Origin of the sequence: Aeromonas sp. 600282, from assembly GCF_049175755.1 — a bacterium.
Classification (GTDB): Bacteria; Pseudomonadota; Gammaproteobacteria; order Enterobacterales; family Aeromonadaceae; genus Aeromonas; species Aeromonas veronii_A.
This window is the reverse complement of the sequence record NZ_JAAKVR010000015.1, coordinates 1-114696: the sequence shown is the minus strand read 5'-3', so window position 1 is coordinate 114696 and position 114696 is coordinate 1. Positions and strand designations below refer to the sequence as shown.

Annotated in this window: 106 protein-coding genes and 1 tRNA gene (1 of these 107 only partly in view); 57 read left to right on the top strand and 50 right to left on the bottom strand. The window is 58.4% G+C overall.

What is annotated here, in order from left to right; all coding sequences use genetic code 11:
- The 7 genes in view from G5137_RS15030 to G5137_RS15000 are tightly spaced (at most 14 nt apart) and all read left to right on the top strand, a layout consistent with a single transcriptional unit that may run on beyond the window.
- Positions 1-1062, top strand: partial view of an NAD(P)/FAD-dependent oxidoreductase gene (locus tag G5137_RS15030; protein WP_421255616.1) — the 3' portion only. 198 nt of this gene lie to the left of the window's left edge; only the last 1062 of its 1260 coding nucleotides appear in the window; the start codon falls outside the window, past its left edge; it ends in the stop codon at positions 1060-1062.
- The gene (locus G5137_RS15025) at positions 1059-1841 is read left to right on the top strand and encodes a DUF1365 domain-containing protein (RefSeq protein ID WP_139433734.1); all 783 of its coding nucleotides are present in this window, start codon (positions 1059-1061) and stop codon (positions 1839-1841) included. Before G5137_RS15030 ends, G5137_RS15025 begins: the two co-directional genes overlap by 4 nt.
- The gene (locus G5137_RS15020) at positions 1841-3097 is read left to right on the top strand and encodes a class I SAM-dependent methyltransferase (protein WP_421255615.1); all 1257 of its coding nucleotides are present in this window, start codon (positions 1841-1843) and stop codon (positions 3095-3097) included. Before G5137_RS15025 ends, G5137_RS15020 begins: the two co-directional genes overlap by 1 nt.
- A 2-nt stretch (positions 3098-3099) precedes the next feature.
- A complete protein-coding gene (locus tag G5137_RS15015) occupies positions 3100-3576 on the top strand; it encodes a DUF2878 domain-containing protein (RefSeq protein ID WP_064338593.1) in 477 nt (158 codons plus the stop codon).
- Positions 3573-3794, top strand: coding sequence for a TIGR02450 family Trp-rich protein (locus G5137_RS15010; protein WP_005338671.1), 222 nt, complete (start codon positions 3573-3575; stop codon positions 3792-3794). The genes G5137_RS15015 and G5137_RS15010 overlap by 4 nt, the downstream gene beginning before the upstream one ends.
- Positions 3751-4293 carry a chalcone isomerase family protein gene (locus tag G5137_RS15005; protein WP_216951911.1) on the top strand — a complete coding sequence of 181 codons (543 nt, stop codon included), beginning with the start codon at positions 3751-3753 and terminating at the stop codon, positions 4291-4293. Before G5137_RS15010 ends, G5137_RS15005 begins: the two co-directional genes overlap by 44 nt.
- Before the next feature lie 14 nt (positions 4294-4307).
- Positions 4308-4853 (top strand): DUF3833 domain-containing protein, encoded by a 546-nt coding sequence (locus G5137_RS15000; RefSeq protein ID WP_216951910.1) that lies wholly within the window; start codon positions 4308-4310, stop codon positions 4851-4853.
- 66 nt (positions 4854-4919) lie between these two features.
- Here the strand turns inward: G5137_RS15000 and nqrM are convergent, their stop codons facing one another.
- The 9 genes from nqrM to G5137_RS14955 form a co-directional block, all read right to left on the bottom strand.
- Positions 4920-5144, bottom strand: coding sequence for a (Na+)-NQR maturation NqrM (nqrM, locus tag G5137_RS14995; protein ID WP_216951909.1), 225 nt, complete (start codon positions 5142-5144; stop codon positions 4920-4922).
- 9 nt (positions 5145-5153) lie between these two features.
- A complete protein-coding gene (locus tag G5137_RS14990; protein ID WP_421255614.1) occupies positions 5154-6194 on the bottom strand; it encodes an FAD:protein FMN transferase in 1041 nt (346 codons plus the stop codon).
- Positions 6195-6197: 3 nt separating this feature from the next.
- Positions 6198-7421 (bottom strand): NADH:ubiquinone reductase (Na(+)-transporting) subunit F, encoded by a 1224-nt coding sequence (gene nqrF / locus G5137_RS14985; protein WP_216951907.1) that lies wholly within the window; start codon positions 7419-7421, stop codon positions 6198-6200.
- A 32-nt stretch (positions 7422-7453) separates the two neighbouring features.
- Positions 7454-8050, bottom strand: a complete 597-nt coding sequence (gene nqrE / locus G5137_RS14980) for an NADH:ubiquinone reductase (Na(+)-transporting) subunit E (protein WP_227341212.1) — start codon at positions 8048-8050, stop codon at positions 7454-7456.
- 3 nt (positions 8051-8053) lie between these two features.
- Positions 8054-8686, bottom strand: a complete 633-nt coding sequence (locus G5137_RS14975; protein WP_033114212.1) for an NADH:ubiquinone reductase (Na(+)-transporting) subunit D — start codon at positions 8684-8686, stop codon at positions 8054-8056.
- The gene (locus G5137_RS14970; RefSeq protein WP_005343676.1) at positions 8679-9467 is read right to left on the bottom strand and encodes a Na(+)-translocating NADH-quinone reductase subunit C; all 789 of its coding nucleotides are present in this window, start codon (positions 9465-9467) and stop codon (positions 8679-8681) included. Before G5137_RS14970 ends, G5137_RS14975 begins: the two co-directional genes overlap by 8 nt.
- Positions 9457-10686: an NADH:ubiquinone reductase (Na(+)-transporting) subunit B gene (locus G5137_RS14965; RefSeq protein WP_216951905.1), complete on the bottom strand. Its 1230-nt coding sequence runs from the start codon at positions 10684-10686 to the stop codon at positions 9457-9459. Before G5137_RS14965 ends, G5137_RS14970 begins: the two co-directional genes overlap by 11 nt.
- 3 nt (positions 10687-10689) lie before the next feature.
- Positions 10690-12033: a Na(+)-translocating NADH-quinone reductase subunit A gene (locus G5137_RS14960; protein ID WP_421255613.1), complete on the bottom strand. Its 1344-nt coding sequence runs from the start codon at positions 12031-12033 to the stop codon at positions 10690-10692.
- A gap of 451 nt (positions 12034-12484) precedes the next feature.
- Positions 12485-12799 (bottom strand): BolA family protein, encoded by a 315-nt coding sequence (locus G5137_RS14955; protein ID WP_227341207.1) that lies wholly within the window; start codon positions 12797-12799, stop codon positions 12485-12487.
- A 203-nt stretch (positions 12800-13002) separates the two neighbouring features.
- Here G5137_RS14955 and G5137_RS14950 point away from each other — a divergent pair, with 203 nt between their 5' ends.
- The 5 genes from G5137_RS14950 (at position 13003) to G5137_RS14930 (ending at position 17869) form a co-directional block, all read left to right on the top strand.
- The gene (locus G5137_RS14950) at positions 13003-14136 is read left to right on the top strand and encodes a methyltransferase (RefSeq protein ID WP_421209759.1); all 1134 of its coding nucleotides are present in this window, start codon (positions 13003-13005) and stop codon (positions 14134-14136) included.
- A 17-nt stretch (positions 14137-14153) separates the two neighbouring features.
- The gene (locus G5137_RS14945) at positions 14154-14738 is read left to right on the top strand and encodes a YajG family lipoprotein (RefSeq protein WP_047435490.1); all 585 of its coding nucleotides are present in this window, start codon (positions 14154-14156) and stop codon (positions 14736-14738) included.
- Between the two features lie 2 nt (positions 14739-14740).
- Positions 14741-15316, top strand: coding sequence for a peptidylprolyl isomerase (locus tag G5137_RS14940; RefSeq protein ID WP_216954445.1), 576 nt, complete (start codon positions 14741-14743; stop codon positions 15314-15316).
- 174 nt (positions 15317-15490) lie between these two features.
- Positions 15491-16870: an AmpG family muropeptide MFS transporter gene (locus G5137_RS14935; protein WP_216951902.1), complete on the top strand. Its 1380-nt coding sequence runs from the start codon at positions 15491-15493 to the stop codon at positions 16868-16870.
- A 156-nt stretch (positions 16871-17026) separates the two neighbouring features.
- Positions 17027-17869 (top strand): outer membrane protein OmpK, encoded by an 843-nt coding sequence (locus G5137_RS14930; protein ID WP_216951901.1) that lies wholly within the window; start codon positions 17027-17029, stop codon positions 17867-17869.
- Positions 17870-17966: 97 nt separating this feature from the next.
- Here the strand turns inward: G5137_RS14930 and G5137_RS14925 are convergent, their stop codons facing one another.
- Positions 17967-18449 (bottom strand): YajQ family cyclic di-GMP-binding protein, encoded by a 483-nt coding sequence (locus G5137_RS14925; RefSeq protein WP_216951900.1) that lies wholly within the window; start codon positions 18447-18449, stop codon positions 17967-17969.
- A 201-nt stretch (positions 18450-18650) separates the two neighbouring features.
- Between G5137_RS14925 and G5137_RS14920 the strand changes: the two genes are divergently transcribed.
- The gene (locus G5137_RS14920; RefSeq protein ID WP_421255612.1) at positions 18651-19604 is read left to right on the top strand and encodes a ketopantoate reductase family protein; all 954 of its coding nucleotides are present in this window, start codon (positions 18651-18653) and stop codon (positions 19602-19604) included.
- A 37-nt stretch (positions 19605-19641) separates the two neighbouring features.
- The gene (locus G5137_RS14915; RefSeq protein WP_101530803.1) at positions 19642-20202 is read left to right on the top strand and encodes a DJ-1 family glyoxalase III; all 561 of its coding nucleotides are present in this window, start codon (positions 19642-19644) and stop codon (positions 20200-20202) included.
- Between the two features lie 111 nt (positions 20203-20313).
- Here G5137_RS14915 and G5137_RS14910 read toward each other — a convergent pair whose 3' ends face one another.
- Positions 20314-20520, bottom strand: a complete 207-nt coding sequence (locus G5137_RS14910; protein WP_101530802.1) for a hypothetical protein — start codon at positions 20518-20520, stop codon at positions 20314-20316.
- A 131-nt stretch (positions 20521-20651) separates the two neighbouring features.
- On the opposite strand from G5137_RS14910, the gene dinB reads away from it, so the two are divergent.
- The 6 genes from dinB to rlmM all read left to right on the top strand — a co-directional run bounded on the left by dinB (position 20652) and on the right by rlmM (position 27267).
- Complete coding sequence (dinB, locus tag G5137_RS14905; RefSeq protein ID WP_421255620.1) at positions 20652-21707, top strand: DNA polymerase IV; 1056 nt, start codon at positions 20652-20654, stop codon at positions 21705-21707.
- Between the two features lie 66 nt (positions 21708-21773).
- Positions 21774-23915 carry a methyl-accepting chemotaxis protein gene (locus tag G5137_RS14900; RefSeq protein ID WP_021230315.1) on the top strand — a complete coding sequence of 714 codons (2142 nt, stop codon included), beginning with the start codon at positions 21774-21776 and terminating at the stop codon, positions 23913-23915.
- Positions 23916-24199: 284 nt separating this feature from the next.
- The gene (locus tag G5137_RS14895; RefSeq protein WP_005338622.1) at positions 24200-25120 is read left to right on the top strand and encodes a transcriptional regulator GcvA; all 921 of its coding nucleotides are present in this window, start codon (positions 24200-24202) and stop codon (positions 25118-25120) included.
- Entirely contained in the window at positions 25113-25742 is a 630-nt protein-coding gene (locus tag G5137_RS14890; protein WP_421255611.1) for an alpha/beta family hydrolase, read from the top strand. The genes G5137_RS14895 and G5137_RS14890 overlap by 8 nt, the downstream gene beginning before the upstream one ends.
- Before the next feature lie 51 nt (positions 25743-25793).
- Positions 25794-26180: a DUF423 domain-containing protein gene (locus G5137_RS14885; RefSeq protein WP_421255610.1), complete on the top strand. Its 387-nt coding sequence runs from the start codon at positions 25794-25796 to the stop codon at positions 26178-26180.
- The gene (gene rlmM, locus G5137_RS14880) at positions 26173-27267 is read left to right on the top strand and encodes a 23S rRNA (cytidine(2498)-2'-O)-methyltransferase RlmM (protein WP_421255609.1); all 1095 of its coding nucleotides are present in this window, start codon (positions 26173-26175) and stop codon (positions 27265-27267) included. The genes G5137_RS14885 and rlmM overlap by 8 nt, the downstream gene beginning before the upstream one ends.
- An 80-nt stretch (positions 27268-27347) precedes the next feature.
- Here rlmM and G5137_RS14875 read toward each other — a convergent pair whose 3' ends face one another.
- The 7 genes from G5137_RS14875 to queF all read right to left on the bottom strand — a co-directional run bounded on the left by G5137_RS14875 (position 27348) and on the right by queF (position 36532).
- Positions 27348-27806 (bottom strand): hypothetical protein, encoded by a 459-nt coding sequence (locus G5137_RS14875; RefSeq protein ID WP_005349721.1) that lies wholly within the window; start codon positions 27804-27806, stop codon positions 27348-27350.
- A gap of 117 nt (positions 27807-27923) precedes the next feature.
- The gene (locus G5137_RS14870; RefSeq protein ID WP_005349723.1) at positions 27924-28931 is read right to left on the bottom strand and encodes an isocitrate dehydrogenase; all 1008 of its coding nucleotides are present in this window, start codon (positions 28929-28931) and stop codon (positions 27924-27926) included.
- Between the two features lie 159 nt (positions 28932-29090).
- The gene (gene xni, locus G5137_RS14865; RefSeq protein ID WP_421172786.1) at positions 29091-29891 is read right to left on the bottom strand and encodes a flap endonuclease Xni; all 801 of its coding nucleotides are present in this window, start codon (positions 29889-29891) and stop codon (positions 29091-29093) included.
- Positions 29892-30026: 135 nt separating this feature from the next.
- Complete coding sequence (gene ppnN / locus G5137_RS14860; protein ID WP_019445906.1) at positions 30027-31382, bottom strand: nucleotide 5'-monophosphate nucleosidase PpnN; 1356 nt, start codon at positions 31380-31382, stop codon at positions 30027-30029.
- Between the two features lie 148 nt (positions 31383-31530).
- A complete protein-coding gene (locus G5137_RS14855; protein WP_421209752.1) occupies positions 31531-33144 on the bottom strand; it encodes a diguanylate cyclase in 1614 nt (537 codons plus the stop codon).
- A 79-nt stretch (positions 33145-33223) separates the two neighbouring features.
- Positions 33224-35506 carry a hypothetical protein gene (locus G5137_RS14850; protein WP_216951893.1) on the bottom strand — a complete coding sequence of 761 codons (2283 nt, stop codon included), beginning with the start codon at positions 35504-35506 and terminating at the stop codon, positions 33224-33226.
- A 177-nt stretch (positions 35507-35683) separates the two neighbouring features.
- Positions 35684-36532: an NADPH-dependent 7-cyano-7-deazaguanine reductase QueF gene (gene queF, locus G5137_RS14845; protein ID WP_421205921.1), complete on the bottom strand. Its 849-nt coding sequence runs from the start codon at positions 36530-36532 to the stop codon at positions 35684-35686.
- A gap of 204 nt (positions 36533-36736) precedes the next feature.
- On the opposite strand from queF, the gene syd reads away from it, so the two are divergent.
- Complete coding sequence (gene syd, locus G5137_RS14840; RefSeq protein WP_368225509.1) at positions 36737-37285, top strand: SecY-interacting protein; 549 nt, start codon at positions 36737-36739, stop codon at positions 37283-37285.
- Between the two features lie 92 nt (positions 37286-37377).
- Here syd and G5137_RS14835 read toward each other — a convergent pair whose 3' ends face one another.
- From G5137_RS14835 to G5137_RS14815, 5 genes are all read right to left on the bottom strand, one after another.
- Positions 37378-38163, bottom strand: a complete 786-nt coding sequence (locus G5137_RS14835; RefSeq protein WP_368225511.1) for a Zn-ribbon-containing protein — start codon at positions 38161-38163, stop codon at positions 37378-37380.
- Between the two features lie 3 nt (positions 38164-38166).
- Entirely contained in the window at positions 38167-38463 is a 297-nt protein-coding gene (locus G5137_RS14830; RefSeq protein WP_005343755.1) for a DNA-binding protein, read from the bottom strand.
- A gap of 84 nt (positions 38464-38547) precedes the next feature.
- Complete coding sequence (locus tag G5137_RS14825) at positions 38548-38784, bottom strand: DUF2789 family protein (protein ID WP_005338602.1); 237 nt, start codon at positions 38782-38784, stop codon at positions 38548-38550.
- Between the two features lie 74 nt (positions 38785-38858).
- Positions 38859-39158 carry a DUF3301 domain-containing protein gene (locus G5137_RS14820; protein ID WP_234603541.1) on the bottom strand — a complete coding sequence of 100 codons (300 nt, stop codon included), beginning with the start codon at positions 39156-39158 and terminating at the stop codon, positions 38859-38861.
- 111 nt (positions 39159-39269) lie between these two features.
- Complete coding sequence (locus G5137_RS14815) at positions 39270-40310, bottom strand: DUF3549 family protein (protein WP_159158348.1); 1041 nt, start codon at positions 40308-40310, stop codon at positions 39270-39272.
- Between the two features lie 276 nt (positions 40311-40586).
- Between G5137_RS14815 and G5137_RS14810 the strand changes: the two genes are divergently transcribed.
- The 6 genes from G5137_RS14810 to ptsG all read left to right on the top strand — a co-directional run bounded on the left by G5137_RS14810 (position 40587) and on the right by ptsG (position 46990).
- Positions 40587-40922, top strand: coding sequence for a YqcC family protein (locus tag G5137_RS14810; protein WP_005338596.1), 336 nt, complete (start codon positions 40587-40589; stop codon positions 40920-40922).
- Positions 40919-41692, top strand: coding sequence for a tRNA pseudouridine(65) synthase TruC (truC, locus tag G5137_RS14805; RefSeq protein WP_041202291.1), 774 nt, complete (start codon positions 40919-40921; stop codon positions 41690-41692). The genes G5137_RS14810 and truC overlap by 4 nt, the downstream gene beginning before the upstream one ends.
- Positions 41693-41782: 90 nt before the next feature.
- Positions 41783-42223 (top strand): flavodoxin, encoded by a 441-nt coding sequence (locus G5137_RS14800; protein ID WP_216951888.1) that lies wholly within the window; start codon positions 41783-41785, stop codon positions 42221-42223.
- A 530-nt stretch (positions 42224-42753) separates the two neighbouring features.
- Entirely contained in the window at positions 42754-44073 is a 1320-nt protein-coding gene (locus G5137_RS14795; RefSeq protein ID WP_302054505.1) for a maltoporin, read from the top strand.
- 91 nt (positions 44074-44164) lie between these two features.
- Positions 44165-45136 carry a MalM family protein gene (locus tag G5137_RS14790; protein ID WP_216958954.1) on the top strand — a complete coding sequence of 324 codons (972 nt, stop codon included), beginning with the start codon at positions 44165-44167 and terminating at the stop codon, positions 45134-45136.
- 423 nt (positions 45137-45559) lie between these two features.
- Positions 45560-46990 carry a PTS glucose transporter subunit IIBC gene (ptsG, locus tag G5137_RS14785; protein WP_005338586.1) on the top strand — a complete coding sequence of 477 codons (1431 nt, stop codon included), beginning with the start codon at positions 45560-45562 and terminating at the stop codon, positions 46988-46990.
- Positions 46991-47259: 269 nt separating this feature from the next.
- Here ptsG and G5137_RS14780 read toward each other — a convergent pair whose 3' ends face one another.
- The 4 genes from G5137_RS14780 to map all read right to left on the bottom strand — a co-directional run bounded on the left by G5137_RS14780 (position 47260) and on the right by map (position 52283).
- On the bottom strand, positions 47260-47643 hold the full coding sequence (locus G5137_RS14780) for a DUF3461 family protein (protein WP_005338583.1): 384 nt from the start codon (positions 47641-47643) through the stop codon (positions 47260-47262).
- Positions 47644-47769: 126 nt separating this feature from the next.
- A complete protein-coding gene (gene dapD / locus G5137_RS14775; protein WP_005338581.1) occupies positions 47770-48597 on the bottom strand; it encodes a 2,3,4,5-tetrahydropyridine-2,6-dicarboxylate N-succinyltransferase in 828 nt (275 codons plus the stop codon).
- A 174-nt stretch (positions 48598-48771) separates the two neighbouring features.
- On the bottom strand, positions 48772-51408 hold the full coding sequence (gene glnD, locus G5137_RS14770) for a bifunctional uridylyltransferase/uridylyl-removing protein GlnD (protein ID WP_421255608.1): 2637 nt from the start codon (positions 51406-51408) through the stop codon (positions 48772-48774).
- Between the two features lie 86 nt (positions 51409-51494).
- Positions 51495-52283 (bottom strand): type I methionyl aminopeptidase, encoded by a 789-nt coding sequence (gene map, locus G5137_RS14765; RefSeq protein WP_216951883.1) that lies wholly within the window; start codon positions 52281-52283, stop codon positions 51495-51497.
- Positions 52284-52654: 371 nt separating this feature from the next.
- On the opposite strand from map, the gene rpsB reads away from it, so the two are divergent.
- The 17 genes from rpsB (at position 52655) to accA (ending at position 71923) form a co-directional block, all read left to right on the top strand.
- Positions 52655-53383: a 30S ribosomal protein S2 gene (rpsB, locus tag G5137_RS14760; RefSeq protein WP_204385178.1), complete on the top strand. Its 729-nt coding sequence runs from the start codon at positions 52655-52657 to the stop codon at positions 53381-53383.
- Between the two features lie 104 nt (positions 53384-53487).
- Positions 53488-54369: a translation elongation factor Ts gene (gene tsf, locus G5137_RS14755; RefSeq protein ID WP_005343781.1), complete on the top strand. Its 882-nt coding sequence runs from the start codon at positions 53488-53490 to the stop codon at positions 54367-54369.
- A gap of 71 nt (positions 54370-54440) precedes the next feature.
- The gene (pyrH, locus tag G5137_RS14750; RefSeq protein WP_005343782.1) at positions 54441-55175 is read left to right on the top strand and encodes a UMP kinase; all 735 of its coding nucleotides are present in this window, start codon (positions 54441-54443) and stop codon (positions 55173-55175) included.
- Positions 55176-55223: 48 nt separating this feature from the next.
- The gene (gene frr / locus G5137_RS14745; RefSeq protein WP_216951882.1) at positions 55224-55781 is read left to right on the top strand and encodes a ribosome recycling factor; all 558 of its coding nucleotides are present in this window, start codon (positions 55224-55226) and stop codon (positions 55779-55781) included.
- Positions 55782-55853: 72 nt separating this feature from the next.
- On the top strand, positions 55854-56630 hold the full coding sequence (gene uppS / locus G5137_RS14740; protein ID WP_421255607.1) for a polyprenyl diphosphate synthase: 777 nt from the start codon (positions 55854-55856) through the stop codon (positions 56628-56630).
- A 27-nt stretch (positions 56631-56657) separates the two neighbouring features.
- Positions 56658-57515 (top strand): phosphatidate cytidylyltransferase, encoded by an 858-nt coding sequence (locus tag G5137_RS14735; protein WP_421255606.1) that lies wholly within the window; start codon positions 56658-56660, stop codon positions 57513-57515.
- Entirely contained in the window at positions 57515-58711 is a 1197-nt protein-coding gene (ispC, locus tag G5137_RS14730) for a 1-deoxy-D-xylulose-5-phosphate reductoisomerase (protein WP_005338569.1), read from the top strand. Before G5137_RS14735 ends, ispC begins: the two co-directional genes overlap by 1 nt.
- Positions 58711-60063 (top strand): sigma E protease regulator RseP, encoded by a 1353-nt coding sequence (gene rseP, locus G5137_RS14725; RefSeq protein WP_266134120.1) that lies wholly within the window; start codon positions 58711-58713, stop codon positions 60061-60063. The genes ispC and rseP overlap by 1 nt, the downstream gene beginning before the upstream one ends.
- A gap of 34 nt (positions 60064-60097) precedes the next feature.
- Complete coding sequence (bamA, locus tag G5137_RS14720) at positions 60098-62629, top strand: outer membrane protein assembly factor BamA (protein ID WP_204385182.1); 2532 nt, start codon at positions 60098-60100, stop codon at positions 62627-62629.
- Between the two features lie 149 nt (positions 62630-62778).
- Positions 62779-63291 (top strand): OmpH family outer membrane protein, encoded by a 513-nt coding sequence (locus tag G5137_RS14715; protein ID WP_005338563.1) that lies wholly within the window; start codon positions 62779-62781, stop codon positions 63289-63291.
- Positions 63292-63294: 3 nt separating this feature from the next.
- On the top strand, positions 63295-64314 hold the full coding sequence (lpxD, locus tag G5137_RS14710; RefSeq protein WP_005338561.1) for a UDP-3-O-(3-hydroxymyristoyl)glucosamine N-acyltransferase: 1020 nt from the start codon (positions 63295-63297) through the stop codon (positions 64312-64314).
- Between the two features lie 24 nt (positions 64315-64338).
- Complete coding sequence (gene fabZ / locus G5137_RS14705; protein ID WP_005338559.1) at positions 64339-64800, top strand: 3-hydroxyacyl-ACP dehydratase FabZ; 462 nt, start codon at positions 64339-64341, stop codon at positions 64798-64800.
- 5 nt (positions 64801-64805) lie between these two features.
- Complete coding sequence (gene lpxA / locus G5137_RS14700; RefSeq protein WP_005338557.1) at positions 64806-65597, top strand: acyl-ACP--UDP-N-acetylglucosamine O-acyltransferase; 792 nt, start codon at positions 64806-64808, stop codon at positions 65595-65597.
- Positions 65590-66729 (top strand): lipid-A-disaccharide synthase, encoded by a 1140-nt coding sequence (gene lpxB, locus G5137_RS14695; RefSeq protein ID WP_227341174.1) that lies wholly within the window; start codon positions 65590-65592, stop codon positions 66727-66729. Before lpxA ends, lpxB begins: the two co-directional genes overlap by 8 nt.
- A gap of 119 nt (positions 66730-66848) precedes the next feature.
- The gene (gene rnhB, locus G5137_RS14690; RefSeq protein WP_227341172.1) at positions 66849-67439 is read left to right on the top strand and encodes a ribonuclease HII; all 591 of its coding nucleotides are present in this window, start codon (positions 66849-66851) and stop codon (positions 67437-67439) included.
- 38 nt (positions 67440-67477) lie between these two features.
- Complete coding sequence (dnaE, locus tag G5137_RS14685; protein ID WP_236356388.1) at positions 67478-70957, top strand: DNA polymerase III subunit alpha; 3480 nt, start codon at positions 67478-67480, stop codon at positions 70955-70957.
- 15 nt (positions 70958-70972) lie between these two features.
- Positions 70973-71923 carry an acetyl-CoA carboxylase carboxyl transferase subunit alpha gene (accA, locus tag G5137_RS14680; protein ID WP_005338549.1) on the top strand — a complete coding sequence of 317 codons (951 nt, stop codon included), beginning with the start codon at positions 70973-70975 and terminating at the stop codon, positions 71921-71923.
- Positions 71924-72211: 288 nt separating this feature from the next.
- Here the strand turns inward: accA and G5137_RS14675 are convergent, their stop codons facing one another.
- The gene (locus G5137_RS14675; RefSeq protein ID WP_005338547.1) at positions 72212-72394 is read right to left on the bottom strand and encodes a DUF3545 family protein; all 183 of its coding nucleotides are present in this window, start codon (positions 72392-72394) and stop codon (positions 72212-72214) included.
- 160 nt (positions 72395-72554) lie between these two features.
- Positions 72555-73505, bottom strand: a complete 951-nt coding sequence (tal, locus tag G5137_RS14670) for a transaldolase (RefSeq protein ID WP_005343804.1) — start codon at positions 73503-73505, stop codon at positions 72555-72557.
- Between the two features lie 701 nt (positions 73506-74206).
- Between tal and G5137_RS14665 the strand changes: the two genes are divergently transcribed.
- A complete protein-coding gene (locus tag G5137_RS14665) occupies positions 74207-75637 on the top strand; it encodes an alanine/glycine:cation symporter family protein (RefSeq protein ID WP_201937296.1) in 1431 nt (476 codons plus the stop codon).
- A gap of 62 nt (positions 75638-75699) precedes the next feature.
- Here the strand turns inward: G5137_RS14665 and G5137_RS14660 are convergent, their stop codons facing one another.
- From G5137_RS14660 to G5137_RS14650, 3 genes are read right to left on the bottom strand one after another with little or no spacing between them, the layout of a single operon-like run.
- Entirely contained in the window at positions 75700-77715 is a 2016-nt protein-coding gene (locus tag G5137_RS14660) for a transglutaminaseTgpA domain-containing protein (RefSeq protein ID WP_421205929.1), read from the bottom strand.
- Positions 77702-78697: a DUF58 domain-containing protein gene (locus G5137_RS14655; RefSeq protein ID WP_376901510.1), complete on the bottom strand. Its 996-nt coding sequence runs from the start codon at positions 78695-78697 to the stop codon at positions 77702-77704. Before G5137_RS14655 ends, G5137_RS14660 begins: the two co-directional genes overlap by 14 nt.
- Positions 78697-79617, bottom strand: a complete 921-nt coding sequence (locus G5137_RS14650) for an AAA family ATPase (RefSeq protein ID WP_201937293.1) — start codon at positions 79615-79617, stop codon at positions 78697-78699. The genes G5137_RS14655 and G5137_RS14650 overlap by 1 nt, the downstream gene beginning before the upstream one ends.
- 172 nt (positions 79618-79789) lie before the next feature.
- On the opposite strand from G5137_RS14650, the gene ampC reads away from it, so the two are divergent.
- From ampC to dtpB, 4 genes are all read left to right on the top strand, one after another.
- The gene (gene ampC, locus G5137_RS14645) at positions 79790-80950 is read left to right on the top strand and encodes an FOX/MOX family class C beta-lactamase (RefSeq protein WP_421255605.1); all 1161 of its coding nucleotides are present in this window, start codon (positions 79790-79792) and stop codon (positions 80948-80950) included.
- Positions 80951-81246: 296 nt separating this feature from the next.
- Positions 81247-82419, top strand: coding sequence for an MFS transporter (locus tag G5137_RS14640; RefSeq protein ID WP_421255604.1), 1173 nt, complete (start codon positions 81247-81249; stop codon positions 82417-82419).
- Positions 82420-82437: 18 nt separating this feature from the next.
- Positions 82438-83400, top strand: coding sequence for an HTH-type transcriptional regulator YidZ (gene yidZ / locus G5137_RS14635; RefSeq protein ID WP_194496765.1), 963 nt, complete (start codon positions 82438-82440; stop codon positions 83398-83400).
- A gap of 710 nt (positions 83401-84110) precedes the next feature.
- The gene (dtpB, locus tag G5137_RS14630; RefSeq protein WP_236271879.1) at positions 84111-85616 is read left to right on the top strand and encodes a dipeptide/tripeptide permease DtpB; all 1506 of its coding nucleotides are present in this window, start codon (positions 84111-84113) and stop codon (positions 85614-85616) included.
- A 62-nt stretch (positions 85617-85678) separates the two neighbouring features.
- Here the strand turns inward: dtpB and ruvX are convergent, their stop codons facing one another.
- From ruvX to metK, 7 genes are all read right to left on the bottom strand, one after another.
- Positions 85679-86101 (bottom strand): Holliday junction resolvase RuvX, encoded by a 423-nt coding sequence (gene ruvX, locus G5137_RS14625; protein WP_005343821.1) that lies wholly within the window; start codon positions 86099-86101, stop codon positions 85679-85681.
- A gap of 43 nt (positions 86102-86144) precedes the next feature.
- Positions 86145-86699 carry a YqgE/AlgH family protein gene (locus G5137_RS14620; protein WP_005349793.1) on the bottom strand — a complete coding sequence of 185 codons (555 nt, stop codon included), beginning with the start codon at positions 86697-86699 and terminating at the stop codon, positions 86145-86147.
- 201 nt (positions 86700-86900) lie between these two features.
- Complete coding sequence (gene gshB, locus G5137_RS14615; protein WP_040066605.1) at positions 86901-87851, bottom strand: glutathione synthase; 951 nt, start codon at positions 87849-87851, stop codon at positions 86901-86903.
- A 114-nt stretch (positions 87852-87965) separates the two neighbouring features.
- The gene (gene rsmE / locus G5137_RS14610) at positions 87966-88697 is read right to left on the bottom strand and encodes a 16S rRNA (uracil(1498)-N(3))-methyltransferase (RefSeq protein ID WP_042055147.1); all 732 of its coding nucleotides are present in this window, start codon (positions 88695-88697) and stop codon (positions 87966-87968) included.
- A gap of 119 nt (positions 88698-88816) precedes the next feature.
- Positions 88817-89521 (bottom strand): endonuclease, encoded by a 705-nt coding sequence (locus G5137_RS14605; RefSeq protein ID WP_376901506.1) that lies wholly within the window; start codon positions 89519-89521, stop codon positions 88817-88819.
- Positions 89522-89594: 73 nt separating this feature from the next.
- Positions 89595-90122, bottom strand: a complete 528-nt coding sequence (locus tag G5137_RS14600; protein WP_005358724.1) for a SprT family zinc-dependent metalloprotease — start codon at positions 90120-90122, stop codon at positions 89595-89597.
- A 68-nt stretch (positions 90123-90190) separates the two neighbouring features.
- Positions 90191-91342 carry a methionine adenosyltransferase gene (gene metK / locus G5137_RS14595; RefSeq protein WP_005338519.1) on the bottom strand — a complete coding sequence of 384 codons (1152 nt, stop codon included), beginning with the start codon at positions 91340-91342 and terminating at the stop codon, positions 90191-90193.
- Positions 91343-91691: 349 nt separating this feature from the next.
- Between metK and tkt the strand changes: the two genes are divergently transcribed.
- Together tkt and G5137_RS14585 are read left to right on the top strand one after the other, a co-directional pair.
- Positions 91692-93683 (top strand): transketolase, encoded by a 1992-nt coding sequence (tkt, locus tag G5137_RS14590; protein WP_149153405.1) that lies wholly within the window; start codon positions 91692-91694, stop codon positions 93681-93683.
- Positions 93684-93896: 213 nt separating this feature from the next.
- Entirely contained in the window at positions 93897-94730 is an 834-nt protein-coding gene (locus G5137_RS14585) for a hypothetical protein (RefSeq protein WP_323929709.1), read from the top strand.
- Between the two features lie 209 nt (positions 94731-94939).
- Here the strand turns inward: G5137_RS14585 and G5137_RS14580 are convergent, their stop codons facing one another.
- Positions 94940-95968 (bottom strand): NAD(P)H-quinone oxidoreductase, encoded by a 1029-nt coding sequence (locus tag G5137_RS14580; RefSeq protein WP_421255603.1) that lies wholly within the window; start codon positions 95966-95968, stop codon positions 94940-94942.
- A 135-nt stretch (positions 95969-96103) separates the two neighbouring features.
- Here G5137_RS14580 and G5137_RS14575 point away from each other — a divergent pair, with 135 nt between their 5' ends.
- From G5137_RS14575 to G5137_RS14565, 3 genes are all read left to right on the top strand, one after another.
- Positions 96104-96976, top strand: a complete 873-nt coding sequence (locus G5137_RS14575) for a LysR family transcriptional regulator (protein WP_100646576.1) — start codon at positions 96104-96106, stop codon at positions 96974-96976.
- A 145-nt stretch (positions 96977-97121) separates the two neighbouring features.
- Positions 97122-97985 carry a glyoxalase III HchA gene (hchA, locus tag G5137_RS14570; RefSeq protein ID WP_421255602.1) on the top strand — a complete coding sequence of 288 codons (864 nt, stop codon included), beginning with the start codon at positions 97122-97124 and terminating at the stop codon, positions 97983-97985.
- A complete protein-coding gene (locus G5137_RS14565) occupies positions 97982-98704 on the top strand; it encodes a PA1136 family autoinducer-binding transcriptional regulator (RefSeq protein WP_216979310.1) in 723 nt (240 codons plus the stop codon). The genes hchA and G5137_RS14565 overlap by 4 nt, the downstream gene beginning before the upstream one ends.
- 72 nt (positions 98705-98776) lie before the next feature.
- On the opposite strand, the gene G5137_RS14560 is transcribed toward G5137_RS14565, so the two are convergent.
- Positions 98777-100042, bottom strand: coding sequence for a RidA family protein (locus G5137_RS14560; RefSeq protein WP_421255601.1), 1266 nt, complete (start codon positions 100040-100042; stop codon positions 98777-98779).
- Positions 100043-100900: 858 nt separating this feature from the next.
- Between G5137_RS14560 and G5137_RS14555 the strand changes: the two genes are divergently transcribed.
- On the top strand, positions 100901-101248 hold the full coding sequence (locus G5137_RS14555) for a hypothetical protein (protein WP_254204217.1): 348 nt from the start codon (positions 100901-100903) through the stop codon (positions 101246-101248).
- Positions 101249-101302: 54 nt separating this feature from the next.
- Here G5137_RS14555 and G5137_RS14550 read toward each other — a convergent pair whose 3' ends face one another.
- The gene (locus G5137_RS14550; RefSeq protein ID WP_421255600.1) at positions 101303-101905 is read right to left on the bottom strand and encodes an HAD family hydrolase; all 603 of its coding nucleotides are present in this window, start codon (positions 101903-101905) and stop codon (positions 101303-101305) included.
- Positions 101906-102078: 173 nt separating this feature from the next.
- Here G5137_RS14550 and G5137_RS14545 point away from each other — a divergent pair, with 173 nt between their 5' ends.
- A complete protein-coding gene (locus tag G5137_RS14545; RefSeq protein ID WP_421255599.1) occupies positions 102079-103455 on the top strand; it encodes an MDR family MFS transporter in 1377 nt (458 codons plus the stop codon).
- A gap of 111 nt (positions 103456-103566) precedes the next feature.
- On the opposite strand, the gene nifJ is transcribed toward G5137_RS14545, so the two are convergent.
- The 7 genes from nifJ to pnuC form a co-directional block, all read right to left on the bottom strand.
- Positions 103567-107112 (bottom strand): pyruvate:ferredoxin (flavodoxin) oxidoreductase, encoded by a 3546-nt coding sequence (nifJ, locus tag G5137_RS14540; protein WP_421255598.1) that lies wholly within the window; start codon positions 107110-107112, stop codon positions 103567-103569.
- Positions 107113-107341: 229 nt separating this feature from the next.
- Positions 107342-108982 (bottom strand): alpha-glucosidase, encoded by a 1641-nt coding sequence (locus G5137_RS14535; protein ID WP_421205940.1) that lies wholly within the window; start codon positions 108980-108982, stop codon positions 107342-107344.
- A 200-nt stretch (positions 108983-109182) separates the two neighbouring features.
- Positions 109183-109563 (bottom strand): DUF1622 domain-containing protein, encoded by a 381-nt coding sequence (locus G5137_RS14530; protein ID WP_421205941.1) that lies wholly within the window; start codon positions 109561-109563, stop codon positions 109183-109185.
- A 67-nt stretch (positions 109564-109630) separates the two neighbouring features.
- Positions 109631-109948: a N(4)-acetylcytidine aminohydrolase gene (gene yqfB / locus G5137_RS14525; protein WP_421205942.1), complete on the bottom strand. Its 318-nt coding sequence runs from the start codon at positions 109946-109948 to the stop codon at positions 109631-109633.
- A 43-nt stretch (positions 109949-109991) separates the two neighbouring features.
- Entirely contained in the window at positions 109992-110663 is a 672-nt protein-coding gene (locus G5137_RS14520) for a Crp/Fnr family transcriptional regulator (protein ID WP_227341140.1), read from the bottom strand.
- 105 nt (positions 110664-110768) lie between these two features.
- Positions 110769-111494, bottom strand: coding sequence for a nucleoside phosphorylase (locus G5137_RS14515; protein WP_421255597.1), 726 nt, complete (start codon positions 111492-111494; stop codon positions 110769-110771).
- Between the two features lie 3 nt (positions 111495-111497).
- The gene (pnuC, locus tag G5137_RS14510) at positions 111498-112214 is read right to left on the bottom strand and encodes a nicotinamide riboside transporter PnuC (protein ID WP_111900740.1); all 717 of its coding nucleotides are present in this window, start codon (positions 112212-112214) and stop codon (positions 111498-111500) included.
- Positions 112215-112477: 263 nt separating this feature from the next.
- On the opposite strand from pnuC, the gene G5137_RS14505 reads away from it, so the two are divergent.
- Positions 112478-114310 (top strand): SLC13 family permease, encoded by a 1833-nt coding sequence (locus G5137_RS14505; protein ID WP_421255596.1) that lies wholly within the window; start codon positions 112478-112480, stop codon positions 114308-114310.
- Positions 114311-114528: 218 nt separating this feature from the next.
- On the opposite strand, the gene G5137_RS14500 is transcribed toward G5137_RS14505, so the two are convergent.
- Positions 114529-114612: transfer RNA gene (locus G5137_RS14500), tRNA-Leu, on the bottom strand.
- Positions 114613-114696: the final 84 nt, after the last annotated feature.

Below are 114696 nucleotides of genomic sequence, written 5' to 3'. Positions count from 1 at the left end.
CCCAACTTCTTGAAGTTGCTGGCGCGGATCGGCATGGCGCGGCAACCGGCCGAGATGAGCTTCTCGGTGAAGAGCCCGGAGGGGCTGGAGTACAACGGCCACAACCTCGACACCCTGTTTGCACAGCGCAGCAATCTGCTGAGTCCCCGTTTCTACGGTTTTGTTGGCGAGATTTTGCGGTTCAACCGGGAGGCGCGGGCCTGGCTGGCAGATGGCCAACAGCAGGATGCAGTCCCCGAGCTGACCCTGGGGGACTTTCTGCTGGCGGGGGAGTTTAGCGACTACTTCGCCCGCCACTACATCTTGCCGATGGGGGCGGCGATCTGGTCATCGACCTTGGCCGATATGCGCGCCTTCCCCCTTGGCTTCTTCCTGCGCTTTTTTGCCAACCATGGCCTGCTCGATGTGGCCAATCGCCCCCAGTGGTACGTGATCCCGGGCGGCTCGCGGGAATATATCGGCCCCCTTACGGCAGGCTGGCAGTCGCAGATCCGCCTCGCCTGTCCGGTGCAGAGCGTGCGGCGGGAAGCGGATGGCGTAGTGATCCTGAGCAGTTACGGCGAGGAGCGGTTTGACGAGGTGATCTTCGCCTGCCACAGCGATCAGGCGTTGGCGCTGCTGGCAGATCCCGGCGAGCGGGAGCTGGCCATCCTCGGCGACATGCCCTATCAGGCCAACGATGTCTGGCTCCATACCGATGCGCGCTGCCTGCCTACCCGTCGCAAGGCATGGGCCAGCTGGAACTATCAACTCGATGGCGACGACGAGGCACGGCCGCTGGTGAGCTACAACATGAACATCCTGCAGGGGGTGAACTCGCCGGAGCCCTTCTGCGTCAGTCTCAACCCCAGGGGCAAGGTCGATGAGAGCAAGGTGCTGCGCCGCTTCGTCTATCACCATCCGGTGTTCAATCAGGCCTCTATTGCCGCCCAGCAGCGGCGCGCGGAGATCTGCGGCCAGCAGCACACCCACTTCTGTGGTGCCTACTGGTACAACGGCTTCCATGAGGATGGGGTGCGCAGCGCGCTGGATGTCGCCAGGCGCTTCGGAGCCGAGCTATGAACGGCGCCACCGTGGCCACTGAACATGAGCGTGCCGACGAATTGGCTGGCGTCACCAGCGCCATCTGGCAAGGCTCGGTGCGCCACCGCCGTTTTGCACCACGGGCTCACACCTTCTCCTACAGCCTCTTTATGCTGGGACTGGATCTCGACGAGCTGCCGCAGCTCGATCAGGGGCGCTGGTTCGGTGTGGAGCGCTCGGGGCTGCTCTCGTTTCACCGCCATGACTATCTCAAGGGGAGTGAGGGAAGCCTCAAGCAGGCGGTGTGGCAGAAGGTGAGCGAGCTGGGTGGCGATGCCGAGCCCGAGGGGCGGGTACTGCTGCTCGGCAACGTGCGCTGTCTGGGATTCTACTTCAGCCCGGTCAACTTCTACTTCTGCTACCGGCAGGGCGAGGCGCGCTATCTGCTGGCAGAGGTGTCGAACACCCCCTGGAACGAGCGTCACTACTACCTGCTGGATTTGGCGGCGCTGGCACCCCATGACAAGGATTTTCACGTATCCCCCTTTATGGGGCTGGCGATGCGTTATCACTGGCGGATCAGGCCGCCCGCGCAGGAGACACTGATCCACATCGAGAGTCATCCCGTATCCGGTGAAGCCAAGTTGTTTGACGCAACCCTGGCGCTCACTCGCGAACCCTTGTCGCGCAAGGGGCTGGTGGCCCTGCTGGCCCGCTGGCCATGGATGACCATGAAGGTGCTGCTCGGGATCTACTGGCAGGCCCTGCGTCTATTTATCAAACGAACCCCGATTTTTACCCATCCGGAGAGCCGCTAATGGAACTTGCTCAATCAACCCTCTCTGCCTCTTTCATCGACAAGGGGGCAAGACAACTGCTGCTCAATCTGCTGGGTCGCCTCGAACATGGCCAGCTGCTGCTGCGGGATGGCGGTGAGCGCCACAGCTTTGGCGTCGCGGGTACCGATCTGCATGCCGAACTGGTGGTACAGGATCCGGCCTTCTATCGTCGCCTGTTGCTGGGGGGCAGCATTGCCGCCGGAGAAACCTGGGTGGAGGGGCTCTGGACCAGCCCGGATCCGGTGGCGCTGGTGCGGCTGCTGGCTCGCAACCTGACCCTGCTTGACTCCCTTGAACGGCGCCTCGGCTGGCTCAGTTTTCCCTTCAACAAGGTGCGCCACTGGCTCAACCGCAATACTCTGACCGGGTCGCGCTCCAACATCGCCGCCCACTACGATCTCGGCAATACCCTCTATCAGGGTTTTCTCGACAGCCATATGCAGTACTCGAGCGCCATCTATCCGAGTGCCGGGGCCACTCTGGAAGAGGGGCAGCAGGCCAAGCTGCGCACCATCTGCGAGCGACTTGAGCTGGGGCCTGACGATCATCTGCTGGAGATCGGCACCGGCTGGGGTGGCCTTGCCGTCTATGCCGCCCGCCACTATGGCTGCCGGGTGACCACCACCACCATCTCCCGGGCCCAGCACGACTATGCCAAGGAGTGGATTGCGCGGGAGGGGCTGGGGGATCGCATCACCTTGCTGCTGGAGGATTACCGCAAGCTGGAGGGCACCTATGACAAGCTGGTCTCCATCGAGATGATCGAGGCGGTGGGCCACGCCTTCCTGCCCGACTATTTCCGCCAGCTGTCGCGGCTGCTCAAACCCGGTGGTCGCCTGCTCATCCAGGCCATCACCATCGCCGATCAGCGCCATGCCCAGTATCTGCGCGGCGTTGATTTCATCCAGCGCTACATCTTCCCCGGTGGCTGCCTGCCGAGTGTCTCCCAGATGGCGGGGTTGCTGGCGCGGGAGACCGACATGCAGCTGGTGCGGTTGCACGATCACGGCCATCACTATGCCCGCACCCTAGCTCACTGGTGCGATCGCTTTCTGGCGTTGGCGCCCGAGCTGCCCAAGCTCGGTTACAGCCAGGATTTCATCCGGCTGTGGCACTTCTACTTCGCCTATTGCGAGGGGGGATTCTGGGAGCGCACCATCAGTCTGGTGCAGCTGGAGGCCGCCAAGCCGGGGCCCGCTGGCTGGTCGGGTGATGTGCCAGTAAGCGTTCACTGACCATGTGGCAGTGGGCTCACCTGCTGGGGTTCAACCTCTACTGGTTGCTGGCGGTGAAGTGGCAGCAGCCGGGCCCGCTGCTGGCAATGTTGCTGCTGCACTTTATTTTCTCACCCAGCCGCCTGCGTGACTGGCGGCTGCTCCCCATCGCGGTTGCTGGCTGTCTGCTGGATGCCCTGCTCTGGCAGCTCGGCCTGTTCCGTTTCCCGTCTGGTTTTCCCCTCTGGCTGGTGCTGCTCTGGCTCGGTTTTGCCCTGACGCTGGCCCACGGTATGCGCTGGCTGCTGCGCTTGCCTCGCTGGCAGCAGGCACTGTTTGGCGTATTTGGTGGTGCCTCCTCCTATGTGGCGGGGGCCGCCATGGGGGCAGTACACTTACCCTGGGGCATCTGGATCAGTTCGGCGCAGCTGGCTGTGATCTGGATGTGGTGGTTACCCGTACTCCTGTGGGTAATGGTCAAGCTGGAGGGTGAGTCATGACAAACACCTTTTCGACCGACTCGTTGCTTTTTTCCAAATGGACCAAAGAGAGCCAGCATGAGCTGACTGATCGCTTCTATCTGGTGGTTGCCTGCCAGCGGGATGCGCAGGGGCAGCTGGTGCAGGTGGTGATGCAGGATATCAACACCCTGCAGGAACAGGAGATGGATTGGCATGAACTGGAAGACCCCAACCACTGGCATATGGGGTGGAATTAACCCGCTGCTGCTGGCGTTTACGCTCTTTGCTGCAACCGCGGTGCAGGCTTCTGCCGCACCCTGGCAGCAGCTGCGCCCGGTCGGGCAGGGGGAGATGAACTGGCTCTGGTTCAAGCTCTACGATGCCACCCTCTACAGTGCGAGCGGGCGCTATCAGCCCGGTCACTATCCACAGGCACTGACCCTCACCTATGCCAGATCCATCGAGCGGCAAGATCTGCTGAGCGCCACCGCCGCCGAGTGGCAGCGACTCGGTCTTGGCTCTGACGCCGACCGTCAGCGCTGGCTAGGCCAGCTCGCCGCACTCTGGCCCGATATCCAGGCGGGTGACCGGCTTACCTTCTATGTCGACAAGGGTGGGACAGGCCACTTCTGGTGGCAGGAGAAGCCCCTCGGCACTCTGGCCGATCCGCAATTCTCGGCCGCTTTTCTCGCCATCTGGCTGGCTGACAACAGCCGCGATCCTGCCCTGACCCGCCGCCTGCGTGGCCAACCCTGAACATGGAGTTTCCAATGTTTTTCTATCGTGCATACCGCTGGTTGCTGTTGCTCCCTTTTTTGCTGCTGAGCGGCTGTGGTGCCAGTCTCGATGACTATCGGGGGCAGGGGCCAAACTGGGATCTCGCCCGTTTCTTCAACGGTAAATTAGTGGCTCACGGCCTGGTAACCGACCGCAGCGGCGAAGTGACCAGTCGCTTTCGGGTCGAGATGGTGGGTCGTTGGAAGGATGGCAAGGGAGAGCTGTTCGAGCAGTTCTACTTTGATGATGGCCGCCAGCAGACCCGTACCTGGTATCTGAGCAAGGGGGTTGACGGTCACTGGCGAGGTACTGCTTCCGATGTGGTGGGGGAGGCGATGGGTAAAAGCCAAGGGTTTGCCCTCAACTGGCGTTATCAGCTTGATCTGGCGCTGCCGGATGGCGAGGTAGTGCGGGTGAGCTTCGATGACTGGATGTATCTGCTGGACGAAGATCGTCTGATCAATCGTGCCGAGATCAGCAAGTTCGGTATCCATCTTGGCGAGGTGATCCTCTATATCGAACGTCAACCTGACCGTTAACGCAAGATAACGCCCAGTAAAAAGCGCGCCGATGGCGCGCTTTTGTTTATCGAACAATCAGAGTCATCAGATGATGCGGTTCTCTTCCAGCATCTTGCGACGGGCCTCTTCCTTGGCCATCTTCTTCTTGCGATTGTCGCAGGGCTCGGGGCAGTCGCACTCTTTCTCGATGCCAACGCTCCCCAGACCGCCACAGGAGCCGGAGATGGATTTTTTCTGGAAGATATAGCCGATAGCCATGGCGGCTATCACCAGCATGAATACCCCGAAGGTGATCAGAAAAACCTGCATCTATCCTCCCTATTTCCTGACCAGATACTGTTTGAACGCATCGGAGTAGGCCTCTTCAAAGCCGTTGTCCGTCTTGGTGATCACGAAGATCGCCAGGCCGCGCTCTTTGGCATAGGCCAGGCTCTTCTCCGGTCCCATTACCATGAATACGGTCGCCAGCCCGTCTGCGGTCATGCAGGAGGGGTGGATCACGGTGACCGACACCATGCGGTGCTGGATTGGCTTGCCGGTGCGTGGATCTATGGTGTGGGAGAAGCGCTGGCCATCCATCTCATAGTAGTTGCGGTAATCGCCGGAGGTGGCCACTCCGTTGTCACCCGGAACGATCACCTCCTGCACCGAACCGGCATTGGCTGTCGGCTTTTCGATGGCAACGCGCCAGGGGTGTCCCTTGCCGTTGACGCCATTGATCCGCAGCTCGCCGCCGATCTCCACCAGATAGTTGCGCGCACCCAGAGACTCCAGATACTCGGCCACCTTGTCCACACCAAAGCCCTTGGCAATGGCGGAGAGATCAACGTAAAGATCCGGGATGTCCTTTTGCAGGGTGTCGGCATCGACCGAAGTGATGACGTGCAGGTTGCCCAGGCCGGTCTTCTGACGGGTCTGGGTGATCAGCTCCTCTGATGGCATCTTGGTCGGCCGTTTGTCCGGACCGAAGCCCCACAGATTGACCAAGGGGCCGACGGTGACGTCCAGCGCCCCCTGGCTCTCACGGCCAATATGAATGGCTTCTGTAATGACCCGCGCGGTGTCCCGCGATACCACTACCGGTGTCGAACTGTGGTGCTGATTGAAGCGCGACAGTTCGGAATCGGGGCGATAGGTGGACATCTGATCGTTGACTCGCTCCAGCAGTACATCGACCTCGGCCTGAAACTTGGCTGCATCGCTGATGACGTTGTCCGCCACCTTGATGGAGTAGTAAGTGCCCATGGTGCTGCCGGTGATATGGATCTCCGGTTTCGACTGGACCGTGCTTTCCTGACCGCACCCTGTCAAGAAAAAGGCTAGCCCGAAGGCTAGCCAGGTCTTTACAACGCTGTTCATGGATTAACCACCAAAGTCATCCAGCAGGATGTTTTCGTCCTCAACGCCCAGATCTTTGAGCATGTTGATGACGGCTGCGTTCATCACGGGAGGTCCACACATGTAGAACTCGCAATCTTCCGGCGCTTCGTGGTTCTTGAGATAGTTCTCGTAGAGCACGTTGTGGATGAAGCCGGTGTAGCCATCCCAGTTGTCTTCCGGTTGCGGATCGGACAGGGCTACGTTCCAGGTGAAGTTCTCGTTCTCGGCCGCCAGCATGTCGAAGTCTTCGACATAGAACATCTCGCGTTTGGAACGGGCACCGTACCAGAAGCTCATCTTGCGCTTGGACTTCAGGCGACGCAGCTGGTCGAAGATATGGGAACGCATCGGCGCCATACCTGCACCACCACCGATGAATACCATTTCGGCATCGGTATCCTTGGCGAAGAACTCACCGAACGGACCGGAGATAGTCACCTTGTCGCCAGCCTTCAGGCTGAAGATGTAGGAGGACATCTGTCCCGGAGGGGCAGTCCAGTTGCTCGGGGGCGGGGTCGCGATACGCACGTTCAGCATGATGATGCCGAACTCTTCCGGATAGTTTGCCATGGAGTAGGCACGGATGATCGGCTCATCGACCTTGGACTCCAGCTCAAAAATCTTGAAGCGATCCCAGTCACCGCGATACTCCTCGGGAATATCGAAGTTCTTGTAGTACACATGGTGAGCCGGCGCTTCGATCTGGATATAACCACCGGCGCGGAACGGTACGCTCTCGCCATCGGGGATCTGCAGCTTGAGCTCCTTGATGAAGGTGGCTTTGTTATCGTTGGAGATAACAGTACATTCCCACTTCTTCACCCCGAAGATCTCTTCCGGCAGTTCGATGTCCATGTCGCCACGCACGGTGACCTGGCAGGCCAGACGCTCGCCGTGACGGGCTTCACCCTTGCTGATGTGATCCAGTTCGGTCGGCAGGATGTCGCCGCCACCGGATTTCACCCGTACCTTGCACTGGCCGCAGGAGCCACCGCCGCCACAGGCGGAAGAGACGAAGATACCGTTGCCGGCGAGTACGCCGAGCAGCTTGCCACCGGCCGGGCTGGTCACAGCCTTGGCCGGGTCACCATTGATGCTGATTGTCACGTCGCCCGCGGTCACCAGCTTGGACTTGGCGAACAGAATGACTGCCACCAGTGCCAGCAGGATCACGGTAAACATGACCACACCCAAAATAATTTCCATCTATCGTTCCTTTCTGATTGCAGGAAAGCCGATTACAGGGAGATACCAGAGAAGGACATGAAGCCCAGCGCCATCAGACCGGCGGTGATGAAGGTGATGCCCAGACCACGCAGGCCTTCCGGAACATCGGAGTACTTCATCTTCTCGCGGATACCCGCCAGCGCAACGATCGCCAGCATCCAGCCTGCCCCTGAGCCCACGCCGTAGACCACAGACTCCACGAAGGTGTAGTCACGCTGCACCATGAAGGAAACGCCACCGAAGATGGCGCAGTTCACGGTGATGAGCGGCAGGAAGATGCCCAGCGCGTTGTAGAGAGCCGGGAAGTACTTGTCCAGCGCCATCTCCAGGATCTGTACCAGCGCTGCGATCACCCCGATAAAGGTGATGAAGCTCAGGAAGCTCAGATCCAGGTCAGGGGAGAGAGCTCCGGCCTTCAGCACATAGTTGTAGATCAGGTTGTTGACCGGTACGGCGATGGTTTGCACCACGATAACGGCAATACCCAGACCCATGGAGGTCTTGACCTTCTTGGATACCGCCAGGAAGGTACACATCCCCAGGAAGAAGGAGAGTGCCAGGTTTTCGATGAAGATCGATTTAATCAACAGACTCAGATAGTGTTCCATACCTTAATCCTTCGCCTCCACCTGCTTGGGATCCTTGGTGCGCACGCCCCAGATGATCAGACCAATGATGAAGAATGCACTCGGCGGCAGCAGCAGGAGGCCGTTGGGTACATACCAGCCACCGTTGTTCACCAGCGGCAGCAGCTCGATGCCAAACCAGGTGCCGGAGCCCAGCAGTTCACGCACGGTCGCGACACTCAGCAGAATGGCGCCATAGCCCAGACCATTACCGATACCATCCAGGAAGGAGGGGAGCGGCGCGCTCTTCATGGCGTACGCTTCGGCGCGGCCCATCACGATACAGTTGGTGATGATCAGACCGACGAAGACTGACAGCTGCTTGGAGATGTCATAGGCATACGCCTTGAGCACCTGGTCAACCACGATAACCAGCGAGGCGATGATCGCCATCTGGGCAATGATCCGCACGCTGTTCGGGATCTGGTTGCGGATCAGGGAGATGAACAGGTTTGAGAAGGCGGTGACCGCCATGACCGCAAGGGTCATTACAAACGCTGTCTTCATCTGGCTGGTAACCGCCAGTGCGGAACAGACACCCAGCACCTGCAAGGCGATGGGGTTGTTGCCCAGCACTGGAGTCAACAGCAACTTTTTCATTTCGCTCTTGTCAGCCATTGTTGATTTCTCCTGCACGAACCTTGGCCAGGAAAGGACCGAAGCCCTTGGGACCCATCCAGAAGTCAAAGGTATGCTGTACACCGTTACCGGTCAGGGTGGCGCCGGAGAGACCGTCGATCTCGTGCTCGGAGCCCGCCGGAGCGTGACCCTTGATGACGCGCAGCGCCGGCATGCCATCCTGATCGAACAGCTTCTTGCCGACAAACAGCTCGCGCCAGGCCGGATTTTCGATTTCACCGCCCAGACCAGGGGTTTCACCGTGGTCATAGTAGGTGATGCCCTTGATAGTCTGGCCATCAGCGGCAACCGCGACGAAGGCATACATGGTAGACCACAGACCCTGACCGTAGATGGGCAGGATGATGTTGTCGATCTTGCCATCGGCATCCTTGGCGAAGAACACCGGAACCAGCTTGGAGATCTGGCGCAGGCCAGCTTTGTCCTCGGCAGCAGCCAGACGGATGTTTTGCGCCGGATCTTTGGCCGCCTGTTTGGTATCGAAGTTGTCGGCATCGCCGTCAACAAAGTTACCGGTGGCGAGATCCACCAGACGGGCTTCGATCTTGTCGCCATACAGCTTGGCCAGATCGCGCTTGGCTACATCGCTGATGTCCACGCCGGCTACGGAGAGAATATTGCTCTGTTTATCCAGCGCCTTGTTCTCCTCTTGGGTAGAACGCAGGCCAACGGCAGCAACGGATACCACGATGGAACAGGCCAGACAGAGGCCGGTGACCACGCTGATGGTGCCGAAGGTTGAGTCTTTATTAAACGCCACGAGCAATCCTCCGCTTGATGTTTGCCTGAGCGACGAAGTGGTCAAACAGGGGAGCAAACAGGTTTGCAAACAGAATGGCCAGCATCATGCCTTCCGGGAACGCAGGGTTGACCACGCGAACCAGCACGACCATCACGCCGATCAGGGCGCCGTACCACCACTTGCCCTTGTTGGTAAAGGCGGCGGAGACAGGGTCGGTCGCCATGAAGGCCATACCGAAGGCGAAGCCACCCAGTACCAGATGCCAGTGCCACGGCATGTTGAACATGGGGTTGGTATCGGAACCGATGACGTTGAACAGCAGGGAAGTGGCGATCATACCGACCATCACGCCGGCGATGATGCGCCAGGAGGCGATGCGCATATAGACGATCATGGCCGCACCCAGCAGGATCATCAGGGTGGAGACTTCACCGATGGAACCCGGCAGGTTGCCAAGGAAAGCGTCCATCCAGCTGATAGCCTGACCGGTGGCACCGTTGATCAGCGCCATCTGGCCGCCCTGAGCCCACTGGCTCAGCGCGGTTGCACCGGAGTAGCCATCAACGGCAACCCAGACTGCGTCACCGGAGATTTGGCCTGGGTAGGCGAAGAACAGGAAGGCACGACCTGCCAGCGCAGGGTTCAGGAAGTTTTTGCCGGTACCACCGAACACTTCCTTGGCCATTACCACACCGAAGGTGATGCCCAGCGCAGCTTGCCACAAGGGCAGCTCGGGCGGCACGATCAGGGCAAACAGGATGGAGGTCACGAAGAAGCCTTCGTTGATCTCGTGCTTGCGCACCATGGCAAACAGCACTTCCCAGAAACCACCGACAAAGAAGACGGTGATGTAGATCGGGAAGAAGTGGGTGGCGCCAATCAGCATCTTGCTGCCGATACCGGCAACAGACGGATCGAGGGAGGCACCCAGCATGGTGGCCAGGGCATATTGCCAGCTGCTGGCACCGGCTGCCGAGCCCATGTGGGCAATGGCGGCGATGGCCTGGTTGCCAACGTTGTACATGCCCCAGAACATGGCCGGGAACACGGCCAGCCACACCATGATCATCATGCGCTTCAGATCGAGCGCATCACGGACGTGGGCGGCATTGCGGGTAACGCTACCCGGGGTATAGAACAGGGTATACGCCGCTTCGAACAGGGCGTAGTACTTGGCGTACTTTCCACCCGGTTCGAAGTGATGTTCCATATTTTCAAGAAGTTGCTTGAAACTCATCGCTTAACCTTCCAGTTCAATCTTGGTCAGGCACTCACGCAAGATAGGGCCGTACTCGGTCTTGCCGGGGCAAACGAAAGTACAGAGGGCCAAATCTTCCTCATCCAGCTCCAGGCAGCCCAGTGCTTGCGCACCGTCGGTATCGCCGGAGACCATGTCCCGCAGCAGCAGGGTAGGCAGGATGTCGAGTGGCATCACCCGTTCATAGTTGCCGATAGGCACCATGGAACGGTCACTACCGTTGGTAGTGGTGGTGAAGTTGATAAGGCGACCCTTCATCAGATGAGAGAGGGTGGTGCGGGTGATGGAGAACTTGTTGGCACTGGGGTTGATCCAGCCCAGGAACTCTTTCTCGCGACCCTCGCCCAGTGCACAGACCTGATTGTGGTAACGACCCAGATAGTCGTGAACACCCTCAGCCTTGGCGCCGCTCAGCAGGGAACCGGAGATGACGCGGTTTTCATCGGCACGCAGCTCATTGTTGGTGAGTTGGCTGATGCAGGCCCCCAGACGGGTACGCAGCAGACGCGGCTTGAGCACATTCGGGCCGGCCAGCGCGATCACCTTGTCGGTGCAGATCTGACCGGTGGTGAACAGCTTGCCGAATGCGATCACATCCTGATAGTTGATGTGCCACTGCACCTTGGTGCTGCTGACCGGATCCAGGAAGTGGATATGGGTACCCGGCAGACCGGCAGGGTGCGGACCGACGAAGATCTCTTCCTTGACCTGAGCCAAAGAGGAGTGAGGCAGACTGCCTTCGCCTTTACAGACATAGACGGTGCCGTCGGTCAGGCGGGTCAATACGGCAAGACCATCGAGGAATGCTTGGGACTGCTCCTTGATGATCAGCTCTGCATTGGCGGCCAGCGGGTTGGTGTCCATCGCGGTCACGAAGATGGCGCGCGGGGCTGAGCCAACCGCAGGGACTTTGCTGAACGGGCGAGTGCGCAGTGCTATCCACTGACCTGATGCAACCAGGATCTCTTGCACCTTGCTGCGCTCGAGCTTGACCAGCTCGGAAGAGGCAAAATGCTCGAAGGTCACCTGTTCATCGGAGCCGTCGAGGTCGATGACCACAGACTGGAGCACACGTTTGGCTCCACGGTTGATCTCTGAAACTACGCCGGTGGCGGGGGCCGTGAATTTAACGCCGGGATTCTTCTTGTCTTCGAAGAGCTCCTGACCTTTGATGACGCGATCACCTACTTTGACGAACATAGTAGGTCGCATCCCCACGAACTCCTCGCCCAGTGTAGCAACACGGGTGATGGCGGGGCCATCGTAGATTACTTGCTCTGGCGCACCCAGCACGGGGATGTCCAGTCCTCTTTTGATTGTAATCATACTTAATTGCACTACCGTTACGGGAAGAGAGGTTGGTTAGCGCCGAGAAATACATCACGACGGGTGGTTGAATGAGTCGCTGTTGTGGCTGCGCCGGGTGGTCAGGCTCAGCAATTATTCAACATGCGAGGTCACTCAAAAGCGCTTGAGTCTACCACTTAAGGCCCATTTTCTGCCATGCCAAATAGGCAAAATCCCTGCGTCATCACAAAATTAACCTGCAATGAATAACCCCTGAATTCCTTGTAAGCTGTGGTTTTAAAGGTTTTTTTATTTTAATACCCCCATGGGGGTATGTTTGTGTAAGGCTGTGACTAAGCCGCCAGGGAAAACTGAATTAAATACCTATTTATGGTTGTCAGGATCAGCAGGCTGGCGGCTTTTTGTTTAATTTTTGTTTGTTTGTCACCCATAGGGTGGTGGGTCAGAGCAATGGGTGACAGCTAGCCGTTCAGGAGTGCGAGGGGTTGCCAACACAAGCTGGTGTGCGTGGTGCCTTACCCTTCTCCTGCCACTCGCTTGCCGTGTAGGTATGCAGTGCAAGTGCATGGACAGCGCCGGCCAGTTCATCGGCCAGGATGGCGTTGACCTGACGATGGCGAGAGAGAAGGCGCTGACCCGCAAACTGTTCGCTGACGATCACCACCTTGAAGTGGCTCTCAGAGCCCGGCTCCACTCGGTGCATGTGGCTCTCGTTGATCACTTCCAGCAGAGTGGGGGAGAGGGCTGCCGTCAGCTTGGCTTCAATCAGTTGTTGGATGGTCATAGGATCAGCTTCCAGAGTGAATGTCGGGCCATTCTATCGGCTGTCTAGGTGTGGAATAAGCCCCCGCAAAAGGAAAATCGCCTGCTATCCGTTCATTAGCACGCTCCGAACTGGTGAAATTCCTGCTCCTCGCTAGAATAGCGCCACTTTGCGTCGCCCCTGGCGCCTGTATCCATGAATCAAGCCGAGGTTGGACTCTTCCTATGCAAACCCTTCTCGACACTCCCCATTGCCAGCTCACGCTCTACCGCTATCCGCGCCAGAGTCAGGAGACACTGCAAGCCTGGGATGCGGCTGACGAATATCTGATCAACACTCTGGCGGAGTCCCCCCTCGAGCAGGCGGGCCACGTCATCATCATGAATGACGGTTTTGGCACGCTTGCCGCCTATCTGCATCCGCACTCCCCCTGCTGTGTCACCGACTCCTACATCAGTGAGCGGGCTACCATGGCCAATTTGGCCGAAAATGGGCTGGATACGAGCGGGATTACCTTGCAGGATGCGCTGGCACCGCTGCCCGATGCTCCTGCGCTGGTGGTGATCAAGGTCTCCAAATATCAGGCACTGCTGGAGCAGCAACTGCTGGCGCTGCGGGAGGTGGTGACACCGGCAACCCGCGTTATCGCTGCCGGCAAGGCGAAGGATATTCATACCTCCACCCTCAAGTTGTTCGAGAAGTATCTGGGGCCTACCCGTACCTCGTTGGCCTGGAAGAAGGCGCGTCTCATTCACTGCGAGCCGCAGGCAGAACGCCCCGCGCTGGCCAACCCCTTCCCGACTGTCTGGCCGTTGGAGGGGAGTGGCATGCTCATCCACAACCATGCCAACGTCTTCTCGCGCACCAGTCTCGATATCGGTGCCCGCTTTATGCTGGACAACCTGCCCATCCACAGTGCCCGCAAGGTGATCGATCTGGGCTGTGGCAACGGGGTTTTGGGTCTGTCGCTGCTCGCCAAAGATAGCGAGGTGGAGGTGACCTTTATCGATGAATCCTATATGGCGGTCGCCTCGGCACAGCTCAACGTCGAGCACAATCTGCCCGATGCACTGCCGCGTGCCCGCTTTATGGTCAATAACTGTCTCGACGGGGTGGCGGTAGGTTCGGCGGATCGGATCCTCTGCAACCCTCCTTTCCATCAGTTACAGGCGATCACCGATCATATCGCCTGGCAGATGTTCAGCGATGCGCACCGGGTGTTGCCTCAGGGGGGTGAACTCTGGATAGTAGGCAACCGTCATCTGGACTATCACAACAAACTCAAGCGCTTGTTTGCCAACGCACAAGTCGTTGCGTCGAACAGCAAATTCGTTATTTTGAAAGCCATCAAACGCTAAAGCCAAAGGAAACCATGATGAAAAAGTCACTCTTGCTGCTGGCCGCCCTGATGCTGGGCGGGTGTGCCACTCATTGGCCGGAGACAGCGCTGCTCAATCCGCAGGTGATCCCCGCCAACCAGCAATACTACTCTGGCAATCGCATCACCATGGAAGGGGTAGACAAGCGTGAGGCTGCCTACGTCTTCTCCATCAAACATAAAGAGAAAGCCCCCGTGCTGGTCAACAGCGAGCGTCCGCTCAATCTGCTGATGGCCGAACGGCTGGCTGAAGGACTGCGTAGTCAGGGTCTCGAAGTGGGCAACAGTGGCACCACCAACCTGACGCTGGTGATCTCCAACGCCGCAGTCAATGTGGAAGAGAAGACCTTTACCTATGTCACCAAGTCCCGCGTCAGTCTGCAGGTGATCGCCGATTTCCAGGGCAACCGTCTGACCAAGCAGTTCAACATGTCTTCCAGCAAGGAGAGCCCGAGCGAGCCAAGCATGGCCGATCTCGAGTCTACACTGAACCTGCAACTGGGTAGCGTGCTGCAGCAGATCATGGCCGATGAGGCGCTGCGCGGTTACCTTAAAGGTCAACCGAACGGCGCAGGTGTCTGATGATGAAAAAACTCTGGTTGCTGGCCATGTTGATCGCCCCGCTGGCGTTCGCGGGACCGAAAGTGAGAATGGAGACCAACCACGGCAATATCGTGGTGGAGCTGGCGTCCAAGCAGGCGCCCCAGACGGTGAAAAACTTTTTGCGCTACGTGGCTGATGGCAGCTATGACGGCAGCATCTTCCACCGGGTGATCCAGGATTTTGTGGTGCAGGGGGGGGGGTATAACCAGCAGTTCCAGCAACTGCCAACTTATGAGCCGGTGGTCAACGAGTCGCGTGGCGGTCTGCCCAACAAGCGTGGCTCCATCGCCATGGCTCGCACCCAGGCGGTCGACAGCGCTACTCGCCAGTTCTACTTCAATCTGGTCGACAACAATAACCTCAACGCCGGTGGCTCTGCGGGTTATACCGTGTTCGGTCAGGTGGTTCAGGGGATGGAGGTGCTGGACAAACTGGCTCAGGTACAGACCGGTTACAGCCCCATTTTGCGTGCCAACGATGTGCCGACCAGCCCTGTCATCCTGAAGAAGGTAGTGTTGCTGGCGGAAACCCCGGCGGACAAGAAAGCCGGCAAGTAACCCATCGCCGGATGCGGTATGTCACCGTGATCCCGTCGCGCCACCATGCAAGGCTCATCCCGTTCGGGATGGGCCTTTTCTCTGGCCGGGCTTCTTGTGTCTATCTCCTTACCCGCCTTGGCTATCTGCCATCAACCTGCCAAAATGACGCACTTTTCCAAAGTCGTCAGGTAGTTGAATATGATCCGCACACCGAGTTGGCGGGAATCGCTCGCTGTTTATCTCGAAGCCCGAGTACTCATTCTCTTTGCCATGGGCTTTTCATCGGGTCTGCCGCTGTTGCTGGTATTTGGCACCCTCTCATTCTGGTTGCGCGAGGCCGATGTCAGCCTGACCGATATCGGTTACATGAGCTGGGTGGCGCTGGCCTACGGCTTTAAATGGTTGTGGTCGCCGCTGGTGGATCGTATGCCATTGCCACTGCTCTCTACCCTGTTGGGGCGTCGTCGTAGCTGGATGTTCTTCTCCCAGCTATTGATCGCGGCTGCGTTGGTAGGGATGGCGTTTTGTGATCCCAAGAGCGGGTTGACTCATTTGGCCTTGTTCGCCCTGCTGGTGGCCTTTGCCTCGGCGACTCAGGATATCGTGATCGACGCCTATCGCATCGAATCCGCGCCCGAGCGACTGCAGGCTGCGATGGCGGCCTCCTACATGACTGGCTACCGGTTGGCGATGATCATCGCCGGTGCCGGCGCATTGGCGCTGGCAGCCTGGTTTGGCAGCAACAGCGGCTATGACTATCGTGGCTGGCAGATCACCTATCTGGTGATGGCCGGTCTGATGTCACTCGGGGTGATTACCACGCTGTTCTGCCATGAACCTGATATCGATCTGGCCGGTCAGGGCAGACAACAGGCAGAGCGCAAGGCACTGCTGCAGGAAAAGGGGTGGCCCGCCCCCTTGGCAAGTGCCGGAGCCTGGGGTTATGAGGCGGTCTGGAGTCCGTTTGCCGACTTCTTTCGCCGTTATGGTCGCTCGGCGCTGCTTATCCTGTTGCTTATCGCCTGTTACCGGATTGCGGATGTGGTGATGGGGGTGATGTCCAACAGCTTCTATGTGGATATGCAGTTCAGCAAGACCGAAGTCGCCACTATCACCAAGGTGTTTGGCGTTATCATGACGCTGGTGGGGGCGGCACTGGGGGGCGTGCTGGTGATGCGCTTTGGCACGCTGCGGATCCTGTTTCTCGGGGCGCTGCTCACCGCCAGCACCAATCTGCTGTTTGCCCTGCTCCATCAGGTTGGTCACAACCTGGAGCTGCTGACCCTGATCATTTCGCTCGATAACCTCAGCGCCGGCATCGCCACCGCAGCTTTTGTGACCTATCTCTCCAGCCTGACCAATGTGGCGTTTTCAGCGACGCAATACGCCCTGTTCAGCTCGGTGATGTTGCTGCTGCCCAAGTTGTTGGCCGGTTTTTCGGGGCAGGTGGTGGAGCAGATTGGCTACAGCGCCTTCTTTGTCGGCACCAGTTTGTTGGGCTTGCCCGTGTTGTTGTTGATTGTGCTGGTCGCCCGTAAAGGGGGTGAGTTGTTCTCAGTTGCTGACAAATAGCAAGCGTTTGCGTAGAATCGGGGGTGATTAGATTCACACTTCCGGATAAAGTTCCCGAGAAGTTGTTTCACCCCCAATTTTATTTGATTAGAATTCCTCTCGCTCCTTGTGGGCAGGCTACGGAAAACCTCAACTAACGCACAAGAGACCAATAAAATGGCCAAATTTACCAAGACTCTGATCGCTACCGGTCTGCTGGCTGCTGCCGCAACTCCAGCCTTTGCTGCTGACTACAGCGGTGATATCCACAAGAATGACTACAAGTGGATGCAGTTCAACGTCATGCACACCATCGACCAGCGCCCTTTCACTACCGGTGAAGAGGACTACAACGATACCTATTTTGAGATGGAGTTCGGTGGTCGCTCCGGCCTGTTTGACCTGTACGGTTACGTCGACGTATTCGATATTTTCGACTCCCGTCACAGCAATAAACACCATGGTCAGAACCTGTTCATGAAGTTTGCACCGCGTATGTCTCTGGATGCGCTGACAGGTAAAGATCTCTCCTTTGGTCCTGTGCAAGAGCTTTACATTGCCAACCTGAACAACGTTGGTGACAAGCAGATGGAAAACCAGCTGGGTCTGGGTGCCGATGTGATGGTTCCCTGGTTTGGCAAGGTTGGCATGAACCTGTATGCACGTCACGCCACCGAGAACCAGTTCTTCACCGAAGAAGAAGGTGAGTGGAACGGTTATCAGTTCTCCATGAACTGGTTCAAGCCTTTCTATACCTTCGGCAATGGCAGCTTTGTCTCCTACCAGGGTTATCTGGATTATCAATTCGGCCTGGATACCCATGACCGTGCTGACCGTACCAGCGACAACCTGGCCACCTTCCACGGTATCTACTGGCACTCCGATCGCTACGCGGTTGGTTATGGCCTGAAGTATTTCATGGATGCCTACGGTACCAAAGATGGCTCCAAAGCCTACGACGGTACCCCGTGGAAGAGCACCGGCTTCAGCCACTACTTCTCTGTTACCTACAAGTTCTAATAAAACTTGGGGAACAAAAAACCGGAGCATTTGCTCCGGTTTTTTTATGCTCGGACGATTAAAGAAGAGGAGAAGGGAGAGCCCTTCTCTCCCATCATCAGTCGCGGAAATTCTGAAACTGCATCGGTTGGCCCAGGTCGGCGCCACGGACCAGTGCCATGGTCTCTTGCAGATCGTCACGCTTCTTGCCGGTGACACGTACTTCATCACCCTGGATGGCGACCTGTACCTTGATCTTGGAGTCCTTGATCAGCTTGACCAGCTTCTTGGCGATCTCTTTCTCGATCCCCTGTTTGAACTTGACGGTCAGGTGGAAGCGTTTGCCGGAGTGAACGGAGTCACCCACTTCCATGGAGCTGTTTTCGATGTTGCGCTTGAGCAGGGCACCGCGCAGGATTTCGACCATCTGCTTGAGCTGGAAATCGGCATCGGCTTCCAGCTTTACCTCTTCTTTGTTCAACTCGAAGCTGGCTTCTACCCCACGAAAATCGAAACGGGTGGCCAGTTCACGATTGGCGTTGTCGACTGCGTTCAACACCTCGTTCATTTTGACTTCAGAGACAATATCGAATGACGGCATAGCCGAAGCTCCTCATGTTGCGTTATCGGGGGCCAAATCTACCAGAAATACGGCAAATTTGCTGATTTTGATGGGAGTGCTCTGCTAGAATCCCCTGCGCACAGGAAGGTTGGACCCGTTAGTGTCCGTTCGCGCTATTTTTCATTTATTCCCGGTAACAGGTTGAGAGGATTGCAACCCTTACCCTGACAGAGTCACATCATGCCAAGCGGATTAAAAAATTCCCGACAACCCGTTATGCCACCTGTAGCGCCCAAGTGGACACTGCTCGGGTGCGGAGCTCTCGGCGGCGTTTTTGCCTCCCTGTTGACCATCAGTGGTCAATCCACTCGAGTCTTGTTGCGTGAGCATCATCAATCTACCCTGCACCCCGGATTTGACTTTACTTCGCTGGAGGGGCAGGTACAGCTGCTCAATATCGAACGTGCATTTGCCAGCCAGCCGGGAAAAATCCAGCGTCTGTTGGTGATGACCAAGGCCAGTCAGGTGGTTGGCGCCCTAGCTCCACTGGCTGGCAATCTGGATGCTGGCGTGCCGATCGTACTGCTGCACAACGGGATGGGGATTGCCGAGAAGGTGGTCCAGATGTTCCCGCATAACCCGGTGATTGCCGGGGTGACCAGCCATGGTGCCATGAAAGCGGGCCATTTCGTGTTTCGTCATACCGGCAAGGGGGAAACCTGGTTGGGGCCATTTAACGAGGCGGCCAAGGCTCATGCATCACTGGCAGATGAGTTGGCGCAGGCATTGGGTCAGGCGGGTTGGGATGAGCAGATAGTGGCACGCCAGTGGCAAAAGCTGGCCATCAACTGTGCCATCAATCTCCTGACGGCCCTCTACAAGCTGAAAAATGGCGAGCTGGCTGGCCCCCGTTTTGCCGATGCCCTGCAGCAGATCTGCGTGGAGGTGGCGGATGTGATGTGCGCCGAAGGAGTTGCAACAACGGCAGAGGAGTTGCTGCGTCGGGTGATGACAGTGGTGGAACTGACCGCTGACAATTACTCCTCCATGCATCAGGATATGGAGCTGGGACGCGAGACCGAGATTGAGGCCATCACCGGCTTCCTGCTGGCCAAGGCTGCCCGGCATGGCATTGCCGTACCGGTCAATCAGGGTCTCTATCAGGCGATTAAAGAGAAGAGTCAGGCCGTCTGATCTTTTACATGGCAGAGCAAGCTGCAAGGAGGCGAACGTGAGTGTACTGGTGCTGGTGGCCCCCGGGTCGGAAGAGATAGAGACGGTCGCGATTGTCGATACCCTGGTGCGCGCCAGCATCGAGGTGGTGCTGGCCTCTTGTTGCCCGCATGGTGAGCGTCAGATCAAGGCATCTCGTGGGGTGCAGCTGGTGGCTGATTGTCATATCGACGAGCTGACCCGTCGGGACTTTGAAGCCATCGTGGTACCCGGTGGTTTGCCCGGCAGCGAAGTGATCCGCGATACCCCGCTGGCCATCGAACGGCTCAAAGAGCAGGCCGCTCTTGGTCGCTGGCGCGCAGCCATCTGCGCCGCCCCTGTGGTGGTGTTGCAACATCACGCTCTGCTGGATGGTGCCATCGTCACCTGTCATCCCGGCTTTCAGTCCCGACTACCGACATCGCAACTGTCACATGAGCGGGTCGTCAGGGATGAGGCTCATCGCCTTATCACCAGCCAGGGGCCGGGCAGTGCCATCGAGTTTGCGCTTGAACTGGTTCGGGTGCTGCGTGGGGATGATGTGGCTACCGCCGTGGCTGGCCCTATGGTGCTGCCTTGAGCGCACTCTGTTGCTGAATCAAACTAGCCATGCTTTGAAAACCGGGCCCCGGTCATCTTGATCGGGGCCCGCTTGTTGTCTGCCGTTGTTGGCCACATCATATTGCCAAGCTTAGTAGTCGTATTGTGAACACTGTTTCTTGCTGTATTCCTCACGCCAGCGTGCCAGCTCTTCCTGAGTGCCCAGCGTGTCTCCTTTCTTGATGGCCTGTTCCAGTATCTCAATCCGGTCGTACAACCAGCGGCACTCCGCCGTCGGGTTGTTCTTGCCGATGCCGGTCAGCGGCAGCAAACAGAGTCCCAGCCAAAGATATTTCATCCCGAACGCTCCTTGTCATTGTGGTGGTGAGGGTCTCTTTAGAGTCTACCATTTTAGCCGTAACGAGAGAGATAGAGCTGTGGTTATCCTTGGGGTAAGATGATGCCATGTCTGTTTATTTATACAGTGGTATGCGCAAGATCATCCATATCGACATGGACTGCTTTTTTGCCGCGGTGGAGATGCGGGATAACCCCGCATTGCGGGAAGTTCCGCTTGCCATCGGTGGGTCCTCCGAGCTGCGCGGTGTCATCTCGACCTGCAACTATGTGGCGCGCCGGTTCGGGGTGCGCTCCGCCATGCCGAGCGCGCTGGCGAAAAAACTCTGCCCACCGCTGGTACTGATCCCGGGGCGAATGGTGGTGTACAAGGATATCTCCCGTCAGCTCAGGGCCATTTTCCTGCGCTATACCGATCAGGTTGAACCGCTGTCGCTGGATGAGGCTTACCTCGATGTGACCCATAGTCGCTGTTGTGGTGGCAGCGCCACCCTGATGGCGCAAGATATCCGGCAAGCCATCGTCACCGAACTGGGATTGACCGCTTCGGCCGGGGTCGCCCCCAACAAGTTTCTCGCCAAGCTCGCCTCGGAGCAGCGCAAGCCTGATGGTCTGTTTGTCATTCGTCCCGACGAAGTGGCCGAATTTGTCTGTCAGCTGCCACTCGGCAAACTGCCCGGGGTGGGGCGCAAGACTGCCGAGCGGCTGGAGGCTCAGGGGCTCTACACCTGTGAGGATGCGCGGGCTTTGTCGGCACAAGAGCTGTGCAGCCGTTTTGGCAAGCTGGGGGAGATGCTGACGACCCGGATCTGGGGGCTGGATGAACAGCCGGTGCAGGCGCACCGGATCCGCAAAACCATCGGGGTGGAGACCACCCTGGCAAGCGATCTCTGTGACGAAGAGGCCTGTCTGAAGGTATTGCAGCAACTGCTGCCTGAGCTGGAACGGCGATTTCAGCTGGCGTGTCCTGCCGAGCAGGTGATGGGGCAGGGGATCAAGCTCAAGTTTGCCGACTTCCACCAGACCACCGTCTATCGCAGTCAGGGTGGCTATCAGCCAGCCTTGTTCGTTCCCCTGCTCAAAGAGGGGCTACAGCGGGCGCAAGGGCGTTCGGTTCGCCTGCTTGGATTGGTGGTGGGTTTGCCAAAAGAGGGTGAAGTTAATCAACTCTCGCTGGATTTGCTGTGAGAGAGTTAAGTTTTTGTTTATAAAGTCGATAATCTATCCATATCTGTATGACGTAGGAATATTGGCATGAGCGCTCTTTCTGTCCAGGGTCGGATTACCCTGATCGCCGGTTGCTGTCTGTTGGTGACAGCCGCCGCTCTGGTTGCCTCTTCGATTTACAACGCGAACAAGATGCAACAGCAGGTGCGGCAAGCCACCATGCACGAGGCGCAGCAGTCTGCCGAAAACTGGATGAAGGCGATGGGCTCGGAGCAGGCGGCCAAGGTGACCAGCTATCTCGATGAGGCCTATTTCCGCGCCAGTTTGCTGGCGGAGAGCGTGTTGTTCCAGCGCAAGAATGCGGCCGAGAACTTTGTCCATTCGGAGGCGCTGCGCAGCGCCGTCAATCAGCAACTGCACGATGCCGTTGCCTCATCGACCAATCTGCTTGGTGTCTATGCGGTGTTCGAGCCTGACCAACTGGATGGGGAAGACAGCAACTATCAGGGCTCCACGGCGCTGGGTTCCAACGACAAGGGGCGTTTTTCCAGTTACTGGGCCTATGACAACGGCAAGATAGAGCCGGAAGTGCAGAATGAGGATGTACTGGCCGATGAGAGCCCGACCGAGGCAGGTGGAATCGAAAACGAGTGGTATCGCTGCAGTATTCGCACCCGTGCCCTCTGCCTGCTGGAGCCCTATCTGGACGATGTGGGCGATAAACAGATATTGATGACCTCGGTGACGGTCCCGCTGCTGGAGCAGGAGACCTTGCTGGGGATGGTCGGGGTCGATATCTCGCTGGCCACTTTGCAGAGTTTGGTCAGCACCATGGACAAGGAGCTCTATGACGGCAAGGGCAGAATATTGCTGGTCAGTCACGAGGGGCGCGTGGCGGGAGCCGATGAGTTCGATGTGACCATGGGGCGTGGGCTGGATCAGAAGTATCAGGGGCTGGCCAGTGAGCTGAAAGGCTGGCTCAGTCAGGGTCAGGAGCTGACTCGCTGGAGCAGCGATGGCACCCTGTTGCAGACCTTTGTCCCGGTATCCATGCGTGGCACCGACCGTAAATGGGGCATCTACATTGAATTGCCACGGGCCGTAGTGCTGGCCTCGGCCCAGCAATTGCAAGATGAGCTGGCCAGTGAAGCCAATCGCAGCGTGGTCTCGCAGCTGTCGATCGGAGTGCTGATCTCGCTGGTTGCCCTGAGTTTTATCTGGTTGATGGCGCGCCAGATTGTGGCACCCATCCGCGCTGTAGTTGCCCGCCTCAAGGATATCGCCAGTGGTGAGGGGGATTTGACCCAGCGTATCGAGATCCAGCGGCAAGACGAGATCGGCGAGCTGGCCAAGTGGTTCAACAGCTTCCTCAACAAGTTGCAATCCACCATCAGTCAGGTGATTGATACCGTCTCCGGTACGCGCAACAGTGCCGAGCGAGCCGCGCAAGTGGCCGAGCGCACCAGCAGTGGCATGCAGGCCCAGTATCAGGAGATCGATCTGGTGGCGACGGCATTTGAGGAGCTGAGCGCCACCGCGTTGCAGGTCTCCGGTAATGCCGGCTCGGCGGTGGCGGCTGCCAACACCACTGATGCCGCGGCGCAAGAGGGCAAATATGTCGTTGCCGACACCCAGGAGGCGATGCGCAAGCTGATGACCATTATCAACGATGCCCAGCCGGTGGTGGAGCGGCTCTCCGCCAACAGCGACAACATCAATGACATTCTTATCGTGATCCAGGGAATTGCCGAGCAGACCAACTTGCTGGCGCTGAATGCGGCTATTGAAGCGGCGCGGGCCGGTGAGCAGGGCCGTGGCTTTGCCGTGGTGGCCGATGAGGTGCGCAATCTGGCGGGTCGTACCCAGAATGCCATCGTCGAGATCCAGACCCTGATCAGCCAACTGCAATCCGGTACCGGCGCCGTGGTCAAGGCGATCCGCGATGGTCATGGACAGGCTGACGAGACGCTTGCCAAGGTGGATCTCTCGGTGCAGGTGCTGGAGCAGATTATCCAGTCGGTCTCCACCATCCATCAGATGAACGAGCAGATTGCCCGAGCGGCGCAGGAGCAGAGCCGGGTGGCGGACGAGATCAACCGCAACGTCAGCAACATTCGCGATGTGAGCCACACCATTCGGGCCGAGGCGGCGACCTCCGCCGAAAATGGTCGCGAGCTCTCTGCGCTGGCGGATAAACAGCAGCAGCTGGTGGGGCAGTTCAAGGTATAGAAGGGATGAAAAAAGGCGCCATCCAGCTGGAGGCGCCAAACACATTCAGATGACAGACTGGGTCAAACCGGTGAGATTTGAGCCCCTCTTCCCGCAGAGGAAGAAACACAACACCACAATCACAGTCGAAAGACTCACTAAAAACACATGTAAACCAACACGTAGTAGAAAATGTGAGCCATATGACGACTGATTGCTGGGCGAATTATGTTTATTCACTGGTCGACCCGCAACCGACAAATTATAATGCGCCCCATTAGAAAAACTCATCGTCGGCTGGTGTCATGTCTCGTCGTTTACCCCCGCTCAATGCCCTCAAGGCCTTTGAAGCAGCGGCTCGTCACTTAAGCTTTACCCGCGCAGCAGAAGAGTTGTTTGTGACTCAGGCTGCCATCAGTCACCAGATCAAGGCGCTGGAGGAGTATCTTGGCATCAAGTTGTTCCGCCGCAAAAACCGTTCCTTGTTGCTGACCGAAGAGGGGCAGGGCTATTTTCTGGATATCAAGGACATCTTTGCCTCCATCTCGGAAGCGACCGACAAGCTGCTGGCCCGCAGTGCCAAGGGGGCGTTGACTGTCAGTTTGCAGCCGAGTTTCGCCATCCAGTGGCTGGTGCCGCGGCTGGTCAAGTTCAGCGAGCGCCACCCCGATATCGATGTGCGGATCAAGGCGGTCGATCTCGACGAAGGGTCGTTGACCGACGATGTAGATGTGGCCATCTATTACGGGCGCGGCAACTGGCCGGGTCTGCGCTCGGACAAGCTGCATACCGAGTACCTGATCCCGGTCTGCTCCCCCTTGCTGCTGACCGGGCCCAAACCGCTGCGTACGCCGCAAGATTTGACTCTTCATACCCTGCTGCACGATACCTCCCGCCGCGACTGGAAGGCGTGGTTCCGCCAGCTCGATATCGATGCCCCCAACGTCAATCAGGGGCCCATCTTCAGCCACTCCACCATGGTGATCCAGGCGGCGATCCACGGTCAGGGAGTGGCGCTTGGCCACAGCGTGCTGGCTCAGCCCGAGATTGAGGCTGGTCGCCTTATCTGCCCGTTCGAGCAGGTGCTGGTGAGCAAAAATGCTTTCTATCTGGTGTGCCAGGAGCAACAGTCGGATCAGGGCAAGATCGTTGCCTTCCGCGACTGGATGCTGGAGCTGGTGGAGCAGGAAGAGGCGCGTCGCAGGGCAAGGCTCGCCGATGCCTGATGTGATCCGCGAGGGGGCAATTGATGCCCCCGTTCGCATTTTGCTGGCCCACGGGGCAGGTGCAGGGATGGATCATGCCTTTCTTACCGAGTTGTCACGCCTGCAGGCTGGCCCCGACAGCGAAGTGGTGCGCTTCAACTTTCCCTACATGACCAGGCGAGCCCAGGATGGCAAGCGCCGCCCACCTGACAGGGTGCCTGTGCTGCTCGCCCATTGGCGCGACATGATCCGCGAGTTTGCCCATCCACGGCTGTTTCTGGCGGGCAAGTCGATGGGCGGGCGGATGGCGGCGGAACTGTATCGTGAAGGCGAGGGTGAGATGAATGCTGCAGGATTGCTCATTCTCGGGTATCCTTTCCACCCTCCGGCCAAGCCCGACAGCTGGCGAGGCGAGGTACTCAAGCATATTGCAGTGCCAACTCTGCTGTTGCAGGGGGAGCGCGATACCTTCGGTAGTCGCGCCGAACTGGCCGATTTCCCCTTCTCACCCGCCGTATCGGTCCATTGGTTGACCGATGGTGATCATGGTTTCAAACCGCGAAAAGCCAGTGGCGTGAGTGAGCAGGAGAATATGCAGCATGCAGCTGCGGCCATCAGCCATTTTGTGGCCCGGCATGGATAGCACGATAGGGTTGGTTTTATTGCCAGCCGTGATGAGAGAGGGATTGTGAGGATGCAGATCCATCGACATTGGCTGATACTGGCCGGTCTCTTCGGGTTGACGGCCACCATGCTGGGGGCTTATGGCGCCCATGGATTGGCGGCGACCGGCATTACACCCGAGCGTCTGGCGGCATTCAATACCGCCGTGCAATATCAGTTTTTTCACGCATTGGCCCTGCTGGTTCTGGGCTGGTGTGATGTGCGTAGCAAGGTGATCCAGCTGGCTGGCACCGCTTTTGTGCTGGGGATCATCGGATTCTCCGGCAGTATTTACGCCATGGTGCTGCTTGGCAGCAAGGGGCTGGGGTTGATTACTCCGGCCGGTGGCCTCTGTTTTATGTTGGGATGGGCGGCCCTGATCTGGGCTGGCTGTCGTCTTGGAGGAAAAAATGAATAATCTGCTGCTTTATTGCCGCCCCGGTTTTGAGAAAGAGGCGGCTGCAGAGATCACCGAGCGTGCCGGTAACATGCAGTGCTACGGTTTCGCCCGGGTCAAGGACGACAGCGGTTATGTGGTCTTCGAACTGTATGACGAGGAGCAGGCGGACCTGCTGGCTCGCAAGCTGCCATTCCGGGAGCTCATCTTCATCCGCCAGATGCTGGTGGTCACCCATGAGCTGAAGGATCTGGATGTCGCGGACAGGATCTCCCCCATCCTTGAGGCGGTGAGTGACTACACCATTTGCGGTGATCTGCGGGTCGAAACCGCGGATACCAACGAAGCGAAAGAGCTGTCGGCCTTCTGCCGCAAGTTCACCGTGCCGCTGCGTCAGGCGCTGCGCAGCAACGAGATCCTGACCAAGAAGGAGACGCCAAACCGTCCGGTGTTCCACGCCTTCTTCATGGCCAATGATCACGTGTTGCTGGGCTACTCCTATTCGTTCAACAACTCCGGATTCCACATGGGGATCCCGCGCCTGCGCTTCCCGGCCGATGCGCCGAGCCGCTCCAGCCTCAAGCTGGAGGAGGCGTTTTACGTGTTCGTGCCGCGGGAAGAGTGGGATGTGCGTCTCTGCTCAGGCATGAAGGCGGTGGATCTGGGCGCCTGCCCGGGTGGCTGGACCTATCAGCTGGTGCGTCGTGGCATGATGGTGACGGCGGTCGACAACGGCATGATGGCCCAATCCCTGATGGATACCGGTCAGGTCAAGCATATCCGGGATGACGGTTTCGTCTGGCGTCCGAGCAAGAAGAACACCTACTGGCTGGTGTGCGACATGGTCGATAAACCGGCGCGGGTCGTTCACATGATTGCGGACTGGTTCCGTGAGGGTGACTGCCAGGAGGCGATGTTCAACCTCAAGTTGCCGATGAAGAAGCGTTATGCGGAATCGGTACACAACATCGAAGTGCTGCGCGAGATGCTCAAGGAGATCGACAACGCGTTCGTGATCCAGGCCAAGCAGCTCTATCACGATCGAGAAGAGATCACCGTGCATGTTTACAACAAGTACTGGGTCTCCAAACTCGAGCCCAAGGCGTGATGTAGCCGTTCAGCCCGTACGATAAATACCAAGACCGACAGGGAACCCTGCCGGTCTTTTGCTATTCAGGGCTCGAAAAATCAGAAACGGTAATCGAGGCGCAGGGAAGATTCGTCGTCGGTCACCTTGATCTCTATCTGCAGCGGGATGGTTTTGTCGACCGGATTGAATTGCATCTTTATCCCGTCTCCTCTCAGCCTGAGGGCGGTGTTCATTCCGCCAGCCTTAAACTTGACCTTGGGTCTGAAGCGTTCGACCGACAGACTGACGCTCTTTTCCGGGGTCAGATTGAGCTGCGGGTAGGAGGTGATCTTTTGATTACCAAAGTTGTCGGTGGAGACTTCAATACCAAACGACAGGGGTTTGGGCGCTTTTAGCAGGTCGTTGGTATTCAGGCTCGAGCGCCATACCTCGGTGGCAGTCCGTTTTTCCTGCTGTGGCAGTTTGGCAGTTTGGGTCTGTTGATCCTGCTCGAAAGCACTTGCAGTACCACACACCAGCATCAGACCCGAAACCAGATAGCACCCGTATCCCTTCATGAAAAACACTCCCTGTTCTTCTTCTCTATTGAACATAGTTGCTGTTCGGGGAGTGGCAAAGGATTCGGAAATATAAAAAAGGGAGCCGAAGCTCCCTTTTAAAATCAATGAATTAACTCACAGGCGATCGATGATGGCCTGGGTGAATTCGCTGGTGGAAGCCGTGCCACCCAGATCGCGGGTGACCCGATCACCGGATTCGATGGTGGCTCGTACCGCCTCGCGGATCCGCTCTGCTTTATCCTGCATGCCGAGGTACTCCAGCATCTGGATGGAGGCTAGGATCACCGAGGTCGGGTTGGCGATATTCTTGCCTGCGATATCCGGTGCCGAGCCATGCACCGCTTCGAAGATGGCGGCGCCATCGCCGATGTTGGCACCCGGCGCCATGCCAAGGCCGCCGACCAGACCGGCGCAGAGATCCGAGAGAATGTCGCCGAACAGGTTGGTGGTGACCATGACATCGAAACGCTCCGGGTACATCACCAGATTCATGCAGGCGGCATCGACGATCATCTCTTCGCTCTGGATATCCGGGTAGTGGCTGGCGATTTCACGTGCCACTTCGAGGAACAGGCCGGAGGTCGACTTGAGGATGTTCGCCTTGTGGATGATGGTGACCTTCTTGCGCCCTTCCTGACGGGCCAGCTCGAAGGCGAACTTGACGATGCGCTCGGCCCCTTCGCGGGTGATGATGCTCATCGCCTCGGCACTCTTGTTGTCATCACTGCGCTTCTGACCTGCACCCGAGTACATCCCTTCGGTGTTTTCACGCACCGTGATGATATCGATGTTGTCGTAACGGCTTCTGGTGCCCTTGAAGGAGATGACCGGACGCACGTTGGCGTAGAGGTTGAACTTCTTGCGCAGGGAGACGTTGATGGAGGTAAAACCGCCGCCGACCGGTGTGGTCAATGGCCCTTTCAGGCTCACCTTGTTCTTCTCAATCAGATCCAGGGTCGCCTGGGGCAGCAGCTCGCCATGCTTTTCGAGGGCAACCAGACCCGCATCAGCGTATTCGTACTCAAAGTCACAGCCCGCATGGGTCAGGATCTGGATGGCTGATTCAATGATGCTGGGGCCAATGCCGTCGCCGGGGATCACGGTAATTTTTCTTTTGGACATGAGAGGGTTCCACTTCCAGGGTATAGGGGAGGATGGGGCTGCTTTATAGCATTTACTCAGCAAACCAACCACATTCCTTTACATTCTACTCACTTTTATCAACAGCGAGGGTGAGTCTCGTCATGGTTCACGCCCTTGCCTGCATTTTTGTTCGGCACTTCAGTCTGGCTGGGGCGGGTAGCGGATGTCCCGCAGGTTGAATCCCAGCGGAATATCCCGCTGCAAGCGCACCAGCCGCTGGGCCAGCAGGGCCTCATCCTGATGTTGGCGCAGTTTGATCAGTGGCTTGGCGGCGTCCTCTTGCTGGCAGGCTTCGAGCATGGCTGCCAGATTGCCATATTGCTGCAACAGCTGGGTGGCGGTCTTGGGGCCGATCCCCGGAACCCCCTTGATATTGGAACCGCCGATGCCGGTCAGGGCCCAGAAGTCGACCAGCTGATTAGGCGCTACCCCATATTGCTGCTGGACGAAGGCGGCATCCAGCCAGCGTTTGTTGAAGTAGTCGCGCACCCGGATCTGCGGGCAGATCAGTTGGCAGAACCCCTTGTCGGTGGAGATGATGGTCGCCTGATGGCCATGGCTGGCGATGCCGCTGGCGAGGGTGGCGATAAGATCATCCGCTTCATCGGTCTCGGAGAGCAGAGCGTCGACCCCGCACTCCCAAAAGGCATCCTGCAGGGGCGCCAACCCCTCACGCAGTTCAGGGGGCATGGGGGTTCGCCCCTCCTTGTAGGCCGGATAGACCTCCTTGCGCCAGCTGTGCACCTCGCCATCAAACACGGCAATGACATGGGTTGGCTCGCTATTGGCCAGCAGCTTGCGGCAGGTATTGATGAGGTTGGCGCGGGTTGCAACCAGCGCCTGGGCAGGGGTCAGTGCCTGCTGGGCCTGTACCGCGTGCAGACGGCGAATGAGGTTGAGGGCATCGATGATGAGCAGGTGTGGCCGGATAGTTGACATGGGGCACTCTTGGCGGTCGGGACGCCCCATTGTAACAAACCGCTCGCCTTATGGGGGATTGATGGCGGTCGGGAAGGCATAGCGCCAATAAAGAGGGGCGCCGATGCGCCCCTCTGTCGATGATGTATCTGTACCCTAGCGGACGATTTCGTAGCAAGGCACATACTGACTGCCCGGCAGCTTCATCCGCTGCTGCTTGACGAAGCTCTCCAGCAGCTTGTCCATCAGGTGCATCAGCTCCTTGTCGCCGTGCAGCTTGAAGGGGCCCTTCTTCTCGATGGCGCGAATGCCCCCTTCCTTGACGTTGCCGGCGACGATGCCGGAGAAGGCACGACGCAGGTTGGCGGCCAGCAACTGGGGCGGCTGGTTGCGGTGCAGATCCAGACTGGCCATGCTGGCGTGATCCGGTTCGAAGGGGAGCTGGAACTCCGGCTCAATCTTGAGGGACCAGTTGAAGGAGTAGGCATCACCGACCGATTTGCGGTATTCGCGGATTTTCGGCATCGCCTCCTTCATCACTCGGGCCACTTCCGGTGCATCGCCAACAATGATCCGGTAGAGCTTGGTCGCCGGTTCACCGAGGGTCGCCTTGATGAAGTCGTCGATGGCTCGGAAGTAGTCGGCACTCTCTTTCGGGCCGGTCAGGATGATGGGCATGGGTTGTCGTTCGTTGGCCGGATGCATCATGATGCCGAGCAGATAGAGCAGCTCTTCGGCGGTGCCGACCCCGCCCGGGAAGATGATGATGCCATGGCCCAGACGCACGAATGCTTCCAGCCGTTTCTCGATATCCGGCAGGATCACCAGCTCGTTGACGATGGGGTTGGGCGGCTCGGCCGCAATGATGGAGGGCTCTGTGAGGCCGATGTAGCGCCCGTTGCGCACCCGCTGTTTGGCATGGCCGACGGCGGCCCCCTTCATCGGGCCCTCCATGGCTCCCGGGCCGCAACCGGTACAGATGTTCAGCTCACGCAAGCCCAGCTCGCTGCCCACGGCGCGGGTGTACTGGTACTCGATCTCGTTGATCGAATGTCCACCCCAGCAGACGATCAGGTTGGGATCGGCGCCAGGCAGGATCACCTTGGCGTTGCGCAGGATGGCGAACACCACGTTGGAGATATGAGTCGAATTGGTGAGGTTGACCAGCCGGTTCGATTCAAGCTGGTTGGAGACATAGAGAATGTCGCGCAGCACCGAGAAGAGGTGCTCCTGAATACCACGAATGATCTCGCCATCGACGAACGCGTGCTCGGGGGCGTTGAACAGTTCCAGCTTGACCCCGCGCTCGCGCCGGATCACATGAATGTCGAATGATTTGAAGCGCTCCAGGATCTCCTTGGAGCTGTCGGTATGGCTACCGGAATTGAGCACTGCCAGCGAGCAGTTGCGAAACAGTTGATAGATATCGCTGGAGGCAGTCTGCTTGAGGCGATCCACCTCAAGCTGTGACAGCAAATCCATGCTGCCGACGGGATTGATGTGCGTAATCATAGGTTCCCCTTTACTCACTTGTTATCGTTGTGTTTTTTCCCTGGGGAGAAAAGGGATGCCATGTTGCATCCCCTGAGTTTGATAGTAGTGGCAACGGAGGGGGGAGGGAAATAGGGCGACGACTGTTCGCTGTTTTTTTAGTCACCACTCAGGCCAGTGTCACTTGATCCCGACCTGCGTTCTTGGAGTGGTAGAGCGCTCTGTCCGCCCGTTCGAACACATCGGAGGGGTTGTCACCATCCTTGAACAGGGTTGCGCCGATGGAGATGGTGATCTCCACCTTGGCATCGCGAAAACGGAACGGGATGCTCTTGATGGTCTGGCGCAGGGTTTCCAGCGGCTTCTGGAACTTGTCCGGGTTGATATTGGGCAGCAGCACCACGAACTCTTCGCCGCCGAAACGGGCGATGAAGTCAGTGTCACGCAGGGCGCTCTGCAGCGCTTTGGCAACAACCTTCAACGCCTTGTCACCGGCCATGTGGCCATAATTGTCATTGATGTTCTTGAAGTGATCGATGTCGATGATCGCCATGCAGAGCGGAGTGCGGTAGCGAAGCCAGCGTTTGAACTCCTGCTCCAGCCGCTCGTCGAGGGCGGCCCGGTTGTGTACCTGAGTCAGGCTGTCGAGGAACAGCTTGTGCTTCTGAATGGTCAGCCGCTTCTTGTATTCGGCGGTCTCATCCTTCATCAAGCGCAGCTTGGACTCCATGGTGGAGAGGCGGGTGAGCAGGTGACGCTCCCGTGCTGCGGTACTTTCCCGTTCTTGCAGCAGCAGATTGATGGCGCCCATATGGCCGGAGATGGCACGCTTGAGCGCATCGATGGAGTTATGGCTGGCTAGGGAGTGGTCGATGGCCTGCAGTTCGCAGACCAGAGCTTCGCGGGTTTCACGGGTTTCATTTTGTAGCGCACGCCCTTCGTCGAGGGATTCGGTAAAGCCGACATGCACTGCTGACAGGCTCTCGTTGAGGGAGCTGAGAAAGGCGCGGGAGGCTTTGCGCTCCTCGCGGGTGCCTTCGATGATAAGTTCGATGACCTGCATACAGGTCTCTGCCAGCATGGCAGGATTGATGCCGATCAGCAGTTGACGGCGGATATCCCCGAGGCTCTCGCCAATTGAACCGGCGAAATCAAGTTCGGTGATCAGCCGCTGCAGTTCGTCTGCGATACGCGCATGATCTTTGAGGTCAAACGGTTCAGCATCAGGTTGGGGTTCACAACCGGGCTCGCTCTCTTGTTGTTGGGGCGCTGAAGAGCCGGACAGTGGCTGGCTTGGCAGCAGCTGGATCTTGATCGCCTGCTGATAGAATTCAAGCAGGCGGATCACCTTCTTTTGATGATCGGCAATACCATAGCCGGCGGGGCTTTTCAGAAATTCCTTGAGGGATTTTCGGGCCTCTTCCGGGAAGCCCTTGATGGTTTTTAGCTGTTTTGAGCCAAGATCAATGGCTGCCTGGGTCAGGGTGAGCGACTCTTCCAGTGCATTGCTGTGCTGCTGCAGCAACTTCTCGATGGCAAGTAGCTCTGCATCCAGCGAGGTGAATGCGGGATTGCTATCCAGTCTCTGCTTGAGCTTGGCGAAGCGATTGTCCAGCTCACGATCGAAGCCGCGGCAAGAGAGCATCAGCTTGTTGATAAACTGGATGCCACGAGCTCGCTCTGCATCGGAAAAGGAGAGAACGCCGTCGAGCTCCAGCTGTTTTTGCTGGAGGGATTCCCTGAGCCTGGCCAATTGTCCTGCTACGGCAGCGATGTCATTCATTATCAGGTCGCCCTGTTGTCATTATTGTTTTTGGTGTTGGATAGCAACAGTGGCCGAACCCGAGGTTGAGTGTCGTCTGTTATCTATTATTTGCCGGCTGGCCTTCAGCCGCTTGCATCCTTGCGAGGCTGGGCCAGTTAACCCATTGCTTTTCATGAGAAGAATTGACTTTTACCAGCCCCTTGTCAATTGCCATCAAGCCGCATTGCCACACATCCCCATTAAAAAATGCAGCCTGCTGGCAATCGATGGCGGCGAGCTCCAACCAGGCGTTTTGCCGGTATTTTTCACTGAGCTGAATGGCTCCCGAAAGGGCGAGATAGCAGAGGTCGAACAGGCCATTGTGATCGAGCGCGGTCGCCGCCTTGGGCAGGAAGGGGTGGCTGACAATCCCCAGGCTTATCTGGCGATCAAGCTCGTATTGGCAAGGGAAGGCGGCGATTGCGGTTAGCAGGTCTCCCGCAAGTTGATGCAGGTTGGTCACGTGGCGCTGTGGCACCACATACAGCATGTGCCCTTCCCGCAAGTCATAGATACGGCCATCTTGCGGGGTCAGGGTATCCATATAGATGCCGAACGCCTGCTCGATTTCACGGCTGACCTGATAGCCGTGGCGCTCGAGGGTGTTGACCATAAAGGGCACCCTGAACAACAGGTAGTGCAGCTTGTCATCGAATTCGCTGTGCTCTTCGCTCAGATACCAGCGCTCCGATTTCAGCTGGCGTTTTGCCATCTCTCGTGGCCAGCGATTCATCAGCCGCTGCCAGTTGGCAAGTCCGGAACGGGGTTCGATCAGCAGGGCCTCGCCAGTGCGTTTCAGTTGCAGACGGGCGGTACGCAATTTGAGCCAGAGGGTGAAGAAGAGGTAGATGAAGAGCGCCAGCAGCAGGCTGGTGGTAATGCTCGACCAGAGATAGCGCTCCTGCTGGTGCTGGCTGTTGTTAAGCTGCTGCTCCAGCTCCTTGATGTGTTGTACCCGTTCAACCTGGACATAGTTGTCACGGATCGCAGCCTGCTCCTGATCAATTTCCTGCTGGCGAACCTCTTCTCCCAAACGATGGAAGCGCTTGTAGCTGTCGAGGGCCTGGTGCAGGTATCCCTTCTGCTCATACGCAAGTGACAACAGGCGGAATACTTCGTACTGGCGGCGAGTGTCGCCTACCTGATTGGCCAGTGCCCGGGCATTTTCCAGCTGCAGGATGGCGATGGCCGCCTCCTGCTTCTTCAGATAGAGCTCGCCGAGCAACAGCAGGGTATCGATCAGCGGCTCTTTGGCATCGCCCAACTCGTGGGACTGCCGGGCTGCATTGAGGTAGTTGCCGGCCAGCGAGAGGTTACCGCTTTGCAGATAGGTTTTGCCAATCTCGTACTTGAGCAGAGAGGCCTGCGGCCGACTGCTTCCCTCATCGAGCAAATCCAGCGCATTGAAGAAGTAGACCAGCGCCATATTGAGGTCGCCCTGATCACGGTTGAGTCGGGCCAGCACGATAAGTGAGTCACATAGCAGTGACGGATTGCCGATGGAGTGAAAATAGTTGGCCGCTTCATTGGCATATTGCAGCGCTTTCTGGGGCTCCTGCTCTTGCTGATAGAGTTTGACTATCTGGTTGGAGAGCAAGCCGAGAAAGAGCGGGTCGTTGAGATTCTTGGCCTGCTGCTGGGCATCGATATATTCACCCAATGCCAGCTGGGGTTGTTGCAGCACACGATAAAGGTCGCCGCTGATGGCGCTGACCCAGGCGCTGGCAAGAGGATTGGCGGCTTTGGCAGCCCAGATCCTTGCATCCGCCAGATGGGTCTTGGCGTCTTCAAGATGCTGATTTTCAATCTCGTAGCTGGTGCGTTGCAGGCGGCTATAGATCTGTAACTGGCTCTGTTTGAGGTCGGGACGGGCCAGCTGTTCGTCCAATTGTTCCAGCAGGATACGGCTGTTGTTCTGGCCATCTTGCCTTAGCCCCTGGCTACGGATTTTGAGATAGAGGGCGTGGGCCTTGAGTTCGGGTTGGCGCTCTCTCTCCGCCAGCTCCATCGCCTTGTCGAGGGTTTGCTGGGTAGCTTGATATTGGCCAAGCTGGATTCGGCACTCCCCTTCAAGCAGGTGTGCTCCGATGGTTTGCGAAACGGTGCTGTAGCTGAGCAGAGGCTCGCGATAGCCGAACTCCTGACGATTACTGATGATTTGCTGGGGATTATTGGCCGCACGCGTCAGAAAGGCGGAGGTGATCTGAACACATCTGGCAGGGTCGGTCAGCACCAGTGATTGGGCCTGTTGCAGATCCAGGGATAGTTGCTCCTTGTCCAGATCCAGATTTGGAGCGGACAGAGAAGACATCATCATAGCCAGAAAAAACAGTTGATTCATTGGATTAAGGACGGCGCAGAGGTGTTGGCATGTTATCCAAGCCCACCCCTGCGAGTCCAGCGTTTACTGATGGTGTGCTCAGGCTCCTTTGTAGCCGGATGCATCAAGGCGCCAGCAGGGTTGAGATAGCAGGGCGCTGTGGTGTGATACCGGGAAGCCCTTTATCAACGTCTGCTCTTATTGACGGATCAGACGCAGGTTGGTTGGCACGGCTTCGAAATCGGAGCGGAACGGGTTGATGTCGAGGCCGCCGCGGCGGGTATAGCGTGCATAGACGGTCAACTGCTCAGGCTGGCAATAGTGCTTGAGGTCGATAAAGATCCGCTCGATGCACTGCTCGTGGAACTCGTTGTGTTGGCGGAACGAGATGAGGTAGCGCAGCAGCTTCTCCCGATCGAGTTTCGGCCCCTTGTAGCGGATTACCACGGAGCCCCAGTCGGGCTGGCTGGTGACCAGGCAGTTGGATTTGAGCAGGTGGCTGTGCAGAGTCTCTTCAACCTGCTCGCTGCCGACCGCCCCTTGCAGCAGGGACGCATCAAACTCGTAATTGTCTACCTCGATATCCTGCTCATCAATGCACTCGCCGGGCAGCAGGGCAATCTGGTGCGGCGCCTTGTCGAGGGGGAACAGGGTCACCTTGACGGTCTCACCGGCACAGGCACTCAGATCCTTGGTCAGCATGGCGGCGACTGCCTCGATAGAGTCGCAACGGGTCTGGTTGAAGGAGTTGAGGTAGAGCTTGAAGGATTTGGATTCGATCAGGTTCGCACTGGTGGCCGGAATGGCCACTTCACCCACCGCCACCATCGGCTTGCCCTTGGCATTGAGCCAGGAGAGCTCATAGAGGGTCCAGACATCGCAACCGCTAAAGGGCAGGTCATCGCCCAGCTGGAGATCATCCCGGTTCAGGCTACGTGGAACTGGCTGCAGCAGGGAGGGGGTGTACTGGCTGATGTAATCGGATTGCTGGCCCAGGCTCAGGCCGGTCAGGGCGCTGGCCCCGGCGTATCTATCTTGTTTGCTCACAGGGTTGCTCACGTAATGTGCTCATGATGAGTGGAATGAAACGGGCCATTGCAGGGCCGGATGGTTGCAGCCGTTTGGCTTGGGCGTCAGCCTCTCTGTATCCCAGGTTTTGTTTCCCGGGTCGCAAGGTCGGCTGGCAACCTTGTCTGTTACCGGGTTTGGTGGTGCAATAGCGGACTTTGCCAGCAATTGTGGGGATTTTCGATGTCGGATCAAGTTTTGTCTGCCCTGGAGCACTTTTTTGCCCGCTGGCAACGGGATGGCGAGGCCAGACGAGGCCTGCCCCTGTGCGAGTGGGAGGCGGACTGGCTTTCCCCCTGCCAGCTTGGTGAGCCCGCCGATGGTCGGGTGGCCTGGCGTCCTCACCATCGCTCCGAGCCCGCCGACTTTACAGCCATGGCCGATGCCCTCGAGCTGACGATTCATCCCAGCGCCATTGCCCTGTTCGGGCACTGGTTCAGCCGCCCCATCCCCTGCCTTTTCAAGGGGCTGCGCCTTGAATTGCTCCTGCCGTGGAACGACGTGGATCTCGACCTGCTCAAGGAGAACCTCATCGGCCACTTGCTGATGCTGCGCAAGCTAAAACGAACCCCCTCCATCTTTATTGCCACCACCCGCAACGAGATGACGCTCATCTCGCTGGATAACGAGAGTGGTCAGGTGTGGCTGGAGTGGCTCGATTCCGGCCGCCGTCTGACGCTGGCGCCCTCTTTGCCGGCGTTTCTGGAGCGGCTGGAGACGTTGCCGCAATAGCGCCGCTTCGAGCCAAGGTTACTCATCGGAACGAAAAGAGCCTTGCCATGCGGCAAGGCTCTTTTTTATGGCATCGCGTACAGGGAACGCGCTTAATCCTTGAAATCCCAGGAGAGGTTGGAGATCAGACGGCAGCTGTCGCACTTGAAGTCGAAGATCTCGTGCAGTGGCTCTGCCAGCGCCCACTCACCGCCACAGCTGGGGCAGGGGCGCGCCTTCTCCTCGGCCGCGCTCAACCCGCCCACTCGGTAGAGGTAGTAGTAGGTGGGGATGCCGCTCAGCACTTCCAACCGTTTGGCCAAATCGGTGCCGCGCCGGTAGAGGCGGCTGCCCACTTCGCCGATTTCGTGCAGCGCCGCATGTTCGGCGATGGAGCCGTTCATCTGCAGCTGATCGCATGCCTCCCAATCCTCCTGCCACTTGATGATCTGTTTCTGATCGCCGTTGGCGACCGCGGGCAGCTGGTAGAGCGGAATGGGGGCGAAGTGGTCACCACAGCGCAGCGGCGAGCAGGTATGCAGGAAGCTGGTATAGAGCATCATCCAGCTGGGGCGCTCGCCCTGTGTGCCGCAAGGGTCGGTGCTGTCGGAGAGCAGATCCGCCCCTTGAAGATGGAGCTTTGGCGCCAATAACCCGGACTGATTGAGCTGCTGTTCGGCCAGTTTGACCTGCTCGCTCTGGTTGTCGGGGTGCAGGCTATCCTGCTCCGGGCAGACTACCCGACTGACGAAATAGCCGTCATGCATGCTGGTGGGGAATTCCCGCCCGAGGATCTGGCCCTGATAACGCAGCATGTCGAGGTAGTTGACGATGGCCCGCTCGGCTTCGCCAAGGGAGGTATCGCGGTAACACTCAAAGCAGAGTTCGACGATATACATGGTTCAGCCTTGCCCCTGCTGGAGGAGCAGGTCGGTCAGGCGATCCACCTTCTGTTCGATGCGCGCGAGCTGTTCGGCGAGTTGCTGCAGGGTGAGCTCCGGTGCTGGCTGAGGCACAGCCTCTGGCAGGATCTCGCTCTCGGCGGTCGCAACTGGCTGCTGCTTCCACTGGCTCAGCACTTTCAGCAGCTCGGCCATCGGCACAGGCTGGGTGAGGCGGGCCTTGATCATGGCAGTGGTGGGCGTCAGGCCCTTGGCGGCCAGCTCGTTGGCAATTCGGATGATCTCGTGGGCGGACATAAGCATGCTCTGGGTGAGAAGGGGGGATCGATATCGGGGCGGGATCTTAACCAAAGCCGGCAGGGGAGGAAAGGGGCGGGCGGCTTAGCGGGGCTGGCGCAGCATCACATCGAGCTGGTCGATCGCCTCGCACCAGTCGGAGTCGTTCCACAGGGCATCGCGCAGGAAGCTGGCCTGGGCGGCATTCCAGAAACCGGCCTCCGGCAGCAGGGTTTCATTGTCGAGGTGATGGTCGTGCACAAAGCGGTGCAGGCTCAGCTCGTCGTTGGCCATCCCGAGCTGGGCAAACAGGGCTGGCAGATCGTGGACAAGGGGTTCCATCTCGTCTCTCCCTTTGTTTAATCCCTGAGATTATAGACAGGCACAGCCATCGGGCGCAGAGACGAGATTGGGGATCAGGCAGAGGGGATGCGATGGGGTGGCAGATCAACGCCCACGATGTGCAGCCCCTGCATCTTGAGGGTGCCCTGATAGTGGCTCTCGCCATCGCTGGAGAATTCAAACTGATAGTGGGTCAGCAGCCGCAGGGGATTGCGGGCCAGCTCCCGCCGGTTGCGGGCCAGCGACAGCAGTTGCAGATCATGGTGCTGGCAGTAGCGGCGCATGTATTGCCAGGCCACTTCTGCCTGTTGGCGTTGCAGCCAGAACAGGCCGGCTACGGCAATCAGCAACAAAATTCCGAGCATCTCTCCCATAGGCGGGCTTCCTTATCGTGATGTCGATAACCGGGAGTCCTGCTCGGTACTCCCGATCTCCTTTTCTATTTCCCGCCGTGTTGCCTCGTGGCGTGAGGGTGAGGCGAGGGGTCAGGCCGAGGCGAACAGACGGCCGATGGCCTTGCCCAGCGCATCGCTGCGGTTGGGGTCACGCAGTCTGGCCAGCATATCATTGCGCAGGGCCGGTAAAGTGACCAACTCGGCAAAAACCTGATTGAAGAACTGGGTCGGTTGCAGTGCCAGTTGTTCCAGATAGTGGCTGAGCAGATTGGCATCTTTCAGGTCGGGCCAGAGCCGGCCAGCAATGGCGAGCAGCAGCGCCGGGCTCGGCTGGGTTTGCAACAGGGTCAGCAGCTTGTTGGTGCGCAAAGAGCTGCCGGGACAGGAGGCCATCGCGCGGCAGAGGTAGGCCAGGGTCTCCGGGTTGGGGGCGGCGCACTCCTGCTCCTTGCCGATCCGCTCGAGCAGGGCGCCTTGTACTGCCGGCGGCAGCGGGGCGTTTTCAAGGCTCTGGCAGAGTGCATAGAGCGGCTCTTGCGGTAGTTTGGGCAGCGCCTTGCAGATCAGCGCCAGATTGCGCTCATCATGGAGTCGCTCGGCCAGATCGGCAAAGCCCTGCAGCCCCAGCGTTTGCCAACCGGTGTCGTTGGGGGCGGCCAGATAGTGGCAGAGGGCATCGTAATAGGCGGAAGGGGCCTGCTCCAGCTGGCGCGCCAGCTTGGCGTGCAGACTGGCCATTTTTGCCTCCGCCGGGCGGAAGGTGTAGGGATTGTCGGCCAAGCGCTGGGCCTTCTCTTCATCCAGATCGCCGGTGAGCTTGTAGCCCAGGGTTTCCACCACCTGATCCATGAACAGCTTGGGGCCATTTGACATCAGCAGGCCGCGCTCATCGAGGGCAAACTTGAGGAACCAGAGGTAGTGGCGAGACTCGCTCGGCTGGAAGAAGTGCACACCCAACCAGGCGTGCTGTTGCAGCGGCCAGGGGTAGGGCTCTTGCTGCTGTTCGATGCGCACAAAGGTGTCGCTGGCCAGTGGCCGCACCTGGCGGCCCATGTCAAACAGCTGGAACTGGGTGCCAGCCTGAGTCAGAAATTCGGTCAAGGTATTGATGGCAGTAGGCGTCACAGACATGGTGAGATCCGGCTAATGGTGATGCGGGCCGATTATAAGGCCCTTGCCGAGGATAGCCAGTGGCAGCAGACGCGCGTTGCGGCAGATATCAACATGGCAGCCATGCGGGGGGAGGTGTATAGTATCGCCCTTTTTTAAAGTCGGCAGGCCGCGCTGGCTGCCGTGTATGTCGACGAGCAGGCTTAATCGCCGGTGCTGCGCGACCGAATGTATCGGCATCCTGGCTGACCCTGTCGGGTCAGCGGATCAATCTGTGGTTATGAGGAAGAGAGCGAGATGAATCAATATTTGCTGGTAGCTGGCCTGTTGGGGGAACTCACCGCCGAGTTGCAGCGCCTTGAGCGCTGGCAAGCTGACCATCCCGGTGACGAAGCCCTGGCAAGCACCCTGCCTTTTTGTGTCGATACCCTGAGCTTTGATCAGTGGCTGCAGTTCGTGCTGATCCCGCGCATGGAGCAGCTGGTGATGTTGCAGGCGCCGCTGCCCACCAGCGTCTCCCTTTATCCCATGGCCAGCGAAGTCTACAAAGAAGATCTGGCCGAAGCTGAAGCGCTGCTGCGCCTGATCGCCCGCTTCGATCTGCTGCTCTCCGGCAAAGTGATAGAACAATGATGCCAGATCAAACCCGAGAAGAGAGTGACCTGAAGCTGACCCTGCTCTATCAGGATGAGTGGCTGGTGGCGGTCAACAAGCCGTCCGGTCTGCTGGTGCATCGCAGCTGGCTCGACAAGGGCGAGACCCGTTTTGCCATGCAGATGACCCGGGATCTCATCGGCGGTCGCCATGTCTATCCGGTGCATCGCCTCGACCGTCCCACCTCAGGCGTGCTGCTGTTTGCGCTCGATCCGGTGATTGCCCGCGCACTCACTGAAGCCTTTACCCAACGTCAGGTACACAAGGAGTATCTGGCATTGGTGCGTGGCTGGGCGCCCGAGCAGGGGGTGATCGACTATCCCCTCAAGGAGCAGTTGGACAAGATTGCCGATGCCATGAGCAACCCGGATCGCCCGGCGCAGGATGCCGTCACCACCTTCCGTCGCCTGCATCAGGTCGAGCTGCCCCACGCGGTCTCCAAGAAGCACCCTACCAGTCGCTACAGTCTGGTCAGATTGTTCCCGAAGACCGGTCGCAAGCATCAGTTGCGCCGCCATATGGATCACCTGTTCCACCCCATCGTCGGGGATACCACCCACGGGGATGGTCGTCACAACCGTTTCTTTCGCGAGCACTTCGGTTGCGAGCGGCTGCTGCTGGTGGCCCGCACCCTGAGCTTTACCCATCCGGTGCTCAAGGTGCCGATGCGGATCCAGGCGCCACTCGGTCAGGATGTGCTGCGCCTGTTTGCCGAGCTGGGCTGGCCCGCCAGCGAGAGCGACTACTAAGCGCCTGATGCTCAGCCTTGAATCGGTGGCATCTGACGCCAGCTTGCTGATAGAGTTGCTCAAAAGAGTGACTCAAGCAGGGAGAGGAGAATGGCGCAGATCGATATCGTGGTAGGAACTGTCTACGGCGCAGCCATGCTGGTGGCCGAGACCTTGGCAGATGAGCTGGAACGCAAGGGGCATCACTGTACCCTGCACGAAGAAGCACGGCTGGCGGACATAGACCCCGGCCGTTTTTTATTGCTGGTCAGTGCCACCACCGGGCAGGGGGACATTCCACCCAATCTGCAGCCTTTTGCCAGCGAGCTGGCCGACAAGGCACCTTGGCTTAAGGGATTGCGTTATGCCCTGATTGCCATGGGGGACAGCAGCTATGACCATTTTTGTGGCGCGGGCCGTCGGCTGGACGGATTGCTGCAAGAGTTGGGGGCCACGCGAGTGATTTCCCCGCTGGAGCTGGATGCCACCGTGCACGATGAACCCGAACAGGTGGCACTCAGCTGGCTGAAAAAGTGGGATATTCAGCCCTGAATATTCTCTTGAATAGAGCCATATCAATCCCCTGAGCCTTAAGTAGCAGGGGATTGTTATTTGCACAAAAACCATCTCACTCTGCAACGCATATTTCCCCTGGTGGCGGAGGGGTATTTTCCCCTTTTAGCATTCCATTGCCGTAATGGTTTCACGCGCACCGCAGACCCGTCATCCAAATAAAAGTTCCATCTTGAAAGCGATCTCAGTCATGTTTTTGTCATTCGAACGTAAAATAATGACTTTAGTTCTATCGCGAATTAATTAATGATAACGCTTTCAGGGTTGTTGTTGTTGTGTGTTTTTCTTGTTTTCTGGATTTTAATTGCGCGGTTGATGGCTTTTTTACTTGTTGTTGTTGTGGAGATCGTTTGCCGAGCGATTTGTCGCCATTTTGTGAGTCGCTTCATATTTGTCGTGAAATACGCTCCCTATAATCAACCTCGGTTATCACCAACAGGATTACATGGTGATAAGAAGTTGAATATTCAGGATCACACTCCTCACTGCGGGAAATAAGGAATATGACAATGAAAATGAAGTGGCTCCCGATTGCAGCAGCTGTTACTGCCGCCCTGGCTTCCCAAGCCGCCTTTGCCGTAGATTTCCACGGTTATTTCCGTTCCGGCGTCGGTGTTTCCGGCGACGGCGACATGGTTAAATACAACGTCAATAAAGTTGGCCGTCTTGGTAACGAAAATGATACCTACGGTGAAGTGCAACTGGGTCAGGAAGTATTCAACAAAGATGGCAAGACTTTCTATGTTGATTCCATGTTTGCCATGGCTTCCAACGGTTCAAACGACTGGGAAGGTACCGGTACTGTTTGTAACTTCGATGCCAAGCAGTGCAATGGTGATTCCGACTTCGCTCTGCGTCAGTTCAACGTACAAGCCAAAGGCTTGCTGAACTTTGCTCCTGAAGCAACCCTGTGGGCTGGTAAGCGTTACTATCAACGCCATGACATCCACATCTCCGACTTCTACTACTGGAACATCTCCGGTGCCGGTGCTGGTATCGAAGGCATCCAGGCTGGTCCGGGTAAAGTATCTTTCGCATGGGTACGCAACGATCGCAGCGCTGCCGATGTGTTTGGCCAGTACACCCAAACCGGAGTGGATGGCAACGGTAACCCGACCTATCAGAAGAATGAAGATCTGAACGTTAACACCTTGGATCTGCGTTATGCCGGCATCCCGCTGTGGACCGATGCGTCCTTGGAACTGGGCGTTGACTATGCTCTGGTCAATGAGACCAACGATCAGAAAGCACTGAAAAAGAATCCGCAAGATGGCGTGATGCTGACTGCTGAACTGACCGCTGGCATCCTCGGTGGTTTCAACAAAACCGTGCTGCAATACGGTACCGAAGGTTACTCCAAGACCATGGCTTTCTATGGCGATGGTTCCTGGTACGGCGCTGAAGCCAAAGACGGTGCTGACGGTTTCCGTATCATCAACTGGGGCGTTGTTCCGATGGGCAACTCCTGGGAGATGGGTCACCAGCTGGTTTACGGTGTAGGCAACGAAATGTGGGACGGCAACGACAAGTGGGAAACCATGTCTGTTGTTGTTCGCCCGATGTACAAGTGGGATGACTTCAACAAGACCATCTTTGAAGGCGGTTACTTCAAGGACAACAACAAGTCCACCAATGGCAGCGAAGACAAAGATGCCGGCTACAAGCTGACCCTGGCTCAAGCCTGGTCTGCTGGTTCCAGCTTCTGGGCCCGTCCGGAAATCCGTGTGTTCGCCTCCTACCTGGCTAACGACGAAGACAAGAAAGTCTTCGAAGGCAATACCTCCAAAGACACCTACCAGTTTGGTGTTCAAGCAGAAGCTTGGTGGTAAGCAAAAGTTTAAGTTAAGTTAGTGACTGCCCCCTTATGGGGGCAGTTTTGTTTCGCCGGATCACGGCCACCGGATTATGGAGATAAGAAAAATGAAACGGGTAAAGATGTCTATTGCAGCCGTAATCACTGCGCTATTAACCGGTTGTGCCGGAAACATGGTTGTTCCTCTGCAAGAACATGGCTCGATCTTGAGCGATGCAGATCAAGCCAAGCAAGCGTTGGCCAAAGCCTCAAGCTGCTGTGTGGCGTTTAAAGATTTCAGTTATGCCCCCTTGCCTGAAGGTGAGACCTTGCTGGCCATTGATGGCAAGCAACCCACTTTTCAGTTTGATGAGGGGATGAGTTACTTTGCTGCTTATCGCTTGCCGACCAACACCGGCAATCTGGCGATCAGCCTGGCATCACAGGTGAGTAAAACCGTGATGGTGCCCAAGGTCATTATGCTGGATGCCGAGTTCAAGGTGACTCGGGTCCTGGGTGAGTCAGTATTCAGCTATCAGCCTGCTCACTTGCTCGATAACGACCGTATTGAAGGGCGTGTTTTTGTTGATCGCAGCATGCCTGGCAACCCGGCCAGCGAAACATACATGATCGTTTATGCGCCCGCGGATAAGCTCTCAGGCAGCACAACAATCCTGCATCCATCAAAAGCGTTTGCTCGTGCTAATGGTACCGTTGAGCCTGATATCAAGGATCCGGTGATCCCGCACTCCCCGTGGGGCTTGGTGCAGATCAAAGTCAAAGATATGGCCCGTGGAAGTGGTCTTGAAGCGGTATTCAAACCCGAATATGCCGACAAGGTGGCTATGAGCCAGGGTCAGCAGGTTGCAGCGATAGCGACTACCGCAGCCGTTACCACAACTGCAACAGCTGCGGTCGCAGCCAAACCTGCTCCTGCCATGTTGAGTGAAACTGAAGCCTTCTATCAGAGCCAGATCGAAAAAGCAGTCAAGGCGGGGGATATCGACAAGGCGATGAAGCTGGTGAACGAGGCCGAGCGGGCTGGTTCAACCAAAGCAAAAAGCGTGTTTATTGATGCGGTCAAGCGCTCGCAACAATAGAGTAATACGACCGTTTGCTGGTCAGATATATTTATTGAGGCCTCCCTTGTTGGAGGCCTTTTTAATCGGTAGACTGTAATAAATAAAAATCACGCCGTTACATTCTGTTACAGTGAGTTGCTATTTGATGTAAATGGCATTATTAAAATACAAAGTGAAACTGCTATTTATATGTCTTTGTAATAGAGTGATAATGCGGATTATTAATTTCTATTAGATGCGTTTTTTAGCCGCTAAACAAGTTGTGATCTTCCCTCCAAATTCAATATTCCCCCGCCTTCGAAAGCAGCAATTTATGACCCGCTGGGTTATATTCTGATGGTCAAAATAAACAAGCCCGACTCGAAGATATCTGAATGAATCAGTCCTTATTTCATCCAGATAGATCGTTCAGGGACGACAATCCATTCAGGAGCGCACACAATGTTCAAAAATGCTTTCTCTAATCTGCAAAAGGTTGGTAAGGCGCTGATGCTGCCAGTATCAGTCTTGCCAGTCGCAGGTATTCTGCTGGGGGTGGGGGCTGCCCACTTCAGCTGGATGCCGGAAATTGTCTCCCAATTAATGGAGCAAGCCGGTGGTTCCGTATTTGGCCAGATGGCCCTGCTGTTCGCAGTGGGTGTTGCTCTGGGCTTTACCAATAACGACGGTGTATCCGGTCTGTCAGCCATCGTTGGCTACGGCATCATGGTCGCAACCCTGAAGGTCATGGCACCTGTGATGGGTGTTGAAACCATCGAAACCGGCGTGCTGGGTGGTATCCTGGCCGGTGGTATCGCTGCCTGGGCGTTCAACCGTTTCTACAAGATCCAGCTGCCAGAGTACCTGGGCTTCTTCGCGGGCAAACGTGCCGTACCCATCATCACCGGTTTCCTCTCCATCGGTCTGGGTGTGATCCTGTCCGTGATTTGGCCGCCAGTGGGTGGTGCCATCGGTGCCTTCTCTGACTGGGCTGCCAACCAGAACCCGGTACTGGCCTTCGGTATCTACGGCGTGGTTGAGCGCTCCCTGATCCCGTTCGGTCTGCACCACATCTGGAACGTACCGTTCTTCTATCAGGCTGGTACCTGCGTCAACGGTGCCGGTGAAACTGTTCACGGTATCATGACCTGCTTCCTGACTGCTGATGACGCTTCCCGCGCTGCCGGTAACGGTTTTGGTCAGCTGGCTGGTGGCTACCTGTTCAAAATGTTCGGTCTGCCTGCTGCTGCGTTCGCCATTGCTCACGCTGCCAAGCCGGAAAACCGCGCCAAGATCGTTGGTATCATGGCCTCTGCAGCCCTGACCTCTTTCCTGACCGGTATCACCGAGCCGATTGAATTCTCCTTCCTGTTCATCGCTCCGGTTCTGTACGCAATCCACGCTGTACTGGCTGGTCTGGCTTATGTGCTGACCAACTCTCTGGGTATCGTACACGGTCACACCTTCTCCAACGGCTTCATCGACTTCGTGGTGCAATCACCGCGTGCCGACAACATGCTGCTGCTGGTTGGTCTGGGTCTGGTTTACGCGGCTATCTACTACGTCGTATTCAGCTTCGTTATCCGTGCCATGAACCTGAAAACCCCGGGTCGTGAAGACGAGACTGCTGAAGAGGCCGTTGGCCAAGGCAAAGACGAGATGTCTGCTGCTCTGGTTGCCGCCTTCGGTGGTAAAGAGAACATCGCTTCTCTGGATGCCTGCATCACCCGTCTGCGTGTTGGTGTGAAAGATGTTGCCAAGGTTGACCAGGCTGGTCTGAAGAAACTGGGTGCTGCCGGTGTGGTAGTGGCTGGTTCCGGCGTTCAAGCCATCTTCGGTACCAAGTCCGACAACCTGAAAACCGACATGGACATCTGGATGAAGAGCAACTAATCCTGTTGCCTGAATATCAGCGTGTTTGAAGAGGGAGGCGAAAGCCTCCCTCTTGCTATTTCTGGTTATGGATCGTGCGAGTCACAGCAGGTCGAACTCGGCAGGAGTCTCGTTACCCAAGATGCGATGTGTAACGGGATGCCCTATGTCGGCACAACCGCTGGTGTGCCTCGCTCGACTTATCGCATGTCATCACCTGATAAACCTATATAAAGTCAGCCAATAAAAAGAGCGCCACATTGGGCGCTCTTTAAGCAAGAGGGGGAGGGTTAGAGTTTCTCCAGATCCCGTTCGATTTCGCTGATCTTGTTTTGTACCACTTTTTCCAGATGGCGCAGGTCGCGCAGGATCTTTTGCTTGATGTCCGGGTCGGCCTGCTGATGGACGCCCTGGGTCAGGTTGTCCAGCTCATCCACCACATATTTGAGGTTGGCGTTGATCTCGGTGACATCCTTGTACTCATGGGTACCGGAATCGACCAGCATGGTCTTGCGCTGGCGTGGATACTTGAATTTGACACTCTTGGCGAAGAACTCGCCTTTCTGCTTCTTGAAGTAGATCTTGAGGATGTCGTGGTTGGCCTCCTGGCGCAGGGTATAGCTGTCGACGGAGGCGGGATCCTGGATCCCCAGGCTCTTCAGATTCTCGTACATCAGGCTTCCTCGGTTTGAAACGATCCTGTCCCATCCATCTTAACCGATGCCTCATGGCTTGCCTGTGACAGGGGCGCCAAAATGAAAAGGGCGCCATCAGGCGCCCTTTCATCACAGCAATGCTGATTACTCGTCGATGGAGCGCAGCAGGGCGTTGATGCCGACTTTGGCACGGGTTTTTGCATCGACCTTTTTGACGATCACCGCCGCGTAGAGGCTGTATTTACCGCACTTGGAGGGCAGGGAGCCGGAGACGACCACGGAGCCAGCCGGTACGCGGCCGTAGTGGATTTCGCCGGTTTCGCGGTCATAGATGCGGGTGGACTGGCCGATAAAGACGCCCATGGAGATGACGGAACCTTCCTCGACGATGACCCCTTCAACCACTTCGGAGCGGGCACCGATAAAGCAGTTGTCTTCGATTATGGTCGGGTTGGCCTGCAGCGGTTCCAGTACGCCACCGATGCCGACGCCGCCGGAGAGGTGGACGTTCTTACCGATCTGGGCGCAAGAGCCGACAGTGGCCCAGGTATCGACCATGGTACCTTCGTCAACGAAGGCGCCGATGTTGACATAGGAGGGCATCAGCACGGTATTGGGGGCGATAAAGGAGCCTTTGCGGGCGGTCGCCGGCGGCACCACGCGCACACCCGCTTCCTTGAACTGCTCGGCGGTGTAGTTGGAGAACTTGAGGGGAACCTTGTCGTAGTACTGGGCATCGTCGCCTTTGATGATGCCGTTGTCGTTGATGCGGAAGTAGAGCAGAACCGCTTTCTTCAACCACTGATGGACAACCCACTCACCGGCAATCTTCTCGGCAACCCGCGCCTTGCCGGAGTCCAGCAGGTCGATGGCTTGCAGGATGGCGGACTTGGTGGCGCTATCCACGGAGCCCGGAGTAATGGTGTCGCGGCGCTCGAAGGCCGCTTCAATGATCTGTTGCAACTCGGTCATGACAGGTTTCCTTTAAAAAATTCTGTTTGTTGTATCACACTTTTCCGACTGTTTTTAAGGGGTTGACCGGAATTCTTCCAGCCAGCGGCCATTTCTTCATCCGGTGTGCGCCAACCAGTTGTTTGGTATGGCAAAAAACGCCCGACAACCAGTCTCTTTCGAATCACTCTTCGCTTAATCCAGTACCGACTGCTGGGGATTGAGCTGGTGTACCAGTCGCTCTTCCAGCTGTTTTTGCTGCTCGGCGGTCAATGGCTCGCCATCGAGGCTGGTCAGGCTGAAAAAGTCTTCGACCCGCTCGCCAAAGGTGGCGATCTTGGCGGCATGCAGCGACAGACCACACTGCTGGAACACGGCGCCGATCCGCGCCAGCAGGCCGGGAGTGTCGAGGGCGGTCAGCTCCATCAGAGTGTGGCGGCTTTCCCCTTTATGGGGTAGGAAGACCACCCGTGTTGGTACGCTGAACTGGCGGTGGCGGCGCGACAACGGCTTGCTGCGCAGTACCAGCTTGCCCGGCTCCTGCAGCGCTTTCTCCAGCGCCTTCTTGATGGTGGCTGTGCGGTTGGGGCTGATGGGTTCGCCGTTCGGTTCCAGCACCACAAAGGTATCGAGCACATAGTTGCTGCGCGAGTTCATGATCTGGGCGTCGTGGATGTTGAGGTTCTTCTGATCCAGCGCCGAGGCCACGGTGGCAAACAGGTTCGGCGTGTCGCGACAGTAGATGAACACCTCGCTGCCGCCGCGGGTCGGGTGTTTGCCGATGATCACCAGCGGAGCCGGATTGTCGCCATGCTCGATGATGTGGCGGCAGTGCCAGGCGATCTGCTCCGGGCTGTGGCGCAGGAAGTAGTCGGCCTTGAAATCGGCCCAGAGCTGGTTGATCGCCTCTTCCGATACATCCCGTTGCGCCAGCAGTTGCTTGGCCTGACGCTGGTTTTCTCGAATGCGCAGCCGCATGTCGGGCGGATTCTCCAGCCCCTGGCGCAGCGCCTTCTGGGTCGCGAAGTAGAGCTCCCGCAGCAGGGTGCCCTTCCAGTCGTTCCACAGGGTATCGTTGGTGGCGCAGATATCGGCCACGGTGAGGCAGTAGAGCAGGTCGAGATGCTGCTCGTCGCGCACCTTCTGGGCAAAGTCGGTGACCACGTCGGGATCGTAGATATCGCGGCGCTGGGCGGTAACCGACATCAGCAGATGGTGGCGCACCAGCCAGGCGACCAGTCGGCTCTCGTAGCGATCCAGACCGTGCAGCTGGCAGAACTCCAGCGCATCGACGGCGCCCAGTTCCGAGTGATCGCCACGCCGTCCCTTGGCTATATCGTGGAACAGGGCGGCGATGCTGAGCAGCTCCGGTTTGCGCAGCCGGGTGAAGACCTCGTGGCAGAGCGGGTGGCTCTGGCGACTGGCCGGATTGGGGAACTGGTGGATGTTCTTGAGCAGCCGGTGGGTGTGCTCATCCACCGTGTAGGCGTGGAACATGTCGAACTGCATCTGGCCGACGATGAGGTTCCATTGCGGCAGATAGGCGGCGAGGATGCCGTATTTGTGCATCAGGGTGAGCGGCAGGCCGATGCCGTTGGGGTGGCGCAGCAGCGCCATAAAGAGGCGACGGCAGTCGGGCAAGTCCTGCAACCAGCAGTTGAGTTTGCGGCGTGCCTCGCGCAGCTGGCGCAGGGTGGCCGAGTGGATGCCCGCAATCTCGGGATGCTGGGCCATCTGATAGAAGAGGCGCAGGATAGCGACCGGTTCACGGCTAAACAGCTCCGCATCCACCGCATCGATGAGGCGGCCACGGAGCTGGAACTCGTCGGAGAGGCGGCGCACATCCATGGCGGTGTTGCCGAGGATCGCCTCGTCAAACAGCTGCAGCAGCATCTCGTTGAGCTCGGAGACCCGCCGCACCGTCTGGTAGAAGCGCTTCATCATCTGCTCGACCGGGGTGTTGCCTTCCCCTTCGAACCCCAGCATCTGGGCCACGGTGCGCTGGCGATCGAACAGCAGGCGGTTATCTCCCTTGTTGATGGCCATGTGCAGGGCAAAGCGCACCTTCCAGAGAAAATTCTGGCAGTCGAGCAGCTCGCGATACTCGGCGCGATTGAGAAAGCCGTGGCTGGTCATCTCGAACAAGGTGGTGGCGCCGAAGTGGCGGCGGGCGACCCAGGCGAGGGTCTGAATGTCGCGCAGGCCGCCCGGATTGCTCTTGAGATCCGGCTCCAGCTTGTAGGCGGTGCCGAGAAACTGCTGGTGCCGCTCCGCCTGCTCTTGGCGCTTGGCACGAAAGAAGGCTTCACTTGGCCAGAAGTGCTGGGGGCCGGTGGCCTCTTTCAGTTGCCGAAAGCCCTCCTGGCGACCTGTGATGTAGCGGGCCTCGATGAGGTTGGTGGCGACCGTAATATCGGCGCGCCCCTGCTCGAGACACTCCGCCACGTTGCGCACCGCCTGACCCACCTCCAGCTTGAGATCCCACAACAGGGTGATGAACTCGCCAATGCGTAGTCCCAACACTTCGTCCAGTTCGTCGCCGTCATAGAGGATCAGCAGGTCGATATCGGAGTGGGGGTGCAGCTCGCCGCGGCCATAGCCCCCCACCGCGATCAGGGTCAGGTCGCTCTTGTCGAAGCCAAACTTCTGCCACAGGCGGCAGAGCAACTGATCCATGTATTCGGAGCGGGTGGCAACCAGCTCGATAATGTTGTCGCCGGCATCAAAACGGGCGTGCAGCCAGCCGAGAAAGCGGCTCAGGTACTCTTTGCAGTTGTCGCGGGTGAGCTGATCATCGGGTAACAAATGGGGGGAAAGCAGGCTGGCGTCCATGGCATCTCACACGCAAGTGGCAGGCAAACGGCTGAAACAGAAGTAAAAACCCCGGCGCTTTGGAAGTTCAGGGCCGGGGTTCGATGTTAGCTGTGTTTGATGAAGCGGTCGATAGTGTCATCGGGGCGCAGGGTGAGCACCTCGCAGCCATCCTCGGTCACCAGCAGGGTGTGCTCCCACTGGGCGGAGTCGCCGCCATCCTTGGTGGTCACGGTCCAGCCATCCTTCGGATTGACCTTGCAGTGATACTTCTTGCTGTTGACCATCGGCTCGATGGTGAAGCACATGCCTGCTTTCAGCTCCAGCTTGCCACTGTTGCGGTAGTGCAGGATCTGCGGCTCTTCGTGGAACTCGGCACCGATGCCGTGGCCGCAGTAGTCACGCACCACGGAGAAGCCGGCCTTCTCGACGATGGGCTGGATCACGGCGCCAATTTCGGTGATGCAGGCACCCGGACGCACCTTCTTGATGGCAGCGTAGAGGCTCTCTTGCGCAACCTTGCAGAGCTGGCGGCGCAGCGGGGTGGTTTCCCCCACGATGAACATAGCCGAGGTATCGCCGTGGTAGCCATCCTTGATAACGGTGATATCCAGGTTGATGATGTCGCCATCACGCAGCTTCTTGTGGTTCGGGATGCCGTGGCAGATCACATCGTTCACCGAGGTACAGATGGATTTCGGGAAACCGTGATAGTTGAGCGGGGCCGGGATGGCCTGCTGCACGTCGACAATATAGTTGTGGCAGAGGGTGTTCAGTTCGTCAGTGGTGACGCCAGCTTTGACATGGGGCGCAATCATGACCAGCACATCGGCGGCCAATTGGCCGGCAACGCGCATCTTTTCAATCTCTTCCGGTGTCTTGATTTTAATGGACATGGGATCTCTCTTGGGACCTGATCGCGCATCTATCGATGTCCGGCAATCAGGTAATGAAAAATAGATGCGTTTGCAATCAGGCCAAAATTTTATCCGCAACCCCCGCGTACTTCCAGTGTGATTGTCATCACAGCGTCAAATGGCAGTCGCAACCTCCTCTGGCGGGATCCAGATTTACACCTGTTTAGAGTGTCGGCCGGTGGTGTCCTGAACAAAGTTATGGTATAAAGCGCGCCGGAATGGGGAACTTGCGTCCCGATTTCATCACCCTTACTTAAACAACACACACACATCGACACATATGCCGGGGTGCCTTAACGGGTCGGTTATATGGGATGTGTGGAGGCCTAACCCCAATATAGAGGTATAAAATGGCTAAAGTTTCTATGCGCGACATGCTGCAAGCCGGCGTTCACTTCGGTCACCAGACTCGTTACTGGAACCCGAAAATGAAATCCTACATCTTCGGTGCCCGCAGCAAAGTTCACATCATCAACCTGGAAAAAACCGTTCCGATGTTTGACGATGCCATGAACTTCATCAGCTCCGTAGCTGCCAAGAAAGGCAAGGTACTGTTCGTAGGTACCAAGCGTGCCGCGTCTGAAGCCGTAAAAGAAGCCGCTGAGCGTTGCGACCAGTTCTATGTTAACCACCGCTGGCTGGGCGGCATGCTGACCAACTGGAAAACCGTTCGTCAGTCCATCAAGCGCCTGAAAGATCTGGAAACCCAGAGCCAGGACGGTACCTTCGAGAAGCTGACCAAGAAAGAGGCGCTGATGCGTACTCGCGAAATGGAAAAGCTGGAGAAGAGCCTGGGTGGTATCAAGAACATGGGCGGCCTGCCTGACGTTCTGTTCGTTGTCGATGCCGACCACGAGCACATCGCTATCAAAGAAGCCAACAACCTGGGTATCCCGGTAGTTTCCATCGTTGATACCAACTCCAACCCGGACGGCGTTGATTACGTCATCCCGGGTAACGACGACGCTATCCGTGCCGTACAGCTGTACCTGAATGCTGCTGCTGACACCGTACTGGAAGCTCGCGAGCAGGACATCGTTGTTCAAGCCGAACAAGATGGCTTCGTTGAAGCTGAGTAATTGATAAGGTCTGCAAAGCCCTTATTAACCAAGCTGATGTAATTGGTTAGCAGGGGCCCTTGTGGCCCCTGTTTCTTGTCAATTCAAGACCGAGGATACTGGACATGGCAAACATTTCTGCCGCCCTGGTAAAAGAACTGCGCGAGCGCACCGCCGCTGGCATGATGGATTGCAAAAAAGCACTGGAAGAGGCCAACGGCGATATCGAGCTGGCCATCGAGAACATGCGTAAATCCGGTCAGGCCAAAGCCGCCAAGAAAGCTGGCCGTATCGCCGCTGAAGGTGTGATTTTCGCCCGTACCGAAGGCAACGTTGCCGTCATGATCGAGCTGAACTGCGAGACTGACTTCGTTTCCAAGGATGCCGGTTTCCTGGCCATGGGTCAGAAGATCGTCGAGATCGCAGCTACCCAGAAGATCGCAGACGTTGATGCGCTGAAAGCCGCTGATTTTGGCAACGGCGAATCCGTAGAGCTGACCATCACCAACCTGATCGCCAAGATCGGTGAGAACATGAACCTGCGTCGCGTGATGCTGGTTGAAGGTGACAACCTGGGCACCTACGTTCACGGTTCCCGCATCGGTGTTATCACCAAGCTGACCGGTGGTTCCGACGAACTGGCCAAAGATCTGGCCATGCACGTTGCAGCCAACAGCCCGCAATTCGTCAAGCCTGAAGATGTATCTGCTGAAGTCGTTGCCAAAGAGCGCGAAATCCAGATCGACATCGCCATCAACTCCGGCAAGCCGAAAGAGATCGCCGAGAAGATGGTTGAAGGTCGCATGAAGAAGTTCACCGGTGAGGTTTCCCTGACTGGTCAGCCGTTCGTGAAAGATCCTTCCATGACTGTTGCCGAGCTGCTGAAGAAAGAAGGCGCTGACGTTGTCTCCTTCACCCGTTTCGAAGTGGGCGAAGGCATCGAGAAGCAAGAGACCGATTTCGCTGCTGAAGTTGCAGCCCAAATCGCGGCCGCTCAAAAGGCCTAATCGAACCGGTTTTTCCGTTTCCCCAGACCGCGACTTATGTCGCGGTCTTTATATGACCAGGAATCAGTGACATGAGTACCAATCCCAAACCTGCATACAGACGTGTTCTTCTGAAGTTGAGTGGTGAAGCCCTGCAAGGATCCGAGGGTTTCGGCATTGATCCGGCAGTGCTGGAGCGGATGGCCCAAGAGATCAAAGAGCTGGTTGAGCTGGGTGTTCAGGTCGGTCTGGTCATCGGTGGCGGCAACCTGTTCCGTGGTGCCGGTCTTGCCAAGGCGGGCATGAACCGCGTGGTGGGCGACCACATGGGTATGCTGGCAACCGTGATGAACGGTCTGGCCATGCGTGATGCTCTGCATCGTGCTTATGTGAATGCCCGTCTGATGTCTGCCATTTCCCTGCAAGGGGTTTGTGATTCCTACAGCTGGGCCGAGGCAATCAGCCAGCTGCGTGCAGGCAAAGTGGTGATCTTCTCTGCCGGTACTGGCAACCCCTTCTTCACTACCGATTCTGCGGCTTGCCTGCGCGGGATCGAGATCGAAGCCGATGTAGTGCTCAAGGCCACCAAGGTTGATGGTGTATACAACGAAGATCCAGTCAAGAATCCGGATGCCGTGCTGTACCATGAATTGAGTTATGATGAAGTTCTTGAAAAAGAGCTCAAGGTGATGGATCTTGCTGCTTTTACTCTGGCACGTGACCATGATCTGCCGATCCGGGTGTTCAACATGAACAAGCCGGGCGCTTTGCGCCGGGTTATCATGGGTGAGCCGGAAGGTACCCTGATCCATTACGTCAGCAAATAATATAGATGCGAGCCGCATGGCGGCTCGTTCGCCAAAAGGAAAACCGCTGTGATCAACGAGATTAAAAACGACGCCAAGGAGCGTATGGGCAAGAGTGTCGAATCACTCAAGACCCAGATGTCCAAGATCCGTACTGGCCGTGCTCACCCGAGCCTGCTCGACGGCATCCAGGTTGAGTATTACGGTGCTGCCACTCCGCTGAAACAGTTGGCCAACGTCGTGGCAGAAGATGCTCGCACCCTCTCCATCTCCATTTTTGACCGCTCCATGATCCAGGCGGTAGAGAAGGCGATCCTGACCTCCGATCTGGGCCTGAACCCCTCCAGCAATGGCCAGACCCTGCGCGTGCCGCTGCCGCCGCTGACCGAAGAGCGCCGTCGCGACCTGACCAAGATCGTCCGTGCCGAAGCGGAAAACGCCCGTGTTGCCGTGCGCAACATTCGCCGCGATGCCAACGCCGACCTGAAAGCGCTGCTGAAGGACAAAGAGATCTCCGAAGACGACGACCGTCGCGCCCAGGAAGAGATCCAGAAACTGACTGACTCCTACATCAAGCTGGTCGATGAGGCTCTTGCTGCAAAGGAGAAGGAGCTAATGGAAATCTAAGCGCCTGAAAGGTATATTACGAGCGCCGTGTAGTGCCCCTGCACGGCGCTTTTGTCTTTGTGGGAGAAAACCATGTCGCTTTTGGCTGCGTTGGGTGATTGTGCCAACTCGTCTTTACCCCGTCACGTCGCCATCATCATGGATGGTAACGGTCGCTGGGCCCAGAACCGAGGCAAGATGCGGGTTTATGGCCACAAGGCGGGCGTCAAGTCAGTGCGCGAGGCCGTTACCTTTGCTGCGCGAGCCAAGATCGAGGCATTGACCCTGTTTGCATTCTCCAGCGAAAACTGGCGTCGTCCGGAAGGGGAAGTCAGCGCCTTGATGGAGCTGTTCATTACCGTGCTGGGCCGCGAGGTGAACAAACTTCACAGTCACGGGATCCGGCTCAGGGTGATTGGCGATACCGCTCGCTTCAGTGATCGGTTGCAGGCCAAAATCGCCAAGGCGGAAGCCTTGACCGCCAATAACAAGGGATTGACCCTGAATATTGCGGCCAACTATGGCGGCCAGTGGGATATCGCTCAGGCGGCTCGCAAGCTGGCCCGCGCGGTTGTTGCCGGTGAACTGGCCGCCGATGACATCGATGAATCCATGTTTGGTCGCGAAGTGTGTATGGCCGACCTGCCGCCGGTGGATCTCCTGATCCGTACCGGTGGCGATCATCGCATCAGCAACTTTGTGTTATGGCAGCTCGCCTATGCAGAGCTCTATTTTACCCCGGTATTGTGGCCCGATTTCAACGAGGCCGAGTTCAGTGAGGCGGTTGCCTCTTTCGTTGCCCGCGAGCGTCGCTTCGGTTGCACGGGTGAACAGATACGGGAATTGATCGCCGAGCAGCAGACCGGCTAAACCCCGCTCCCAAGAGAGAGGTTTCTTTTGCTAAAACAACGAATTATTACTGCTTTGATGTTGATCCCCCTGGTGTTGGGGGCGCTCTTCTTTCTGCCATTGAAATTTTTTGCCCTGTTGGCAGCGCTGGTGTTTTTGTTGGCCAGCCGTGAATGGAGCGGCTTTGTCTCTGCTGCTCCGCAGCAATGGTTACCCATCGTATTTTGTCTGTTGCTCGGTGCCAGCCTCTTTTGGCTGCCGGTGGAGCAACTCTGGACGCCTCACCTGCACCCCCTCGTGATGGGCGTGCTCTGGACCGCGGTAAGCTGGTGGTTGCTGGGTCTGCTGCTGGTGCTGCGTTATCCCCAAAGCGCCAAGCTGTGGAAAGAGTCTCTCTGGCTCAAGTCCCTGTTTGGTCTGGTGACCCTGGTTCCCTTCTTCTGGTCGCTGGTCGCCATCCGTGGTTACAACTTTTACCATGACCCCATGATGGGCGCCTGGATCCTGTTGTTCGTGATGGGACTGGTCTGGGCGGCAGATTCTGGCGCGTATTTTTTCGGCAAGGCGTTCGGTAAGCACAAGCTGGCACCGGCTGTGAGTCCGGGCAAAACCATCGAAGGGATGTGCGGCGGCCTCTTTACCGCCAGCCTGCTGGCCATCGGTGTCACCTGGTCGATGGGATTTGTTCCTGCCAAGATGATCACCGTGCTGTTTTGCTCTCTGCTGGCGGTGCTAGCCTCCGTACTCGGCGATCTGACCGAAAGCATGTTCAAGCGCGAGGCGGGCATCAAGGACTCCGGCACCCTGTTGCCGGGTCATGGCGGCATTCTCGACCGGATCGACAGCCTGACCGCCGCCCTGCCGGTGTTTCTGCTCAGTTATCTGCTACTCAGTCAGGAGCTTTGATGCACAAGTCACTGGTTATTCTGGGGGCCTCTGGCTCCATTGGTCAGAGTACCTTGAAAGTGCTGCGCCATAACCCGGGCAGTTGGCAAGTATTGGCGTTGACCGCCGCCCGCAACGTGGATGCCATGTTGCGGGACTGCCTCGAATTCTCCCCCCGTTTTGCCGTGATGGTCGATGAGGATGCCGCCCGTGAACTGGCTGCCCGTCTGAAAGCGCACGGCAGTGCGACCCGGGTCATGTCTGGTGCAGCAGCCCTCTGCGAGGTTGCCGCTCACCCCGACGCCCATAGCGTGATGGCCGCCATCGTCGGTGCGGCCGGACTGGCCCCGACCATGGCCGCGGTACGTGCCGGCAAGCGTATTTTGCTGGCCAACAAGGAGGCGCTGGTGATGTCCGGTGCTTTCTTCATGGAGGCCGTTCGCGAGCATGGTGCCGAGCTGCTGCCCATCGACAGCGAACACAATGCCATCTTCCAGTGTCTGCCGACTGCCGTGCAGCGCCAGCCCGGTTTTTGTGATCTGGCGGCGGCGGGGATCAGCAAGATTTTGCTGACCGGTTCTGGCGGCCCGTTCCGTTACACCGAGATCAGCGAGCTGGCCAAGGTGACGCCGGCGCAGGCTATCGCTCATCCCAACTGGTCGATGGGGGCCAAGATTTCGGTCGACTCCGCCACCATGATCAACAAAGGGCTGGAGTACATCGAGGCGCGCTGGTTGTTCAATGCGGCGCCCGAGCAGATCCAGGTGGTGATCCACCCGCAGTCGGTGATCCACTCCATGGTGCAGTACAAGGATGGCTCCGTGCTGGCTCAGCTTGGCAATCCGGATATGTGTACCCCCATTGCCCATGCGCTGGCTTATCCCAATCGCATCCCCTCCAGTGTGGAACCTTTGGATTTCTTCAGTGTCGGAGAGTTCAGCTTTATCCGGCCTGATTATGATCGCTACCCCTGTCTGGCGCTGGCCATCAATGCCTGCCAGAAGGGACAAGCGGCGACTACTGCGCTCAATGCGGCCAACGAGGAGGCGGTTGCCGCCTTCCTGGCCGGGCGCATCGGTTTTATGGATATTGCCCGGATCAACGAGGCAGTGATGCTGGCGCTGGAGAGCAGCGCCGTCGGCTCGCTCGATGATCTGTTTGCCCTGGACGGTGCGGCAAGAGCCCGTGCTCACACTTTGATTGAGGAGCTTGGCTGATGGGCGGTGTGTTGTGGAATATCGGTGCTTTTGTTGTTGCGCTGGGCCTGCTGGTCGCGGTGCACGAGTTTGGTCACTTCTGGGTGGCCCGTCGTTGTGGCGTCAAGGTTGAGCGCTTCTCTATCGGTTTTGGCAAGGCGATCTGGCGCCGGATGGGTAAAGATGGCACCGAATATGTGCTGGCGCTGATCCCGCTCGGTGGTTACGTCAAGATGCTCGATGGCCGGGTCGATGAACTCAAGCCCGGTGACGAGCAGTATGCCTTCAACCACAAGAGTGTCTGGGCGCGGATGGCGATTGTCGCCGCAGGTCCCATGGCCAACTTCGTGTTTGCCCTGTTTGCCCTCTGGCTGATGTTTATCATCGGGGTGCCGAGCGTCAAGCCGGTGATCGGTGAAGTGCGTCCGGCATCCATCGTGGCCGAGGCGGGTGTGCTGCCCGGGATGGAGATTGTCGGGGTCGGCGATGAGCTGACCGGTGACTGGGAGAGCGTCACCTACGCTCTTATAAGTCATCTGGGTGATGATGCAGTGACTCTCAAGGTGCAGGCACCCAATACCAGCTATGCCACCGATAAAACCTTGTCGCTGACCGGCTGGACCTTCGATCCGGATAAAGAGTCGCCTATCGGCAGCTTGGGGATCGTCCCCCTGAGTGGCAAAGTGCTGCCAGTCGTGGCTGCAGTGGTGGCCAAGAGTGCCAGTGAAAAGGCGGGGCTGCAGGTCGGTGACCGTATCAAACAGGTCGGCGATCAGCCTATTACCGCATGGGCCCAGTTTGTCGAACTGGTGCAGCAGGCACCGGGCGAACCCCTTCAAGTGGTGGTTGAGCGCAACAACAGTGATCTCAACGTGACCCTGACCCCGGATAGCCGCAAGGTGCAGGGCAAGCTGGTGGGATTCGTCGGTCTCTCACCGCAACTGGTTCCATTACCGGATGAATATCGAATTCTGTTACAGTATGGGCCTTTGCAGGCGCTGTGGCATGGCGCGGACAAGACCTGGAGCCTGATCACGCTCACCTTTGACATGATTGGCAAGTTGATCGGTGGCATCGTGTCGCTGGACAACCTGAGCGGCCCCATCTCCATTGCCAAGGGCGCCGGCAGCAGTGCCGACTATGGTCTGGTCTATTTCTTGAGTTTTCTGGCGCTGATCAGCGTCAACCTGGGGATTATCAATCTATTCCCCCTGCCGGTGCTCGATGGTGGCCATCTGGTCTATTTCCTTATCGAAGCGGTCACCGGCAAGCCGGTATCAGAGAAAATACAGGAAGTGGGTTTCAGGATCGGCGCCGCCATTCTGATGTTATTGATGGGCATTGCGCTGTTTAACGATTTCGCTCGCCTCTGAGGCCAGAGCATCAACAAGGACACATAAGAACAAAATGGCTGTTAAAAAAGCATTGGTGTTGAGTTGCCTGCTGGGTGCCAGTTTCCTGGCCCAGGCGGCCCCTGCCTCTTTTGTGGTGCAAGATATCCAGGTCGAAGGTCTGCAACGGGTGACCCTGGGTGCCGCACTGTTGAACCTGCCGATCCGGGTCGGTGATACCGTCGACTCCGTGGCTCTGGCCAGCGCCATCAAAAAGCTCTATGCCTCGGGTAACTTCGAGGATGTGAAGGTTTACCGTGACGGCCAGGTGCTGCAGGTGATGGTCAAGGAGCGTCCGACCATCTCCAGCATCGAGTTTGCTGGCAACAAGGATATCAAAGAGGAGCAACTGACCCAGAGTCTGGAGTCCTCCGGTATCCGTGTGGGCGATCCGCTGGATCGCACCGTGCTCACTTCCCTCGAGAAGGGACTGGAAGATTTCTACTATGGCGTGGGTAAATACTCCGCCAAGGTCAAGGCGATCGTCACCCCGTTGCCGCGCAACCGGGTCGACCTCAAGTTCACCTTCGTGGAAGGTGAAGCGGCCAAGATCCAGCAGATCAACATCGTCGGCAACAGCGTCTTCCCTGAAGAGAAGCTGATTGCCCAACTCTCCCTGCGCGACGAAGTGCCCTGGTGGAACTTTACCGCCGACCAGCGCTATCAGAAGCAAAAACTGGCCGGTGATATCGAGACCCTACGCTCCTACTACATGGATCGCGGCTATATCCGCTTCCAGCAGGAGTCTACCCAGGTCTCCATGACCCCCGACAAGAAGGGCGTCTATGTCACCCTCAACATCAAGGAAGGGGATCAGTACAAGGTCTCCGGTGTCCAGCTCAAGGGTGACCTGATCGATCGCGGTGGCGAGATGAAGGGATTGATCCCGATTGCTGCCGGCAGCACCTACTCTGCCAGTCAGGTGACTCATACCGAAGAGGTGCTCTCCAAGTTCCTCGGCCGTTACGGCTACGCCTATCCGAAAGTGGTCACCTTCCCGCAGATCAATGACAAAACCAAGGAAGTGGAGCTGATCGTCAACGTTGAGCCGGGCCCCCGTGTCTATGTGCGCAATATCAACTTCAGCGGTAACGCCACCACCGAAGATCAGGTGCTGCGTCGCGAGATGCGCCAAATGGAGGGCACCTGGCTCTCCTCCGACAACATCGAGCAGTCCAAGAGCCGTCTCAACCGTCTCGGTTATTTCGAGAGTGTAGAAGTGGACACCAAGCGGGTGCCGGGCAATGATGACCTGGTTGACCTCGACTTCAAGGTCAAGGAGCAGCCAGCAGGCTCCATCAACGCCGGTATCGGTTACGGCACCGAATCGGGTCTGAGCCTGCAGGCGGGGATCTCCCAGGACAACTTTATGGGTACCGGTAAAAAGGTCTCCATCAACGCCAGCACCAACGACTACTCCAAGAACGTCGATCTGAGCTACAACGACCCCTACTTTACCGTGGATGGTGTCAGCCTGGGTGGTCGGGTCTACTACAACCAGTTCCGCGCCGATGATGCCGATATCGTTGATTACGAGAATGAAACCATCGGTTTCCGTCTCTCCAGCGGCTTCCCGGTCAATGAGTTCAACCGTCTCGACTTCAGTACCGGTATCGAGAGCACCAAGCTGAGCCGTCCGTCATTCAATGCCCAGAACTATCAGGAGTGTCTGAAGGACAATCCGGATACTGATGGCAATACCTACTGCTGGGATCAGTGGAATGATAACCGCCAGTCGGTACAGATGGATCAGTTCTGGAATGCTTACTCACAGGATGGTTCCAACCTCGATTTCGTGACCGTTGATGTCACCGCTGGCTGGACCCGCTCTACCCTGAACAAGGGGATGTTCCCGACTTCTGGCGATCGTCAGCGTATCAACGCCAAGGTGACCGTACCGGGCATGGAGCTGCAGTACTACAAGCTCTCAGCCGAGGATGCCCACTACTTCCCGCTCGATGCGGATCACAGCTGGGTAATGATCGGCAAGGGTCGTGTCTCCTACGGTAACGGCTATGGCGATGACTCCATGCTGCCGTTCTTCGAGAACTACTATGCGGGTGGTTTCGATACGGTGCGTGGCTTCAAGAGCAACACCATTGGTCCCAAGGCGATCTACAAGACCTACAACAAGCCGGGTGCTGGCAGTTGCACGGGTTCTCAGCCGTGTGAAACTGGTTACTACGAAGGTTCCGACACCTCGGTGGGGGGCAACGCTCTGGCCGTCGCTTCACTGGAGCTGGTCTTCCCGACCCCGTTCGTCTCCGAGACCTATCGTCCGCAGATCCGTTCCACCGTCTTTATGGACGCAGGTACCGTCTGGAGCACCGATTTTGCCAACGGAGCATATCCTTGCGCCGCCGGTTCTGATTGCAACTATCTGAGCCAGGACTACTCCAACCCGGGCAATATCCGGGTCTCTGCCGGTGTCTCCCTGCAGTGGCTCTCGCCGATGGGGCCGCTGGTGTTCGCCTTGGCCAAGCCGATCAAGAAATATGAAGGGGATCGCACCGAGTTCTTCTCCTTCAACATCGGTCGTACTTTCTAAGCAGAGTTTCGCCCCCACCCATGCGGTGGGGGTCTTCAATGATGGGACGCGCGGTATGCGTGCCTCACCAGGTAACAAGACGGTCCTAACGCCGCTTGCATAATCGGGTAAATCAGGTAGCCCTCGCCATGAGGGAACAAGGAGTAAGTGTGAATAAAGCGTTGAAAGTAGCTGGTTTGAGCTTTGCACTGATGGCTGCCGGCATGGGTTCTGCCTTCGCTGAGACCAAGATCGCCGTGGTCGACATGGGCGAAGTCTTCCAAAAGCTGCCCCAGCGTGAAGCCGTTGCAGCCAAGCTGAAAGGTGAATTCGAGCCGCGCATGCGTGAGCTGCAGAAGCTGGAACAGGAAGGCCAGAAGCTGGTCGAGAAGTTCCGCAAGGATGAAGCCTTCATGAGCGCCGAGCAGAAGAAGCAGAACCAGGAGAAGCTGGCCAAGCTGCAGATGGAGTTCAACCAGAAGCGTCAAGCCTTTGAGCAGGACAACGGCCGCCGTCAGTCCGAAGAGCGCAACAAGATCCTGACCAAGGTGCAGGCTGCCATCGATTCCATCGCCAAGAGCAATGGTTACGATCTGGTGCTGGAGCGCAATGCCGCCCCGTATGCCGCCAGCAAGCTGGACATCTCCGGCCAGGTTATTTCTCAGGTAAGCAAGAGCAACTAATTGATGGCATTCACTCTCGCACAGCTGGCCCAGCAACTGGGGGCCCAGGTCCATGGCGACGGAACCCTGGAAATCCGCAAGGTAGCGACACTGGAAAAGGCCGGGGAGGGGGATATCACCTTCCTGTCCAACAAAAAGTACCGGCACTATCTGGAGCAGAGCAAGGCGACCGCCGTGCTCATTACCGAAGCGGATCTGCCATTTTGTCCCACCAATGCCCTGGTGCTCAAAGACCCCTATGTGGGCTTTGCCCGGGTAGCTCAACTGCTGGACACCACCCCGCAGCCGGCCACGGATATTCATCCGAGCGCCGTTATCGCGGCTGACGTGCAACTGGGCGAGAGAGTGGCCATCGGCGCCAATGCAGTGATCGAATCCGGCGTCGTGCTGGGTGACGATGTACGCATTGGCCCGGGCTGTTTTGTTGGCAAAAATACCCGGCTGGGAGCCCGCTCCCGGCTGTGGGCCAACGTCACCCTCTATCACAATGTGACCATGGGTACCGACTGTCTGGTTCAATCCGGCACAGTGATCGGGGCCGATGGTTTCGGTTACGCCAACGAGCGTGGCGAGTGGATCAAGATCCCCCAGCTCGGCGGAGTGACCATTGGCAACCGGGTCGAGATCGGTGCCTGTACCACCATTGACCGCGGTGCGCTGGAAGATACCCGCATCGCTGACAACGTCATCATCGACAACCAGTGCCAGATCGCCCACAACGTGGAGATCGGTTACGGCACCGCCGTGGCGGGCTCTACCGTGATGGCTGGTAGTCTCAAGGTCGGCAAATACTGTATCATTGGCGGCGCTTCCGTCTTTAACGGGCATATGGAGATCTGCGACCAGGCCACCGTCACCGGTATGGCCATGGTGATGCGACCCATTACCGAGCCTGGTGTCTACTCTTCCGGCATCCCTCTGCAAACCAATAAAGAGTGGCGCAAGACCGCCGCCCGGGTGATGCGTATCGAAGAGATGCACAAGCGGTTAAGCAAGCTTGAGAAGAAGCTGGATCAAGAATAATCACGATTGGTATAGGGTACTGTTTTGACTACTGAAAAGAAGAGCCTGGGTATCCAGGAAATCATGGATCTGCTGCCCCACCGTTATCCGTTTCTGATGGTGGATCGTGTAGACGACTACGAGATCAGCGATGAGCGCAAAACCCTGCGTGCCATCAAGAACGTCTCGTTCAACGAGCCGATCTTCCAGGGGCACTTCCCGGCCAAGCCGGTGTTCCCTGGCGTACTGATCCTGGAAGCGATGGCACAGGCCACCGGTATCCTGGCCTTTACCATGGTGGGCAAGCCGTCTCCCAACGAACTTTACTATTTTGCCTCAATCGACAACGCTCGCTTCAAGCGTCCGGTCGGCCCCGGTGACCAACTGGTGCTCGACGTGGAGTTCCTGAAAGAGCGTCGCGGTATTGCCAAGTTCACCGGTGTCGCTACCGTCGACGGTGAAGTGGTCTGTACCGCCGAGCTGATGTGCGCCAAACGCGAGGTTTAACACACGTGATCGACCAGACTGCCATCATTCACGATACTGCCATCGTCCATGAGTCTGCCGTGATCGGTAAAGGGGTTGAAATCGGCCCCTTTTCTGTCATCGGCGCCGAGGTGGAAATCGGTGACAACACCTGGGTAGGTTCCCATGTGGTGATCAAGGGCCCGACCAAGATTGGTCGCGGCAACAAGATCTTCCAGCACACCTCCATCGGTGAGGATTGCCAGGACAAGAAGTACGCCGGTGAGCGCACCTTCCTTGAGATTGGCGACAACAACGTCATTCGCGAGAACTGCACCTTCCACCGTGGCACCATTCAGGATCAGAGCCTGACCAAGGTGGGCAGCGGCAACCTGTTCATGGTCAACGTTCATGTTGCCCACGACTGCATCATCGGTGACAACTGCATCTTCGCCAACAACGCGACCCTGGCGGGCCACGTGGTGATCGGTGACTTCGTGATCTTTGGGGGTCTCTCCGCCATTCATCAGTTTGGCCGCGTCGGTTCCCACGCCTTCGTCGGTGGCTGCGCCGCCCTGAACAAGGATGTGCCGCCCTACGTGATGGCCGCCGGCAACTACGCCAAGCCGTTCGGGGTCAACTCCGAAGGTCTGCGTCGCCGCGGTTTCAGCGCCGAGGCCATCTCTGCCGTCAAGCGTGCCTACAAAGAGATCTTCCGTTCCGGCAAGACCATCGAAGAGGTGCTGCCGGTGCTGATCGAGATGGCGCAAGCCGAACCGGCCGTCCAGCTCTATGTGGACTTCCTCAAAGATAACGAGCGCGGGATCATCCGTGCCTGATCCGGTTCGTATCGGTATCGTCGCCGGAGAGGTCTCCGGCGACATTCTGGCTGCCGGTCTGGTGCGCGAGCTGCAAGCCCGCTACCCGGATGCGCAGTTCGAAGGGATCGCCGGGCCGCGCATGCAGGCCCTCGGCGTCAAGGCCCTGTTCGAGATGGAAGAGCTCTCCGTCATGGGGATCACCGAGGTGCTTGGCCGTCTGCCGCGTATTCTCAAGGTCCGTCGCGAACTGCTGCGCCACTTTATTGCCAATCCGCCCGATATCTTCATCGGCGTGGATGCACCGGATTTCAATATCGGAGTGGAGCTGAAACTGCGCCGCGCCGGTATCAAGACGGTTCACTATGTCAGCCCCTCTGTGTGGGCATGGCGCCAGAACCGCATTCACAAGATCAAGGCCGCTACCGACATGGTGCTCGCCTTCCTGCCGTTCGAGAAAGCCTTCTACGACCGCTTCGACGCCCCTTGCCGTTTTGTCGGTCACACCATGGCGGACGATATTCCGTTGGTGCCGGATCAGGCTGCCGTGCGTCGCAATCTCGGTATCGATGCCAATCGCCGCTGGCTGGCGGTGCTGCCGGGCAGCCGCACCGCAGAAGTGGGCTTTATGTCCCCCCTGTTTCTCGAGGCGTGCAAACACCTGACGGTGCGCTATCCGGATCTCGGCTTCATTGTGCCGCTGGTCAACCAGAAACGGCGCGAGCAGTTTATGACCATCAAGGCCGAGGTAGCGCCGGGTCTCGACATGGTGCTGCTGGAAGGGCAGGGCCGCGAGGCGATGATCGCCGCCGACGTGGTGATGCTGGCCTCCGGTACCGCGGCGCTCGAAGCCATGCTGGTGAAAAAGCCGATGGTGGTGGGTTACAAGCTCAAGTCCTTCAGCTATTGGCTGGCCCAGCGTCTGGTAAAGACCGAATTTGTCTCTCTGCCCAACCTGCTCGCCGGTCGCATGCTGGTGCCGGAACTGATCCAGCACGAGTGCACCCCGGAGAATCTGGTGGAAGAGGTGAGCAAGTACTTCGAGCACGACAACAGTGCGCTGGTCAACACCTTCACCGAGCTGCACCAGCTGATCCGCTGCAATGCCGACTCGCAGGCTGCCGATGCGGTGGCGGATCTGCTCGGCAGATAACGCTATTTCGGACCGTCGATTGCGCCGAGCAGCCCGTTAATCCGTTTTCCGAGCGGTGATGCCGCGCCAGTCGACCCCTGTCAGGCCCCACGGGGCCTGTTTTGATTCAAGGCTACAAGATGATGATCGATATTCCTGACGACAAGCTGGTTGCCGGTGTGGACGAAGTGGGTCGTGGCCCCCTGGTGGGCGACGTGGTCACCGCTGCGGTCATTCTCGATCCCGCCAATCCGATTGTCGGACTGGCTGACTCCAAGAAGCTCTCCGAGAAGAAACGGCTGGCGCTATTTGACGAGATCAAAGAGAAAGCGCTCGCCTGGGCTATCGGTCGCGCCACTCCGGAAGAGATCGACGAGCTCAACATCCTGCATGCCACCATGCTGGCGATGCAGCGCGCCGTAGCAGGGCTGAAGGTGACACCCGAGCTGGTCTTTATCGATGGCAACCGCTGCCCGGCATTGCCGATGGAATCGCGCGCCGTGGTCAAGGGTGATAGCCTGGTGGCCGCCATCAGTGCCGCTTCGATCCTTGCCAAGGTAACCCGCGATGCGGAGATGACCGAGCTGGACAGCCGTCATCCCGAGTATGGTTTTGCCCGCCACAAGGGGTATCCGACTGCTGAGCACCTCGCCATTCTGGCAGAGCGCGGCCCGCTGCCCGAATATCGCAAGAGCTTCAAACCGGTGCGCCGCGCACTGGGGATCGAGTAGACCATGCCATTTAGTTTGAGCAGCGAGAGGAGATGACGATGGCTGAACCCCGTTTTATCCACCTGCGAGTCCACTCCGACTTCTCCATGGTCGATGGCCTGCAGAAGATCAACCCCATCGTCGGGGCGGCTGCGGCCAACAACATGCCGGCGCTGGCGCTGACCGATCAGATGAACATGTGTGGCCTGGTGCGCTTCTATGGCGCGGCCCACGGCAAGGGGATCAAGCCCATTGTCGGTGCCGACTTTTGGGTGCAGAGCGATGAGCTCGGCGACGAGCAGTTCCGTCTCACCCTGCTGGCCATGGATAACGACGGCTACCAGAACATCACCTTGCTTATTTCCCGCGGTTACCAGCGCGGCCATGTGCAGGGGCGGCCGGTTATCGACAAGAGCTGGCTCGCCGAGCATGCCAAGGGGGTGATCGTCCTCTCCGGCGGCCGCGAGGGGGATGTGGGCAAGTTCCTGCTCAAGGGCAACCGGCAGATGACCGAGCAGTGTGTCGCCTTCTATCAGACCCACTTCCCCGATGCCTACTATCTCGAACTGCTGCGCACCGGTCGACCCGACGAAGAGGTCTATCTGCACATGGCGGTGGCCATCGCTACCGAGTTCGAGCTGCCAGTGGTCGCCACCAACGAGGTGGTGTTCCTTAACGCCGATGACTTCGATGCACACGAGATCCGGGTTGCCATCCACGATGGCTATACCCTGATGGACAAACGCCGTCCCCGTCGCTACAGCCCCCAGCAGTACCTGCGCAGTCAGGAGGAGATGGCGGAGCTGTTTGCCGATATCCCCGAAGCGCTGGAAAACACAGTGGAGATCGCCAAGCGCTGCAACGTGACGGTGCGTCTTGGCGAGTACTTCCTGCCCAACTTCCCGACCGGCGACATGACCACCGAAGATTTTCTGGTGGCCAAATCGAAAGAGGGTCTGGAGGAGCGTCTCGAGTTCCTGTTCCCGGATCCGGCGGTGCGGGCCGAGCGTCGTCCCGAGTATGACGAGCGTCTCGATGTTGAGCTGAAAGTGATCAACCAGATGGGCTTCCCGGGTTACTTCCTCATCGTGATGGAGTTTATCCAGTGGTCCAAGGACAACGGCATCCCCGTTGGCCCGGGCCGGGGCTCGGGTGCGGGCTCTCTGGTGGCCTACGCCCTCAAGATCACTGACCTCGACCCGCTGGAATTTGACCTGCTGTTCGAACGTTTCCTGAACCCCGAGCGGGTATCCATGCCCGACTTCGACGTCGACTTCTGCATGGACAGGCGCGATGAAGTGATCGAGCACGTTTCAGATATGTATGGTCGGGAGGCGGTCTCCCAGATCATCACCTTCGGCAGCATGGCGGCCAAGGCGGTGGTGCGGGATGTGGGCCGGGTGCTGGGCCACGCCTACGGCTTTGTGGATCGTATCTCCAAGCTGATCCCGCCGGATCCGGGCATGACGCTTGCCAAGGCATTCGAGGCTGAGCCCAAGCTGCCCGAGCTCTACGAACAGGATGAGGAGGTCAAAGACCTCATCGACATGGCTCGCCGCCTGGAAGGGGTGGTGCGCAACGCCGGTAAACACGCCGGTGGCGTGGTGATCGCACCCACCAAGATCACCGACTTTGCGCCGCTCTACTGCGATGACGAAGGCCATCACCCGGTCACCCAGTTCGACAAGAACGACGTGGAGTACGCCGGGCTGGTGAAGTTCGACTTCCTGGGTCTGCGGACCCTCACCATCATCGACTGGGCGCTCGGCATGATAAACCCGCGTCTTGCCAAAGAGGGCAAGCCGCCGGTCGACATCGCCGCCATCCCCATCGATGACAAGAAGTCGTTTGACCTGCTGCAGCGTTACGAGACCACGGCAGTATTCCAGCTGGAATCCCGCGGCATGAAGGATCTCATCAAGCGGCTGCGCCCCGACTGCTTCGAAGACATGATCGCACTGGTGGCCCTGTTCCGACCGGGCCCGCTCCAGTCAGGCATGGTGGATAACTTCATCGACCGCAAACACGGTAATGAAGCGATCTCCTATCCGGACGAGAAGTGGCAGCACGAGAGCCTGAAACCGATTCTGGAACCGACCTACGGCATCATCCTCTACCAAGAGCAGGTGATGCAGATCGCCCAGACCTTGGCGGGCTATACGCTGGGTGGCGCGGACATGCTGCGCCGTGCCATGGGTAAGAAAAAGCCCGAGGAGATGGCCAAGCAGCGGGCTGGTTTCGAGGAGGGCGCCGTCAAGAATGGCGTCGACGGTGAACTGGCGATGAAGATCTTCGATCTGGTGGAGAAGTTTGCGGGCTACGGCTTTAACAAATCCCACTCCGCCGCCTATGCGCTGGTCTCCTACCAGACCCTCTGGCTCAAGACCCACTTCCCGGCCGAGTTCATGGCGGCGGTCATGACCGCCGATATGGACAACACCGACAAGATCGTGACCCTGGTGGATGAGTGCCAGCGGATGGGGCTCACCGTGATCCCGCCGGATGTGAACACTGGTCGCTATCGCTTCTCGGTCAACGAAGATGGCCATATCGTCTACGGGATCGGGGCGGTGAAAGGGGTCGGTGAAGGCCCCATCGATGCGATCTTGAGTGCCCGGGATCAGGACGGCCCGTTCCGCGATCTGTTCGACTTCTGCAACCGGGTCGATATCAAGAAGCTCAACAAGCGGGTGATGGAGAAGCTGATCCTCTCCGGCGCCATGGATCGGCTCGGCCCCCACCGCGCCGCCCTGATGGCAACGCTGGAGGAGGCGATGCGTGCCGCCGAGCAGCACGCCAAGGCGCAGGCGGTGGGGCAGGTCGACATGTTCGGCGTGCTCACCGAAGAGATTGACGACGTCAAGAAGGCGTTTGCCAACGTGCCGCACTGGCCTGACAAGGTGTGGCTGGAAGGGGAGCGCGAGACCCTCGGGCTCTATCTCACCGGTCACCCCATCAACCAGTACAGCAGCGAATTGCGTCGTTATACCTCGGGTCGCCTGTGCGATCTGCATCCCACTTCACGCGATACCGTAACCACGGCGGCGGGGCTGGTGATTGCGGCCCGCAGCATGGTGACCAAGCGTGGCAACAAGATGGGGATCTTCACCCTGGACGACCGTTCCGGTCGCCTCGATGTGACCCTGTTCAGTGAAGCGCTGGAAAAATATGAAGAATTGATGCAAAAAGACCGCATTTTGGTGGTTTCTGGACAGGTCAGCTTTGATGACTTCTCCGGTGGCCTTAAAATGTCGGCTCGAGAATTACTGGATATCAACGATGCGAGGGAGCGTTTTGCCAGAGCAATCCGCATCTCCCTCGATGAACAGCGGATTGATGATCGCTTTTTCCCGCGTTTGTGCGAGATTTTGGAGCCCGCCCGTGCCGGAGTCTGTCCGGTTCAGGTAAACTATCGTCGCCCCGGCTCCCGGGTGCGATTGACGCTCGGTACCGAGTGGCGGGTGACGCCCACCGATCAACTGATAGATGACTTGCGAGTCCTGCTTGGACGAGAGCGGGTTGAATTGGTTTTTGATTAGAGGTTCTAAGGCCCTATGAGTCTTTTTCTGGATTTTGAACAGCCGATTGCCGAGTTGCAGGCGCAGATTGATGAACTCAAACATGTGAGTGAAGGCAATCACGCCGTGGATCTGAAAGACGAGATCCGCCGGCTGGAGAAGAAAAACGAAGAGCTGACCAAGAAGATCTTCGGTGATCTGGGTGCCTGGCAGGTATCCCAGATGGCGCGTCATCCCCAGCGCCCCTACACCTTTGACTATATCGAGCATATCTTCACCGATTTCGACGAGTTGGCTGGCGATCGCGCCTATGCCGATGACAAGGCTATCGTCGGCGGCATCGCCCGTCTCGACGGTGAGCCTGTGATGGTGATTGGTCACCAGAAGGGTCGCGAGACCAAAGAGAAGATCAAGCGCAACTTCGGCATGCCGCGTCCGGAAGGATACCGCAAGGCCCTGCGTCTGATGGAGATGGCCGAGCGCTTCAAGATGCCGATCATCACCTTTATCGACACCCCGGGCGCTTACCCCGGCGTCGGTGCCGAAGAGCGTGGCCAGTCCGAAGCGATTGCCCGCAACCTGAAAGTGATGGCCGGTCTGACCGTGCCGGTGGTCTGCACCGTGATCGGTGAGGGTGGCTCCGGTGGCGCGTTGGCAATCGGTGTGGGTGACCGCGTCAACATGCTGCAGTACTCCACCTACTCCGTCATCTCGCCGGAAGGGTGTGCCTCCATCCTGTGGAAGAGCGCAGACAAGGCTTCTGTGGCTGCCGAAGCGATGGGTATCACTGCCCAGCGTCTGAAAGAGCTCAAGCTGATCGACCACGTGATCGACGAGCCCCTCGGTGGTGCCCACCGCGATGTGGAGAAGATGGCCAAAAACCTCAAGGCTCGCATCAAGCAGGATCTGGACGCCCTGCGTCCGCTCGATACCGAGCAGCTGCTGGAGCAGCGCTACCAGCGTCTGCTGGGCTACGGCTACTGCTAAGAGCAGCCGTCTGCCCCGAGTATTCAGGCCCCCGTCAGCGACGGGGGCTTTTTATTGCTGATGACTTGTCTTGCGGTGATTGCCCCAATGCGCCCTGAAACGGCACAGCTCAGTCTTCGCGGGTGAGGGGCAGGGTTGGTTGCCACGCTGTTGGTGAGGGCTGTCAGGGACTGCGGCAACGCGTTGTCTGTCGCCTGCCCGTGGCATGACATGCCGCTTGATCATCCGATAGCGGCATAAAAAAGCGCCCCGGCTATGCGGAGCGCTTTTACAGGTGTCTTGGCGGTATTACAGTTCAATCTCGTCTGTAAGACCTTCATAGGCGATATCGATGGATTGCAGCTCCTTCTGCAGGCGATGTTTGTCTTTCAACGCCTCGATTTCACGCCATTTACGTTTTTTTCCCGTTGTCCCGCGGCTACGCGAACCGAGTTCAACCACCTCGTCATAATCGAAGTTGAACATTTCCATGGCTCCCTCCTTGGTTTTTATCGTTTTCACCACCCGTATAACATAACGAATCTGAAATTAAAACGTTTTCGTGACGACTCTATGACAGCGCTAAAAAAGCCCATGAAAAAAAACCGGGCCCCTTGGTAGGGGCCCGGTTTTTATCAGAAAAAAGAACCGATTACAGGCGGCTTGCCAACATGGTTTCCAGCTTGCCCTGGTCGATGGCAAACATGCGGATGCCTTCGCCCAGCTTCTCGTGAGCCATGGCATCCTGGTTCAGTTCCCAGCGGAATTCGGCTTCGGTCATCGGGGTCGGTTTGGCCTTGCGCTCACCGGTGTAGTCCAGTTTGCGTACCACGGCGCCTTCGCTCTTGCTCAGCTCTTCCAGCAGGGCCGGGCCAATGGTCAGGCGGTCGCAACCGGCCAGTTCCAGGATCTCGCCGGTGTTGCGGAAGCTGGCGCCCATCACGACGGTCGGGTAGTCGTGCTGCTTGTAGTAGTTGTAGATGGAGGTAACGGAGACCACGCCCGGATCTTCGCTGGCGGTGTAATCACGGCCATTTTTGGCCTTGTACCAGTCGAGGATGCGACCCACGAACGGGGAGATCAGGAAGGCACCGGCTTCGGCACAGGCACGGGCCTGGGCGAAGGAGAACAGCAGGGTCAGGTTGCACTGGATACCCTCTTTCTCCAGAACCTCGGCGGCACGGATCCCTTCCCAGGTGGAGGCCAGCTTGATCAGAATGCGGTCGTTGCTGATGCCCGCTTCGTTGTAAAGACGGATCAGCTTGCGGGCCTTGGCGATGCTGGCTTCGGTATCGAAGGAGAGACGGGCATCCACTTCGGTAGAGATGCGCCCCGGAACGATCTTCAGCACTTCCAGACCGATGTTGACGGCCAGCTTGTCGCCCGCGTCTATGATTTGCTGTGCCTTGTCCTGGCTCTGGGCTTTGGCCCACTTGATGGCGTCTTCGATCAGCGGAGCGTACTCGGGGATCTCGGAGGCCTTCAGAACCAGAGAGGGGTTGGTGGTGGCATCGATGGGCTGATAGCGTTTGATGGCTTCGATATCACCGGTGTCGGCAACAACAGTGGTCAGGGCTTTCAGCTGGGTTAATTTATCGGCCATAGCGAATATCATCTCTTAATGAGGGAGTAATCCCTGGGTTGCGGGCTTGAGACGGTGGTTCTGAAATAAAATTACAGGATCTTGGTGCCTCATGCTCAGAAAAGCGCGATGGGGGCGGCCCATCGTCATTGCCTGCCTAATTAATACTGATGTGCTGCATCCTGCAATAGGGGCGCTTGGTTGTTAAACATTCAGGCTGCTGAGTTATCCCGTTTTATGGCTTGAAACTATATGATTAGTAAGGTTTTTTACATTTCATTCCGACCTCGCTCCGGTTTGCTTTCAGCTGAACTTTTTTAGCCAATATCCATATTTGTGTCGTCGATCACATAAATTATCTCGCTACGTACTTGAAATTTAATTACAGAGAAAACGTTTGGCGAAATGTCTCCGTTTGAAAGCCATTTCATGCAAGCGTTTGCGTTTTCGCATAGCTCATCAGGGATATATCAAAAAGGTTCTCTTATGGGGCTTAATGGTGGCCTGTCTGATTGAATTATTGAGTTTGTTGAAAGTTTGCGATTTAAATGGAGCTTTATGGGCTTTTACCGTTCGTTTTTTGTGTCTCGCGTGACCGGGATCACTATTCCGGGCTCTCCCGCTGTGCTAGATTCCGCCCCTTTAGCGAAACGCTAATTAAACGACAGACAGAAAACGGTCAGCGCAGACTGACCATGGATGTGAATAACAACGAGAGAATTATGGACACCTTGATTGCGATGCTAAACGACCTGATGTGGGGAGCCGTGCTCATCTACCTGCTCATTGGGGTCGGTATCTTTTTCACCTTCCGCCTGGGTTTTATCCAGATCCGTCACTTTGGCCACATGTTTTCCGTGCTGAAAAACAGCCGTAAATCGGACAATGCAGGCATCTCCTCCTTCCAGGCCCTCTGTACCAGCCTTGCCGCCCGTGTCGGCACCGGCAACTTGGCCGGTGTGGCTGTCGCCATCTATCTGGGTGGCCCCGGCGCCATCTTCTGGATGTGGCTGATTGCCTTTATCGGCATGGCGACCGCCTTCGTCGAAAGCACCCTGGCCCAGCTCTACAAGGTCAAGGATGAGGATGGCAACTACCGTGGTGGCCCGGCCTACTACATGGAGAAAGGCCTTGGCATGCGCTGGATGGGGGTGGTGTTTTCGCTCTGCCTGATCCTGGCATTTGGTCTGGTGTTCAACGCGGTGCAGGCCAACTCCATCAGTCTGGCGATGAAGGTGGCGTTTGGTATTCCTGACTGGGTCAGCGGTCTGGCGCTGGTGGTGCTCTCCGGCCTGATTATCTTCGGCGGCATTCGTGGTATCGCCCGTTTTGCCGAGCTGGTGGTGCCCTTTATGGCGCTGGCCTACATCCTGCTGGCGCTGGTGATCGTGGCGATGAACATCACCGAGTTGCCCCATGTCTTCATGCTGATCATCAAGTCCGCCTTCGGGATTGAGCAGGCTGGCTCGGGTGCGCTCGGTTATGCCATCTCCCAGGCGATGATCAACGGTATCAAGCGTGGTCTCTTCTCCAACGAAGCGGGCATGGGCTCTGCGCCCAACGCTGCAGCGACTGCCACTCCCTATCCGCCGCACCCGGCCTCCCAGGGTTATGTGCAGATGCTGGGGGTCTTTATGGATACCATCGTCATCTGCAGCTGTACCGCCGCCATCATCCTGATGTCAGGTCAGTTTGAGCCGGGCTCCGGCGTGACCGGTGTCGAGCTGACCCAGCGGGCGCTCTCTTCCCAGATTGGCAGCGGTGGCAACATCTTTATCGCGGCGGCCATCTTCTTCTTCGCCTTCACCTCTATCGTGGCGAACTACTCCTATGCCGAAACGAATCTGGTGTTCCTCGAGCACAACCACAAGGGCGGCCTGATGCTGTTCCGGATGTTTGTGCTGGGCATGGTGATGTTCGGCTCTGTGGGCGAGTTGCCGACCGTCTGGGCAATGGCTGATGTCTCCATGGGGTTGATGGCCATCGTCAACCTGGTGGCGATCCTGCTGCTCTCCGGCGTCGCCATCAAGCTGGCCAAGGATTACAACGACCAGCTCAGGCTGGGCAAGGTGCCCACCTTTGATGCCAACAAGTACCCCGAGATCCGCTCCCAGCTGGAAGAGGGGATCTGGGACAATCCGACCAAAAAATAACAAGCGGTGAGTCAAACCTCTTGATTAAAACCTGAAGGGGGAGCCGGTGGCTCCCCCTTCTTTTATGAGCCGCTCTTCGGCGGCTGATCCCAGCGCTGGGCGAGCTGTCTGATACGCCGTTGCAACTGGCGCCAGCAGCGCCCTTGTTGCCGGTCGTTGAGGAGGGCATAACGCCAGCGGCGATAGAGCCACGCACTCTTTAGCAGGGGATGGGCAAGGTCGGGGCGCAGCCGCGCCAGCCGCTCGCACCATGCTCCCATGCTCTCGGCAGGCTCTGGGGAATAGCCGCTGCGTTTGCCCCGTTTGAGCAGGGGTTGCCAGATGCGCCGCTCTGGCGGCAGACGGGCGGGCAACAGCAGGGGCAAGCTCACCAGCAGGGCGACCAGCATCAGGCTGGCGAGGATCAACCAGGGAGTGTATCCCGCCAGTGCAGGCCAGCGCAGACCGATTTGCTGCCAGAGCTGGCCCGCATCGTAACCAATCACCCAGCGACTCCACTGGTAGTCGATATTGTTGCCCCACCAGCGCAGCTGATTGAGCAGGGCCCAGTTGCGATAACGCTGCAGAGCGAGAGGGTCGGCGGCGGTAAACTCGTCGCTCAGCGCCTCCCTCACGCCGCCTTCAATGCGCTCCGGTGCCACTGCCGCAGTGGGGTCGATTCGCCGCCATGTTCCTCCTTCATCGAGATACTCCACCCAGGCGTGAGCATCGAACTGGTGTACCGCCAGATAGTTGCCTCTGGGATTCCACTCACCGCCGAGATAACCGGTGACCAGCCGTGCCGGAATACCGGCGGCGCGCAGCACGAAAGCGGTCGCCATGGCGTAGTGGCCGCAAAAGCCGCGCCGAGTATCGAACAGGAACTCATCCACCCCGTCACCGCCAAGTCGTGGCGGTGTCAGGGTGTAGTAATAGGATTGGCTGCGAAACTGCGCTAGCAGGGCGGCGACCAGCTCTGCGCGATCCGGATAGCGCACAGCCAGCACTTGGCCATGGACGCGCGCTCTCGGGTTGCCTCCGGCTGGCAGTTGCAGGTTGCGCTGAGCGGCTTGGCTATCATTCTCTGGCTGCGCTTCGCCGCGGCCAATGCGATAGCGGATTGCCACCTCGCCGCTCCCCTGCCGATAGAGGGTGTGAATGGGGGTGAGCAGCACTGGTCCAGTCAGAATAGTCGGTTCACTTTGGGCAAAGGCCCAGCGGTGGCGCTGGGGCTCGGCGATCACCTCGTAGCTCCCGGCGGGTAATGGACTATCTGCCAGCTGATTGCTTGCCCGTGAAGATGATGCCAGAAGGGTCAGCCCGGTCTGCACCGGCACTGTCTGCTGCCATGCTTTGACCTCGGGGCTCAGCAACCAGCGCTGACCATCGAAAACTTCTTGGCGCATCACCGGAAAATAGCGCTCGCGGACAGGGGGCGGGCCATCGGCAAAGCTGACCCGAAACGCCAGTTCCGAGGAGTTGACCAGTTCGCTGATATCGCCGGGGGCCAGCTCTTCCGAGAGGCCGGACAGGGCACGGCTGGTGGTGGGCATCTGCCAGAGGGGCGGCAGCCTTGGCAGTAGTATAAACAGGGTGATAAGCAAGGGCAGCGCCAGCAGCAGGGCGCTCCCCGCACTGCGCCAAGGCCGTTTCTGCTCGGGGACGACGGCGGTCACCAGCGCGGTCACTGCCAGCCAGAGTGCCACTGCCATCCCGGCTGTCCAGCCGATGCTTTGGCGTTGTACCAGCGCCAGCGCGATGAGGAAGAAGGCGAGCAGCAGCACCTGCTCGATATCCCGCTCGCGCCGTACCTCGATCATCTTGAGGCTATAGCCGAGCCAGAGCAGATTGATCAGGGCGGGCAGGGTGCCCAATGTGCGCCACTGCAACCCCAGCAACACCACGGTTGTGATGGCCAGCAGCGCCAACCAGCGGGCAGGCAGGGGCGGCAAGCCGCGCCACAGCATCATGGCCCGGACGCCGAGAGTGATGGCGCCCACTGCCACTACCCAGAGTTGCAACTGGGGCCAGAGCGCCGCGACCAGCAGCAGCTGTTGCAGGGCGATGAGTGGCAGCAGGCGGCGGTTATCGAGCAGCATCTGGCGTGATCTTCGGTGGTGTTGCATCGAATTGGGCCAGTGCCAGCAGGCAGCGCTGCACAAAGGCGGCGCCGCTATCGGGCCCCAGCGTCTGGTTTGCCAGTGTCAGGGTAAAGGGGATGCCCCGCTTGCCGTAATCGGCGCACCACCAGGCCAGCACCGCCAGCCGCTGCTCCAGATCCCCGCCCGCGACCCGCTGCAAGGTGAGGTGAGTCTCATCCTGCTGCGGTTCATGGAACTGCTTGGTCAGCAGGCCGCGCCCTTGGGCAAGTTGCTTCCAAGCGACCCGGCTCAGTGGTTCACCGGCCTGATGTGTCCGCAGAGAGTCAAAGTCACCGAGAGTGGCCGGAGCGGGCTGGCCCTGATGCCCCTCGCTTTCGGTCGCATGTTCCCCTCTTAGCGCCCCGAACGCCGGTTTGGGGGCGAGCCAGCCCTCCAACTGCAAGTCCAGCAGGGACCAGCAGCGAAACAGACCGAGGGGGTAGCGGCTCTCGACCCGCAATCGGCCAAGGGGCAGTGGCCCACGGCGCGAGCCCGATACTGGCAGGATAACTGTGCTGGGCACAGCGTCGGCCTGTGCCAGCCAGAGGGTGCCTTCGTTGAGGCTAAACCGGAGCGCCTGCACCGGGCGAGGGCTCTGCACCAAGATACGGATAGGTAGCTGGCTACCCGCTTCCCCCAGTACCAGCTGGCCACCCAGCAGTTCCAGCCCCAACAGGTTGCGGTGGGTAAGCCACATGGCGGCCATAAACAGGCTGCCGAGGCAGTAGGCCACCAGCAGTACCAGATTGTTCTGGTAGTTGGTGCCGAGCAGATAGATGACGAGCAGCACCAGCAGATAGAGCAGCCCCATGCGGGTGGGGAGGATAAAGAGGCTGCGGGTAGCCAGCGTGATCTGGCGGGCCGGGGGAATGCGGCGATCGAGCCAGCGTCGCTGCCAGCGGGCTCGCCACTGCTGCCAACGGTTTAGCAATTTGCTCATCAGGGATTGTCCGGATCGACCCTGGCCAGCAATCGCTGGCTCAGGGGACAGGCTTCGCCGTGCTGTACGCCAAAGCTGCCCCGCAGCCGATGCTCGGCCACATAGGGGAAGACCGCCTGCACATCCTCTACCGTGACAAAGCGCCGCCCCGCAACCAGCGCCCAGGTCCGGCTCACCGCCAGCAAGGTCTGGGCTGCTCGGGGGGAGAGGGGCTGTGGCAGATCCCCATCAAAGCGGCTCTGGTGCACCAGCGCCAGCAGGTAATCGAGGGTGGCATCGGAAACATGGATGGCATCCCCTTCGCTTTGCAAGGTGGCGAGTCCGGCGGCATCCAGCATGGCGGGCAAAGGGCCAGTCGGCTGGTGGCCGCGCAGTAGCTGGCGCTCCGCTTCTCGCGGCGGAAAACCCAGCGAGAGTCGCACGGCGAATCGGTCGAGTTGGGACTCCGGCAGTGGATAGGTGCCCGCCTGATCCGCCGGATTCTGGGTGGCGATGACGAAAAACGGATCGGGGAGTGGGTGCGTGTGGCCCTCGATGCTCACCTTGCCTTCGGCCATCGCCTCCAGCAGGGCGCTCTGTACTTTGGGGCTGGCGCGGTTGATCTCGTCCGCCAGTAGAACCTGGGTGAAGATGGGGCCGGGGTGAAAGCGAAATGTTTGTTGCTGGGGGTCAAAAATCTGAAGCCCCAGCAGGTCGGCGGGGAGCAGATCGGCGGTGAACTGCATCCGCCTGCATGCCAGCCCCAGCACCTGCGCCAGGGCGTGGGCCAGGGTGGTTTTGCCCATGCCGGGCAGATCTTCGATCAGCAGATGACCGCGCGCCAGCAGGGTCACCAGCGCGATTTTCAGCTGTAGCGGCTTGCCCAGAATGACTTGCTCCAGTGTCCCCAGTACGGTCGTGATCTGTTCTTGTGATCTCACCTGCGCCTCCGTTTCTTTCCTTGGCCCCAACAGCTTATACGCCAGCGAGCAGAGTAAGGGCTCATCGAGCGGTAAGCGATGCTCACTTCACCGAGACTTCACACAGTTTCATCGTGGGCACATACATCTTGTTTATGCTAATCCCAATTTCATTTGCCACGAGAATAACCCAATGCAATCACGAACCACGACTTCCCTATTAACGCTGGCCACCCTGCTGTTCTCTTCATTGTCATCTTCGCTCTCCTATGCTGCCGGTGAGGTATCCCTGAGCACAATAGTGGATGGCACCATTCAGCCGGTGCTCAAGGAGTACCGGATCCCGGGAATGGCGGTTGCCGTACTGAATGATGGCAAGACCCACTATTTCAACTATGGCGTTGCCAACCGGGAGAGCGGTCAGCGCGTCAGCGAGCAGACCCTGTTTGAAATCGGCTCGGTCAGCAAGACCCTGACCGCGACCCTCGGTGCCTACGCCGTGGTCAAGGGGGGCTTCAAGCTGGATGACAAGGTGAGCCTGCACGCGCCCTGGCTGAAAGGGTCTGCCTTTGATGGTGTGACCATGGCCGATCTTGCCACCTACAGTGCAGGTGGCTTGCCACTGCAGTTCCCCGATGCGGTCGACTCGGCAGAGAAGATGCAAGCCTACTACCGCCAGTGGACGCCGCGCTTTGCCGCCGGTACCAAACGGGAGTACTCCAACCCCAGCATAGGTCTGTTCGGCTATCTGGCTGCGAGCTCTCTGGGCCAACCCTTCGAGCAACTGATGAGCCAGACTCTGTTGCCGGGGCTCGGCCTTGCCCACACCTACCTCAAGGTGCCTGCGGCAGCCATGGGTGATTACGCCTATGGCTACTCCAAAGAGGACAAACCGATCCGGGTCAATCCGGGAGTGCTGGCGGACGAGGCCTATGGCATCAAGACCAGCTCGGCGGATTTCATCAAGTTTGTCGAGGCCAACATGACCAAACGCGGTGATGTAACCATGCAGCAGGCCATTGCCATGACTCATACCGGTTTCTTCTCGGTAGGAGAGATGACTCAGGGGCTGGGCTGGGAGAGTTATGCCTATCCCGTCACCGAGCAGGCACTGCTGGCGGGCAACTCGCCGGCAGTGAGCTTCAAGGCCAATCCGGTGGAACGCTTTGCCGCGCCCAAAGATATGGGGGAGCCGCGGCTCTACAACAAGACGGGATCGACCAACGGCTTTGGTGCCTATGTTGCCTTTGTCCCGGCCAAGGGGATTGGCATCGTCATGCTGGCCAACCGCAACTATCCCAATGATGCCCGGATCAAGGCGGCCTACGCCATTTTGAGCAAGCTGGCCGACTAATCACGGGGGCTGCGTTTTACCGCAAGCGAGTGCGCCGGGATTGTACCCGGTGCACTTTTTATCGCGTTTATTTTTACTCAGCTCACGGTGCTCTTCTGCCCGGCGGCTTGTCCATCTAGTTGCCTGAATAGCACACCGATAGAAACAATATTTCCATTTTGGAATGTATAGATCGCCATCTCTTCACTAGGTGTGGTGGTAGCCCCCTCCTATAGTGCTCCGCATAGTCACCAGTTTGCCTGCTGTTTGTCGCGCTTTTGGCCGAACAGGGGCCAGATTTCTGTTACGGAGCCTCCATGAGAACTTTTTTGCTGTGCGCCTTTCTGATGATCATCCTCTATCCGGTCGGGATCGATCTCTATCTGGTCGCTGTGCCCCAGATTGCCGATGCCTTGCAGGCGAGCGAGGTGCAGATCCACACCGCCTTCTCCATCTATCTGTTTGGCATGGCGGCCACCGTGCTGCTGGGCGGGATGATTGCCGATCGCTTCGGGCGGCGCTGGGTGGTGCTCGGAGGCGCGCTGATTTTTGTCCTTGCCTCGCTGGTGGCGGGTCATGCCGAAGGGATCACCCAGTTCTACCTCGGCCGTTTCTGGCAGGGGGTCGGGGCCGGGGCGCTCTATATCATGACCTTTACCGTGCTGCGGGATGTGCTGAGTCAGGAGCGGCTGGCGATGGCGCTCTCGATGATCAACGGGGTGATCTGCGTGATCCCGGTGCTGGCGCCGGTGCTCGGTTACCTCATCCTGTCCCATTTTGACTGGCGCGGGATCTTCGTGGCGATGGCGCTGGTGGCTGTCGTCAGCGGTCTGGTGAACTTGTTGCTGCTCAAGGAGACCCGCCCAGCCCGGCAACCGGACAGTGGCGCAGCGCTGCCTTTTGCCCTGCTGCGCTCCCCGCGCTTTATGCTGCTCTCCCTGCTGACCAGTGCCAGTGTGACCGCCATTCTGGTCTATGTCAGCATCTCGCCGCTGATCCTGATGAAGGAGTTTGGTTTCACCACCGAGCAGTACTCCATCGTGATGATGGTGATGGCCGGCGTGAGTATGTCCACCTCCTTCCTGACGCCCCTGCTGTTGCGCTGGTTGGGCAAACAGAAAGTGCTGGCGGTGTCTCATCTCTCCTATCTGCTGGCGGCGTGCTCACTGATCGGCAACTGGCAGGCGGGGGGCGATATCCATCTGTTGCTGCCGGGGTTTGCGCTGGTCTGTGTCGGCTTCTCCTGTGGCTTCGGGGTGGCGATGGGGGAGGCGCTCGATGGTTGCCAGCACAATGTGGCGTTCGCCAGTGCCGTGCTCTGCATCATGCAGATCAGCCTCTCCGGCCTCTACATCTGGCTGCTGGGCCAACTTGGCTTTGCCCCGACCGAGATGCTGATCTGCGCTCTGCTGCTGACACTGCTCAGTTACCTGGCTGTCAAAGGGCTGTTACCATGGCTCGCGCTTCGTGAAGTGCGGTCGCAGGGCTGATGGAAGATGAGAGGGGATATGCGCAATCTGGGTGAACTCGATTTGAACCTGCTGGTGGTCTTCAAGTACCTGATGCAGGAGCGCAGTGTGGCAGGGGCGGCCAAAAAGCTCTGTGTCACTCCGTCGGCGGTGAGCAAGTCTCTGGCCAAATTGCGGGAGTGGTTTGACGATCCCCTGTTTGTGCGGGTGCGGCAGGGATTGCAGCCCACCAACCTCTCCCTGACCCTGGAGGAGGAGCTGAAGGTCTGGTTCCAGCTCACCGACAGCATCACCTCGCTCAATAGCGAGGCGATCCCCGACGGTGCCCGTTTCACGCTGGTGATGGAGTCCCCCTTTTACATCAGCTTCCTGAGCGATCTGCCCATGACCATCTACCAGAAGTACCCCAACTCGGTGGTCAGGATGCTGGGGTGGGATCACCACTCCCTCAACGACATCGTCAATGGCGATGCTGATCTCGGCTTCTGCGCCCGCGAGACCCATGGCCGCTCCCTGGCCAAGGTCAACCGCTTGCCTTATTACATCGATCACGAGGTGCTGTTCACCGATCGCCCGGTGGTGTTCCTGCGCAAGGATCACCCCCTGCTGGAGCAGAAGTGGTCGCTGGAGAATTTTCTGGCCTGCCCCCAGATCAGCATGGTGTGGGAAGCGAACGATACCTGGGCCCTCGACAGCCTGCTGGAGGACGAGGGGCTGAAGCGGGAGGTACCCATCATGGTCTCCAGTTTTGAGCAGGCGCTGCATATTGCCTCCCAGTCGAGCCACGAACTGATTGCGGTGGCTCCTTCCTACTGCGGTGGTTATGCCAGTCGGCATCATGGCAATCTGATCGCCATGCCGCTGCCGCTACCCGAGAAGCTCTACGCCCAGCTGGAGATCGCCTTCATCCTGCTGTGGCACAAACGGCACAATCAGGATGCCAAGGTGATGTGGCTGCGCAACGAGATCCGGCGACTCTACAACGACGAATCGCCACGCTAATGTGGCCGTGACGGTGCCCATCGATCAGCCGGAGCCATCTGCTCCGGCTTTTTGTTGTCGTATCGCCCGGATGAGTGGGCTTTTGCACGACTTAAGTGCCGAGTTCGGGTTCAAGCTGTGTGCCATTCAACTCTCTTCATGCACAGATTGGCCTTGGTTGCACATCTCGAGTGAAGCTCTTTTCACGAAAAAAATTCATGTGGTTTCATTAGAAAACTTCACTAATGGTCACTTTTAAAGTGTGATCGACCATTAAGTTCCTGTATTTGCAGTGATATAGCATGACCCACCTTGGAATGGCGGGGTTAGATAGCGCCTGCGTAGGGGGACTGCCAGTGGAGCACGGAGTTAGCCACCCCCACAGGTCGTCTGTGGCCGTATCATGCTCCGGCTATCTGGCCACCAGCCATGAGTGACGGAGCAGAGGGGAATAAGCATCAAGGTTGATAAACCGGCTTGAGTGAAGGGATGCAGCAAAAGTAGCGCCTGGCGCCGGTAATCGCATAGCGCGATGTTGTTCACCATCCCCCGATAACCCGTAATTGAAACCGGCTAGATGAAAAACACCTTCATCGAACGGGTTGCGTACGCCCGAAAATAGCCAGATTGGCAGGCTGATTGCGCTTACCGTTATGGCAATGACGGACAAAAAATAGTGCGGTAGCTACCACCAGATGAATAAAAATAAATCTCAGCAAAGGCAGCTTAATATGCATCCAGCAACAGCATCCACAGGGTTGTTACAACAACCAAAACCCTTCTTCATGATATTTTTCGTCGAACTCTGGGAGCGCTTCGGTTATTACGGCGTGCAGGGGATCCTGGCGGTCTTCTTTGTACAGCAACTGGGATTTTCCCAAGAGCAATCCTTTATTACTTTCGGCGCCTTCTCGGCACTGGTATATGGTTTGATTTCGGTCGGTGGCTATGTCGGCGACCATGTGCTCGGCACCAAGCGCACCATGGTGCTCGGGGCTATCGTGTTGGTGGTCGGTTATTTTATGACCGGTCTGTCGATCTACAATCCCGACCTGATTTTCTATGCGCTGGGCACCATTGCAGTTGGTAACTGTCTGTTCAAGGCCAATCCGGCCAGCCTGCTGTCAAAATGCTACCAGCCAAAAGATCCGCGGCTGGATGGGGCGTTTACCCTGTTCTATATGTCGATCAATATAGGCTCCCTTATTTCCCTCTCGCTCGCGCCAGTGATTGCCGATCACTACGGCTATACCGTGACCTATAACCTGTGCGGGGTGGGGTTGATTATTGCGCTGCTCACCTTCTTTGCCTGCCGCAATATGGTCAAGGATATTGGCTCCGAGCCGGATCACCTGCCGCTCAATTACAGCAAGTTGCTGCTGGTAATCGCGGGCTCGGTGGTTATGGTCTTCTTCTGTGCCTGGCTGATGCACCACGTGGTGATCGCCAACATGGTGTTGATGACGGTGACCATCGCCGTGGTGATCTTCTTCTTCCGCGAGGCATTCAGGCTTGACACAGTGGGTCGCAACAAGATGTATGTGGCCTTCGTGCTAATGCTGGAGGCGGTGCTCTTCTATGTGCTTTACGCCCAGATGCCGACTTCACTGAACTTCTTTGCCATCAACAACATGCATCACGAGATGCTGGGCATGAGCGTCAACCCGGTCAGCTTCCAGGCGCTCAACCCCTTCTGGGTGGTGGTGGGCAGTCCGGTACTCGCGATGATTTATACTCGGATGGGCAGCAAGGGGCGGGATCTCACCATGCCGCTCAAGTTCACCCTCGGGATGTTCTTCTGCTCGCTGGGATTTCTGACGGCGGCGGCATCCGGCTGGTGGTTTGCCGATGAGCAGGGGCTGACCTCCCCCTGGTTTATGGTGCTTATCTACCTGTTCCAGAGTCTGGGAGAGCTGATGATCAGTGCGCTGGGACTGGCGATGGTCGCCGCGCTGGTGCCACAACGCCTGATGGGCTTCATTCTCGGAATGTGGTTCCTGACTCAGGCGATGGCGTCCCTGCTGGGTGGCTATGTGGCGACCTTTACCGCCGTGCCGCAAGGGATGACGGATCCGCTGCAAACCTTGCCCATTTACACCGGTGTGTTTGGCAAGATCGGGATGGCGACTCTGCTGATTGCGGTAGTGATGGGGCTGATGGTGCCCTGGCTCAACCGGATGATGAATGCGACGCCGACCGAAGCCGAAGGGCTGGTCGCGGGTCAATCACAGGCGTAATGAGGGGAGGATAGTGCGAGACAAGGCAAGGGCAAGGCGCCCCTTGCCTTGCTATTGATGGTTTAGTTGTACTGCTCTTCCATCCAGGCTTCGACGATCAGCTGCGCCGAGACGCCATCCACACTGCCTTTTTCCAGCGCGCGATAGCCACCTCGCTCAAACAGGCGGGCGCGGGCATCTGTGGTGGTGAGTCGCTCATCCTTGAACTCCACCGGCTTGCCGAAGCGGCCATGCAGCCGGTTGCCAAACTTGCGCGCCCGAACCGTGATCTCCTGATCGGTGCCATCCATGTTCAGCGGCAGACCGACCACCAGCAGGTCCGGTTGCCACTCCTTGAGCAGCTTCTCAATCTCGTCCCAGTTGGGGATGCCGTCGTTGGCCTTGAGGGCGCGCAGAGGCTGGGCGGTGCCAGTCAGCTCCTGACCGATGGCGACACCAATGCTCTTGGTGCCATAGTCAAAGCCCATGATGCTGCGTGATGACATAACTGATAAATCCTCGAAATAGAGAGCGGAGCGGGCCAGCCGATCAGCTGTGGCCGATGTCGCTGGAGAGGTGAACCGGGTTCACCCCTATGCTGGCGGCAGCTTGCTGCCAACGTTTGTGAATGGGGGTCTTGAACACCAGAGCCGGATTGGGGGGGATCACCAGCCAGGCGCCGTCCACCAGCTCCTGCTCCAGCTGCCCGGCGCTCCAGCCGGCATAGCCAAGGGCCACCAGCCAATGGGCAGGAGCCTCGCTCGTACCCAGGGTTTCCAGAATATCCTTGGAGGTGGTCACCATCATCTCATCCCCCACCTGCAGGGTGGAGTTGAAACCGGGGCGGAAGCTGTGCAGCACGAAGCCGCGATCGGCGTGAACCGGCCCCCCTTGCAGTACCGGCTGCTTGAGCTCCGGGTTGTTGGGCGGATTGAGCTGGAGCTGGGTCAGCATGGTTTCCAGCGACATCTCCACCGGAATGTTGACGACCAGTCCCATGGCGCCCTCTTCGTTGTGCTCGCACAGATAGACCAGCGAGCGCTCGAAGTAGGGATCCGTCAGGCTTGGCATGGCAAGCAGGAAGTGATTTTGCAGTGTTTGCATAGAGGCCAAATAGTGCAAAGGTATTTGAGGTCAATTATGGCAGTTGATCCCCATGGGAAAAACCGCTTTTTGGGCTGGGCGAGATCCCGCCTCTTTCCGGATTGCCTTGAAACAGAGAGGGTGGCGCTGGGCCTCCCTCTCTGTTTCCGGGCTTGTCAGGGACGGGTTACCCCTGAACAGGCCGGTTAGCCTGCCTAGCGATTATTTGCCCAGCCGACGCTCGATGGCATCCATCAACATGCCGGTGATGTGCACATCGAAGGCCGCTTCAATCTCGCGAATGCAGGTCGGGCTGGTGACGTTAATCTCGGTCAGCCGATCGCCGATGATGTCGAGGCCGACGAAGATAAGGCCCTTCTCTTTTAACGTCGGGCCCACCGCGCGGGCGATAGCCCAGTCGGCTTCGCTCAGGGGACGCGCTTCACCACGGCCACCGGCCGCCAGATTGCCACGGGTCTCACCCTGCGCCGGAATGCGGGCGAGGCAGTAGGGAACCGGTTCACCGTCCACCACCAGCACCCGCTTGTCGCCATCCTTGATGGCGGGCAGATAGGTCTGCGCCATGCAGTATTGGCTGCCGTGGGCGGTCAGGGTCTCGATAATCACCCCGACGTTGGCGTCATCCTCCTTCATGCGGAAGATGGAGGCGCCGCCCATGCCGTCCAAGGGCTTCAAGATCACGTCTTTGTGCTTCGCGTGGAAGGCGCGCAGCTTGTCGGCGCGGCGGGTCACCAGCGTGGTCGGGGTGTGCTCGGCAAACCAGGCGGTGTAGAGCTTCTCGTTGGCATCGCGCAGGCTCTGCGGCTTGTTGACAATAAGGCAACCCTCATCCTCTGCCCGCTCCAGCATGTAGGTGGCGTAGATAAATTCGGTGTCGAACGGCGGATCCTTGCGCATCAGGATCACATCGAGGTTGGAGAGGGGCTGATCCACCACCTCGCCCAGCGTGTACCAGTCGGCATAGTCATATTTGACGGTCAGCGGGCGCATGGTGCCAAAGGCGCGACCGGCTTCCATGTAGAGATCCTTCATCTCCAGATAGAAGAGCTCATAGCCGCGCTTTTGCGCCTCTTCGAGCATGGCAAAGCTGGAATCTTTCTTGATGTTGATGGCCGAGATGGGGTCCATCACGATGCCGAGTTTAATGGTCATCCGCTGTTCCTTTTTAATGGCTCGATAGGGTTGTAGGGTCGATTAGCGCAGCGTAATCGGCCGCTTGCGGCTGCGTCGATGCAGCCATGGGGCTGATTGATGCGGCCGATAGTATCAAGCGAGATCGCCAAAGCGGCACTGCAGCGCAGTGATCGCAGTCAGGGCGGCAGTTTCGGTGCGCAGCACCCGCGGCCCCAGCAGCATCTCTTTGAAATCTTCCTGCACGGTACGGGCGATCTCGTCGCTCGACAAGCCCCCTTCCGGGCCAATCAGCAGGCGCACACCATGCTCGGGAACGGGCAGGGTGTTGATGCTGTACTCGGCACGCGGGTGCAGGTTGAGCTTGAGCTCTTTGGTCTCTTCCGCCAGCCAGGCGTCCAACTCCATCGGCATACGCACTTCGGGCACCACGTTGCGGCCGCACTGTTCGCAGGCGCTGATCACCACCTTCTGCCACTGCTCGCGCTTCTTCTCCAGTCGATCGGCCGGCAACTTGACGCCGCAGCGTTCGGAGAAGAGCGGGGTGATGCAGGTGACGCCCAGCTCCACCGATTTCTGGATGGTGAAGTCCATCTTGTCGCCCCGGCTGATCACCTGACCGAGGTGGATGGCCAGCGGTGACTCCACCGATTGGGTATCGCAGCTGTCGATGGTCACTTCCACCGACTTTTTGCCGACGCTGGCGATGGTGGCGGGATATTGATTGCCATCGCCGTTGAACAGCTCGAGCTGTTGGCCCGGCTGCATGCGCAGTACCCGGCCGATATGGTTGGCGCCGTCTTCCGACAGGGCGATGGTCTGGCCAACTTGCAGGGTGGCCGGTTCATAGATACGTGGAATACGCATGTCTGCTAGTCAGTCTCTTGCTTGGAAACCCTTTATATCCTGCGCCGAGCAAGGCTCACGCGGCAGAAGGAAAGAGTTTCATGATAGGAGGGGCGATCCCCCTCCCTGGTCAAATGGGGTTATTGGCACTGCTTTTCAATAAAGGGATTGGTATTGCCCTGCAGCTTGCCGATGCGGCGGTTACGCTCGCACTCCCAGCCTTCTGCCGGGTACTGGCGATCCCAAGCTTCGAACAGTTTACGCTGTTGCGCTGCCAGACGCAGCCCATACTGCTCGCTCATGTAGAGGTAGGCGCGGGCGATCTGGCCCCGTACCGGCCCCTTGGGCGGCTGCACCCGACGCTCCTTGAAATCCACCAGCATCTGGCACTGGCCGTACTGATCCGGCTTGCCGTTCCAGTCGGAGAAGCGGAAGTTGGCGCGATCGCCGTTCACCTCACCGATGGCGGGGAAGAGGTTGTGCATGTCCCCCTCCATCTTGTTGAACTCGGGGCTCGCTTTTTCGCAGTTTTTGCGGCCGCCATCCTGCCAGCACTGCAGCTGGTGGCCGAACTCCCAGGCCGGTACCACGTGTTCCCACTCGATGCGGGCGGCGCGTTTGGCCTGCTTGCGCGGCTCATAGCCGCAACTGGCGAGATCCGGGCTCATTTTCTTGCCCTGATAGTCGATGTCGCAGCCGCAGTAGAAGGTGGTGACCGCAGTCTGGCTGCGATAGAGCTTCACCAGATCCTGCTTGGCTTCGCGAAAGGTCTGGGCGTGCAGGGGGGCGCTGAGCAGCGGCAAACCGGCCAGCAGGGTCAGGGCGAGGGAGGAGATGAAACGCATGGGATTCCTTGCAAACGGGATGATTGACGAACGATGGCGGGCACCCTACCACAGGGGCGCGACACAAGCTGGCTTACTGCTCTGGCTCCGGCCGTTCCCGCTCCAGCGGTTGTTTGCAGCGGCGGCAGTGATAGCGGGCCTCGCCACGCACCACCTTGTTGTGACGGCGAATAGAGAGCTGATGCTGCTGGCAGTGACAGCGATAGGGCACGGTGCGCTGGGCCAATACCGCCAGATCGAAGCTGTGGGTGGTTCTGGGCTCAAGGCCGAACACCTCCCGCATCACCGATTGCCACTGGCGGCCGTGGGGTAGCACCCGGTTTTTGCCGCGCCCGTCACCCCACAGGGCATAAACCAGCAGATGGGCCACCTCGTGGGGCACCACCTCATCCAGAAACGCCTGCTGGTTGGCCTGATAGAGGGCAGGGTTGAAGCGCAGCTCCCAGGTTTGCAGCCGCGCCGATCCCGCCGCCCGGCCCCGCATGTTGCAGTAGATCCGCGGGCGGGGGAAGGTGCGGCCAAGGCGCGCCTCGGCCTGCACAAAGCAGGCTTCTACGCGTTGTTGCAGCAGGGCGACAAGCTGGGAAGGGGTGGCAGACATCAACATCTCGTCAAATGGCGGATAAGCAAAAGGGGAGCCAGGCTCCCCTTTTATCACAACAGCGAGCCTTACAGGCCAGCGGCGGAACGCAGCAGTTCGGCCTTGTCGGTCTGCTCCCATGGGAACTCGTCACGACCGAAGTGACCGTAGGCAGCGGTAGCCTGGTAGATCGGGCGCTTCAGATCCAGCATTTCGATCAGGCCATACGGGCGCAGTTCGAAGTGCTCGCGCACCAGCTTGACCAGCAGCTCTTCGGCGACTTTGGCGGTACCGAAGGTCTCGACGCTGATGGAGGTCGGCTCGGCCACGCCAATGGCGTAGGAGATCTGGATTTCACAGCGATCGGCCAGACCGGCGGCAACGATGTTTTTGGCAACGTAACGGGCGGCGTAAGCAGCGGAGCGGTCAACCTTGGACGGATCCTTACCGGAGAAGGCGCCACCACCGTGACGAGCCATGCCGCCGTAGGTGTCGACGATGATTTTGCGACCGGTTAGACCGCAGTCGCCCATCGGGCCGCCGATAACGAAACGGCCGGTCGGGTTGATGAAGTATTTGGTGTCCTTGTTGACCCACTCGGCCGGCAGCACCGGCTTGATGATCTCTTCGCGTACCGCTTCAACCAGATCTTTGTGGCTGATGGATTCGGCGTGCTGGGTAGACAGCACCACGGCATCGACACCGATGATCTTGCCTGCGTCGTCGTAGGCGAAGGTCAGCTGGCTCTTGGCATCCGGACGCAGCCACGGCAGGGTGCCGTTCTTGCGCACTTCAGCCTGACGCTTCACCAGCAGGTGAGAGTAGGTGATGGGGGCCGGCATCAGCACGTCGGTTTCGTTAGTGGCGTAGCCGAACATCAGGCCCTGGTCGCCAGCGCCCTGCTCCAGCGGATCGCTGCGGTCAACGCCCTGGTTGATGTCCGGGGACTGCTTGCCGATGGCGTTCAGCACGGCGCAGGAGTCAGCATCGAAGCCCATGTCGGAGTGGGTGTAGCCGATTTCACGTACGGTATCACGCACGATCTCTTCGATATCAACCCAGGCAGAGGTGGTTACTTCACCGGCCACCATGACCATACCGGTCTTGACCAGAGTCTCGCAGGCAACGCGTGCCTTGGTATCTTGCTTGAGGATGGCGTCCAGTACCGCATCGGAGATCTGGTCCGCAATCTTGTCGGGATGGCCTTCGGAGACCGACTCGGAAGTAAACAGCTTTGCCATGATAAGAGTCTCAGCTTGTCTGGGTTATCGCCACGGCAATAACCGGATGAATGGGATGGTGTAGAGGTATCTACATCTGGACGTCTATTTTAATTAGCGCCCCCCGTGATTGCCAGCACTATTTTGTCGCGCAGTGTCCAATGGGTCACAAGCGGTGCTCTCCTATCCCAAAAGGGATGGAAATCAAACGTTTTTCTCTGGTTGCTTTGGTCAATAGAGGGCAAGAAAAGCGATTGTCCTCCCAAAGCCACTTTATTCATCCAGATAATATTTGCACGCCGCGCGCCCTGCTGGGACAATAACGCGCCTTAATCTTGGCCATCAAATGAAGCAATCGCAGGAGATTCAGATGCCTTCTCGTAAAGAGCTTGCCAATGCCATTCGTGCATTGAGTATGGATGCCGTTCAAAAAGCCAACTCCGGTCACCCGGGCGCCCCCATGGGAATGGCGGATATCGCCGAAGTGCTGTGGCGTAGCCACCTCAGACATAACCCGAACAACCCCAAGTGGGCCGACCGCGACCGTTTCATTCTCTCCAACGGCCACGGCTCCATGCTGCTGTACTCCCTGCTGCACCTCTCCGGTTATGACCTCTCCATCGACGATCTGAAAAACTTCCGCCAACTGCACTCTCGCACCCCGGGTCACCCGGAGTACGGCTATGCACCGGGCGTGGAAACCACCACTGGCCCGCTGGGTCAGGGCATCACCAACGCCGTGGGTATGGCGATCGCCGAAAAAGCCATGGCTGAGCAGTTCAACCAGCCGGGCCACGACATCGTTGACCACTACACCTACGCCTTTATGGGCGACGGCTGCCTGATGGAAGGTATCTCCCACGAAGCGTGCTCCCTGGCAGGTACCCTGCAACTGGGCAAACTGATCGCGTTCTGGGATGACAACGGTATCTCCATCGACGGTCACGTTGAAGGCTGGTTCACCGACGACACCGTCAAGCGTTTCGAAGCTTACGGCTGGCACGTTATCCCGGCTGTTGACGGTCACAGCCCGGAAGCCATCAATGCCGCCATCGAAGCCGCCAAGGCCGAGACCGGCAAGCCGACCCTGATCTGCTGCCGCACCATCATCGGTTACGGCTCCCCGAACAAATCCGGTTCTCACGACTGCCACGGTTCACCGCTGGGCAACGACGAGATCGCCGCTGCTCGTGCCTTCCTGAAGTGGGACCACGCGCCGTTCGTTATCCCGGCCGATATCGCTGCCGAGTGGAACGCTCAGGAGAAGGGCGCTGCACTGGAAGCCGACTGGGCTGCCAAGTTCGCTGCCTATGAAGCCGCTCACCCGACGCTGGCTGCTGAATTCAAGCGCCGTACCGCTGGCGAACTGCCGGCCAACTGGGCTGCCGAATCCGCCAAGATCATCGAAACCCTGCAAGCCAACCCGGCCAAGATTGCGACCCGTAAAGCGTCCCAGAACTCTCTGGAAGCGTTCGGCAAGCTGCTGCCGGAGTTCATGGGCGGCTCTGCTGACCTGGCGCCTTCCAACCTGACCATGTGGTCCGGCTCCAAGTCTCTGACCAACGACGATGCCTCCGGCAACTACATCCACTACGGTGTACGCGAGTTCGGCATGTCCGCCATCATGAACGGTATCGCCCTGCACGGTGGTTTCATCCCCTACGGCGCGACCTTCCTGATGTTTATGGAGTATGCCCGCAACGCCCTGCGCATGGCCGCCCTGATGAAGCAGCGCGCCATCTTCGTTTACACCCACGACTCCATCGGTCTGGGTGAAGATGGCCCGACTCACCAGCCGGTTGAGCAGATCGCCTCCCTGCGTCTGACTCCGAACATGAGCACCTGGCGTCCGTGTGACCAGGTTGAATCCGCCATCGCCTGGAAACACGCCATCGAGCGTACCGACGGCCCGACCTCTCTGATCTTCTCTCGTCAGAACCTGGCCCAGATGGACCGTACTGCCCAGCAGCTGGCTGACACCGCCAAGGGTGGTTACGTGCTGAAGGATTGCGCCGGTACTCCCGAGCTGATCCTGATCGCCACCGGTTCCGAAGTGGAACTGGCCGTTGCCGCCTATGAGCAGCTGACTGCCAAGGGCCGTGCCGTGCGCGTGGTCTCTCTGCCGTCTACCGACGTATTTGACGCCCAGTCTGCCGAGTACAAAGAGTCCGTCCTGCCGGCCTCCGTCACCAAGCGTGTAGCCATCGAAGCCGGTATCGCCGACTACTGGTACAAGTACGTCGGTTTCGGCGGCAAGATCATCGGTATGACCACCTTTGGTGAGTCTGCACCGGCCGAGCTGCTGTTCAAGGAATTCGGCTTTACCGTAGAAAACGTGGTTGCGACCGCAGAGTCCCTGTAATCGCTGACTATTGGGCCGCTCTGGCCCAATATCCGGAATAAGAAAACGCCCCCCATCGTAAGATAGGGGGTATTTTTTTTAGATTTTTTAAGAGATATTGTGAATATAAATAATTAACTTGAAATATTTTTAGTTATATTATTTATGCGTATGATATATACACTTAAATTGAGTTTACAAGTGGTGATGTAAATTGATGGTGTTATAGGCCTGATGTATAACACGGTTTTAATAATAGGGGGCGCAATGGCATGTTATCTCAGAGATGAGCGTATTTCTAATATTACAATTGATGCAGATTGTCTTTCTCAATTAGGAGGTGTTTTTCTAGAGCGAACAATGGCTATAAATAATGCTGCCGGGAATAATACTGATGGGAAAAAGGCTATATTTACGTGTATTATCAGGTTTGATAACAAAGGTTATAGAGTTTTTAGTATTGAAGATTTATTGAATTACTTTCAACTTGGCAAGGATGTTGAACGTATATTGTTAACCATCGATACAGGAGAGAGTCTAAGTTCCAACAGGCAAATAGGAACATATTTAGAGTTACGCTTAGATAATCGAGATCAGGCAAACTGTTTTCTCACAGTAACTTCTGATGATAAAGACTTAGTCGATGCATCATTCTCTGCCATACACGATGCTTTGAGTAAATATAAAAACAAAAATGCATGGGTAAGGTCTGTATGGACGCAGCTCTGTATTCAAATAATTGGTGTTAGTCTCGGTTTTATATTGAGTTTATGGGGAGCGAATATTATTTCCCGTCAGATAGAAATGGAAAACCCTTTTGTACTATCTTTTCTGTTTTTAATATTAATATTTTCAAATCTATGGGGGTATATTAATCAAGCCATTTTATGGGGTTTGAATAGTTTGTTTCCAAATTTAAAGTTCTATCGGCAAGATAAAGAAACGCTTCATTGGTTAATGCAAACAATTGTGGGTGGCATTGTAGTTGCGATAGTTCTCTTCTTTCTAAATGAAGCATTTTCATTCTTAATGATAATTATGAACAGTATTATACATAAAGGTGGGTGAGCTCGTAGGTTCGATTAGCGAAGCGTAATCGGACGTTCGCGTTCTTTACGTCGAAGCCATAAAAGTAATATCCCTTCCTGTTACATAAAAAGAGACCGGCCATCAGCCGGTCTCTTTTTATTATTTAACGCAACCTTAAACCTGCGGCGGGGTACTTTCCGCGTTGGATATCACCGCATCCACCTCGGCCTGCTCCACTATGGGCCTTATCAATCTGACGACAAGGGTGCCATGGTTAATACCAGCTTGCCGATATGGCGGCCTGAATCCAGCAAATGGTGGGCGGCGGCGGCCTCATCCAGCGGGAAGGTCTGGTAAACCTGCGGTTTGACCTCGCCGCGTTCGATAAATGGCCAGACATGAGTTTGCAGCTGGGCAATCAGCTCGGCTTTTTCCTGCGGAGTACGCGAGCGCAGGGTGGAGCCGATATGGGTCAGCCGCTTTTGCAGCATGGGAAACAGATCCAGATTGGGGGCGGCGCCCGCAATAATGCCGATCTGGACTATGCGACCATTGATGGCGGCCGCCGCATAGTTGCGCGTGACATACTCTCCGCCAATGATATCGAGAATGATGTCGGCGCCATGGCCATCGGTGGCGGCATGCACTGCCTCGACAAAATCCTCCTCCTTGTAGAGCACGGCCACATCCGCGCCCAGCTTGATGCTGGCGGCCTGCTGCTCGGGTGAGCCGACCGTGGTGATGATTTTTGCGGCGCCAAATGCCTTGGCCAGCATGGTGGCGGTCGTGCCGATACCGGAGGCGCCGCCATGGATCAAGATAATGTCCCCTTTTTTAAACTGGCCCCGTTCAAACATATTTGACCAGACCGTCATAAAGGTTTCCGGCAGCGCCGCGGCTTCGACAAAGCTCAATCCGGGCGGCAGGGGCAGGACATTGCTCTGGTGGGCGACGCTGTACTCGGCATAGCCGCCACCCGAAATCAGCGCGGCGACCTTGTCGCCAACCTTGAGATGGGTCACCAGCTCCCCCTTGGCGACCACGACCCCGGCGACCTCCAGCCCGGGAATATCCGATGCCCCTGCCGGAGGCGGGTAGAGCCCCTTGCGCTGCATCACATCCGGCCCATTGATGCCGGTCGCATAGTGCCGGATCAAAACCTCATCGGGCTTGGGCGCCGGTGTGGCGCGGGTGGTCAGTTGCAAGACATCGGGGCCACCTGGCTGGGTAATCTCTACCGCGCTCATGGTGGCGGGAATGGAATAGGCGTTATGCATCAGCGGCTCCTTGTAACGAGGTGATATGGGGTTCCCCGGATGGGATGAGCACCAAGATAGTGGAGATTGCTGATGAATAAACGCAGTATTATCCCTCACCTGTAATGCAAAAATGCATTTCAATCGGGAGTCGTGATGAACTGGGATGATGCGAAAATTTTTCTGGCGTTGCATCGGGAAGGGAGCCTGAGGGGCGCCGCCCGTGTGGTCGGGGTCGATCAGGCCACCATTGGCAGACGGATTGCCGCACTGGAGCATCGTCTGGCAGCCACGCTGTTTCTCCGCACATCCAAAGGGTATGTGCTGACTCATGTCGGAGAGATAGTGCTGGCCAGCGCCCAGCAGATGGAGCTGGCGGCCATTGATTTTGTGCGGGCGGCGCAAGGGGTCGACAACCGCCTGGTTGGGGAGGTCAGCGTGGCGACCACAGACACCCTGGGGATGGATTTCCTGATACCGGCTCTGACCGAGCTGCATCAGCGTTATCCCGATATCAGGGTCATCCTCAATACCTCGACCCAGGTGGTCAATCTGTCCCTGCGGGAAGCGGATATCGCGATCCGGACGGTGAAGCCGGACAATCCCGACCTGATTATTCGCAAGCTGGCCTCCTGGCCGGTCGGGTTGTATGCCTCCGCCGACTATCTGGCTCGCCATGGCATTCCCGAAGCGGGCACCGCTTTTGCGGGCCATTCGCTGGTGGTGTATGAGCCCCACTGGCAGAGCGCTCGCTCGCCAATGATGCTCGAAGAGGCGGCCGAGGGGGCCACGGTCGCCGCGGGAGTCAATACCAGCCTGATGCTGCGTCAGGCCCTGTTGATGGGGCTGGGGCTTGGCGAGGTAGCGGTTCCGCTCGCAGAGCAAGCCGGGTTGGTGCGGGTCTGGCCCGAGCGGCAGTTACAGCAATCCTACGATGTGTGGCTGGTGACCCATCAGGATGTGCAGCATGCCGCGCGGGTCAGGGCGGTCATGGATGCCATCGTCAGGGCATTTGCCGCGATGGCCTAAGTCTGGCGGGGATTCTGTTCAGGTTTTGTCGCAGCGTGGTCACACCTCTTGCCATAGTCATGGCGGTTGAGGGAAAACCCTCATTTACTTGGTCTCTGACAGTCAATACTGTGAGACCGAGTCCACCACTACTGGAGCCTGAGCCATGACCGACATGCTTGTTGACGATAAACAACCGACCCCGGATCCGGCAGAGCAGAATGCCTTCTTCCCGTCGCCCTACTCCCTGAGCCAGTTCACCTCGCGCAAGTCTGACCTTGCCGGGGCCGACTATCCCGCTCCCTATCGGGAGGGGCGCTGGAAGATCCTGCTGATCGGGGCCGATGAGCGCTATCTGCCCACCGACAACGGCACCCTGTTTTCCACCGGCAACCATCCGGTCGAAACCCTGCTGCCCATGTATCACCTCGACAAGGCGGGCTTTGCCTTTGACGTAGCCACCCTCTCCGGCAATCCGGTCAAGTTCGAGTGGTGGGCCATGCCCGGCGAAGATGAAGAGGTGTTGGGGCTCTATGCCAAATATCAGGCGCAGTTCCGCCAACCGGCCAAGCTGGCCGATCTGCTGAAAGAGGCGCTGGCCGCCGACTCGGACTATATCAGCGTCTTTATTCCCGGCGGCCACGGCGCCCTGATGGGGTTGCCGCAGAGTGCCGAGGTGAAAGCGCTGCTGGAGTGGGCGATGGCCAACGATCGCTTCATCATCTCCCTCTGTCACGGGCCTGCTGCGTTGCTGGCGGTGGCCAATCCAGAGACCTTCGCGGGCTACAAGATCTGCGCCTTCCCCGACGAGCTGGATGCCCAGACCCCGGCAATTGGCTATATGCCGGGCCACCTCACCTGGAAGTTTGGCGAGAAGCTCAAAGAGATTGGCTTCGAGATCGTCAACAACGGCATCTCGGGAGAGGTGTGCCGGGATCGCAATCTGCTGACCGGTGACAGCCCGCTGGCGGGCAATAACCTCGGCAAGCTGGCTGCTACCACCTTGCTGGAGGCGGTTGCCAAGCGATGAGGTTGTCGTCATCGCCAGCGAATGCATTGCAGGTCGCGGTGGCGCTGGAAGGGTGCCAGCGGCTGGAGGAGATCCAGCAACTGGTGCGCGCCTTTGCCACCCCGCTGGGGTATCACCGCTTTGCGCTTTTCTCCATCAGCGCCAGCGAGGAGGGGGTGGTCGAGCATCTCTACTGGCTGGAGGGGGCGTGGCTGGAGAGCGGTGAGGTGGTCGACCTGCATGCCTATATGCGCGAGTGCCCGATGGCGATGCATATCAGGGAGCGAGACCAGCCCTTCTTCTGGAGCAAAACGGTTGGCGCCTCTGGTGAGCAGTACCGTATCGTTCGCCAGCCCGAAGTGCCGGGCCGACATGGCTTGCAGGTACCCGTCTATGGGCCGTTGGGACTGGAGGGGGCGATGAGTTTTGGCGGTGATCAGATCGATGCCAGCGCTCCCGCTCGGGTTGGCCTTGCGCTGATCGCGGTGGCAGCTTTTCATGCAGCTCGTCGCCTGATGGAGATGCCGGTAGCGGGCCACGAGCGCGGCCTCACTGGTCGTGAGCGCGAAGTGCTGGAGTGGGTCTCTCGGGGTTGGCGCCATGCCGACATCGCCACCACCCTGAAGCTCTCGGTGCGCACGGTCGAGAACCATCTGCGCAGTGCCCGCCGTCGACTCGGTGTAGCCACCACGGCAGAGGCGGTCAGAGTGGCGATCAGGAACCGCGATATCGAGGGCTGAGGGGCCATCCCTTTGTCTGGCATGTAAAAAGAGACCGGCCATCAGCCGGTCTCTTTTTTATTTCCCGCAACATTACACCTGCGGCGGGGTGCTTTCCGCATTGGACATTACCGCATCAATTTGCACCAGGACGCCAGCGGGCAGCTCGCTCACGCCAATCACGGTGCGGGCAGGCAGATAACCCGGGAAGTATTTGGTGTAGACGGCGTTGACCGCATCCAGATCCGCGATATTGGCGAGCTGGATATTGACCTTGACGATATCGTCCATCACATGGCCGATGCTCTCCACAATCGCCTTGATATTGCTCAGGCACTGGGCGGTCTGTTCCTTGATGCAGCCAGCCAGGATCTTGCCGGTTGCGGGGTCAATCGGCAGTTGGGCAGAGAGATGGTTGTAGTGGGAGAAGGCGACGGTCTGGGTGTGCAAGGGGCTGCGCGGTGCCTTGTCGGTATTGCGGGCACGGATCACCAGATTGTGACGGTCTTCCACCAGTTGTGGCGGGGTGCCGTCACCGTGGGAGATGACCGCATCCATTTGCACCCGTGCCCCCATGGGCAGGGCAGCGGCACTGACCACAGAGCGGGCGGGCAGATAGGCGACGGCGCGGGCGATGGCGGAGTCGGGGAAGAAGGTGGTGTAGACCTCGTTGACGGCCTCCAGATCGGCCAGATCGGTCAGATAGACGGTAACCTTGACGATATCGTCAAACGGCACGTCGATGCTCTCCAGCACCGCCTTGATATTGCGCAGGCTCTGACCCGCCTGCTCCTTGATGCCACCGGCAACCAGCTGGCCCGAGGCGGCCTCGACCGGCAGTTGCGCACCGATATTGTTGTAGTGGGAGAAGGCCACGGTATGGGTGGAGAGCGGATTGTGCGGCGCCTTGTCACTGTTGCGGGCGAGCTTCACCAGCGGGCAAGGATCTTGTGGGAAGGTACCTTCGCCGTTGGAGATGATGGCATCGATCTGCACCAGTGCGCCCAGCGGCAGGGCGGCGACGGCGAGGGTGGTGCGGGTCGGCAGATAGCCCGGGAAGAATTCGCGATAGACGGCGTTGACCGCCTCCAGATCCGCCATCTCTTTCAGGAAGATGGTCGCTTTGACCATATCGTCCATCACATGGCCGATGCTCTCGATGATCGCCTTGAGGTTGCTCAGGCACTGTCTGGCCTGCGCGGTGACATCGTCACTCACCATCTTGCCGGTGGCCGGATCGACCGGCAGCTGGGCCGAGATATTGTTGTAATGAGAAAACGCCACCGTTTGGGTGCAGGGACCCAGATCCTGGGGTGCATGGGGGGTATTTCTTGCCGACTTGATGATGGTGCCACTCATAGATATGCCTCTTTTTAATATTTGTTGTTCATTCAGGTACAGGTTTACCCCATCTTGTTGTACGCCACGGCCACTGCGCCAGCGGCGGCATCCCCGGTTATTATTTGTGATCCACTCAATTACTGAGAGGAATAAGGGAGAAGAGGACAGGGTAGATATTTCAGACGCTGCGATTCTATGAGTGGCTATCAGGGGTTGCAAACCGCTGATTGCATTTCTATGAGATGGCTCAATGGGTGCAAATTTAATGTGATTGCTATTCAATTCATGCTGAATAGTCACCTGTTTGTCCGCCAATGGCCATGCATCGAGCAATAGTCCAGTCCAGGCCGGGGTTGGGGCAGATACCTTGGCAGTGAAGGAGTGTAAAGAAAGGGTTAATGCGATGCATCAAGCTGCCATCAAACGATTTTATTGTGCATAGATATGTACTTTATGTTTTTTTAGTCATCTATCTTGCCGCGCAAAAATATGCTAGCAGAGATTACTGTAACAGTAGTTAAAGATGTGGCTGGAATATAATTCAAATATTTGCATGGGGGATGCTTGTTAATTATCGGTAGGCTGACGGTTGGCCCAGATTCGGAGCGTTTTTATCTTTTTATATATCTGGTGAAATATGCGTGACACAGCCCAGTGGTCCCATATCGAGGTGACCAGGGTTGGCAATATATCGGCTGACCGGGTGCGGCATGGTCAAGAGAGGATGACGTTGGCTCGACGCAGCGCTATGGATCGGGCTCTCTGCGCCGGTTGTAGTCTACAGCCTGCCAGGGATGAAAGGGTCGCGGGCGAGGCCAGCTGCCGTGGCATGGTTGTCTGTGGGATTGTTAACAAAAATGTGAACGAGATCACCGGATGGACAAGGGTTTAAGGCTGGAAATGGAGCAGAAAGGAGTAGAATGGCACTTTATTTTTGAGGGTCATTCGATGCCCAACTATCACTTTTTCACGCTGGGCCAGGCGCTTACCTATCTCGATGCCAATGCCCCGCGCTATAGCGATGAGCGTCGTCAACTGGTTGAGCAGGGATTTGCCGCCATGGCGGCCCCCATCTTTGCAGATACGCCGGTTGAAGCTCTGGCGTTGCTGCGCCAGCATCAGGCATGGAAGGAGGAAGCCATGGTCGATGCACTCTCCTTGACAGTTGCCACCGGGCCGACGCTCGTCTCCTGTTTGCAGGAGAACCCTTTATCCGCGAGTTGAACAGCATCATGGCACCATTGAGGTGGCGCCATGTTGCCGCTGTCCGCTTGCGATCTACCTCTGGTGCAGTTCGCCTTCCATTACCAGTAGAGTATCCATCCCCGCCGCCTTGCCAGCCTCAAGCCCGATCCGGGTATCTTCAAATACCAGACAGTTGGCGGGATTGGCGCCGAGCAGCTCGGCCACCCGCAAAAAGGTGTCGGGATGCGGTTTGTGGTTGATGACGTCATCGGCGCTCACCACCACAGAGATATAGGCATCGAGTCCGGTGCTTTTGAGGATGGCCTCCGCCTGATTGCGCGGTGAGCCGGTGCCAATCCCCATCTTGACCTTGCCGTGATAGTGCCTGACCAGCTCCCACATCTTGGGAAAGACGCTGACCTTGTCGATATGGGCCATGTAGAGGGCAATCTTGCGACGGGTAAAAGCCTCGACATCCACCGTCAGCCCCTGCTGCTCGGCCAGCATGGCGATGATCTTGCGGGTGGGAATGCCGCCGTACTGATAGAGCTGATCCCGCTCGAAGGGGATGCCGAATTCGGCGCAGGTGAGCTCCCAGGCATCCAGATGAAGGGGCATGGAATCTACCAAAGTGCCATCCATATCGAAAATCAGGGCATCGTAGTGATCAAACCCGTACTGCTCACGCTCGCTCATGGGGGCTCCTCGAATCAAATAGAGCAGGCTAGCAGAAACGGTCGGCACTTTGTGGGATCGGCTTCATGGTTGGGTAGATTGTGGCCGCCGTTTTTTCTATCTCTTGCTGATTTGTGAGACAATAATCCGTTCATTGCCGGATACTTTGGCATATCAGATCAGCGAGTCCGCTTATGACCTCGAAAATATCCCCTAAAACCATCTTCTCCAGTGTGGCGCTGGTGATTGCGCTCGGTTCACTGGAAAAGAGCATAGTCACCACCCCGCTGCCCATGATTGGCGCCGAGCTGCATGCCGGTGCCGCCCTCACCTGGGTGGTCACCGCCTACCTGCTGGCGGCCACCGCCGTGCTGCCCCTCTACGGCAAGTTGAGCGATCTCTTTGGCCGGGTGCGGATGCTCAATATCGGCATCGGCCTGTTTCTGGCGGGCTCGGTGGCCTGCGCCCTCTCCCAGGATCTGCAGACCCTGCTGGCAGCGCGGGTGCTGCAAGGGCTGGGGGGCGGCGGTCTGATTGCCCTCGCGTTTACCGTGATTGCCGACACCATTCCGCCGCGGGAGGTGGGCAAATATCAGGGCTACATTTCGGCGGTCTATGCGGTCTCCAGCATCGCTGGCCCCTTGCTCGGCGGCTACTTCACCGAGCAGCTCAGCTGGCGCTGGATCTTCTGGATCAATCTGCCGCTCGGGGCGCTGGCAGTCTTTCTCATCAACCGCAACCTCAAGCAACTCAACGTGCGTCGCCACAGTCGCTTCGACTGGAAGGGGGCGGCTCTGCTGATTACCGTCACCACGCTCACCCTGTTGCTGCTCTCGCCGGAGGCGGCGCTGCCCGCCGTCTGGCTCTCGGCGGCGCTGGGCGTTGCATTGCTGCTGCTGATTCTGATTGAGCGGCGCGCCCACGACCCCATATTGCCTGCCCATCTGGCACGGTTGCCCGGCTATCTGGTGAGCGTGCTGCTGGTGATGCTCTCCCAGCTGCTGATGTTTGCCGTGCTGGTCTATCTGCCGTTGCAGATGCAGTGGCAGAAGGGGTTGAGCGCCAGCGAGAGCGGCGCCATCATGGTCATCTTCATGATCTGCATCACTGCCGGCGCCTTTGTCGGCGGCAAGCTGATTGGCCGTACCGGTCACTACAAGAGCTTTGTTGCGGTCGGGTTTGCGCTGGCCGCGGTGGCGCTCTGGCAGATCCACTTCGATGCCTGGGTCAAGCTGGCCCTCGGGTTTGCCGGTATTGGTCTGGGTCTGGTGCTGCCCGCCCTCTCGGTGGTGGTGCAAAATGCCCTGCCACGGCAGGATCGCGGCATCGGTATGTCGCTGTTCAACTTCGGGCGGGAGCTAGGCGGTGCCGTTGGCGTGGCTATCTGCTCCATGCTGTTCCACTTGCGCTTGCCAGCCGGCAGCGATGGCGATCTGAGCCGACTCGCCCCCGGTCTGCTGGCCCCGGGCTTCAGCGCAACCTATATCGGCATGGCATTGATCGCCACACTGGCGCTGCTCATCACCTTGCTGGCGTTGAAGCGCCACGAGCTGGCATCTATCAGCGCCTGATTTGACCTGCGCCGACATAGGCTCACCATAGCTAGCATCAGGGCTCCCCGCGGGGAGCCCTGATTGTTATTTGGCGAATAGAGTGGCTGTTGCCATCAAGCCATTCTCAGGTTACTCCTGCGCCGGACTCTCCTTGCCCGCCAGCTGGCTCAGCCAGGCGAAGCGGCGATTGGCCTCCTGCTCTGCCTCTTGATAGAGCTGGCTGGCCACCTCCGGCAGCTGGCGCTCCAGCCGCTGGAAGCGGGGCTCATGGCGCAAGGTCTCGGCCAGCGAGGCATTGGGTGCCCGCGAGTCGAGTGCCAGCGGCAACTTGCCCTCGTCAGCGCGGCGCGGATCGAAGCGGTAGAGAGGCCAGAAACCGGTGGCAGTCAGCTGTTTCATCTGCTCGTGGCTCTCGGCCATGTCGTAGCCATGCTCCTCGCAGGGGCTGTAGGCGATGATGAGCGACGGCCCCGGGTAGGCTTCCGCCTCCTGAATCGCCTTCACGGTCTGGTTCATCTGGGCACCGAGGGAGATCTGCGCCACATAGACGTGACCATACATCATCACGCTGGCCCCGAGATCCTTGCGCCCCTTGCGCTTGCCCTGCTCGCCAAACTTGGTAATGGCACCGAGTGGCGTCGCCTTCGACTGCTGGCCGCCGGTGTTGGAGTAGCACTGGGTGTCGAGTACCAGCACATTGATGTTCTCCCCCAGACTCAGCACATGGTCGAGCCCGCCAAAGCCGATGTCGTAGGCCCAGCCATCGCCGCCGATGAGCCAGACCGATTTTTCCACCAGATAGTCTGCATCGCGAGCCAGCTCTTGGGCTGCCGGGGTCTGGCTCTCCTGCAGAAGCGCTCGCAACTGCTGGATATGGGCCCGCTGCTCGGAAACCGGCAGGGTGGCATCGCCGAGCGCCTCGCGCAGCTCTGCCGGTATGGTGTCGCCGAGGCTCGCCAGCAGACGGCGCACCCGCTCCCTGTGCTGATCGACGGTAAGACGGAACCCCAGTCCGAACTCGGCGTTGTCTTCAAATAACGAGTTGGCCCAGGCCGGCCCACGCCCGTCGGCGTTGGTGGTGTAGGGGGTGGTAGGCAGGTTGCCACCATAAATGGACGAGCAGCCGGTGGCGTTGGCAATCAGCAGCCGATCGCCATAGAGCTGGGTCAACAGCTTGATATAGGGGGTCTCGCCACAGCCGGAGCAGGCGCCCGAGTATTCAAACAGCGGCGAGATGAGCTGGGAGGTGCGGATGTCGATGCGCTCCAGCTGCTCGGCGCTGCGCTCTGGCAGGTCGAGGAAGAAGTCGTAGTTGGCCTTCTGCTCGTCGAGGTGATCGAGGCGCGAAGCCATATTGATCGCCTTGCGATCCGGGTTGCTGCGATCCCTGGCCGGGCACACCTCAACGCAGAGATTGCAGCCGGTGCAATCCTCCGGCGCCACCTGCAGCACGTACTGCTGGCCGCGCATGTCACGGGATTTCACATCCAGCGCATCCAGGGTAGCGGGAGCAGCGGCCAGTGCATCCGGTTCTACCACCTTGGCGCGAATGGCCGAGTGGGGACAGGCGGCGACGCAGTAGTTGCACTGGGTACAGAGCTCCGCTTCCCAGATGGGGATCTCCTTGGCGATGTTGCGCTTCTCCCAGCGGGTAGTACCGACCGGCCAGGTGCCGTCCGGCGGGAAGGCGGAGACCGGCAGGCTGTCGCCCAGCCCCGCCAGCATGGCGGCGGTGACGGTCTGAACAAAGTCGGGGGCTTTGGCCGATACCACGGGCGGGCGCTGGTGGCTGGTGGGGTCAAGCGCCTGCAGCGGCACCTGAGTCAGCGCCTCGCAGGTGGCGGCCAGGGCCTGCCAGTTGCGCTCCACCAGCGCCTGCCCCTTGCTGCCATAGCTCGATGCGATGGTCTGGCGCAGCAGCTCGGTCGCTTCTGCCGGCGGTATGATGGCGCTGAGCTGGAAGAAGGCCATCTGCATCACGGTATTGATGCGGTTGCCGAGCTGGCACTCGCGGGCAATCTTGGCGGCGTTGATGGTGTAGAGGCGCGCACGCTTCTGGAGCAGGGCCTGTTGCACCTCCTGGGGCAGCCGCTGCCAGATTTGCTCGGCGTCGTAGGGACTGTTGAGCAGGAAGATGCCGTCGGGCTTCAGCCGCTCCGCCATCTGGTACATGTCGATGAACTGCCACTGGTGGCAGCCGATGAAGTCCGCCTCGTCCACCAGGTAGGCCGACTGCAGCGGCCGCTCGCCGACCCGCAGGTGGGAGACGGTGAGGCCGCCCGCCTTCTTGGAGTCGTAGACGAAATAGCCCTGAGGATAGAGGGCTGTGTGGTTGCCGAGGATCTTGATGCTGTTCTTGGCCGCCGACACGGTACCGTCGCTGCCAAGGCCGTAGAACAGTGCCTCCAGCTTGTGCTGGTTGCCAAGGTCGGAACTCGAATAATCGAGGGCCGGCAGCGGCAGGGAGAGGCCGGTGACGTCGTCGAAGATGCCGACGGTGAAGCGCGGCCTTGGGTTATCCAGGGCCAGCTCATCGAAGATGGCCTGCACGCAGGCCGGGTTGAACTCCTTGGAGGAGAGGCCGTAGCGCCCGCCGATGACCCGCGGCAGGCTGGTTCTTTCTCCCCGACTGACCGCCTCGGCCAGCGCACTCATCACGTCCAGATAGAGGGGCTCGGCCTGGGCGCCTGGCTCCTTGGTGCGATCCAGTACCGCAATCTTGCGGGCGCTCTGCGGAATGACCGCCAGCAGGTGCGCGGCCGAGAAGGGGCGGTAGAGGCGTACTTTCACCAGCCCCACCTTCTCGCCCTGTTCAATCAGCCGTGCGATCACCTCCTCGCAGGTACCGATGGCGGAACCCATTAGCACCAGCACCCGCTCGGCCTCTGGGTGACCCACGTATTCGAACGGCCGGTAGTGGCGGCCGGTGCGCTCACCGAAGGCGTCCATCGCCTCGCTCACATGGCGATACGCATCGTCATACCAGGGGTTGGTGGCCTCCCGGCACTGGAAATAGGTGTCCGGGTTGGCGGCGGTACCGCGAATGACCGGCTTGTCTGGGGTCAGCGCCCGCTCCCGATGGGCACGGATCGCCTCGGCGGGCAGCAGGGCGCGCAGGGTGTCGTCATCGAGCGGCACTATCTTGGCGATCTCGTGGGAGGTGCGAAAGCCGTCGAAGAAGTGGATGAAGGGGAGCCGGCTGTTGAGGCTGGCTACCTGGGCGATCAGGGCAAAGTCCTGGGCCTCCTGCACATTGCTGGCGCAGAGCAGGGCGCAGCCGGTCTGGCGTACCGCCATCACGTCCGAGTGATCGCCGAAAATCGACAGGGCATGGGTCGCCACGGTGCGCGCCGCCACGTGCAGCACGAAGGGGATGAGCTGACCCGCCAACTTGTAGAGGTTGGGGATCATCAGCAGCAAGCCCTGAGACGAGGTAAACGAGGTCGCCAGGGCACCGGTCTGCAGTGCGCCGTGGACGGTGGCAATGGCGCCCCCTTCCGACTGCATCTCCACCACGCGAGGCACGTCGCCCCACAGGTTCAGGCCCCGCTCGCTCGACCAGGCGGACGCCTGCTCAGCCATGGCCGAGCTGGGGGTGATGGGGTAGATGGCGATGACTTCGCTGGTGCGGTACGCCACCGAGGCGACTGCGTTATTCCCGTCTGTGGTGATCATCTGTTTTCCACTTTGCTATGCCAGTTTGAAGGCCGATAGTTGCATCGGCAATGGATAGGTCGCAGGCATAGTAAGAGGGGCAATGAGAGCGTATCAAACGGGATAAATAATCAATTAATAAGTCAGTAATAGTGGTTAATTTAATCCCGCCGAGTGGGTGCGTGATTTTCTGCTGGTAGCCGGTGGGGTGGCGATTGACGGGCCATTGCTTTGGCCCGTCAGCACGGGGTTAACCCTGCTCCACTTGCAGCCAGATGGCGCACTGATAAGGGGCGAAGTGTGGCAGTGGTTCGCTTGGGTAATTGGCCAGCAGCAACCGCATCTTGTTTGTCACCTTGTCGAAGTGGGGCATCGGCAAGGGGTTCGCCGTGAGATTGGCGAGCAGCAGCAGGGTGTGTCGCTCTCCGCTGGCCGGATCCTGCCAGTGGCGGCGATAGCTGATGCGCTCGGGATCATCCCCATCCAGCAGCTCGAAATTGCCGTGGCGAATGACCGGGTGAGCCTTGCGCAGGGCGATGAGCTGGCGATAGCAGTGAAACGGCGAGTCGGGGCGGGCCAGCTGCTCGTCAGCATTTATCTCGACGTGGTTGGCATTGATGGCAATCCAGGGCGTGGTGGTGCTGAAACCGGCGTGGGGGCCAGCGTCCCACTGCATCGGGGTGCGGGCATTGTCGCGGCCGATGGCATCGAGCCGCCGACTCAGCTCGGCAGGATCCAGCCCCGATTGGCTGGCGCGGTAGTTGAGCGCCTCCACATCGCGCAGCTCGCCCGGCTGCCAGTGGCGGTTGGTCATAGCCAGCTCCTCCCCCTGATAAATGAAGGGAGTGCCCTGCATCATATGCAGCACCATGGCCCATAGCTTGGCGCTGGTTTCACGCCACTCTGGCCTGTCATCGCCAAAGCGTGATACGGCGCGGGGCAGGTCGTGGTTGCCGAGAAACAGGCTGTTCCAGCCACGCCCGTGTAGCCCTTGCTGGTAGCGGGCCATGGCTCGCTTGAAGGCGAGGGGATCGAAGCGGGATGACCACTTGTCACTGCCCAGCCCCAGATGCTCGAAGTTGAACACCATGCTGAACTCGCTGCCATCTATGCTGGAGTAGCGCTGCATATGGGCGAGATCGGCTCCCCAGGTCTCCCCCACCGTAATGATCCCCTTGCCGCCGAAGCTCGCGGCATTGAGCTCGCGGATATAGTCGTGCAGGTGCGGGCCGTTGCTCATGGCCAGTCGGTCCCACTCTTTGCTCACCATGTCGATCACATCGAAGCGAAACCCTTTGATCCCTTTGCCCAGCCAGAAGTTGATCACCTCTGCCATTTCGGCACGCACCGCCGGGTTGTCCCAGTCCAGATCGGCCTGACTCACATCGAAGTTGTGCAGGTAGTAGCGATCAAGCGCTGGCACATACTGCCAGCCGCTGCCGCCAAAAATCGAGGTAATGGGGTGAGCATCGACAAAGGCTTGATCCCGGAATACGTAGTAGTCCTGATAACGGGGATCACCGGCCAGCGCCTTCACAAACAACTCATGCTCGGTGGAGGTATGGTTGGCGACGATATCCATCATGATGCCGATGCCGTGAGTGGCCGCTTCGGCTATCAGCTGCTCCATCTCGGCCAGGGTGCCGAAGGCGGGGTCGATGGCTCGGTAGTCCGCCACGTCATAGCCGTTGTCCCGCTTGGGGGAGCGATAGATGGGGGTGAGCCACAGCATATCGACCCCCAGGGTGGCCAGATAACCGAGGCGCTGACGGATGCCGTTGATATCGCCCATGCCGTCGCCATCGCTGTCCTGAAAGCTCATGGGGTAGATCTGGTAAATAACGCGGCTCTCGAGGTCGATATCGGGCGTGTGGAGGGGATGCGGGTTCATCAGCGTGGCCGGTTGGGGAGGAGTTATTTCTATCTTACGCAGATGCGCGGGCCCTCGACAGGGCAGGGGAAGCCTTGAAAAGGGTTCCATTATTGGCTGATTGCCAAAAGTGAGGGGAGGGTCACAAAGGTGCCATCCCGGGCCACGGCTATGGTCGGGATGACACGGCACTTAGCACTGATACTCTGCAGGAATACAGGTTATTGAGCTGCCTTGACCTGCTCGCTGCGCTGCTCCTGCTGGTGTTCCGCTTGTGCCTCCAGCTCCTTGCCGAGGAAGTAGTTCAGGAAGGTACGGATGACCGCGATGATGGCAAGACGGATCAGCTCCTCCTTGCTCGGCGCGACTGTGGTGGCCAGGATGTCGGCGGCCAGCTGGAACTCCAGCGCCAGAATAAGCCAGCTGCCAAAACAGAGGCGAATGCGCGGAAAGCCGGGTTGGTGATCCCGCACTCTTGCCGCCAGCCAGAGGGTCTTGCCAAGGCCAATGACCACACAGGCGATGGAGATGATCTCCAGCAGCAGCTGGAACAGCTCGACCCCGTGCATCATCCCCTCTTTCAGGCTCGCTATCTCAAACACTCGGGTCACCTCCATGATTCAAAAGAGGACACTATTAACACATCGCTCGGCAATGGCCAAATCCGGCTCAGGCAATCAGTTTGAATTCAATCACATAGAGCGGCGGCATATCGGGGTAGATATCGCGGATCACCTGTTTGAGCTCGGGGAGTGTCATGTTCTCCTGACGGGCGTGCTCGTCGTTCAGTTCATCGAAGGCTACCGCCTTGACCGAGAGCACCTCTATGGTGCCAAAGGGCTGGTGCTCCGGGTTGGTAAACAGCGCCAACCGCTGGCCAGGCTGCCAGTTGGCTTCGCTCTCGTCGCGAATGGTGATGGTTTTGCGGCCCGCCTGAATATCGGCGACGAAGCGGCTGAAGAAGGTGAATTCGGGATGGGTAGACATGGCTCTCTCCTGACAGGGTTAATCGAAATGAGGTGAATGGAAATCAAAGGTCGAGATAGGCGCGCAGCCTGGTCAGATCGGCGATAACAGGGCCATCGCTGCCGTCGGCAACTATGCCCTGTTCGACCAGCTCCTTGAGGGCGCGGCGGTAGACCCGCTCTGTGGTGCCAAAGCGGGCCGCCTCGTGGGCCCGCTTGCGCGATCCCAGCATGGGGGTGCGCTGGCGTTCTCGCCACAGCTCATAGGCGATGTTGTAGGCAATGGGGTGGAGCAGCCGGCTGGTGGTGATCTCCAGGGTATCGAGATAGTCGCTGGCAAGTGCAGCGGCGAAAAAGAGGGTCAACTCAGGTTCTGCCAGCAGCCGCTGGGCCAGCTTGTGGGCACAGATGACTCGGGCGTCCAGCTCGGTCTCGGCCACCACGTTCCACTGCACCGGGGTGGCACTGAAGAACTCCATCTCACCGAAGATCTGGCTGTGACACTCAATCTCGCCGAGCTGGAAGCGGCGGCCAGAGTGTACCGTGCTGTTGAGGGAGACCCGGCCACGTTCGACCAGATAGAGCTGCTCGCTCTGCTCCCCCTGCCGCATGATCAATTCGCCCGGCAGGTAACGGCGCAGAAACAGGGTGCAGGCGTCGAGCGCCGCGGCAAAGCGGGGTTCAAGCTGCTGGAGTTCGGCGTGAAAACGGCCGAGGGGGTAGGGCTGTTGCTGCATGACTTGCCTGTCGCACCGGATGACGAGGGCCATGAGGCTAGCAAGAGTGCGGGCCGGATACCAGCCCGCACGGTAGCGGATGTGCCGCAGTTAACGGTTTGCGCTTTATTGCACCAGAGCGTGGAGGGCGGCCGCGATGGCTTGCTGCTCACCGGCCATCATCGCCTGTTCGGCGCTGGCGTAATCCGCCACCCCTTGCTGCACATCCTGCTCGAACAGCACTACGTTGCAGAGCACGGCTGCAACCCGCACCTTGCGCAGGCGACCCACGGTCAGCAGGGCTGCGGTCTCCATGTCAGCGCCGAGCACGCCACGGGCATGCCAGTAGCGGCACACCTCCTGCTCATCATCTCGATAGAAGCTGTCGTGGGAGCGTACCAGCCCGTGCCAATGAGGCTGGCTGCCGGTTGCCACATGGTTGAGCAAGGCGGCCTGCAGCCAGATATCGGCGCAGGCGGGGTACTCGGCGGGCAGATAGGCCTGCGAGGCGCCCTCATTGCGTACCGCCCCTTCCACCACGATAAGGTCGCCAAGGCCGATGTCGTGTTGCAGGGCACCGGCGGAGCCGACCCGAATAAGCGAGTGGGCACCGGCTTGCACCAGCTCCTCCAGCGCTATGATGGCCGACGCGCCGCCAATGCCGGTGCTGCAAACCGTGATGGGCTGCCCCTGATAGGATCCGTTGATGAGGCGAAACTCCCGGTTTTGCCCCAGCACCTCACACTGTTCGAGCTGGCTGGCGATGCGATCGACCCGGGCCGGGTCGCCGCACAGTACCACCCGCTCGGCAATCTGGTTGTGGCGGCACTGGAGATGGGGTAACAGACTCATGGCTTACAGACCTTGTGGCTGGCGCTTGGCGGCAATCACCCAGAGGCGAGTGCCGTTGGCGGCGATAAACAGCAGGATCAGGTACTCCAGCGACATGGCGTAGACGCCCTGCGCCGCATAGACACCGATGCTGATGATGTTGATGACGACCCAGAGGATCCAGTTCTCCACGTATTTGCGGGTCATCAGGATCTGGGCGACCACCGAGAGCACTGTCATGCTGGCATCCCAAAACGGGAAGGCATCGGGGGAGGGCTCGGGGATGGCAAGGTTGGCACCAAACAGGTTGAGCAGGGAGACCGAGGTGCGCGCCAGGGTGGCGAAGACCGGGTCGATATAGCGGGTCAGCAGGGCGATGGCCAGCACGCTCACGGCGGCGGTCATTATCAGCTTGGATTTGCTGAGCCAGCGGATCTGCAGGGTATCCCCCTGATCGTTGGCCGGGCGGGTCCAGGCGTACCAGCCGTAGACGTTGGCGCAGAAGAAGAACAGCTGCAACATCAACAGTCCGTAGAGCTGGATCTGGAAGAAGATGATGGCAAACAGGCTGACGTTGATCAGACCGAACAGGTAGTTGATGGTCTTCTCCTGACTGGCGAACCAGATACAGGCCAGCCCGAACAGGGTGCCGATGGCTTCAATCCATGACATGGCATAGCCGCCACCCAGCGGTATGGTCACCAGCGTGTTATTGATGCTGAACAGCTCGAATATGCTCATTTTCTGATCCTTGGGCATGAGGGTTAGTATGCGAGGGCGCCATTCTAAGGGGTGAGGGGGGGGAGGGGCAGGACTTTTGTCCGCCTTGGGCTTGGCCCATATCAAAGAAATCGCCACTGCTGCCCGGTTATTCCAGCAGTGATGAGTTATGGGGCCCCGGTGGGCCGGACTTTATTGATATGTAGCAAGATGATAGCGCCGTGGCTGTGGTCTGATAGAGTCCACTCTCCGGGAGGAGAATCACGTGATAACAGGAGGTTGCATTGAATTCCGAGCTTGTCTGGGTGCTCTGTCTGCTGGCTGGCGCCATCTATCTCTTTATGACCAACAAGGTGCGCATGGACGTGGTGGCCCTTGGTGTGGTCATCCTGTTTGTGCTGAGCGGCACCCTCACCCTGCCGGAGGCGCTGGCGGGCTTTAGCGATCCCAACGTTATTCTGATTGCCGCCCTGTTTGTGGTGGGTGAGGGGCTGGTGCGCACCGGCATCGCCTATCAGGTGGGGGATGCATTGGTGAAGGTAGCGGGTAGCAGCGAGACCAAGCTGCTGGTGCTGCTGATGGTAGCGGTGGCGAGTCTGGGGGCTGTGATGAGCAGCACCGGAGTGGTGGCCATCTTTATCCCGGTGGTGCTGAGCGTGGCGAACCGGATGGGGATCCCGGCCGGTCGCCTGATGATGCCCCTCGGTTTTGCCGGGCTGATCAGCGGCATGATGACGCTGGTGGCCACACCGCCCAACATGGTGGTCAACAGCGAGCTGATGCGCCACGGCATACATGGTTTCGGGTTTTTCGATTTCACCCCCATGGGCGTGCTGATCCTGGGGCTGGGCATCCTCTACATGCTGCTGGTGCGCGGCTCCTTGGTGGGCGAAGGGGAAGAGGGCAAAGGCAAGCAGACCGGACGCCGCACCCTGCGCGATCTCATCCGAGACTACCGATTGGCCGGTCGGGCCCGTCGTCTGGCGCTGCGGCCGGACTCCCCGCTGATTGGTCACACCCTGGACGAGCTGCAACTGCGTGCCCGTTATGGTGCCCACGTCATCGGGGTGGAGCGCTGGCGCAAGTTTCGCCGGGTGATGGTGCCGGTGTCTGGGATCAGTGAATTTCAGGCCAAGGATGTGCTGCTGATCGACATGTCAGACCCCGAGGTGGATGTGCGGGCGTTTTGCAGCGAGGCGAGGCTCGAACCCATGATCCTGCGCGGGGAGTATTTCTCCGATCAGGCGCGGGAGGTGGGGATGGCCGAGGTGTCGCTGATCCCCGAATCCAAGCTTCTGGGTAAAAGCGTGCGTGAGGTGACCTTCCGCTCCAGTTATGGTCTGAGCGTGGTGGGGCTGCGCCGCGACGGTGAGGCACTGGCAGGCAAGCTGGTGGACGAGCCGTTGCAGATGGGGGATACCCTGCTGGTGGTAGGGAATTGGAGCCACATCAGACAGTTGCAGACCCATAGCCGCGACTTTCTGCTGATGGGGTTGCCCGCTGAAGTGGACGAGATGGCTCCCGCCCGCAGCCAGGCGATCCATGCCCTCTTTTGTCTTGGAGTGATGATCCTGCTGATGGTGACCGATCCGGTGCCCAACGTGATTGCCGCGCTGATCGCCTGTCTGCTGATGGGCAAGTTTCGCTGCATCGACATGGAGAGTGCCTACAAGTCGATCCACTGGCCGACCCTGATCCTCATCGTCGGCATGCTCCCCTTTGCGCTGGCGCTGCAAAAAACCGGCGGGGTGGATCTGATAGTCGGTGGTCTGATCAATGCGGTGGGGGAGATGGGGCCGCGGGTCATGCTGGCCAGCCTGTTTGTCCTCTGCGCGGTGATCGGGCTCTTTATCTCCAACACCGCGACGGCGGTATTGATGGCGCCCATTGCGCTGGGCACGGCGCAGCAGATGGGAGTCTCGCCCTATCCGTTTGCCATGACCATTGCCATCGCCGCCTCGGCTGCCTTTATGACGCCGGTCTCGTCACCGGTGAATACTCTGGTGCTGGGGCCGGGCAACTACAAGTTTGCCGATTTTATCCGTATCGGGGTGCCATTCACTCTGTTGGTGATGGCGGTCAGCGTGGTAGCGATCCCCTGGTTCTTCCCGTTCTGATAACCGGGATGATGAATGTGTGCACCAGCGGCCTGCGGGCCGCTTTTTTATGGCCGGGAGACAAGAGTGGCAAGGAGTGTTCGGAATCAGTGAAGAGTGATGTGGACGGGAATTAACGTGGAGCTGGGTTAATAGAGGAGCGAGAGAAAAACTGGGGAGAGGCAAATTTCAGACACAAAAAAACCAGCGTGAGCTGGTCTGTTTGGTACTGCTATTAATGGTGCGGAAGGAGAGACTCGAACTCTCACGCCTAGGGCGCCAGAACCTAAATCTGGTGCGTCTACCAATTTCGCCACTTCCGCAATATTAATGGTGGCTATGACGGGATTCGAACCTGTGACCCCCGCATTATGAGTGCGATGCTCTAACCAACTGAGCTACATAGC

Bases quoted from the DNA above. Each gene is read 5' to 3' on its own strand.
- pnuC (WP_111900740.1), bottom strand. From the start codon at position 112,214: ATGAGCATATTCGAGCTGTTCAGCATCAATAACACGCTGGTGACCATA.
- G5137_RS14660 (WP_421205929.1), bottom strand. From the start codon at position 77,715: ATGCTGCTCGATAACCGCCGCCTGCTGCCACTCATCGCCCTGCAACAG.
- dapD (WP_005338581.1), bottom strand. From the start codon at position 48,597: ATGACCGAGTTGCAACAGATCATTGAAGCGGCCTTCGAGCGCCGCGAC.
- G5137_RS15025 (WP_139433734.1), top strand. From the start codon at position 1,059: ATGAACGGCGCCACCGTGGCCACTGAACATGAGCGTGCCGACGAATTG.
- tkt (WP_149153405.1), top strand. From the start codon at position 91,692: ATGCCTTCTCGTAAAGAGCTTGCCAATGCCATTCGTGCATTGAGTATG.
- G5137_RS14585 (WP_323929709.1), top strand. From the start codon at position 93,897: ATGTATAACACGGTTTTAATAATAGGGGGCGCAATGGCATGTTATCTC.
- map (WP_216951883.1), bottom strand. From the start codon at position 52,283: ATGTCCATTAAAATCAAGACACCGGAAGAGATTGAAAAGATGCGCGTT.
- rlmM (WP_421255609.1), top strand. From the start codon at position 26,173: ATGAATAATCTGCTGCTTTATTGCCGCCCCGGTTTTGAGAAAGAGGCG.
- rsmE (WP_042055147.1), bottom strand. From the start codon at position 88,697: ATGCGTATTCCACGTATCTATGAACCGGCCACCCTGCAAGTTGGCCAG.
- G5137_RS14910 (WP_101530802.1), bottom strand. From the start codon at position 20,520: ATGAAATATCTTTGGCTGGGACTCTGTTTGCTGCCGCTGACCGGCATC.
- G5137_RS14815 (WP_159158348.1), bottom strand. From the start codon at position 40,310: ATGTCTGTGACGCCTACTGCCATCAATACCTTGACCGAATTTCTGACT.
- G5137_RS14550 (WP_421255600.1), bottom strand. From the start codon at position 101,905: ATGAGCGAGCGTGAGCAGTACGGGTTTGATCACTACGATGCCCTGATT.
- G5137_RS14780 (WP_005338583.1), bottom strand. From the start codon at position 47,643: ATGTACGAGAATCTGAAGAGCCTGGGGATCCAGGATCCCGCCTCCGTC.
- truC (WP_041202291.1), top strand. From the start codon at position 40,919: ATGATGCCAGATCAAACCCGAGAAGAGAGTGACCTGAAGCTGACCCTG.
- nqrM (WP_216951909.1), bottom strand. From the start codon at position 5,144: ATGCAGGTTTTTCTGATCACCTTCGGGGTATTCATGCTGGTGATAGCC.
- rpsB (WP_204385178.1), top strand. From the start codon at position 52,655: ATGGCTAAAGTTTCTATGCGCGACATGCTGCAAGCCGGCGTTCACTTC.
- G5137_RS14655 (WP_376901510.1), bottom strand. From the start codon at position 78,697: ATGAGCAAATTGCTAAACCGTTGGCAGCAGTGGCGAGCCCGCTGGCAG.
- yqfB (WP_421205942.1), bottom strand. From the start codon at position 109,948: ATGTCTACCCATCCCGAATTCACCTTCTTCAGCCGCTTCGTCGCCGAT.
- G5137_RS14930 (WP_216951901.1), top strand. From the start codon at position 17,027: ATGGCCAAATTTACCAAGACTCTGATCGCTACCGGTCTGCTGGCTGCT.
- G5137_RS14620 (WP_005349793.1), bottom strand. From the start codon at position 86,699: ATGCAAACACTGCAAAATCACTTCCTGCTTGCCATGCCAAGCCTGACG.
- G5137_RS14890 (WP_421255611.1), top strand. From the start codon at position 25,113: ATGCCTGATGTGATCCGCGAGGGGGCAATTGATGCCCCCGTTCGCATT.
- G5137_RS14975 (WP_033114212.1), bottom strand. From the start codon at position 8,686: ATGGCTGACAAGAGCGAAATGAAAAAGTTGCTGTTGACTCCAGTGCTG.
- G5137_RS14855 (WP_421209752.1), bottom strand. From the start codon at position 33,144: ATGAATGACATCGCTGCCGTAGCAGGACAATTGGCCAGGCTCAGGGAA.
- nqrE (WP_227341212.1), bottom strand. From the start codon at position 8,050: ATGGAACACTATCTGAGTCTGTTGATTAAATCGATCTTCATCGAAAAC.
- dinB (WP_421255620.1), top strand. From the start codon at position 20,652: ATGCGCAAGATCATCCATATCGACATGGACTGCTTTTTTGCCGCGGTG.
- G5137_RS14535 (WP_421205940.1), bottom strand. From the start codon at position 108,982: ATGAACCCGCATCCCCTCCACACGCCCGATATCGACCTCGAGAGCCGC.
- bamA (WP_204385182.1), top strand. From the start codon at position 60,098: ATGGCTGTTAAAAAAGCATTGGTGTTGAGTTGCCTGCTGGGTGCCAGT.
- G5137_RS14810 (WP_005338596.1), top strand. From the start codon at position 40,587: ATGAATCAATATTTGCTGGTAGCTGGCCTGTTGGGGGAACTCACCGCC.
- ppnN (WP_019445906.1), bottom strand. From the start codon at position 31,382: ATGATTACGCACATCAATCCCGTCGGCAGCATGGATTTGCTGTCACAG.
- G5137_RS14965 (WP_216951905.1), bottom strand. From the start codon at position 10,686: ATGAGTTTCAAGCAACTTCTTGAAAATATGGAACATCACTTCGAACCG.
- G5137_RS14545 (WP_421255599.1), top strand. From the start codon at position 102,079: ATGACCTCGAAAATATCCCCTAAAACCATCTTCTCCAGTGTGGCGCTG.
- G5137_RS15010 (WP_005338671.1), top strand. From the start codon at position 3,573: ATGACAAACACCTTTTCGACCGACTCGTTGCTTTTTTCCAAATGGACC.
- G5137_RS14600 (WP_005358724.1), bottom strand. From the start codon at position 90,122: ATGTCTGCCACCCCTTCCCAGCTTGTCGCCCTGCTGCAACAACGCGTA.
- G5137_RS14960 (WP_421255613.1), bottom strand. From the start codon at position 12,033: ATGATTACAATCAAAAGAGGACTGGACATCCCCGTGCTGGGTGCGCCA.
- G5137_RS15005 (WP_216951911.1), top strand. From the start codon at position 3,751: ATGAACTGGAAGACCCCAACCACTGGCATATGGGGTGGAATTAACCCG.
- G5137_RS14830 (WP_005343755.1), bottom strand. From the start codon at position 38,463: ATGTCCGCCCACGAGATCATCCGAATTGCCAACGAGCTGGCCGCCAAG.
- G5137_RS15020 (WP_421255615.1), top strand. From the start codon at position 1,841: ATGGAACTTGCTCAATCAACCCTCTCTGCCTCTTTCATCGACAAGGGG.
- G5137_RS14850 (WP_216951893.1), bottom strand. From the start codon at position 35,506: ATGAATCAACTGTTTTTTCTGGCTATGATGATGTCTTCTCTGTCCGCT.
- hchA (WP_421255602.1), top strand. From the start codon at position 97,122: ATGACCGACATGCTTGTTGACGATAAACAACCGACCCCGGATCCGGCA.
- G5137_RS14945 (WP_047435490.1), top strand. From the start codon at position 14,154: ATGAAAAAGTCACTCTTGCTGCTGGCCGCCCTGATGCTGGGCGGGTGT.
- lpxD (WP_005338561.1), top strand. From the start codon at position 63,295: ATGGCATTCACTCTCGCACAGCTGGCCCAGCAACTGGGGGCCCAGGTC.
- uppS (WP_421255607.1), top strand. From the start codon at position 55,854: ATGTCGCTTTTGGCTGCGTTGGGTGATTGTGCCAACTCGTCTTTACCC.
- G5137_RS14955 (WP_227341207.1), bottom strand. From the start codon at position 12,799: ATGACCATCCAACAACTGATTGAAGCCAAGCTGACGGCAGCCCTCTCC.
- G5137_RS15015 (WP_064338593.1), top strand. From the start codon at position 3,100: ATGTGGCAGTGGGCTCACCTGCTGGGGTTCAACCTCTACTGGTTGCTG.
- pyrH (WP_005343782.1), top strand. From the start codon at position 54,441: ATGAGTACCAATCCCAAACCTGCATACAGACGTGTTCTTCTGAAGTTG.
- G5137_RS14900 (WP_021230315.1), top strand. From the start codon at position 21,774: ATGAGCGCTCTTTCTGTCCAGGGTCGGATTACCCTGATCGCCGGTTGC.
- G5137_RS14560 (WP_421255601.1), bottom strand. From the start codon at position 100,042: ATGAGTGGCACCATCATCAAGTCGGCAAGAAATACCCCCCATGCACCC.
- accA (WP_005338549.1), top strand. From the start codon at position 70,973: ATGAGTCTTTTTCTGGATTTTGAACAGCCGATTGCCGAGTTGCAGGCG.
- G5137_RS14875 (WP_005349721.1), bottom strand. From the start codon at position 27,806: ATGAAGGGATACGGGTGCTATCTGGTTTCGGGTCTGATGCTGGTGTGT.
- G5137_RS14520 (WP_227341140.1), bottom strand. From the start codon at position 110,663: ATGCAGCAACAGCCCTACCCCCTCGGCCGTTTTCACGCCGAACTCCAG.
- G5137_RS14555 (WP_254204217.1), top strand. From the start codon at position 100,901: ATGGACAAGGGTTTAAGGCTGGAAATGGAGCAGAAAGGAGTAGAATGG.
- G5137_RS14940 (WP_216954445.1), top strand. From the start codon at position 14,741: ATGAAAAAACTCTGGTTGCTGGCCATGTTGATCGCCCCGCTGGCGTTC.
- G5137_RS14870 (WP_005349723.1), bottom strand. From the start codon at position 28,931: ATGTCCAAAAGAAAAATTACCGTGATCCCCGGCGACGGCATTGGCCCC.
- ampC (WP_421255605.1), top strand. From the start codon at position 79,790: ATGCAATCACGAACCACGACTTCCCTATTAACGCTGGCCACCCTGCTG.
- G5137_RS14835 (WP_368225511.1), bottom strand. From the start codon at position 38,163: ATGTATATCGTCGAACTCTGCTTTGAGTGTTACCGCGATACCTCCCTT.
- tal (WP_005343804.1), bottom strand. From the start codon at position 73,505: ATGGCCGATAAATTAACCCAGCTGAAAGCCCTGACCACTGTTGTTGCC.
- G5137_RS14920 (WP_421255612.1), top strand. From the start codon at position 18,651: ATGCCAAGCGGATTAAAAAATTCCCGACAACCCGTTATGCCACCTGTA.
- nifJ (WP_421255598.1), bottom strand. From the start codon at position 107,112: ATGATCACCACAGACGGGAATAACGCAGTCGCCTCGGTGGCGTACCGC.
- G5137_RS14825 (WP_005338602.1), bottom strand. From the start codon at position 38,784: ATGGAACCCCTTGTCCACGATCTGCCAGCCCTGTTTGCCCAGCTCGGG.
- G5137_RS14990 (WP_421255614.1), bottom strand. From the start codon at position 6,194: ATGAACAGCGTTGTAAAGACCTGGCTAGCCTTCGGGCTAGCCTTTTTC.
- ptsG (WP_005338586.1), top strand. From the start codon at position 45,560: ATGTTCAAAAATGCTTTCTCTAATCTGCAAAAGGTTGGTAAGGCGCTG.
- glnD (WP_421255608.1), bottom strand. From the start codon at position 51,408: ATGGACGCCAGCCTGCTTTCCCCCCATTTGTTACCCGATGATCAGCTC.
- G5137_RS14800 (WP_216951888.1), top strand. From the start codon at position 41,783: ATGGCGCAGATCGATATCGTGGTAGGAACTGTCTACGGCGCAGCCATG.
- G5137_RS14950 (WP_421209759.1), top strand. From the start codon at position 13,003: ATGCAAACCCTTCTCGACACTCCCCATTGCCAGCTCACGCTCTACCGC.
- G5137_RS14665 (WP_201937296.1), top strand. From the start codon at position 74,207: ATGGACACCTTGATTGCGATGCTAAACGACCTGATGTGGGGAGCCGTG.
- tsf (WP_005343781.1), top strand. From the start codon at position 53,488: ATGGCAAACATTTCTGCCGCCCTGGTAAAAGAACTGCGCGAGCGCACC.
- G5137_RS14605 (WP_376901506.1), bottom strand. From the start codon at position 89,521: ATGCGTTTCATCTCCTCCCTCGCCCTGACCCTGCTGGCCGGTTTGCCG.
- rseP (WP_266134120.1), top strand. From the start codon at position 58,711: ATGGGCGGTGTGTTGTGGAATATCGGTGCTTTTGTTGTTGCGCTGGGC.
- G5137_RS14515 (WP_421255597.1), bottom strand. From the start codon at position 111,494: ATGAGTCTGTTACCCCATCTCCAGTGCCGCCACAACCAGATTGCCGAG.
- G5137_RS14820 (WP_234603541.1), bottom strand. From the start codon at position 39,158: ATGGGAGAGATGCTCGGAATTTTGTTGCTGATTGCCGTAGCCGGCCTG.
- G5137_RS14575 (WP_100646576.1), top strand. From the start codon at position 96,104: ATGAACTGGGATGATGCGAAAATTTTTCTGGCGTTGCATCGGGAAGGG.
- G5137_RS14580 (WP_421255603.1), bottom strand. From the start codon at position 95,968: ATGCATAACGCCTATTCCATTCCCGCCACCATGAGCGCGGTAGAGATT.
- G5137_RS14640 (WP_421255604.1), top strand. From the start codon at position 81,247: ATGAGAACTTTTTTGCTGTGCGCCTTTCTGATGATCATCCTCTATCCG.
- nqrF (WP_216951907.1), bottom strand. From the start codon at position 7,421: ATGGAAATTATTTTGGGTGTGGTCATGTTTACCGTGATCCTGCTGGCA.
- dnaE (WP_236356388.1), top strand. From the start codon at position 67,478: ATGGCTGAACCCCGTTTTATCCACCTGCGAGTCCACTCCGACTTCTCC.
- dtpB (WP_236271879.1), top strand. From the start codon at position 84,111: ATGCATCCAGCAACAGCATCCACAGGGTTGTTACAACAACCAAAACCC.
- G5137_RS14925 (WP_216951900.1), bottom strand. From the start codon at position 18,449: ATGCCGTCATTCGATATTGTCTCTGAAGTCAAAATGAACGAGGTGTTG.
- G5137_RS14565 (WP_216979310.1), top strand. From the start codon at position 97,982: ATGAGGTTGTCGTCATCGCCAGCGAATGCATTGCAGGTCGCGGTGGCG.
- G5137_RS15000 (WP_216951910.1), top strand. From the start codon at position 4,308: ATGTTTTTCTATCGTGCATACCGCTGGTTGCTGTTGCTCCCTTTTTTG.
- G5137_RS14790 (WP_216958954.1), top strand. From the start codon at position 44,165: ATGAAACGGGTAAAGATGTCTATTGCAGCCGTAATCACTGCGCTATTA.
- metK (WP_005338519.1), bottom strand. From the start codon at position 91,342: ATGGCAAAGCTGTTTACTTCCGAGTCGGTCTCCGAAGGCCATCCCGAC.
- yidZ (WP_194496765.1), top strand. From the start codon at position 82,438: ATGCGCAATCTGGGTGAACTCGATTTGAACCTGCTGGTGGTCTTCAAG.
- ruvX (WP_005343821.1), bottom strand. From the start codon at position 86,101: ATGTCATCACGCAGCATCATGGGCTTTGACTATGGCACCAAGAGCATT.
- syd (WP_368225509.1), top strand. From the start codon at position 36,737: ATGTCGGATCAAGTTTTGTCTGCCCTGGAGCACTTTTTTGCCCGCTGG.
- G5137_RS14795 (WP_302054505.1), top strand. From the start codon at position 42,754: ATGAAAATGAAGTGGCTCCCGATTGCAGCAGCTGTTACTGCCGCCCTG.
- ispC (WP_005338569.1), top strand. From the start codon at position 57,515: ATGCACAAGTCACTGGTTATTCTGGGGGCCTCTGGCTCCATTGGTCAG.
- G5137_RS14885 (WP_421255610.1), top strand. From the start codon at position 25,794: ATGCAGATCCATCGACATTGGCTGATACTGGCCGGTCTCTTCGGGTTG.
- G5137_RS14675 (WP_005338547.1), bottom strand. From the start codon at position 72,394: ATGGAAATGTTCAACTTCGATTATGACGAGGTGGTTGAACTCGGTTCG.
- gshB (WP_040066605.1), bottom strand. From the start codon at position 87,851: ATGACCATTAAACTCGGCATCGTGATGGACCCCATCTCGGCCATCAAC.
- G5137_RS14895 (WP_005338622.1), top strand. From the start codon at position 24,200: ATGTCTCGTCGTTTACCCCCGCTCAATGCCCTCAAGGCCTTTGAAGCA.
- xni (WP_421172786.1), bottom strand. From the start codon at position 29,891: ATGTCAACTATCCGGCCACACCTGCTCATCATCGATGCCCTCAACCTC.
- rnhB (WP_227341172.1), top strand. From the start codon at position 66,849: ATGATGATCGATATTCCTGACGACAAGCTGGTTGCCGGTGTGGACGAA.